Below are 112,445 nucleotides of genomic sequence, written 5' to 3'. Positions count from 1 at the left end.
ACGCAGGTTCATATCACTGCCGATTATACTCAAGGCCAAAACATCATAGCAGAACGAATTGATTTTGCAGCCCCGCTCGCCCGTAATGGCCGCGGATTTGCACGTCGCATCAAAGGGTTCAGTCGCCCATTGAGGCAGCACTGCGCACAGATTGGAGGCAATCTTGGTTCGTGTTCTTCGCGCCGCCGCAGCACAAATGGGGCCGACGCAAAAAGCCGATACGCGCGAGCATACGCTGAAGCGGATGCTCGACATGCTGGAGGAGGCCGCTGGCCGCGGCGCCAACCTCGTGGTGTTTCCCGAACTCGCCTTCACCACCTTCTTTCCGCGCTGGTTGCTCGAAGGCGCCGAGCTCGACCATTATTTCGAGCGCGGCATGCCGAACCCGGCGGTGGCAAAACTGTTCGACCGTGCGCGCGCGCTACGCGTCGGCTTCTATGTCGGCTATGCCGAACTGACGCCGGACGGCCGCCGCTACAATTGCGCCATCCTGGTCGATCGCGACGGCGAGATCCTCGGCCGCTATCGCAAGGTGCATCTGCCGGGCTCGGTGGAGCCACGGCCGGGCGCACGTTACCAGCAGCTCGAGAAGCGCTATTTCGAATATGGCGACCTCGGCTTTCCCGCCTTCCGCGCCGGCTCGGCCTGGGCCCATGCCATCATGGGCATGATGATCTGCAACGATCGGCGCTGGCCGGAATCCTGGCGCGTGCTCGGCCTGCAGGGCGTCGAGCTCGTTTGTATCGGCTACAATTCTGCCGCCTACGATCCCAATGGCGGCACCACCGAAGACGGCGCACTTCGCACCTTCCACTCGACGCTGGTGACGCAGGCCAACGCCTACATGAACGCGACCTGGGCGATCTCGGTGGCCAAGGCGGGCGAAGAGGACGGCTCCGGGCTGATCGGCGGCTCCTGCATCGTCGATCCCAATGGCCGCATCGTCGCGCAGGCGCAGACGCTCGCCGATGAGGTGATCGTGGCCGATATCGATCTCGACCTGTGCCGCCAGGGCAAGGACAAGATGTTCAACTTCGCCGCCCACCGGCGGCCGGAGCAATACCGGGTGATCACCGAACGTGCCGGCGTCATCGAGCCGGCCGTTCTCGATGCGGATTGATCTCAAACGGCCGGTCGCGGCGTTGGCAAAGGAGCTGACATGACACGCCTCTCGCAATTCCTCGGTTTCGCAGCCTTGGCTGCCGCGACGTCGGCGCAGGCGGCCGAGCTTCCGGCGGAGATCAAGCAGGCGGGCACGCTGAAGCTCACGGTCAACTCCACCTACGCGCCGATGGAATACCGCGATCCCGCGACCAACGAGCTGGTCGGGCTCGACATCGATCTGGCCAACGAACTCGCCAAGCGGCTCGGCGGCCTCAAGATCGTCTGGAGCGAGACGCCGTTTGCCGAGCTGATCCCCTCGCTCCAGACCAGGCGCGCCGATTTCATCATCTCCGGCATCTCCGACCGCGCCTCGCGGCGCGAGACCGCCGATTTCGTCGATTACCTCGCAACCGGCCCGCAGTTCTTCGTGATGGCGGAGAACGAGGCCAAGGTTGCGACCGATCTCTGCGGCAAGAAGGTCGGCACCACCCGCAGCACCAGCTTCCCAGTCGAGATCGAGAAGTGGAGCAAGCAGAATTGCGAGCCGGCCGGCAAGCCTGCGATCCAGTACGTCCCCGGCGAAAACTCGATCGACGTCCGCAACCAGCTCAAGCAGGGCCGCATCGACGCCGCCGTACAGGGCAGCGAGACGCTGCCTTACGCGCAAACGCAGGAGCCCGGCAAATACCGCGTCGTCGGCGAGCCTTTCGCCAAGGGCTATCAGGGCATCATGTTCCGCAAGGACGATGTTGCCTTGCGCGAGGTCGTGACCGAGAAGCTTGCCGCCATGATCGCCGATGGCGCCTACAAGGCGGTTCTCGACAAATGGGGCCTGGGTGCCAACGCGGTCGCCCAGCCCATGCTGAACGCGGCGCCGCAATGAAGCCGGCGCCGGCACTCGCGGAAGGTTTCCCCGATCTGTCCGGGATGCAGATCGCGCGCGAGCCGCACTGGTTTCGCTGGCTCAGCGCCGCGCTGATCATCCTCGTGCTCGCCGCGATCGCGCGCGCGTTCGCGAACGGCCAGATCGAATGGTCCTATGTCAGCCGCTTCCTGACCGCAAAGGTCATCCTCGAAGGCATCGTCAACACGATGGTGATGGCGGTGCTGGCGATGGCGCTCGGCATTTTTCTCGGCATCGTCGTGGCGGTCATGCGGCTGTCGCCCAACCCGGTGCTGCAGACGGTCGCCGCCGGCTACACTTGGCTGTTTCGCGGTACGCCGCTGATCCTGCAACTCTTGCTGTGGTTCAACCTCGCGCTGGTATTCCCGACCATCGGCATTCCCGGCCTGTGGTCCGCACGCGCCGTCGACGTCATGACGCCGTTCCTCGCCGCGCTGCTCGGGCTCGGCATCAACCAGGGCGCCTACACCTCCGAGGTGATGCGCGCCGGCATGCTGTCGGTCGACATCGGGCAGTATGAAGCGGCGCAGGCGATCGGCATGGGGCGCTTGCGCGCGCTGCGGCGGATCGTGCTGCCGCAGGCGATGCGCGTGGTGATCCCGCCGCTCGGCAACGAATTCATCGGCATGGTGAAGGCGACCTCGCTTGCGAGCGTCATCCAGTATCCGGAATTGTTGCACAATGCCGAAAACATCTATTACGCCAATTCCCGCGTGATCGAGCTCCTGATCGTCGCCGGGCTGTGGTACCTGCTCGTAGTCTCGATCCTGACGCCGCTCCAGATGCTGCTCGAACGCCGTTTTGCGCGCGGCACGTTGCGGCTCGCGCGATGACAAAGCCTCTCGTCGCGATCCGCTCCGTCGCCAAGAACTTTGGCGAGTTCCAGGCTCTCAGGAGCGTCTCGCTCGACGTCTGGCCCGGCGAGGTGATGTGCCTGATCGGCGCCTCCGGCTCCGGCAAGACCACGCTGCTCCGCTGCATCAACCAACTCGCTGCAATCGATGCCGGCGGCATCTGGCTCGACGGCGAGCTGTTGGGCGTGCGCGAGCAGGGTGGGCGGCTGCATCGGCTCAGCGAACGCGAGATCGGGCGGCAGCGCTTGAAGACCGGCATGGTGTTCCAGCGCTTCAATTTGTTTCCGCACAAGACCGCGCTGGAGAATATCACCGAAGGTCCGCTCCAGGTGCAGGGCCGCAAATCTGACGAGGTTCGCGCGGAGGCGCTCGACCTGCTGCGCCGCGTCGGATTGTCCGCGAAGGCGGACGCCTATCCCGCGCAGCTCTCCGGCGGCCAGCAGCAGCGCGTCGCGATCGCGCGGGCGCTGGCAATGAAGCCGATGCTGATGCTGTTTGATGAACCGACCAGCGCGCTCGATCCCGAGCTCGTCGGCGAGGTGCTCGCGGTCATGAAGGAGCTGGCGAAGAGCGGCATGACCATGATGGTGGTGACGCACGAGCTCGGCTTTGCCCGCGAGGTCGCCGACCGGGTCGTCTACATGGACCAGGGCGCGATCGTCGAGCAGGGGCGCGCCTCGGACGTATTGGGTGCGCCGCGCGAGGAGCGCACCAGGGTTTTTCTTTCGGCTGTGATCTAGAATGGGGGCGTGTTGATGAAGAGATTTTTGGTGGCGGCGGCGCTTCTCGGCGCCATGAGTGTTCAGGCTTTAGCGATCGAGCTGCCGGCGGAAGTCGTCAAGCGCGGCAGCATCAAGGTTGGCATCGTGCCGAACTATCCGCCGATGGAGTTCCGCGATCCCGCCACCAACGCGTTGTCCGGGTTCGATGTCGAGCTTGGCGAGGCGATCGGCCGCAAGCTCGGCGTCAAGATCGAGTGGCAGGAGACCAGCTTTGCCGAGTTCATGCCGTCGATCGCGACGGGCCGGGTCGATGCAATCCTGTCAGGCTTCACCGACTATGCGAGCCGGCATGAGACCGCGACCTTTGTCGATTATCTTCGCAGCGGTCCGCGCTTCTTCGTTCAGCAGTCTCGCGCGGCGGAGTTCAAGGATGCCGCCGCGCTCTGCGGCAAGAAGGTCGGCGCCAGCCGCCGCACCATGTTCCCCGCGCAGATTGCCGCCTGGAGCGAGAAGAACTGCGGCGGCAATGCGATCGTGTTCGTCGGCACCGACGGCTCGGCGGATGCCCGCACCCAGCTCAAGCAGGGACGCATCGATGCCGCCGTCCAGGGCGACGAGACGCTGCCCTACATCATGGATCAGGAGCCCGGCGCTTATGTGCCGATCGGCCAGACCCTCGCGCAGCAGTTCACCGGCATCGCCTTGCCGGTCAAGGAAAAGGCGCTGCAGCAGGCGATGCTGGAGGCGGTCGACGCGCTGATCGCGGACGGCACCTATCGTACGCTGCTGGCGAAATGGAAACTGAGCGATAACGCAATAGAGAAGGCGACCATCAATGCTGGACAGTAAGGCACTCCAGAGCATCCCGCTCGTCCCGGCCAACACCGCCGATTCCGCGCCGGACTATCCCTGGCCGAAGCCGTACACATCCGCGATGTTCCTGTCGTTCGACGTTGACGCCGAGAGCGCCTGGACCAGCAAAGACGCCGTGCACGCCCAGCGGCTCATCACCATGAGCTATGGCGGCTTTGAAGCGCGGGTCGGCACGCCGAAGCTGCTGGAGCTGCTCGACCAGCTCGATCTCAAGGCCACCTTCTTCGTCACGGGATGGTCGGTCGATGCGCATCCGGCGATGGCCGAATCGATCCTCAAGGCCGGCCACGAGATCGGCCACCACGGCTATCACCATCTGCTGCCCGATCCGGGCGATCCGTGGATCGAGGAGGAGCTGGAGCGCGGCTTCGAGGCGCTGAAGCGCCGGCTCGGTGTCAGGCCGACCGGCTATCGCGCGCCTTATGGCGAGTTCACCGAGGAATTGCGTGTCGCGCTGGTGCGCCACGGCATCGTCTACACGTCCTCGTTCCGCGACGATGTCAGGCCCTATCGCCATCGTCTTGCGGACGGCAAGCCCGGCACGATCGAGCTGCCGGTCACCGCGAGCTACGACGACTGGATGCATGGCCTGTCGGCGCGCTTCAGCCCGCGCTCGATCTTCCCGAGGGAGCACGTGCTCTCGATCTGGAAAGACGAGCTCGACGAAACAAGGGACTGGGGTGCGATGGTGACGACGGTGCTGCATCCGCAATGCAGCGGTCGTCCGATGCGGCTGCGGCTGTTGCGCGAGTTCCTGACCTACGCAAAGTCCTGCCCGGACGTCTGGATCACCACCGGCGAGAAGATCGCGGAGAACTTCCTGCGCCATGAGGCCGGTAACCGCTAGAGAGCGCCATGACCCGCATCCTCGTCATCAACCCGAATTCCTCGGCGTCGGTTACGGCGGCGATCGACGAGGCGGTCACGCCACTGCGGATCGCCGGCGGGCCTGACATCGAAGTGGTCGGCCTTGCCGAGGGGCCGCCCGGCATCTCGTCGCAACGCGATGCCGATAGCGTCGTGATGCCGCTGGTCAATCGCGTCTCGCGCGACGATGCGGATGCCTTCGTGCTGGCCTGCTTCAGCGATCCCGGCCTGCATGCGGTGCGCGAGGCGGCCTGTGGCCGCCCCGTGCTGGGCATCGCCGAATGCGGCATCTTTCGCGCGCTGGTGCTGGGCGAACGTTTCGGCATCATCGCGTTGTCGCCGTCGAGCATTCGGCGCCAGCAACGGATGGTGCGGGTCATGGGCGTCGACGGCCGCTATGCCGGAAGCTGGTCGGTCGGCGCGAGCGCGGCCGAGACGGCAGGTGCCGATATCCGGGGACGGTTGATCGAAGCCGGCCGCGCGCTGGTCACACAGTGCCGCGCCGACGTCGTGGTGATGGGCTGCGCCGGCATGGCCTCGCATCGTGCGGCAATCGCGGATGCGATCGGCGTGCCCGTGGTCGAGCCGGCGCAGCATGCGGTCGCCGCTGCGATCGGCGCGGTCTTGCTCAACACGTGACACGTCAGATGATGCCGTTCGATGTCTGGAAACATCTCAACCGCGCGCTCGCTGCACCTCTCCCGCTTGCGGGAGAGGTCGGCGCGCAGCGCCGGGTGAGGGCTCTCTCCTCTTGGGGGTTCTCGTCCGTCGAGACACCCTCTCCCCAACCCTCTCCCGCAGGCGGGAGAGGGAGCGCACCTCTGCTGTGGTCAAATCTGGAGCTCTGAACTAATGCCCATCTCTCGCCGCTCGCTCCTCAAGGCCGCTGCTGCCGTTCCGGGGCTGTCATTGCCGGGCATCGTCCGTGCTGAATCTCAATCCACGCTGCGCTTCATTCCCGTGATCGATCTCGCCTTCGTCGATCCGATTTACTCGACCGCGCAGGTGTCGCGAAACCACGGCTTCATGGTCTACGACACGCTCTATGGCATGAGCGCCTCGCTCCAGGTCTCGCCGCAGATGCTGTCGGGGCATGTGATCTCCGGCGACCAGCTCCAGTGGGACCTCAGCCTGCGCGACGGCCTGTTCTGGCACGATGGCGAGCGGGTGCTCGCGCGCGACTGCGTCGCCAGCATCCGCCGCTGGGCGGCGCGCGACGGCTTTGGCGGCGAGCTGATGGAGGCGACCGCCGAGCTCTCGGCAGCGGACGACCGCACCATCCGTTTTCGTCTCAAGCGCCCGTTCCCTTTGCTGCCGCAGGCACTCGGCAAGGCCGCGATCAATGCCTGCTTCATGATGCCGGAGCGGCTGGCGAGCCAGGATCCATTCAAGCCGCTGACCGAAGTCATCGGCAGCGGTCCGTTCCGCTACCTCGCCGACGAGCGCGTGCAGGGCGCGCGCAACGCCTATGCCAAATTCGAGCGCTACCAGCCGCGCACCGACGGCAAGCCGGATTGGACCGCGGGTCCGAAGATCGTGCATTACGACCGCGTGGTCTGGACCACCACGCCGGACGCCGGCACCGGCGTTGCCGCACTGCAGACCGGCGAGCAGGACTGGCAGGAGACCACGCCGCACGATCTGTTGCCGGTCATCAAGGCCGCCGGCGACATCGAGACGCACATCCTCGATCCCAGAGGTTACGCCTGCATGCTGCGCCTCAATCACCTGCAGCCGCCGTTCGACAATCCGGCGGTCCGCCGCGCGCTCTTGGGTGCGATCGACCAGTCCGCGTTCATGACGGCGGTCGCCGGCGTCGATCCCGCGTTTCAGGTCTCGCCGATCGGCTACTTCGCGCCCGGCACGCCGATGGCGAGCGAGGTCGGCCTCGATGTGTTCCGCGGGCCGCGCGACTACGCCAAGGTCAAGGCCGACCTGAAGGCTGCCGGCTACAATGGCGAGAAGATCGTGGTGCTCGTGCCCACCAATTCGCTGGCGCAGAAGCCGCTCGGCGAGATCGCTGTGGACTCGCTGCGCAAGGCCGGCATGAACGTCGAATATGCCGGGCTCGATTTTGCCGTCGTGCTGCAGCGCCAGCTCAAGAAGGATCCGGTCGGGCAGGGCGGCTGGAGCGCCGCGGTCGGCAATTGGCAGGGTATCGATTGGCTCAATCCCGCCGGCAACACCAACATCCGCGGCGAGGGCAAAGTCGCCGGCTGGTATGCGAGCACGAAGATGGGCGAGTTGCGCAGCCAGTGGCTGGCGGCTTCCGAGCTCGCGGAGCAGCAGCGCATCTGCCGCCAGATCCAGGCGGTGGCGTTCGAGGAGATTCCCTACATCCCGATCGGCCTGTACAAGCAGCCGACCGCCTATCGCAAGGCCATCACCGGCATTCTCGACGGCACCGCCGTCTTCTGGAACGTACGCCCCTCATGAGCACGATCGCAATCTTCGGCAGCTACGTGCTGTCACGGAAAGACGGCGCGCAGGATGTGCTGCGCGACCATTGGGTCCTCGTCGAAGGCAAGAGGATCGCCGCTGTCACGCGCGACAAGCCGCGCGCGGACGAGGTCTATGACCGTCCCGGCCGCTTCGTTCTGCCGGGGCTGCTCAACCTGCACAATCACTGCTTCAGCGAGGCGGTGGCGCGCAGCCATACCGAAGACGGCAACGGCCGCAAGAACAACCAGAGCATCGTCTACACGGTGCTGTTGCCGCTAACCAAGCGCGGCGCCGATATCCTGTCGGCGGAAGAACGCATGGCGGTGGCGCGGCTCGGCATCCTCCAGCTTCTCAAGGGCGGCGCCACCACGGTGATGGAGCCGTTCCGAAATTCGATCCCTGAAATGTTCGATGCCGCCGAGGAGATGGGCATCCGCTTCTACGGCGCGCCCTATCTGTTCTCGACGTCGGATGCCAAGGCCGGCCCTGACGGCGTGGTGCAATATTCCGGCGATGACGGCGCCGCCGACATGGCGACGTGGGATGCGCTCTACCAGCGCTGGAACAATCGCGGCGATGGCCGCATCGGCCTTGCCATGAGCCCGCATGCCACCGACACTTGCGGTCCCGACCTGCTGAAGGCCTGCGCGACGCGGGCGCGCGAGCTTGGCGTGCCCATCACCACGCACATGGCGCAGAGCCGCGCCGAGGTCGAGACCATCGGCAAGCGCTATGGCGGCCGCACGCCGGCGCAATATCTGGACTGGCTCGGCCTGCTGGCGCCCGACCTGATGGCAGCGCACTGCATGTTCAGCACGGACGACGATCTCAAGCTGATGGCCGCGCGCGGCATGACCGTGCTGAATTGCCCGCGCGTGTTCGCGCGCGCCGGTGTCACCGCGGCGTTCAGCCGATTCGCCGAGCACGGCGTCCGCACCGTGGTCGGCACCGACGGCTACAACATGGATCTGCTCGGTGAGCTCAATGCGGCCTCGCTGATCTCCAAGACCACCTCGCAGCGCGCCGATGTGGCCAATTCGCCCGAGCTGATCGAAGCGAACACGGCGGTGGCCGCCGATGTCATCAAGCGGCCCGATCTCGGCCGGATCGAGCCCGGCGCGACGGCTGATCTCACCGTGGTCGATTTCACCCATCCGCATCTCCAGCCGCTGTTCGATCCCCGCCGCGCGCTAATCGCGCTCGCCAACCGCGCCAACATCGATCAGGTCATGGTCGATGGCCGCGTGCTGATCGACGCCGGGCGCTATCTCGGCGCCGGCGAAGCGGCGATCACGGCAGCAGGCAGCGCCGCGATCGGCAGGATCTGGGATTTGCCGGAGGCGCAGGCCGCATTCAACGGCTGAGCATCGTTTTCGAAGCCACGAAGCAGGTGCGCTCCCTCTCCCGCTTGCGGGGGAGGGCTGGGGTGGGGGTGCTTCCGCGTCGGGATTGTTTGAGATCTGCTGAGAATGTCCTTGGGTGGAGAGAGCCCCCACCCGGCGCTTCGCGCCGACCTCCCCCGCAAGCGGGAGAGGCTGCAGCGAGCCCGCGGCGAGATCGTCTTAATCTAAAGGACTTCCCGGCAGGTTGTCGAACTCGACGAGTGACTTGCGCATGGTCTCCACCAGATCGAGCGCGACCGGCGAGGGGCTGCGTTGTGCGGGAAACACCGCGGAGAACTCGAAATCGATGCGTGGCAGGAAGCGGCGCACGACGACGCCGCGGGTCGAGAATTCCTGCGCAGTGAAGGGATCGCAGATCGCGACGCCCAGCCCCGACGACACCATGCCGCACATGATCTCGGACAGCGCAGTCTCCACCCGCAGCACGCGACGGACGTCGTGACGGTGGAAGATCTGGTCGACGAGGTGCCGGCTCGACGATCCCGCCGACAGCGAGATGAAGGTCTCGCCCTCGAAATCATGCGGCTCCAGAACTTCCTTTTCCGTGAGGCGATGACCTGTCGGCAGCACCGCGACGCGTGCAGGGGCGGGCAGCCGCAGGCTCGGCAGGCCGGAATGCGCGATCGGCACCTCGGCAAAGCCGACGTCGCACTGATTGTTCAGCACCCAATCGACCACGATCGGCGAGATCACGCCGAAGAAGGCCAGGTTGAGATTCGGCCGCTCCTTCAGGAAGTGACCGGTGAGTCGCGGCAGATAGCCGTTCGACAGTGCCGGCAGTGCTGCGATCCGCAGCGAGCCGGTGCGGCGGCCGCGAATTTCTTCGGCCGCGGCCGTGATCCGTTCGAGGCCGACGAAGGAGCGCTCCACTTCGGTGTAGAGCGCCATTGCCGCGGCGGTCGGCACGAGGCCGGTGCCGCGCCGCTCGAACAGCTCCATCTTCAACAGCGCCTGGAGGTCGCGCAGCAACCGGCTCACCGCCGGCTGCGTCACCGTCATCAGCGCCGCCGCCTCGGTGACGCTGCCGGTCAGCATGGTCGCGCGGAAGGCTTCCACCTGCCGCGAATTGATCCGCGCCATTCTCAATCCGTCCATAACATTTAGGCATACAGAGGTTGCCATTATTCATTGGACGATGGAAGTATAGGTTGCGATCTTTTTCATCAGGACTGGAGACAGCCCGCTTTTTCGGCAGATTGGAGGAGTTCAAACCTCCAGATCGCGCCAAAACCCGCCGAACAGGGGCCGGAGCCCTGTCCGGGCGGATTGGCGCGGAAGGAAATGCGGCAGGCGCCTCAGTCGGAGATTTTGGGCACGTCACCTCATCCCGGTATTGGAGATCGGACCATATGAAGACTCTCAGCCTTCTGACCGCGGCCAGCATCGCAGCGCTCATTGCCGTCCCATCGGCCGCATCGGCCCAGCAAAAGACGCTCTACGTCGCCGGCTATGGCGGCTCGTTCGAGAAGACGATCCGCGACGAGGTGATCCCCACTTTCGAGAAGGAGAACGGCGTCAAGGTCGAATACGTCGCCGGCAACTCCACCGACACGCTGGCAAAGCTCCAGGCGCAGAAGGGCAATCAGCAGATCGACGTCGCCATTGTCGATGACGGCCCGATGTACCAGGCGATTCAGCTCGGCTTCTGCGGCAAGCTCGAGGGCCTGCCGGCGGATCTCTACGACACCGCGCGCTTCAAGGATGATCGCGCCGTCGCCATCGGCATCGTCGCCACGGGCCTGATGTACAACACCAAGGTGTTCAAGGAGAAGGGCTGGGCGGCGCCGACCTCGTGGAACGATCTCAAGGACACGAAATACGCCAAGCAGCTGGTGATCCCGCCCATCAACAACACTTACGGTCTTGAAGCGCTGGTGATGCTGTCGAAGATGAACGGCGGCGGCGAGACCAACGTCGATTCCGGCTTCAAGATCTTCAAGGAACAGATCAATCCGAACGTGCTCGCCTACGAGCCGTCGCCGGGCAAGATGACCGAGCTGTTCCAGTCCGGCCAGGCCGTGATCGCGGTGTGGGGCACCGGCCGCGTGCAGAGCTTTGCCAATACCGGCTTCCCCGTCGACTTCGTCTACCCGAAGGAAGGTGCTGCGACGCTGCTGACGACGGCGTGTCCGATCACCAAGCCGAACGCCTCGCCGCTGGCGTCCAGCTTTGTGAAGATGCTGCTCGATCCAAAAATCCAGCTGGTGATGCTGAAGGAATACGGCTACGGCCCGGTGCTGAAATCGCTGGTGGTGCCGCCGGAGTTCGGCAAGATGGCGCCGATCGGCGAGCGCGCCGCCAAGCTCTATAATCCGGACTGGACCGTCATCAACGAGAAGCGCGAGGAGTGGACCAAGCGCTGGAATCGCGAGGTCGAGCGTTGATCTGATCGTCGCAGCGGAGACAGCGTATGGCCTATCTCGAGCTCGATCGGGTCGCCAAGCAGTTCGGGGCGCAGACTGTGGTCGACGACTTCAGTCTCGCCGTGGGCAAGGGGGAGTTCATCTCCTTCCTCGGCCCCTCCGGCTGCGGCAAGACGACGACCCTGCAGATGATCGCGGGCTTCCTCGATCCCACCCGCGGCGCGATTCGCCTGGAGGACAAGGACCTGACCGCGATCCATCCGGCCAAGCGCGGCCTCGGCATCGTGTTCCAGAGCTACGCGCTGTTTCCGCACATGACCGCGGCGGAGAACGTCGCCTTCGGTCTCGAGATGCGCAACGTGCCGCGCACTGAAAGAGCCGAGCGCGTCCGTGCCGCGCTGGCGATGGTCGGGCTCGCCGGCTTCGAGGACCGCCATCCCCGCCGCATGTCCGGCGGCCAGCAGCAGCGCGTGGCACTGGCGCGTGCGCTGGTGATCAAGCCGAGCGTGCTGCTGCTCGACGAGCCCTTGTCCAACCTCGACGCCAAGCTGCGCGAGGAGATGCAGATCGAGCTGCGCCAGATCCAGCGCACCATCGGCACCACCACGATCCTCGTCACCCACGATCAGAACGAGGCGATGTCGCTGTCCGACCGCATCGTGGTGATGAGCCAGGGCAAGATCGAGCAGATCGGCACGCCGCAGGAGACGTACGAGAAGCCAGCCTCGGCCTTCGTCTCGCAATTCCTCGGCAAGACCAACGATTTTGCCGGCACGATCGACCGGACTGTCGTGCCCACGCAGCTAGTGGCGGGTTCCTGGCGCGCGCCGGCGCCGGCTGTTCTCACTGGCCCCGTCATCGTCAGCATTCGCCCTGAAAGAATCGGCTTTGGCGATGCAGGGCTCAGCGCAAAAATCATCACGCGCATCTTCCAGGGCAATCACTGGCTGTTCCAGTGCGACAGCGAATGCGGCCCGGCGATCGTGATCCGCCAGAACGACGGTCAGGCGCAGCCGGCCGAGGGCGATGCGGTTCGCCTCGTCTGGCGGCCGGAGGACATGAGCGTGCGCGCGAGGGCGGTCGCATGAGCGCGGTCGCCGAGGAACGCAGCGCTCGTGCGCCATGGGCGCTCACCGCGCCCGCCCTGATGCTGTTCGTCGGCGTGCTGCTGATTCCGCTGGCGATGACGGTGATGCTGTCGTTCCACGATTGGGGCCAGTACAAGGGCATCGAGCCGGTCTTCATCCTGAAGAACTGGCACGAGATCGCGACCGATCCCTATTACGCGGAGATGTTCTTGCGGACGTTTCGGATCGCGATCCTGACCACGCTGCTCACGGCCCTGCTCGGCGCGCCCGAGGCCTACATCCTCAACCGCATGGACGGCCGCTGGAAGAGCTTCTTCCTGCTGGTCATTCTCGGGCCGCTCCTGATCTCCGTGGTGGCGCGCACGCTCGGCTGGGCGCTGCTGTTCGGCGGCAACAACGGCCTCGTCAACAAGCTCCTGATGTCGCTCGGGGTGATGCGCTCGCCAATCCCCTTCATGTTCACCGAAACCGGGATGGTCGTCGCGCTCGCGCATGTCATGATGCCGTTCATGGTGCTGTCGGTGTGGGCGGCGCTGCAGCGGCTCGATCCGCAGATCGAGAACGCCGCGATGTCGCTCGGCGCCGGCCCCGTCACCATCATCCGCCGCATCATCATGCCGCAGATCATGCCGGGCGTGCTGTCGGGTGCGATCATCGTATTCTCGCTCTCGGCCAGCGCGTTCGCGACGCCGGCAATCATCGGCGGCCGTCGGCTCAAGGTCGCGGCGACGCTGGCCTATGACGAGTTCCTCAACACATTGAACTGGCCGCTCGGTGCCGCGGTCGCAACCCTCCTGCTGGTCGCGCTGGTCCTGATCGTCGTCGGCAGCAACACGCTGATCGAGCGGCGCTATGCGGAGGTGTTCCGATGAGACGGAACGGTCCGCTCGCGCTGGTCTTCCATGCCTTCTTCGTCATCGTGATGGTGGCGCCGATCCTCGTTGTCTGCCTCGTCGCCTTCACGCCCGAGGGCTTCCTCTCGCTGCCGACCAACGGCTTCTCGTTGCGCTGGTTCAGGGCGATCGCGAACTACCCCGAATTCATCCAGGCTTTCTGGGTCAGCCTCGGCCTCGGCGCGCTCTCGTCCTTCGTGGCGCTGCTGTTTGCCGTGCCGGCGGCGCTGGCGATCGCGCGCTATCGCTTCCGTGGCCGCGATGCGCTCGCCGCGCTGTTCCTGTCTCCGCTGATGATCCCGCATGTCGTGCTCGGCATCGCCTTCCTGCGCTTCTTCACCTCGGCCGGCCTCGGCGGCAGCTTCGCCGCTCTGATCATCGCGCATGTGATCATCGTGTTTCCGTTCGCGTTGCGGCTGACGCTGGCGGCGGCGACCGGCATGGACCGCACCGTCGAGATCGCGGCGGTCTCGCTCGGCGCCGGGGGCTGGACGCTGTTTCGCCGCGTGACCTTGCCGTTGATCCTGCCCGGCGTCATCAGCGGCTGGGCGCTCGCCTTCATCCAGTCCTTCGACGATCTGACCATGACCGTCTTCCTCGCCGCACCCGGCACCGAGACGTTGCCGGTGCGCATGTTCCTTTATATCCAGGACAACATCGATCCGCTGGTGACGTCGGTCTCGGCCTGCGTGATCGCTGTGACCATGACCGCCCTCATTCTGCTCGACCGCTTCTACGGGCTCGACCGTGTGCTCGCCGGCAAGAGTGGCGACACCGGACGATAGGAGAACTTATGTCAGGGGATTACGACGTCGCCGTCGTCGGTGGCGGGTTGCTCGGCTCCGCCATTGCCTGGGGCCTCGGCCGGCTCGGCAAGAAGGTCGCCGTGCTCGACGAAGGCGACATCACCAAACGCGCCTCGCGCGCGAATTTCGCGCTGGTCTGGGTACAGAGCAAGGGCCTCGGGATGCCCGCCTATACGGTCTGGACCGTGCAGGCGTCGCAAGCGTGGAGCAGGCTTGCTTCCGAACTGAAGCAACAGACCGGCCTGGATGTCGCGCTTCAGCAGAACGGCGGCTTTCATCTCACGCTCGGCGAGGACGAATTCGCCCAGCGCGCCGAGCTGGTCAATCGCATGCACAACCAGGCCGGTGCTGCCGACTACAAGATGGAGATGCTCTCCGCATCCGAGGTGAAGAAGTCGCTGCCGCTGATCGGGCCGGAAGTGTCCGGCGGCAGCTATTGTCCGCTCGACGGCCACGTCAATTCGCTGCGGACATTTCGCGCGTTTCATACCGGCTTCAGCGACTTCGGCATCGACTATTTTCCGGAGCGGCCGGTCTCTGCGATCAGCAAGAGCGGCGGCGAGTTCAGCCTGACGACCCCGAAGGGCGAGCTGCGCGCCGCGAAGATCGTGCTTGCCGCCGGCAATGCCAATCAGTCGCTCGCGCCGATGGTCGGCCTCTACGCGCCGATGGGCCCCACGCGCGGCCAGGTCGTCGTCACCGAGCGCACCATGCCGTTCCTCCCGCATCCCCTGACCACGATCCGCCAGACCGACGAGGGCACGGTGATGATCGGCGACAGCAAGGAAGACGAGCTCGACGATCGCGCGCTGAAACATTCGATCAGCGCGGTGATGACCGATCGCGCGCAGCGCATGTTCCCGCATCTCGCGCGGCTCAACGTGGTGAGGAGCTGGGCTGGCATCCGCGTCATGCCGCAGGACGGCTTTCCGATCTATGACCAGTCGGAGACCCATCCCGGCGCCTTCGTCGCCTGCTGCCATTCCGGCGTGACGCTCGCCTCCAACCATGCCTTCGAGATCGCGCGCATGGTGGTGCAGGGCGCGCTCGAGCCGGAGCTGGTCGGCGCGTTCTCCGCGAGCCGTTTTGGCGGCGCGGGCGCCGCCAACAGTAGCGGCTATTAGAGATTCAAGGAGCCCAGAGGCATCCCATGTTCAAGCGATCCGAACAGGACAAACGTCCGCAAGTGCAGATCTTCGTCGATGGCGTCGCCGTCGCGGCGCGGCAGGGCGACACCGTCTCCGCCGCGCTGCTGGCCTCCGGCGTCGATGCGCGTCGGTCGACCGCGGTCAGCGGCGCGCCGCGGCTTCCTTACTGCATGATGGGCGTGTGCTTCGACTGCCTCGTCACCATCGACGGCGTCGGCAACCGCCAGGGCTGCCTCGTGCCTGTGGCCGAGGGCATGCAGATCGAAATCCAGAAGGGCAAGCGGGAGATCGGAAGATGAGTGTGGCTCCCAAGCGCGAAGACTATGACGTCGTGGTGATCGGCGCCGGGCCTGCCGGCCTCGCCGCCGCGGTGACTTCTGCCGAAGCCGGCCTCTCGACGCTGCTGCTGGACGAGAATGTTGGCCCGGGCGGTCAAGTGTTTCGCGCGATCTCCTCGACGCCGGTGACCGATCGCAATCAACTCGGCGCCGATTATTGGGTCGGTGCCGACCTCGTGCAGGCGCTGCGCGCGAGCAACGCGGAGGTCATCCATCGCGCCACGGTCTGGAGCCTCGATCGCAATCTCGAAATCGCGGTCTCGATCGGTGGCGCATCCGCCTTCGTCAAGGCGAAGCGCGTGATTCTCGCGACCGGCGCGCTGGAGCGGCCGTTCCCGATTCCCGGCTGGACGCTGCCGGGCGTGATGACCGCCGGTGCCGCGCAGACCATGTTGAAATCATCGGCGTTGGTGCCGGATGGGCGCACGGTCATCGCGGGGCAGGGGCCGCTGCTGTGGTTGCTTGCCGCGCAGATCCTGCGCCTCGGCGGCCGCATCGACCGAATTCTCGACACCACCGAACGCGGCAATTATTTCGCCGCCCTGCCTCACGCCTTCGCCTTCCTGACCTCGCCCTATTTCGCCAAGGGCCTGTCGATGATGCGCGAGGTGAAGGCGAAGGTGCAGGTCGTCTCCGGCGTCACCGAGCTTGTCGCGGCCGGTGATGGTCAACTCGCGAGTGTGAGTTATGTCGCCGGCGGCAAGCGTGAGACCATTTCGGCGGAATTGCTGCTGCTGCATCAGGGCGTCGTGCCCAACGTCAATCTGGCGATGTCCGCTGACGTCGAACATCGCTGGGACGATCTGCAACTGTGCTGGTCGCCGGTGCTCGATGCGAGCGGCAACTCGTCGGTCGCCGGCATTGCGATTGCCGGTGATGGCGCCGGCATTGGCGGTGCAAATGCCGCCATAGTTCGTGGCCGCATCGCGGCGCACGCCGCTGTCGAGGCGCTGGCGCCCGCTGCGGCTGCGAAGCTGCCTGCGATGGCAACGCTCCGCGCCGATCTTGCCAGGGCCGAACGCGGCCGCGTCTTCCTCGACACGTTGTTCCGCCCCGCGCCGCAGTTCCGTATTCCCTCCGGTGACACCATTGTGTGCCGTTGCGAGGAGGTCACGGCGAAGGACGTGCTCGATTCCGTCGCGATCGGCGCAACCGGGCCGAACCAGCTCAAGGCCTATCGCCGCACCGGCATGGGCCCCTGCCAGGGCCGGCTCTGCGGCCTCACCGTCACGGAGCTGATGGCACAAGCGCGCGGCAAGAGCCCGCAGGAGATCGGCTATTACCGGCTGCGTGCGCCCGTGAAGCCGATCACGCTCGCCGAGCTTGCTGCCGTTCCGAAGAGCGAGGCCGACGTCAAGGCGGTGGTGCGCGGATGAGCCGAAACGTGGATGCGATCGTCGTCGGCGGCGGCATCCACGGATGCTCGACGGCGCTGCATCTGTGCCTCGCCGGCCTGAAGCCGGTGCTGATCGAAAAGGACTATGCCGGCCGCCATGCGTCCGGCGTCAACGCCGGCGGCGTTCGCCAGCTCTCCCGGCATATCCCTGAGATCCCGCTCTCGATCCGCTCGATGGGAATCTGGGAGAAGATCAAGGATCTTCTGGACGACGATTGCAGCTTCGAGAGCCACGGCCAGGTGCTGGTGGCCGAAAACGAGGAGGAGCTCGCGGTCTGCCGCGCGCGCGTGGCCGAACTCAATGCGCTCGGTTTCACCCATGAAGAGCTGATCGACGCGACCGAATTGCGACGGCTGGTGCCGGCGGTTGCCGAGACCTGTCCCGGCGGCGTGGTTTCGCGTCGCGACGGCGCCGCCAATCCGGCGCAGACGACGACGGCGTTCCGGCGCAAGGCCCAGCTGCTCGGCGCGACCGTGCGCGAGGGCGTCGCCGCCAGCAACATCCGGTACAGCGACGGGCTCTGGCACGTCGATGTCGGCGTTGAAACCTTTGCCGCGCCGGTGCTGGTCAACGCCGCCGGCGCCTGGGCCGGCAAGATCGCGGCGGCACTCGGCGAGCCGGTGCCGGTTGAGACCGTCGCGCCGATGCTGATGATCACTTCGCGCGTGCCGCACTTCATCGACCCCGTCGTGATCCTGCGCGGACGCAAGCTCTCCTTCAAGCAATTCTCCAACGGCACCGTGCTGATCGGCGGCGGCCATCTGGCAACGCCGTACCAGGATCGCAACGAGACGGTGCTGGACTGGAAGAGCCTTGCGACCAGCGCGCGCACCGTGTTCGAGCTGTTTCCGGTGATGCGCAGCGCGACGATCGTCCGTGCATGGGCCGGGATCGAGGCGAAGATGAAGGACGATATTCCGGTGTTCGGTCCGAGCAGCCGCCACAAGGGCCTCTATCACCAGTTCGGCTTCTCGCTGCACGGTTTTCAGCTCGGCCCCGGCGCCGGTGCTGTCATGGCCGAGCTGATCGTCAACGGCGGCACCCAGACCCGCATCAGCGATCTCGGCATCGACCGTTTCCATCCCACGACGCTCTAGCAACAAGAGGATATCATGAGCATTACCCGCAGCATCCGCACGCCCATCATGCACCGGGCCGTCGAGGCCAATGGCTTCGTCTTCCTCGGCGGCACCATCGCCGACGACACCTCGGTCTCGATGGGCGAGCAGACCCGCAACATCCTCGGCAAGATCGCCGGCTATCTGAAGGAAGCGGGAACCGACAAGAGCCGTGTCGTCAGCGCCTCGATCTTCGTCACCGACCTCTCCATGAAGAAGGAGATGGACGCGGCCTGGACCGAGTTCTTCGGCGATAATCTGCCGACCCGCGCCACCGTCGGCGTGGCCGATCTCGGCGGCAGCGCGCTGATCGAGGTGGTGGTGACCGCGCTCAAGGGCTGAGGGTGCGGGCCGACCGGGACGTCAGCGCTTCATGCGCTGTCGTCCTCCCGGACCCAGCTTGATCTCGCTCTTCGATAGGGTTAGTTAGAGGATCTCAATCAGGAACTTCGCAGCCATGGATCTTACCCCGACCGCAAAGCCCATCCGCCTTGCTCACGGGGAATTCCATGCCTGCTTCAATCATCCTGTCGAATCTCTCGCTGTCCACGCCTGACGGCCGCGCTCTCTTTTCCAATATCGATCTGACGTTCGGCGCCGAGCGGACCGGTCTCGTCGGCCGTAACGGCGTCGGCAAGACGACGCTGCTTGCGTCGATTTCCGGGGAGCATGTTCCCCAGTCCGGGCGTGTTCTGATCAACGGCACCATCGGCCTGCTGCGCCAGGACGTTCAGGTCCTCAAGGGCGCGACCGTGGCCGACCTGTTCGACGTGCAGCCGGCGCTGGAGCTGCTGCGCCGCGCGGAGCGGGGCGACGCCTCGGCCGACGACATCGCCGCAATCGACTGGACGCTCGAAGCGCGGCTGGAGACCGCTCTGGCGCGCGTCGGGTTCGAACTCGCTTCCGATACGGCGCTGTCCTGCCTGTCCGGCGGCCAGATCACGCGCGTCCGCCTCGCCGCGCTGGCCTTTGCCGAGCCCGACTTCCTGCTGCTGGATGAGCCCACCAACAATCTCGACCGCGACGGCCGCAACGCCGTGATCGATCTCCTTGCGGCCTGGCGCGGCGGGGCGATCGTCGTCAGCCACGACCGGAACTTGCTCGAATCGATGGATGCGATCGTCGAACTGACGTCGCTGGGTGCGACACGATACGGCGGTAATTGGACTAGTTATCGCGAGCAGAAGGCAGTCGAGCTCGCGGCCGTCAGGCACGATCTCGCGGATGCGGAGAAGCGTCTATCCGAGCTCGACGGGAAGGCGCAGGAGGCCGCGGAGAAGAAAGCGCGCAAGGACAGCGGCGGCAGGAAGAAGCGCGCCAAGGGCGACATGCCGCGCATCCTGGCCGGCGCGCGCAAGGACCGCAGCGAGGATACTGGCGGCAAGCATGCGCAAATCGCCGAGCGGCGGCGCGCGGAAGCGCTGGAAACTGTCGACACGGCACGTCGCCGCATCGAGGTTCTTCAACCGCTGTCGGTCAAATTGCCCGCGACTGGTCTGCCGGCGGGCAGGGAGTTGGTTTGGCTCGACGGCATCAGCGCCGGCTATCGGCCGGAGCAGCTGGTTTTCCGTGACCTGTCGTTCTCGATCGTCGGTCCGGAGCGCGTTGCGCTGGTCGGGCCCAACGGCTCGGGCAAGACAACGCTGCTGAGACTCATTGCGGGCGAGTTGCGTCCCGCCGCGGGTACGGTGCGGGTCAGGCCCGACTTCGCGCTGTTCGACCAGAACGTCAGCCTCCTCGACCCCGCGCTCTCCATCCTGGAAAACTTCGGCCGTCTCAATCCAGCGGCGGGCGCAAATGTGTGCCATGCCACGCTGGCCCGGTTCATGTTTCGCGCCGATGCCGCCTTGCAGGTCGTCGGCAGCCTGAGTGGCGGGCAACTGTTTCGCGCGGGCCTTGCCTGCGTGCTCGGCGGGACGAGGCCGCCGTGGCTGCTGATCCTGGATGAGCCGACCAACCATCTCGACATCGAGTCCATCGAAGCCGTTGAAGCTGGTTTGAGAGCCTATGACGGCGCGCTGCTCGTCGTCAGCCACGACGAAGCGTTCTTGCAGGCGATCGGGACTACGCGGCGGATCAATCTCGCCGCCAAGGTGCTGCATATCCATGGCCGGATCATCTGATCCCGCTTGGCGGTTTCGGATACGGCAGTGATTTTCAAAAACCCGACGCCCTGCCCCCAGCGCGTCGGGTAGAAAAAATGAGTATCAATCCGTGATCCCAATCCGAGTGTTGTGACGCGTACCGCATCAATTTACTACTCCGGGAGACTACCGCGTTGGAACCCGGCCTTGCGTTCCCCGTGCGTAGGTCTATGAGGCCGCGCTGCCACCCGGCTCCAGCGCTTCGCCGCTCTCCAGCGGATGGGCCATGGTCTCGTGCAGCGCATTGCGATCGAGCTCGCCTTCGGAGATGCTGATGACGACGCAGGCAACGCCATTGCCGATCAGGTTGGTCAGCGCGCGGCATTCGCTCATGAACTTGTCGATGCCGACCAGGATCGCGATCGACTGGATCGGGATGTCAGGCACGATCGACAGCGTCGCGGCGAGCGTGATGAAGCCGGCGCCGGTCACGCCGGAGGCGCCCTTCGAGGTGATCATGGCGATGCCCAAAATGCCGAGCTCCTGCCAGATCGTCAGATGGGTGTTGGTCGCCTGCGCCAGGAACAGCGTCGCCAGCGTCATATAGATGTTGGTGCCGTCGAGGTTGAAGCTGTAGCCGGTCGGGATGACGAGGCCGACCACCGAGCGCGAGGCGCCGAGATGCTCCATCTTCTGGATCATCTGCGGCAGCACCGTCTCCGAGGACGACGTGCCGAGCACGATCAGGAGCTCGTCCTTGATGTAGGCGATGAAGCGCAGGATCGAGAAGCCGGCGAGCCGCGCGATAGCACCCAGCACCACGACCACGAACAGGATGCTGGTCAGATAGAACGTGCCGATCAGGGCGGCGAGATTGAGCAGCGAGCCGAGGCCGTAGGCGCCGACGGTGAACGCCATCGCGCCGAAGGCGCCGATCGGCGCGACGCGCACGATGATGCGGATGATGCCGAAGAACATCTTCGCCGCCTTGTCGATCGCATCCGCAATGGGCTCGCCGGCCTTGCCGAGAAAGGCGATGGCGAAGCCGGACAGGATCGAGACCAGTAGCACCTGCAACAGGTCGCCGCGCGCGATCGCGCCGACATAGCTGTCGGGAATGATTCCCAGCAGATGGGCGACGATGCCGTCTTCGTGGGCCTTGGTAACGTATGACGCCACCGATTTCGGATCGATCGTGGCGGGATCGATGTTGAAGCCGTGCCCGGGCTGCAGCACCTCGCCGACCAGCAGGCCGATGGCGAGCGCGACGGTCGAGACAGTCTCGAAATAGATCAGCGACTTCAGCCCGACCCGGCCGACGCGCTTGAGGTCGCCCATCGAGGAGATGCCGTGCACCACGGTGCAGAAGATCACAGGCGCGATCATCATCTTGATCAGCGCGATGAAGCCGTCGCCGAGCGGCTTCAGGGCCTTGCCGAGATCGGGATAGACATAGCCGATCAGCACGCCGAGCGCGATCGCGATCAGCACCTGGACGTAGAGCACCTTGTACCAGGGCTGGTGCCGGGGATGGATGGCTGGCTGGATCGCGACTTGTGTCATAGAATGGCCCCGGAACGCATTGATTTTGCGTGATTTCGAATTTGCATGCCTTGCATCATGTGATGGTCGCCGCACAAGCGACAATCACATTTTTGTCTGTTCGCACGAAGTTCGGTCGCTGCACCGCAATTGGGGGGACCATGTCGACTGCAACGCGCTCGGGCGAGCCGGCACAGGGTTATTTTCCCCGCTGGAAACTCAAGACCTCGGGCGTGATCATGCCGGAGGAACGGCTGCCATGGGGCCAGACCATCGTCTCCGGTCTACAGCATTGCGTCGCGATGTCGGGCTCGACGATCATCGCCCCGCTGCTGATGGGATTCGACCCGAACGTCGCGGTCCTGTTCTCCGGCATCGGCACGCTGATCTTCTTCGTGATCGTCGCCGGGCGCGTGCCGAGCTATCTCGGATCGAGCTTCGCGTTCATCGCCGTCGTGATCGCCGCCACCGGCTATGCCGGGCAGGGGCCGAACCCGAATTTGTCGGTTGCGCTCGGCGGCATCATCGGCGCCGGGGTGCTCTACGGGGCGATCGCGCTCATCGTGATGTGGTCGGGGGTCGGCTGGGTCGAGCGGCTGCTGCCGCCGGCCGTCACCGGCGCGGTGGTCGCGGCGATCGGCCTCAACCTCGCGCCCGTGGCGGTCAAGGCGGTGAGCGCCGGCGCGTTCGACACCTGGATTGGCCTCGCGACCGTTCTGATCATCGGCGTGGTCGCGGTGGCTGCTCCGGGCCTGTGGCGCCGCCTGCCGATCATCCTCGGCGCGATCGGCGGATATCTTCTGTACCTGCTGTTCGCGAACGGCCTCGGCTTCGGCAAGCCGATCGACTTCACTCAGCTTTCGGCCGCGCCGTGGCTGGGCATGCCGAGCTTCACCGCGCCGACATTCCAGGCCGATGCGATCTTTCTGATCGCGCCGGTCGCGATCATTCTCGTCGCCGAAAATCTCGGTCACATCAAAGCCGTCGGTGCCATGACAGGCCGGAGTCTCGATGCCTATCTCGGCCGCGCCTTGTTCGCCGACAGTCTCGCGACCATCGTGGCGGCCTGCGGTGGCGGCACCGGCGTCACCACCTATGCCGAAAACATCGGCGTGATGGCGGCGACGAAGGTCTATTCGACATTGCTGTTTGCCTTTGCCGCCATTGTGTCGATCCTGCTCGGCTTCTCGCCGAAATTCGGCGCACTGATCCTGTCGATCCCGGGGCCCGTCATCGGCGGCCTCTCGATCGTGCTGTTCGGACTGATCGCAGCGATGGCCGGTCGGATCTGGGTCGAGAACAAGTCGACTTCGCCAATCCGGCAAACCTGATCACCGTCGCAGTCGCGCTCACCGCGGGTGCAGGCGATCTCACGCTCAAATTCGGCGCGTTCACGATCGGCGGGATCGGCACCGCAACCTTCGGCGCCATCATCCTCTACCAGATCCTGACCTCGCCGCTGGCGCGGCGCGCGGAATGAGTCCCAGCGATGCACGAAAGGGATGGAACAAAACGCGCCGTCGGTCGATGATGAGACATCCCGGAGAGAACCCATGCCGCAAACCGATCGCTCGACCTCCTTTCACTCGCGCCTCGTCGGCCAATACGCCCTGGTGACCGGCGCCTCGCAAGGCATCGGCCGCGCCGTCGCCACCCGGCTTGCCCAGGAAGGTGCGACGGTCGCCATCAATTATTTCCAGAACGAGGACCGGGCGGAGGAGACGCTCGCGCTGGCGCGGACGGCTTCGAGCGATCGCGGCCACGGCGAGCCCGATCACTTCATCGTCAAGGCCGATGTCGGCAATGAACATGAGATTGCCGCGATGTTCGAGGCGATCCTTTCGCGCTGGAAACGTCTCGATTGTCTGGTCAACAACGCCGGCTTCCAGAAGGAATCGCCGAGCGAGGCGCTCGACGTCGAAACCTATCGCAAAATCATCGACGTCAATCTCACCGGCGCCGTGCTCTGCGCGCAGAAGGCGCTCGCGCATTTCGTGGCGCGCGGGGGAGGGGGCTCCATCATCAACTGCTCCAGCGTCCACCAGATCATCCCGAAGCCGGGCTATCTCGCTTATTCGATCAGCAAGGGCGGCATGGCCAATCTGACGCGCACGCTGGCGCTCGAATTCGCCGGCCGCGGCATCCGCGTCAATGCGGTTGGTCCTGGCGCGATCGACACGCCGATCAACGAGGCCTGGCGGGACGATCCCAAAAAGCGCGGCGAAGTCACCAGCCATATTCCGCTGGGCCGTGTCGGCACACCCGAAGAGATCGCCGCCGTGTTCGCCTTCCTCGCTTCCGATGATGCGAGCTACATCACGGGGCAGACCCTCTATGCCTGCGGAGGCCTGACGCTGTTTCCCGAATTTCGCGAGAACTGGGCGAGCTAGACACGTGAACTCGCGGTCGAAATCACGGACTCATCGACCGCTTCAGAAATCTCCTGCGAGCAGGTCGTAGGAGCCCCTGCTGCCACGGACATACTTCCTGGCCGCAGTGGCACATATCAAGTCGCGATTGCAATCGAACGCGTTCAGGAATTCCGATTCGGTCGCGGGCGCGCCCGGTTGAATCCGCTTCAACGCGCCTTCGTCGATGAAGAACGAGGCTTCGATGGCGCTGTCGTGACCCCAGAACCGCACCGCACGTCGCGTCCGGTCATATGAGCGGTTGTGATTTGGAAAATCGATCATGGTTCGAGCCGATCAGGTTGCAGGTGCCATGCGCCGGTCTTCGCGCCGTTAGAGTCGGGGCACGCTGGGTGGCCGACTTGCGTACGTCAGGAACACGGACGTTTCATTGAGACCTGACGAGAGCGAGCCGGTTGCGCCTCTTTCAGATGATGGTTTGGCGCCGAGGTTACAACCAGGTTTGATGGCGATTGCGACGAATAGTTCTCGGCAAGCCTCGCTATTCGCCGAAAGGTGACTATATCTCGCTCATCATCGCGCGTCCCTCGGCTGTTATCGGTGACTGAGAGCATTGCGCTCCCGCCGCGACCAAGAGGCGGTCAATATGTCGGGTTCCCCCGATCCATCCTTAGCGAATGGCTCGTACCTCCGCTTCTGGTGCCGATCTTCTGGTGCTGTTGATCGCCGCTTCGATGTTGATCCAATGGTAGTCGGATTCGGCGCGCCTTCGTCGTCGGATCAGGCAGGCACCTCATCGGATTCAATTCAACCGTCGCTCTGCTGCGAGCTGAACTCGATGGCGATCGACGCCCTCCGTCGAGCTCGCGAGATACCGCCGGGAGACAAGCGCATGACGGCAATGCGCAGGGCAGCGATTCTTGGGAATGCCGCTGAAATCCACGCGTCCTTCTCGCCAGCGAAGGAACTCAAGCAAGATGGGAGGCGGCATGTTCAAATTTCTGCAGTATCGCGCAAGAGCGGCCGAGTATGGCGAACTGGCCAAGAGTTCGTCAGGCAAGGATGAAACCCGCAAATTCGAGAAATTGCAGGACAGCCTTGCATGGCGCGCGGACAACGAGCAGGTCCTCGCGGACCAATACGTGGATGCGGTCAACGCCGGCGAGACGGAGCGACTGCGCGGCGCAGCCCTCGCGGCGGAGGAAGAGCGAGTCTTGCGATGTCTCGGCGCGGCCGTCATCATGCAATGGAATTCTCTGCCGATGACGCTTCAGCGGGAGATCTTCGACACCGCAGGATCGGTCGGAACTTTGTTGGACACGGTGGCGCTCCGTGGGCAGATAGCCCGGTTTCTTCACAAGCACAGGCATGACACCGATCCCAACAAGATCTGACGGGTGATCTGCTCGGGGCGGGTCAAACTGGTGCGCGAGCATGTTGCCGCCGGCATTTCTCCGGCGCGGATCAATCCGTCGCCGGCTTCGGGCCGCCGGCGCAGCAGTGATCTGGCAAAATGTCGCGGCGCGAACTACATCATCCGGCATGACCAATGCTCCGCTGCCAAACCATCCGCTCCGGGATTTCGTCGACCGTCACGAAAAACTGTTCGTGTTGACCGGCGCCGGCTGCAGCACCAATTCGGGCATCCCCGACTATCGCGACAGCAACGGCAACTGGAAACGTACCCAGCCGGTCAACTTCCAGGCCTTCATGTCCGAGGAGCATACGCGCCAGCGCTATTGGGCGCGCAGCCTGATCGGCTGGCGGCGGTTCGGCCAGGCCCGCCCGAACGATGCGCATCATGCGCTGGCTAAGCTCGAGGCGAGCGGCCGGTGCGGGATGCTGCTGACCCAGAACGTCGACCGGCTGCATCAATCCGCCGGCCACCGTCAGGTGATCGACCTGCACGGCCGGCTCGATCTGGTTCGCTGCATGGGCTGCGGCGGCAAGACACCGCGCGATGAATTTCAGCATGCGCTTGGTCGCGCGAATGCGGAATGGCTGACGCTCGATGCGGCCGATGCACCTGATGGCGACGCTGATCTGGAGCACGAGGATTTTTCGTCCTTCCAGGTGCCTGCTTGCGAAGCCTGCGGCGGCATCCTCAAGCCCGACGTCGTGTTCTTCGGCGAGAACGTCCCCCGCGACATCGTCGCCACCGCGCAGGATCATCTGGCGCAAGCCGATGCCATGCTCGTCGTCGGCTCGTCGCTGATGGTCTATTCGGGATTCCGTTTCGTGCAGGCTGCCGCGCAGCGCGAGATTCCGATTGCGGCGGTCAATCTCGGCCGCACCCGCGCCGACGATCTCCTGACGCTCAAGGTCGAGGAGCGCTGCGAAGCGGCGCTTGCATTCCTGCTCTGATCGCGCAGGCGGCGAACACGCCTTGCCTATTGCATAGGTGCCAAGCAGAATGGCTTGGCGCAGCGTTCTCCGTCATCCATGGCATGGAAATTGCTGCGCTTTCGACGACAGTTTCGACGATCAGCCGGAGAATTTGGAATGCTTGAGGGAGCCGAGGTGCGGCTTGCCGTCGATATCGGTGGCACGTTCACCGACATCGTGCTGGACGTGGGTTTGGATCGCAAGACGCGCAAGCTGCTGACGACGCCGCAGCGTCCCGAGCAGGCGGTGCTGGATGGAATGCGTCTCATTCTCGCCGACGCGCGTGCCCATATCAGCGACATCGACGTCTTCATTCACGGCACCACGCTCGCGACCAACGCCATCATCGAGCGCCGTGGCGCCAAGACGGCGCTGATTGCGACCGAAGGCTTTCGCGACGTGCTCGATATCGGCACCGAGAGCCGCTACGACCAGTATGATCTCACCATCGACAAGCCGAGGCCGCTGGCGCCGCGCAGTCTGCGTTTCACCGTGCCCGAGCGCGTCGACGCCCACGGTGCCGTCCGTCTCCCGCTCGACGAAGCGTCGGTGCGTGCACTCGCGCCGAAATTGCGTGAGCTGGGCGTCGAGAGCGTCGCGATCGCCTTCCTGCACTCCTATGCCAATCCCGAGCACGAGCGACGCGCAGCCGCGATCCTGGCCGAGGAGATGCCTGATATCTCCGTGACCGTGTCCTCGGCCGTTTGCCCGGAGATTCGCGAGTATGAGCGCACATCGACTGCGGTCGCGAACGCCTATGTGCAACCCTTGATCGACGGCTATCTCGCCCGCATGGCCGACGCCTTGCAGGTCGAGCAGTTCCGCGGTGCGATCTACCTCGTCACGTCAGGTGGCGGCGTCACGTCGATCGAGACGGCGCGGCGCTTTCCGGTGCGTCTCGTCGAGTCCGGGCCTGCCGGCGGCGCGATCTTCGCGGCGCAGATCGCGGCACGACTCGGCGAGAGCAAGGTGCTGTCCTTCGACATGGGCGGCACCACGGCCAAGATTTGCCTGATCGAAAAATACCAGCCGGAGACCTCGCGCGTGTTCGAGGTCGATCGCGCCGCGCGCTTCCTCAAGGGCTCCGGCCTGCCGGTGCGCATTCCCGTGATCGAGATGGTCGAGATCGGCGCCGGCGGCGGCTCGATCGCCCATGTCGACGCGATGAAGCGCGTCACCGTCGGCCCCGAGAGCGCCTCGTCGGAACCGGGGCCGGCGTGCTACGGCCGTGGCGGCCTGCGTCCGGCTGTGACGGATGCGGACGTCGCGCTCGGCATGATCGACCCCGACGCATTTGCGGGTGGCACGATCAAGCTCGATCCGGAGCTTTCGAAGAAGGCTCTCCTGAGCAGCGTCGGCGAGCCGCTCGGTCTGTCGGCGGAAACTGCGGCCTATGCCGTGCACGAGGTCGTCTGCGAGAACATGGCGAGTGCGGCGCGCGTCCATGCGGTCGAGCGCGGCGAGATCGTCGGCCAGCACACCTTGATCGCCTTCGGCGGTGCCGCGCCGTTGCATGCGGCGCGGGTCGCCGAGAAGATCGGCGTCTCCCGGGTGATCGTGCCGTCGAATGCCGGTGTCGGCTCGGCCGTTGGATTTTTGGCAGCTCCCATCGCCTATGAGCTGGTGCGCAGCCGCCACGTCCGGCTCGATGATTTCGACACTGAGGCGGTGTCGGATCTCCTGCAGGAGATGGTGACCGAGGCGCGCGCGCTGGTCGAGCCGGGCGCTGCCGGTGCGCCGGTGCGCGAGCGTCGCTCCGCCTTCATGCGCTATGTCGGCCAGGGCCACGAGATCTCGGTCGAGCTGCCGAACCGGCGGCTGAATTCGGCCGATCTGGCCGGCCTGCGTCAGAAGTTCGAGGCGGATTATTCCGCGATGTTCGAGCGGTCGATCCCGGGCGCCGCGATCGAGGTGCTGAGCTGGTCGGTGCTCGCGACCACAGATGCCCGCAATCCGTCCGCTGTCGCCGCCGTTGCGCGCAAGCCGGCCGGCAAGGCGAGCGGCAGCCGCAAATTCTTCGACGGCCGGGCAGGCGAGGTGATCGAGATCCCGCTCTACCGCCGCGAGGACATGGCGCCGGGCGCGACCATTGCGGGCCCGGCCGTGATCGCGGAGGACGAGACCTCGACCTTCGTCTCCAACAGTTTCGACGCCCATATCGACGGTGCCGGCAGCATCGTCATGGAACGGAAGGCAGCCTGATCATGAGCAAGGCAAACGGCGCGAGCCTGATTGATCTCCAGATCATGTGGCACCGGCTGATCGCCGTGGTCGAGGAGCAGGCGCAGGTGCTGCTCCGCACTGCCTTCAGCCCGATCGTGCGCGAATGCGGCGATCTCTCGGCCGGCGTGTTCGACCTCGAGGGGCGGATGCTGGCACAGGCAGTGACCGGCACGCCCGGTCACGTCAATTCGATGGCGGAATCGGTCAAGCACTTCATCAACCACTTCCCGATCGAGACGATGAAGGAGGGCGATGCCTACATCACCAACGATCCCTGGATGGGCACCGGCCACCTCAACGACTTCGTCGTCACCACGCCCTGCTTCAAGGACGGCAAGCCGGTCGCGCTGTTCTCCTGCACCAGCCATCTCATGGACATCGGCGGCATCGGCTTCGGGCCCGACGCTACCGACGTGTTCATGGAGGGGCTCTACATCCCCATGCTGAAGCTGATCGACCAGGGCGTCGTCAACGAGACGCTGATGGCGATGATCCGCACCAACACGCGGCTGCCGATCGACACCGAGGGCGACACCTATTCGCTGGCCGGCTGCAACGACGTCGGCTGCGAGCGCCTGGTCGAGATGATGACCGAGTTCGGCATCGATACGCTCGACGAACTCGGCGACTACATCTGCGACCGCTCGCGCGAGGCGGTCCTCGCCGAGATCGCAAAGCTGCCGAAGGGCAGCTGGCGCAACACGATGGTCGTCGACGGCTACGACGCGCCGGTGACTCTCGCCGCGACGCTGACGATCTCGGAGACGGGCATTCATGTCGATTTCGACGGCACTTCAGCTGCCTCGAAGTTCGGCATCAACGTGCCGCTGTCCTACACCATCGCCTACACCGTGTTCGGGCTGGGCTGCGTCGTCGCCTCGCAGATCCCGAACAATGCCGGCTCGCTCTCGCCGCTGACGGTGTCGGCGCCTGCGGGCGCAATCCTCAATGCGCCGAAACCGGCGCCGGTCGCCTCGCGCCACATCATCGGCCAGATGCTGCCCGACGTCGTGTTCGGCTGCCTGCGCCAGATCATCCCCGAGCGTGTGCCCGCGGAAGGCACCTCCTGCCTGTGGAATCTCAACGTGCGCGGCCAGACGCGAAGCGGCGTCGGCGGCAATTACGGGTTCTCGATGGCGGTCACCTCCAATGGCGGCACCGGTGCGCGCTTCGCCAAGGACGGCCTGTCGGCGACAGCTTACCCGAGCGGCGTGCGCGGTACGCCGGTCGAGATCGCGGAGACGCAGACGCCGCTCATCTTCTGGCGCAAGGAGCTGCGTCCGGATTCCGGCGGGGCAGGGCGCACCCGCGGCGGCCTCGGCCAGATCATCGAGGTCGGCAGCGGTGTCGACGCGCCGTTCGACATCCTGGCGGCGTTCGACCGCATCGATCATCCGCCGCGCGGGCGCGACGGCGGCAAAAACGGCGAGGCGGGCTACGTGGGCCTGAAGTCCGGCAAGAAGCTGCGCGGCAAGGGTTTCCAGCAGGTGCCGCCGGACGACCGGCTGGTGGTGCTGACGCCCGGCGGCGCCGGCATCGGTGCGCCCGGGATGCGCGATCGCGCGGCGGTCGAGGCCGATGTCGAAAGCGGGCTCGTCTCCGCGGACAATGCGGTTGCAGTTTATGGGTACGCGCGCTGACGCGTCGGCGCGTTTGGTAAATGGAGGGGCTCTATGATCACGCGACGTAACTTCACTGCGGGCGCAGCGACGCTGCTCGCCGCCGGCCATATCTCGACCCGCGCGCGCGCCGCCACGGTGAGCTGGGATATGTCGACGGTCTGGCCCGACGGCAATTTCCACACCCAGAACGCGATGGCCTTCGCGGAGGAGGTGAAGAAGCAGACGGGCGGCGCGGTGGCCATCACCGTGAAGGCCGGGGGCCAGCTCGGCTTCAAGGGGCCGGAGCATCTGCGCGCCGTGCGCGACGGCCTGGTGCCGCTCGCCGACGTCCTCAACATCCAGCAGGTTGGCGACGAGCCCTTCATGGGCGTCGAGAGCATTCCGTTTCTCTGCGGCTCCGTGGAGGAGCTGAAGGTATTGCACAAATATGTGCGGCCCGAATACGAGAAGATCGCCGCGCGCAACAATCAGAAGATCCTCTACATCGTGCCGTGGCCGACGCAATATCTACACCTCAAGGCCAAGGTCGCCGACGTCGAGGGCCTGAAGAACATCAAGATCCGCGTGCCCGACAAGAATGCGGTCGAGATGCTGAACGCCATCGGCATGGCGGCGGTGATGATCCCCTGGGGCGAAACGATCCCCGCGCTCGCCTCTGGTGCGGTCGCCGGCGTCTCCACCTCGTCGGTGTCCGGCGTCGACGGCAAGTTCTGGGAATTCCTGAAATATGTCTACCCGACCAATCACGTGTGGTCGTCGCAGATGCTCACCGTCAATCTCGATTCCTGGAAGGCGCTTTCCGCAGACCAGCAGAAGCTCGTCGCGGACATCGCGGCGAAGATGGAGCCCGGCTTCTGGGCGAACTCGCTCAAGGCCGACGTCGACAGCCTCAACCGTCTCAAGGAAGGCGGCATGGAGGTGGTGCCGGTCTCGGACGCGATGATGACGGAGATCCGGGCCAAGACCGCGCCGCAGCTCGACGCCTTCCTCAAGCGCGTGCCGGCGGCGGACAAGCCGGTGCGGTCCTATCTCGCCGAAATGAAGCGCGGCTGAGGTCAGCACGTGGTGAGCGTTTCGTCCGAAGCACCGCAGAGCCTCAATGCAGCGGCGCCCGTGCCGCTGCGCATCCTGCTCGACGGCATCGATCGGCTCGGCCGGCTCGACGGCTGGATCGGTGGCGGCTGCCTGCTGATGCTGACGCTGCTGATGCTGTGCGAGGTCGCGACGCGCTTCCTCTCGAACTTCCTGCCGTTCTTTCCTCCGACGATCTCGATCGCCTGGGAATATTCTTCTTATCTGATGGCGGCGTCGTTCACTTTCGGCGCCGCCATGACCTTGCGCGTCGGCGGCCACATCCGTGTCGTGCTGCTGCTCAAGAACGCGCCGGTACCGGTGCAGCGTGCGCTCGATATCCTGTCGGCTGCGGCCGGCTTCGCCTTCATGGCGTTCTTGACCTCGGCGATGGCGAAGTTCGCCTTCGGCGCCTATGTGCGCGGCCAGGTCTCGACCTCGAGCGACACGCCGCTGTGGTTTCCGGAAGCCGTCGTCACCTTCGGCATGCTGCTGCTGACGCTGCAGTTCCTGGCGCGCGCGATCCAGGCCGTGCTCGGCCTGCCGCTGGAGGATCATCGCATGAAGGCCTCGCCCGTCGAATGACAGCTTTGCTCGCCTCCGGATTCAAGCTCGCATGACCATCGAAGTCGTCGCCCTGTTTGCGATCCTGTTCGCGCTACTGGCCTGCGGCGTGTGGATCGGCCTGACGCTTGCGCTCACCGCGACGCTGCTGCTGGCGATGTTCCGCTCGATTCCGCTCGACAAGCTCTTGCCGCAATACGCCTGGAATATCCTGACCACGCAGGAGCTGCTGGCGCTGCCGCTGTTCATCCTGATGGGCGAATTGTTGTTTCGCACCCGCCTGTCGCGCTCGCTGTTCCAGGGCCTCGCGCCGTGGGCCGGGTTGCTGCCGGGCCGCCTGCTGCATGTCAACGTGATCGGCTGCACCATCTTCGCGGCGATCTCGGGCTCGTCGGCCGCGACCACGCAGGTGATCGGTCGCATGTCGCTCAACGAGCTCACGCGCCGCGGCTATTCGCGCGACATCGCAATCGGCTCGCTCGCCGGCGCCGGCACGCTCGGCTTCCTGATCCCGCCGTCCAACATCATGATCATCTACGGTGTGCTCGGTGACGTCTCGATCCTGAAGCTGTTCACCGCCGGCGTGCTGCCGGGGTTCCTGCTTGCCGCCACTTTCATGGCCTGGGTGATGCTGCATACGACGCTGAACCGCAGCCTGGTGCCGGAGACGGAAGCCAAGCTCTCGCAGGTGCCGTGGAGCGAGCGCTTCGCCGCGCTGAAGGATCTTGCGCCGGCGCTGTTCCTGATCGCCTGCGTGCTCGGCTCGATGTATGGCGGCCTCGCCACGCCGTCGGAGGCCGCCGCCGTCGGCGTGCTCGGCGCCGCGCTGGTTGCATGGGCGCAGGGCTCGATGTCGCAGCAGGTGATCCGCGACGTGCTGATCGGCTCGGTCGTGACCTGCTCGATGATCGCGCTGATCGTGCTCGGCGCCTCGATCCTGGGCAATGCCGCGGCCTTCCTCGGCATCCCTCAGGCGGTCGCCGCCTTCGTGAAGGGGCTCGGCCTGTCGCCCTTCATGTTGATCGTGGCGCTGATCATCTTCTATCTCGTGCTCGGATGCTTCCTCGACGGCTTCTCGATGATCGTGATGACGCTCCCGATCGTGCTGCCGATCGTGAAGGGGGCCGGCTTCGACGAAGTCTGGTTCGGCGTCTTCCTGGTGCTTGCCGTCGAGATGGCGCAGATCACCCCGCCGGTCGGCTTCAACCTGTTCGTGATCCAGGGCCTCACGGACGACGGCCTCGGCTATATCGCGCGCGTCACGCTGCCCTACCTCCTCATCATGATCGGCTTCGTGCTGCTGCTGACGCTGTGGCCCGGGATCGTCACGGTACTGCCGCGGGTGCTGTACGGGTAAACCGGTCGCCCTCTACCATCCGTTGTGGTGCCCGACGGGCAAAACACACCAGGACTGGGTCGATAGCCGCGCGTCAAAATATTCGTATTTACAGAAGTTCGGCTTTACCGTACAACCTGCGCCATCCCGCCCGCCACAAGGGGCGTTTCGCGATCGTCACGAGACGCGGGCCGGGATGCGGTGGCCGCGACGGCGTCGGCGCGCGATGGAGCTGCAGGGCGGGAAACCGTGAGCAGCGGCAGGCGCGATACGACACGGCGCTGACAGCGTCTCGAATGGCCTTCGACGGTGAGCGCACGCCAGCCGTGGAGAACCCAGCGAAGATGTGCGCGGACGGAGAAGTCGTGTGGTCCTGACGCCCGGGGTCTGTGCGTCAAGTCATGTGGTGATGTGCGGCCAACCGGCGCGCGCATCTGAAATCCGCAAGGCGACGGGGGCAATAGTGCAGCGCTCCCCGAGGAGAGCACGAAGGACACCGTGAAAACCATCGCGCAGGGAAGGCCGGGCGACCGGCAACACCTGTCGTCCACCCCGTGCGCGCTTCTTTCGCACGCGGGACTTCGGGTGCCAGCCGGCGCCCGGCCTTCCCTGCGCCCTTGCTTTCAGAGGGTGCGAGACCAAAGCAAAGCTCGGGCAAAACAAGCCGCGAGAACGCGAAGCTGTGTGCGAGCTATCATTGAACAACGATCTCGTGCCCCGGAGGCGGCGCAGCGCGTCGCGGGTGCGAGCTCCCCGGGGCCTCGTCAAGGATGGCCTCGGCTATATCGCGCGCGTCACGCTGCCTTATCTCATGATCATGGTCGGCTGCGTGCTGTTGCTGACGATGTGGCCGGCATCGTCACGATTTTACCGCGGGCGCTGTACGGGTAGCTGCGAACGAGAAGCGGCTGCAACGTTCGTGCGATCTAAGCTTGCGACGCGCGACCGCGAACGCGTCCGACATCGAGACGGACCTTGACCATCCAGCGGTTGCTGCAGCTCTGCGGTTTCTCGCGTGGGATGCGTTTTTGCCGAAAACCGTGCGCCAAATGTGTTTTCATTGCTCGGTTCGTTGCTCTGTATTTAGGCAAACTAAATCCTTTGGCGCTTACCTGAAGTTCACAGGTTCGATTTTCGCGAATGCCATTTTGGAGGCTCCCATGCGGACCAATCTTCCGGTCACGGCTGTCGAATATCCGATTACCGATGAGACCCTCATCGTCTCTCGCACTGATACGAAAGGAAAGCTGACCTACTTCAACGATCAGTTCGTCGAAGCGGCGGGGTTTTCCGAGGCGGAGTTGATGGGGCAGCCTCACAACATCATCCGCCATCCGGACATGCCGTCAGCAGCCTTCGAAAATCTGTGGGCGACGCTCCAGCAGGGCAAGCCGTGGTCCGGTGCCGTGAAGAATCGACGCAAGAACGGCGACTTCTACTGGGTGTTGGCAACCGCCTCTCCCATTCGAGAGAACGGCCAGATCGTCGGATACAGCTCCATCCGCACCAAGCTGCCTGCCGATCAACGCGCCGAGGCGGAGCAGGTGTACGCGATGATCCGCGAGAACCGGGCACACGCCTACCGGCTGGATGCCGGCGTCATTCGGCGACGTTCGCTGCTTGACCGGCTTGCCATTTTCAACGGTACGCTGAATGCGCGCCTCGTCACGCTTGTCGCAGCCCTGCTGTTTTTCCTCCTGGCGATTGGAGGGGCGGGCCTGCTGGGCACGCGCGAGAGCAATGTCAGGATGAAATCGATCTACGAGGATCGGGCGCTGCCGCTCGCACAGCTCTTCGAGATCAATGACCGAATGAGGGACAACACGGCGCTGCTGTTCGAAGCCGCCTCCAACGGCGCGGCCGGAAAGCCCGTCGGTGAGGTTGCGACCAGGGTCGGCGCCAATCTGGACAAGGTCGGCAAGGTCTGGTCCGAGTACATGGCAACTTATCTCACACCAGAAGAAAAGGGCGTCGCCGACGCCTTCACGCCGAAGCGGATGAACTATGTCGAGAAGGGATTGAAGCCGGCACTCTCGCTTCTTTCGCAGCAGAAGTACGTGGAGCTTGCTGCCGCCCTCGCGGGACCAGCCCGCGAATTGTACGACGCGGCCAAGGCCGAACTCGACAAGCTGGTGGCAATTCAGGTCAGGGAAGCCAAGGCGGAGTACGACGCGGCGACATACGAGTATGGCTGGCTGATCGGCATTGCCCTGGCGCTCCTGGTCTTGAGCGTCACCATCTCCGGGCTCCTCAGCCGTCAGACCATTCGCGCCATCGTGCGCCCGCTCCAGCGGCTCAATGATACGATGCTGAGCGTCAACGCCGGCAAGCTCGACAACCGCATCGTCGTCGAACGGGACGACGAGCTCGGTGTCGCTCTCAGAAACCTGCAGACGTTGCAGGCCATCGTCCGGTTCGACCGCGATGAGCTCGGCGCGACGCAAAGGCGGTCGGCTGCCGAGCGCAAGGTCGAGATGATCAAACTGGCCGGCAGCTTCGAAAGCGCGGTGGGCGAGATCATCGAAACCGTGTCGTCGGCTTCGACCGAGCTTGAGGCCTCGGCAAACACGCTGACCTCGACCGCGGAGCGCGGCGAGAAGCTTGCGACGATGGTCGCAGCGGCTTCCGAAGAAGCGTCCACCAACGTGCAATCCGTCGCGAGTGCGACGGAAGAGCTGTCGTCCTCCGTCAACGAAATCGGCCGCCAGGTTCAGGAGTCTGCGCGGATGGCCAACGAGGCAGTGGAGCAGGCCCGCCTCACCGATCAGAAGGTCGGCGAACTCTCCATGGCGGCAGCCCGGATCGGTGACGTCGTGGAGCTCATCAACACGATCGCGGGCCAGACCAATCTACTCGCATTGAACGCAACGATCGAGGCCGCGCGGGCTGGCGAAGCCGGCCGTGGTTTTGCCGTGGTGGCCTCCGAAGTGAAGGCCCTGGCCGAGCAGACCGCCAAGGCGACCGGCGAGATCTCCCAGCAGATCGCCGGCATTCAGGGCGCCACTCAAGATTCGGTCAACGCCATCAAGATGATCAGCAGTACGATCAAGTCCTTGTCGGAGATCTCCTCGACCATCGCGGCGGCGGTCGAGGAGCAGGGCGCGGCGACCCAGGAAATTGCGCGCAATGTCCAGCAGGCTGCTCAAGGCACGCATCAGGTCTCGTCGAACATCAGCGACGTCCAGCGTGGCGCCACCGAAACAGGCTCTGCCTCCGCGCAGGTGCTCGACGCGGCGCAAGCGCTTTCAAGCGACAGTAACCGGCTGCGAACGGAAGTCGGTCGCTTTCTCGACAGTGTCAGGGCCGCTTGAGCGTACGCCGATCTGTTGCAAGTCGTTGTCCCGCTTTCGTGGGGACAACGACTTGATCGACGGCGCGCGGCGGCGTTCAGTTCGCCTATGCCGCCGCCTTCTTGCGCGCGAGCTCTGCCTTGTACAGCTCGAACTCTTCCGCAACCGCCTTCGCGACCGACGGCCGCTGGCGCAGGCGCTCGTAATAGGCCTTCACGTTCGGCCATTTCGCGAGCTCGATCGGCGGCGTCGCCATGGTCCAGTTGATGACCGTGACGAGGTAGGCGTCAGCGACGCTGAAATGGTCGAGCAGGAAGTCGCGCCCCTTCAGGTAATTGTCGAGATAGTCGAGCCGCGACAGGTTTCTCTCCAGCACATAGGCCTTCGCTTCCTGCGGCGCCTTGCGGTCGAGCACAGGCACGAACAGCCCCTTGTGCAACTCGGTGCCGATGAAGCACAGCCATTGATGCAGCCGCGTGCGATCGATGCCCTCGGCCGCACCGAGCCCCGATTGCGGGAAGCGGTCGGCGACGTATTGCAGGATCGCGGCGTTCTCGGTCAGGATCACGCCCTCGTCGGTGCGCAGCGTCGGCACCAGGCCGATCGGATTGATGGCGCGGAAGTCGGAGCCGTCGCTCAGCACCGTCTTGGTCGGCGGGTCGACCTCGAGATAGTTCGCCTCGGCGCTGGCTTCGTACAGCGCGACGCGTGTTGCCATCGAACAGGCGAGGGGCGAGAAATAGAGATCCATCTGTAGCCTCCTTGGGCAATTCTTGAGGTTTCGCTCAACCTGGCCAGATTGATTTTTGTACCATCTTGCATAATATGGGGCCGGTCAAGGATTAATTTGCGAAATGGTACAAAAAGAGAAGCCGCCAGCTGCTGCCAATCAACCCAAACGACGCGGCCGCCCGCGCGCCTATCAACCCGACATCGCGCTCGGCAAGGCGCTCGATCTGTTTCGCACGCAAGGATTTGCCTCGACCTCGCTGGACGATCTCAGCGAAGCCACCGGCATGAACCGGCCGAGCCTCTATGGCGCCTTCGGTGACAAGCGCGAGCTCTACATCAAGAGCTACCAGCGCTACCGCGAGGAAGCACGCGCCGCGATGGTGGAGATCTTTCGCCAGGAGATGCCGGTGCGCCAGCGGCTCGAGCGCATCTTCGCCTCGGCGCTGAACATCTATCTCTCCGGCGAGACCGGCCCGCGCGGTTGCTTCACCGTGGTGACGGCGGCGTCCGAAGCGGTGAGCGATCCCGAGATTCGCGCGATGGTGATCGAGGGGCTCGCTGAGCTCGACAAGGCTTTTACGAACTGCTTCCGCCGCGCGAAGGAGAAAGGCGAGTTGCCCGAGAGCGCCGAGCCCGCCGTGCTGGCGCAGATCGCATCCGCCACCATCCACACCATCGCCATCCGCTCCCGCGCGCGTGTCCCGCGCAAGGAGCTTGAGGCGATCGTGAAGGGCGCGATTGATGTGATGTTGGGAGTCAAAGCATAGCTGTCGTCCTGGGGCGCGCGTAGCGCGAGCCCGGGATCCATAACCCCAGGGAGGCGTTTGGCGACTCGGAGTTGCCAACTCGCCCGACACGTCTCCCTGGGGTTATGGATCCCCGCGTGCGCGGGGATGACACCGGGGTGTGGGGCGCGTGCGTGCCTCTCTCAGCGTGCCGAGCCCTAATACCCCCTGGTCCGGTCCACCACGTTCTCCAACGCACCGCCGGCCTCGAAGCGCGCGATCTGCTCGGCGACATAGGCCGAGATCGCGTCGGCGTCGGTGTCGGCTGCGTTGTGCGGCGTCAGCACCACCTTGGGATGGGTCCAGAACCGGCTGTCCGCCGGCTGCGGCTCCTGCACGAAGACGTCGAGCGAGGCGGCGCCCAGCGTGCCGTCGTCGAGGCAGGCGAGGATGTCGGCCTCGTTCTGCAAGCCGCCTCGGCCGGCATTGATCAGCACCGGCGCGCCCAGCGGACTGTTGCGGTTGAGCCTGGTGAAGACCTCGCGGTTGAGGATGCCGTGTGTCTCCGGCGTCAGCGGCAGCAGCGACACCAGGATGTCGGTCTTGCGCAGAAAGGCATCCATGCCTGCGGTGCCATGGAAGCATTCGACGCCATCGATCGCGCGCGGGCTGCGGCTCCAGCCGGCGACACGGAAGCCGAGCCGGCGCAGCACGTCGGCCGCATCCGCCCCCAACGTGCCAAGCCCCATGACGCCGACCGTGACCGCGCTCGCCGGCCATTGATATTTCGGCTCCCAGCGTTTCGCGCGCTGCGAGTCCCGCAAATAGAGCTCCTGGCGGTGGTGCATCAGCACGTGCAGCACGACATATTCGGTCATGCGTCCGGTGAGGTCGGGCACCGCGACGCGGACCAGCGGCACGTCAGGGAGGCCCTTGTCCGCCATCAGCGCATCGACGCCGGCGCCGAGATTGAAGATCGCCCGCAGATTGGGAAAAGTGCCGAGATCGCCCGGCACCGGCTTCCACACCGTGGCATAGTGCACCTCGGCCGGATCGAGAGTGGAATCCGGCAGCAGCACCACGCGACGTCCGCCGCAGACCGCCTCGAACCGGGCCTTCCAGCGCTCCGGCAGCCAGTTCTGCTGCGTGCTGTTGATCAGGACGGCCAGGGTGCCTTTGGTCATTCGAAGTGCCTCGTCGGGTTCCGCTTACAAAGGCCCTCCTTGGCACGATCTGCCGGACATTTCCTGCAAATTATTTCCGCAGCGCTGTCGGGGCGGGGCATATTGGCGCGTCTTCAAATCAAGCCTTCGAGGAAAGCGCCGCCTATGCTTTACGCCATCCTTTGCTATCACGATGAGGACTTCGTCGGCTCCTGGAGCAAGGAGCAGGACGAGGCCGTGATGAAGAAGCTCGCCGTGGTGCAGGAGAAGCTCACCCAGCAGGGCCGGCTGGGGCCGGTGGCGCGACTGCTGCCGACCACGGCAGCGGCGACCTTGCGCAAGGAAGATCCGCCGCTGGTGCTGGACGGCCCCTATGCCGAGACCAAGGAGCAGTTGCTCGGCTTCTACATCGTCGACTGCAAGAATCTCGACGAGGCGCTCGACGTCGCGGGCGATCTTGGTGCTGCCAATCCCGGTGGCGCCTATGAGGTGCGTCCCGTCGGAGTGTTCCGGCCCGGAGGACTTTCCACGTGAGCGAGGCCGACACCGCCTGGATCGAGACCGCGCTGACCTCGGCGCGACCCCAGGCGGTCGGCGCGCTGCTGCGTTATTTCCGCGATCTCGACACCGCCGAGGAGGCGTTCCAGAACGCCTCCCTGCGCGCACTCAAGAGTTGGCCGCAGAACGGGCCGCCGCGCGATCCTGCGGCCTGGCTGATCATGGTCGGCCGCAATGCCGCCATCGACGAGGTGCGCCGGACCCGCAAGCAGCAGCCGCTGCCGGAGGACGACCAGGCGATTTCCGATCTCGACGACGCCGAAGGCGCGCTGGCCGAACGGCTGGACGGCTCGCACTACCGCGACGATATCCTGAGGTTGATGTTCATCTGCTGCCATCCGCAATTGCCGGCGACGCAGCAGATCGCGCTGGCGCTGCGCATCGTCTCGGGCCTCACGGTGAAGCAGATCGCGCGCGCCTTCCTGGTCTCGGACGCGGCGATGGAGCAGCGTATCACCCGCGCCAAGGCGAAGGTCGCGGAGGCCGGCACGCCGTTCGAAGCGCCCGGCGCAATCGAGCGCTCCGAGCGGCTCGCCGGTGTCGCGGCGATCATCTATCTGATCTTCAACGAGGGCTATTCGGCGAGCGGCGACACCGCGGAGATCCGCAAGCCGCTCTGCGAGGAGGCGATCCGGCTGGCCCGCCTGCTGCTACGACTGTTTCAGAGCGAGCCGGAGATCATGGGCCTCACGGCGCTCATCTTGCTGCAGCATGCGCGCAGTGCCGCGCGCTTTGCGGCCGATGGCTCGCTGATCCTGCTGGACGACCAGGACCGTTCGCTGTGGAACGGCACCATGATCGCGGAAGGGCTGGCGCTGATCGACAAGGCGATGCGCCATCGCCGCAGCGGGCCTTATCAGATCCAGGCCGCGATCGCCGCGCTGCATGCCCGGGCGGCGACGCCGGAGGAGACCGACTGGGCGCAGATCGACCTGCTCTACGGCGCGCTCGAGGTCGCGCAGCCGTCTCCTGTGGTGACGCTCAACCGCGCGGTCGCGGTCGCCAAGGTGCGCGGACCGCAGGCCGCGCTCGATCTGATCGAGCCGCTGGCCTCGAAGCTCGCCAACTATTTCCATTTCTACGGCGTGCGCGGCGCCTTCCTGATGCAGCTCGGCCGCAACGACGAGGCGTGCGTCGCCTTCGACCGCGCCATCGCGCTTGCCAACACCTCCGCAGAAGCCGCCCACATTCGCATGCACATCGATCGCCTGATCCGGGACAGCCAGCCGAAGCAGGGCGTCGCGCGGCAGGGTGCAAAGGCGACTTAGGCCCGTCCGCCTCCACGTCGTCATGCCCGGGCTCGTCCCGGGCATCCACGTCTTTCCGTCCGCGCGAAGAACGTGGATGGCCAAGACAGGCCCGGCCATGACGTGAGGTGAGGGCAGTGTCCAAAAAAATCCGTTTCCGGATTGTCGGCCCCCGCCGTTCCCGTTCGTCCTTGTCCCGTATCCACGGAGCGATCCATGCTGAAAGCCATTGCCGTCATCGCCGTCGTACTCGCCGTTGGAATTGCGGGCGTCCTCGCCTTTGCTCTGACCAAACCCGACACCTTTCGCGTCGAACGCAGCCTCGCCGTGAAGGCGCCGGCGGATGCGATCTACCCGCAGGTCGCCGATTTCCACCGCTGGACCGCTTGGTCCCCCTATGAGGGCCGCGATCCCGCCATGAAGCGCACCTTCGGTGGAGCTGCGGCAGGGAAAGGCGCGACCTACGCCTGGGACGGCAACAACAATGTCGGCGCCGGCCACATGGAGATCCTCGAGGCGAATCCCGCGTCAAAGCTCCGCATCAAGCTCGACTTCGAACGTCCGTTCGAAGGCCACAACACTGCCGAGTTCACCTTTATGCCTCAAGGCGATGCGACACTGGTGACATGGGCGATGTCCGGTCCGGCCCCGTTCCTGTCCAAGGTCATGCAGGTCTTCATCAACATGGACAGCATGATCGGCAAGGATTTCGAGGCCGGCCTCGACGGCCTGAAGAAGCTCACCGAGAAGCAATGAGCCTACTGCAAACGAAGAGGAGAGAAACGATGCTCAACCCCTATCTGTTCTATCGGGACAATTGCGAAGCGGCGTTCAACTTCTACGCCAAGGCGCTCGGCGGCAAGATCGATGCGATGATGCGGTCATCGGAGGCGCCTCCGGACGTGCCCGCCGCGCCCGGTCGCGAGAAGACGATCATGCATGCGCGGATGTCGCTACCCGACGGCAGCGTATTGATGGCCTCCGATGCGCCGCCAGAGCATTTCAACAAGGCTCAAGGCTTTTCGATCTCGCTCACGGTCAAGGATACCGAGGAAGGCGAGCGCAAGTTCAACGCGCTCGCAGACGGCGGGTCCGTCACCATGCCCTTCAGCAAGACGTTCTGGGCCAAGGGCTTTGGCATGTGCGTCGACAAGTTCGGGATTCCCTGGATGGTGAACTGCCCGGCCGAAGGAATGTGACGGGCGCGGCCGCCTGCATGATCTGTCGAGTCGCGATCCCCTCTTTCCAGCGTTGCGGGAGAGGGGACGCTTGAATTTATCGCGTCATACCCGGATCTGCCGCGAGCGCGCTCAACGGATTGATCCGGTCACGTCCTCGCCTCGCTGCGGCGCCTGAACGCAGCGAGGACAGATCACGAGCTTGGTGCCGAGCTGCCTGTCGTTCTCCGCTTCGATCTCGTCGTGGACCGCCCACCACGCCTCCGAGTATGGCTGCAAGGTGCCCAGCACGCGTTCCCGTTCCTGATTGGGATCAGTTGCCGCGGGCGCGGAGTTCGTCGTGCGCCGCTTCGCGGCATGAGGGCGGTTCGAGCCTTTGTTGGGGTCTTGGCCGAGGCCATCCCATGCGATCGGGCGGCGCTCCTGCGCTGGTGCGACTGCACAGCCAAGCAGCGCCGTGCAGAAAGCGAGCAAGATGAAGCCGCGTCGTATCATGCCGGATCCAGAATTCAGTGCACGATCCGCAAGGCTCCGTGTGGAGAACCTGCGTCGATCAAATGGAACTCAAGGCAAACCGAATGGGCCAGCATGGCTGAGGGAATGAACTCGCGAATCGCATCACTTTGCGGGCGTAGTGAGGCCAATTCGTGAAACCCCGCGGACTGCATCGCACAACAATTGACGCAAAATTGGGCTGTGCTCTGCACGTCAGAATCGCTATTCGTGATTCATAAAAGCTTCAAACCGGGATGGACGTCACTTGGAAGGGAAGCGACCGATGGTGGCGGCGCTACAGATCAATTTTGCTCTTTGGGGGATGCTCATCTGCGCCAGCATGAAGCTGGTGCCGGTGATTCAGACTCTCTATTGAAGCTGGCCAAAGTGTGGTGACTGGGTTCTTCACCGGCAGCGCGGATAGATCGCGGCGAGATCGCGGCCTTTCAACAGCAGCAACCGCGAGCTCAGGCCGCCGCGGCGGCTGATCCAGTCGCGCACGGGGCCGGGATAGGCGGCAAGCACCGCGACCGATGCTTCCGGCTCGGCATAGAAGCGCCCGCGCCGGTCGACCGAACGCGCCGCATGGAAGCCGAGCACGGCGCGCTTGGTGACGCAGATGCGCTCGCCCGGCACGATGCTCAGCACCAGCGTGCAGGCAGACAGGCAGGGACCGTCGATCACCACGCGTTCGCCGCTCTCACGCACCTTCTCGAACAGATCGAGGAACGGCCCGACCTGTCCACCCGGAGACTGGATGATGCGGATTTCGGCTGACGCAGGCGCGGTGGCGAGCAGCGCGGATGCAAGCATCAGGGCGTTGAGAAAAGCAGCGCGTTGCATGGAGTACTCCACAAGCTCGAATCCGTAGGGGGCAAACAAAGCGTAGCGTGGCCACCATTGGCGCCGCAAATCCGGAGAAGTCGTGGGCACGGCGCTTGCGCGCCTTTGCCCACCCTACAATTTCCGTGCCTAGCCGTTGCGGCGCTGTCCGCGCAGCGTCGGCAGGCCGATGCCTGCCGCATCGAAGCCGCCATCCACGGCCAAAACTTGTCCGGTGATGTAGCTCGCGCTGCCTGAGCACAGGAAGTAGATCGCTTCCGCCAGTTCCTCCTCCAGGCCGTAGCGGTTGAGCGGAATGGCGTCGTGATAGTCGGCGCGGATCTCCCTGGTGTGCACCTGCTTCGCCATCGCCGTGTCGACCGGTCCCGGCGCGACCGCGTTGACGCGGATGTTGAGGGAGGCGAGCTCGACCGCGAGCTGCTTGGTGAGGTGTGCGAGCCCGGCCTTGCTGGTGCCGTAGGCCGAGCGCAGCGTCGAGGCGCGCACGGCCGAGATCGAGGTGATGTTGACGATGGCGCCGCCATGGCCCTCGCGCATCAGGGGCACCGCGGCCTTGGTGCAGAGGAACGGACCGGTGAGATTGACCTCGATCACGCGGCGCCAATCGGTCTCGGACGTTTCCATCAGCGGCGCGAACACCGCGATGCCGGCATTGTTGACCAGCGCATCCAGCCGGCCGAACCGGCGCTCGACCGCCTCCATTGCATCGCTCACCGCGGCCGAATCCGAGACGTCGCAGGTCAGCGCCAGCGTCGTCTCGCTTTGGTCGATGTCGGCGACCGCCCGGCCGAGCAACTCGCCCTCGATATCGAGCAGCGCCACGCGCCAGCCCTCGCCCAGGAACTTTTTCGCGGTCGCAAGCCCGATGCCGCGCGCGGCTCCGGTGACGAGGGCGACTTTTTGCGGAGAAGCAGGCATGGGCTGATCTTGTCCTTCTGTCGGAAACGGAAACCGCACGGGCGGCCAGCGCCTTTTACTGCGCTTTCGTTCCGGCAAGAAGGACGAAGATCGATAAAGGCCGTTTTCCTACGAAAGCTCCGCCGAGGCGCGCTGCATGTTGGCCGACATGTCCGACGTGACGATGCTCTGTTCCTCGACTGCGGCGGCGGTGGAGGCGATGAACTCGTTGACGCCGTCGATCGCGGCCTTGATCGCAGTCAGGGAGCTGGCGACGTCCCCCGAGATGACGTTCAGCGCGTCGATTTCGGAGGTGATGGTGTCGGTCGCCTGCTTGGCCTGGTTCGCGAGGTTCTTCACCTCGGAGGCGACCACGGCGAAGCCGCGGCCGGCTTCGCCGGCGCGCGCGGATTCGATCGTGGCGTTGAGCGCGAGCAGGTTGATCTGGCTGGTGATGCCGGAGATCATCTCGACGATGCCGCTCATGGCATGTGCGGCCGCGGTCAGCTTCTGGGCCTGGCCGTCGGCGGCTTCGACCCGGTTGGTCGCGACCTTGGAGTTCTCGCGCGACTTCGCCATGGTCTCGGAGATCTCGCGGATCGAGGCGCTCATCTGCTCGCTGCCGGCCGCGACCGCCTCGATCAGCCCGCGCGCATTGTCGGCCTTCTTGCGGCCGATCGCCTGCGCGGTGATGTCGGTTGCGTATTTCACCACCTTGTAGGGCCTGCCGTTGAGGTCGAGGATCGGATTGTAGGACGCCTGGATCCAGATCTCCCGCCCGCCCTTGGCGATGCGCTTGTATTCCGCGGCCTGGTACTCGCCGCGGTTGAGAGTCTCCCAGAACTGGCGATAAGCCGGCGAATTCCGCTCGTTCGGCTCGACGAACATGGAATGGTGCTGACCCCTGATCTCCGCCAGCGAATAGCCCATCGCCTTCAGGAAATTCTCGTTGGCGGTGCGGATCGTGCCGTCCATGTTGAACTCGATCACCGCCTGCGATTTCTGGATCGCGGCGAGCTGGCCGTCATTGTCGGCCGCCTTCATCTTCTGCGCAGTGACGTCGGTTGCGAACTTGACCACCTTGAATGGCTTGCCATTCTCGTCGAGGATCGGATTGTAGGTGGCGATGATCCAGATTTCCTTGCCGCCCTTGCCGAGCCGCTTGTATTCGGCCGCCTCGAACTCGCCACGGTTCAGCTTGGCCCAGAACGCGGCATAGCCGGCACTCGCGCGATCTTCGGGCGTCACGAACATGCTGTGATGCTTGCCCTTGATCTCGTCGAGCGAGTAGCCCATTGCGGTCAAAAAGTTCTCGTTCGCGGTGACGATGGTGCCGTCCATATTGAACTCGATCACGGCCTGTGCGCGGTTGATCGCGACGATCTTGCCGGAATCCTCCATGGTCTTGATCTTGTACGCCGTGATGTCGGTGGCGAACTTGATGAAGCTGACCACCTTGCCGTTCTCGTCGCGCAACGGCGCGTAGGAGGCGTGGATCCAGACTTCCTTGCCGCCTTTGCCGAAACGCTTGTATTGCGTGGTCTGGAACTCGCCGCGGTTCAGGCTGGCCCAGAAGTCGCGGTAGCGCGCGCTCTCGCGCTCGGCGGGGCTGACGAAGATGCTGTGGTGCTTGCCCTTGATCTCGGCGAGCGTGTAGCCGCTCATCTTGAGCAGGTTTTCATTGGCATCGAGGATGGTGCCGTCCAGACCGAATTCGATCACAGCCTGCGAGCGGTCGAGCGCCTCGACCTCCGCGACGGCGTGCCTGACCTTCTTGCTCTGGAAATTGAACACGTAAGTCCCCCGCAATGATCCAAGTGAATCGACAGGGACGCCATAACCGTCCCCTGAGACGAAAAGTTGCATGGGCTTGTTGATCAATTGTAAACCCTTGCGGCCTCTCCGTAATTCCACGTGCATGGCCTATCTATTTCTACCTTTTGGCATTCTCGCTCCATATGCACGGCGGAGTTCATAAGGCGGGCCGTAATTGTACGGAAATGAGCGGCATTATTTTTCACACGCAATTGCGTCGTGGCGGGCGATGTCGGCTCGGCAGGGTGCAAATCCGTCTTCCCGGGAACGTCACTGAGGAGACCCGCATGTCCGACGACTGCGAGCGCCTGATCCGAGACCTCTTCGCCGCCTATCTCGCCAACGACCGGCAGCGGGTCGCCGAAGCATTGTCCGACGATTTCCGCTTCACCAGCCCGTTCGACGACGACCTCGACAAGGCGACCTATTTCGAACGCTGCTGGGGCGACACGGGCTGGATCGCACGGCATGACATCGAGCGCATCTTCGTCCGGGGCGAGGAGGCCTTCGTCACTTATCTCTGCCTTGCGACGGATGGCAGGAGTTTTCGCAACACGTCGTTTCCTGCCGCAGCCGCGCTAGGGCCGGTAGGGCCGGGTGCCTCCTGATTATTTCCTGCGGGGCGTGTCGGTTCCGCGAGAGTTCATTCGTCTTGAAGGCGAGCGGGCCTGCACCTCACGGCGCATCCCGGAACCACCGCAGAAGCCAGCACACGACCCAGGACACGACCCATGCGATTCATGATGTTGATGATCCCGCTCGGCTACGAAGCCGCGCCGCCGGACGTGCAGCTCGATCCCGAGCGCGTCGCGGCGATGATGCGCTACAACGAGGCGCTGAAGGACGCGGGCGTGCTGATCACGCTCGACGGACTGCATCCACCGTCAATGGGCGCGCGGGTGTCGTTCGCGACCGGCCAGCCGATCGTCACCGACGGCCCCTTCACGGAAGCCAAGGAAGTGCTGGGCGGCTATTGGATGATCGAAGTTGCCTCGCGGGCCGAGGCGATTGCCTGGGCAAAGCGGTGCCCGGCCTCGCCCAACGAAATCATCGAGATCAGGCAGGTGCAGGAGATCAGCGATTTTCCACCCGACGTGCAGGCCGCCGCCGCCGGGTTTGGCGACCTGAAGCAATAGCCGCAATGGTCGCGATGAGAGCGCGACCGCATCAAGACTCAACAACGGAGAGACCGATGAGCACCCAACACAACTTCCTCGCCGTCTATCTCGGCAGCATGAGCGGCGAAAAAATGAAGGCTTGGCATGCGATGCCCGAGGCGGAACGGAAGGTGAAAGAGCGCGAGGGCATGGCCGCCTGGCACGGCTGGGTCGAGAAGCACAAGGACGTCATCGTCGAGATGGGCGGCCCGCTCGGCAAGACCCGCAGGATCGACGGACGCGGCATCACCGAGATCAGCAATGCGCTGACCGGCTTCACGGTGGTGCGGGCCGCCTCGCAGGAGGAAGCGGCAAAACTGTTCGAGAACCATCCGCATTTTGCGATCTTCCCGGGCGAGGCCATCGAAGTCATGCCGGTCCTGCCGATTCCGCAGATGTAGCTTCGGTGGCGGACCCGTTCCGGGCGCGATGCCGACGCATCGGCCCGGGCATGACGGTGGAAGTACGGGGTTAATCCTGCCTCGTCGCCGCTAGTGACCTTCACACCCGTCTCATGTAAAGCTCGTTCACATGAGCTGGCGCAAGGAGCAGGGCCGCGCCGAGCGCGGCTATCATCACGGCAATCTGAAGGAAGCACTTCTGCAGGCCGCCCTCGGGCTGATCGCCGAGAAGGGCGCGGCCGGCTTTACCTTCGCCGATGCCGCACGCATGGCCGGCGTCAGCGCGGCGGCACCGTATCGGCATTTCCGCGACCGCGACGAGTTGTTGTCTTCGATCGCCCAGCGCGGCTTCGAGCAGTTCGAGGCGCGCCTGACTGCGGCCTGGGACGACGGGCGGCCCGACACGGTCACCGCGTTCGAGCGCGTCGGCAGGGCCTATCTCGCCTTCTCCCGCGAGGAGCCCGCCTTCTACGCAGCGATGTTCGAGTCCGGCCTGCCGGTCGATGCCAATCCGGCGCTGCAGGCCGCGAGCGAGCGCGCATTCAACATCATTCGTGCCGCCGCCGAGCGGCTTGCGGCGCTGGCGCCGCCCGGCATTCCGCGCCCGCCGGCGATGATGATGGCGCTGCACATCTGGTCGATGGCGCACGGCGTGGCCTCGCTGTTCTCCCGCGGCGACGCCGCGCGTCGAAAGCTGCCGATGTCGCCGGACGAGCTGTTGGAGGCCGAGGTGCTGATCTATCTGCGCGGTCTCGGCTTCCCGACCGATCGCCGTCCTCCGGCCAAGGGGGCCGAGCCGCCGCCGGTGCCGCCGGAGGCGTCCTCCGGTTCAGGCGTTCCGCCCGGCGGGCCTTGGGGCAAGCCGAAATAAAATTACGCGAATAATCACGCGGGCGTGTCAGGCGGCCGGCTTGACAAAATCGCGGGATGGTCTAGCTATGTAAATGTTATTTACATTCACAACGGCCGATGCCGTCATGGAGAAGGAAATGGCCTACACCGCTGATGTCAATCGCTGGCGCGGCCCTTCGGACCAACACCAACAGTACGAGCGTCCCCGCATGCTCGATACGCCCTGGCATCCGGGCTGGATCGCCGTGACCATCCTCGGCTTCATCATCTGGTGGCCGATCGGACTCGCCCTTCTCTTTTTCACACTCGGGAGCAGAAGAATGTCGTGCTGGAGCAATCAGGACCGCTGGCAGAACAAGATGGAGCGGATGCAGTACAAGATGGACCGCATGCGCGGTCGCATGGAGCGCCGCGGCTTCGGCTTTGGCTTCGGTCCGCCGTCTTCCGGCAACCGCGCCTTCGACGAATACCGCTCTGAAACGCTGCAGCGGCTCGAGGAGGAGCAGGTCGAGTTCAAGAACTTCCTCGATCGTCTGCGCCACGCCAAGGACAAGGAAGAGTTCGACCAGTTCATGGCGCAGCACAAGACGCGTCCGACCCCGCCGCCGACAGATCAGCAGCAGGGCTGACCTTCAAGCCTGATGCCTCTCAAAGCCTTCAGGCGCATGCCCCCAAAGTCCTGATGGCCCCGAGCCGCCCGTCTGCGCAACCCGCAGGCGGGCGGTTTGGTTTTGGGGGCACCGCCAACTCGCCAAGCGCCGTAGAACCCAATCCGCGCGAGCCCCGATTAAGCCCCAGCAGCGCGCTTTCCGCGCGCGGACGGGTATGACCATGGCCACCGCTGGATGCAACGAGACCACGCAACGCATCGCGCTGCTCGACCGCGTCTCGGACCTGTTCGACCGGTTCGGAGGCCTGGTGCCGCTGGCGATCGCGTTCCTCAACGGATGACCGAATCGCCGACGAAGGCCAAGCGAATCCCATCGCATGGCCGCGAGCTTCAGCGCACAGTCACGAGCTGTGCACGAACGGAAGCCAGGAAGTGTTCGTAGGCGTGATCCACGATCTCGTTGAGTGATCGCGTCCGCGCGAACATCGCCTTGGCCTCGGCGAGGAACTCCTCGCGGGTCGGGATCCTCGGCAGATGCAGGTGGGTCAGCGCGTCGACGCCGTCATGCGCGCGATTGAGGATGTCGTGCAGCGTTGGCAGCTGCAGCTGGGTCGGATCGGCCCGGTGCAGCGCCGAAGAGATCGCATGTGCAAGCTTCGGGGCGTCGAACCGCCCGGCAAGCTCGCGGGCTGCCCGATTGATGACACGGGCGCCGAGCGGCTGCTCGTTGCGCAGCACCTGTTCGGGCGGCGCCTTCATGTTCCAGACGATGCCGAACCAGGACAACACCTTCAGCACGTAATAGGTGACGTCGATCTCCCACCAGTAAAAGCCCTGTCGCACGCTGCTCTGATAGGCGTGGTGATTGTTGTGCCAGCCCTCGCCCATGGTGACCAGCGCCAGCAGCCAGTTGTTGCGGGAGTCGTCGCCCGTCACGTAACGCTTGCGTCCGTGCACATGGGCCAGCGAATTGATGCAGAAGGTCGCGTGATAGACCAGCACCGTGCTCCACAGGAAGCCGACGATCAGACCCGACCACCCCGCAACCAGGAAGCAGAGCGCTGCAAGCACGAAGGCCGGCAGCAGCTCCAGCCGATGCAGCCACATCAGCTCGGGATACACTGTGAAATCGCCGACTTTCACCAGGTCGGTCGCGTCGTGTTCCCGGTAGAAGATCCAGCCGAGATGGCTGTACAGGAAGCCGCGCTGACGCGGCGAATGCACGTCCAGTTCGGTGTCGGAATGCAGATGATGATGCCGATGCTTGGCCGCCCACCACAACACGCTCTTCTGCGCGGTGCTTTGCGCGAGGCAGGCCAGGATGAACTGAAACACGCGGCCGGTGGCGAAAGCCCGATGCGAGAAGTAGCGGTGGTAGCCCGCCCCGATCGCAAACATGCGCACGACATAAAGAGAACCGCAGATCGCGACGGCCTGCCACGTGATGCCCGACCAGATCGCCGCAATGCAGCCGAGATGGACCAGCACGAACGGGATGGCGGAGGGATACATGACGTCGTCGTGGTGGTCGTCGGCGGCAGCGTTAGGTGACATGTCTTGGCGTGACCTCAGGTGACGGGATCCGGGATTCGCGTCGGCAGCGCGGAACATCGCCGGGTGCGAAAAACCCGCGGATGGCGGACCACCGCGCGGGCTTGAGCGAGCTGCTTTGTATCGACATCCCGGCCAAAGCAGCGTCGGCCGAACACTCACCAAATATATGGTCGCAGGCACTGGGCGCGCAAGCTCGTAGCCTCACGGGGACCTGCGGCATGGTGTTCGGGGTATCGCGATGCCGCAGCGCCGCGTGGCGCGCGGGTGGCCAACGGCCTATATTCGATACGTGAAGGAAGCACCCAAGCTCCGGAGCCGGCCTGATGGCAGCTGCGACCGCAACGGACGATCGCCTCTGGCGGAACATACGCGAGGAGGCGGAGCGCGCGTGCGCATTCGATCCCGTCTTCGGCAAGTCGCTTGTCGATGCGGTGCTGGCGCATGATAGTTTCGCCGCGGCCCTGGCCGATCTGATCGGGCGCAGGCTTGGCGGAAGCGCCGCAGGCCGGGCGCGTTTCACGTCCTTCTCTCTCGACGCCTTTCGTGGCGCGCCGGAATTGATCGAAGCTGCTGCCCGCGACTTGCAGGCGATCGTGCGCAGCGATCCCGCCATCGCCGGTCTGTTGGCGCCGCTGCTGCATTTCAAGGGCTATGTTGCGCTGCAAGCCTGGCGCGTCTCGAACTGGCTCTGGTGTCATGACCATCGCGATGCGGCGCTGCTGTTTCAGAACGAGGCGTCGAACCTGTTGCAGGTCAGCATTCACCCGGCGGCCAGCATCGGCGCGTCCGTGTATCTCGACCACGCCACCGGGATCGTGATCGGCGCCGATGTGCTAATCGGCGACGAGGTCACCATCCTCCAGAATGTCAGCATCGGCCGCGGCAGCGAGTTGCCGACGCGCTCGCCGCGTATCGGCCGGGGCGTCTATATCGGCGCCGGCGCGACCATCTTGGGCGACATCAGAATCGGCGATTTCGCCAAGGTCGGAGCCGGCACGGTCGTGACCCATGACGTGCCAAGTGGCTGCACGGCAGTCGGTGATCCTGCGCGGCTGACCAATTGCCCCGAGCCCGCCTCCGCGGCGTGACGCGCCATCGCGGCATGGGGATGCGGCGCACCCGGCTCGATTGCGGTGGAGGCATCGTCGGCGGGACATGTCCGGCCACATATTCCCAAGGGAGGGGGTTCCCGCCCCAACCTCCTGCGCTGCCTACCTTTCCGGCAGCCAAATTCGCCTGTGGTAACCCCGCATTAACCAACGCCGGGCTCAGGTAAGGGCGGACAGTCGCGCCCAAAGCCCGAAGTCGGGGCCACGGTCAAGGTCTCGGGGTCGAGGCCCATAGTTTTGACATCTTGGCAGGGAATGCAGACGGCCGGCTTTGGACGAGCCCCTGCACCCAGAAAGACAAGGCTTTGAGCGGGCTTGCCGGCCGCGCCGGTTCTAGCGCGGCCATTGGGGAACCGGCAGCCATTTGCTGGCCGGTACATCGGATAACGATCGCCTTGAGAGGATACTGCTTATGAATCCGGCCGACGTGGCTCAGTCAGCCCTTCCGGTTGCCGCTTCCGCGGACGTGTCGTTGATCGCGCTGTTCTGGCAGGCTCACTGGATCGTGAAAGCGGTGATGCTGGGACTCCTGTCCTGCTCGGTCTGGGTCTGGGCGATCGCCATCGACAAGATCTTCCTGTTTGCCCGCACCCGCCGCTCGATGGACCGTTTCGAGCAGGCGTTCTGGTCCGGCGAATCGATCGAGGAGCTCTATCGCACCCTCTCGGCCAAGCCGACGCATTCGATGGCGGCCTGTTTCGTGGCGGCGATGCGCGAGTGGAAGCGCTCGTTCGAGAACCAGGCCCGCTCGGTCGCCGGCCTGCAGATGCGCATCGACAAGGTCATGAACGTCTCGATCGCCCGCGAGGTCGAGCGGCTGGAACGCCGCCTGCTCGTGCTCGCGACCGTGGGCTCCGCCGGCCCCTTCGTCGGCCTGTTCGGCACGGTCTGGGGCATCATGTCGAGCTTCCAGTCGATCGCGGCGTCGAAAAATACCTCTTTGGCGGTGGTCGCTCCGGGCATCGCGGAAGCGCTGTTTGCGACCGCGGTCGGCCTTATCGCCGCCATTCCTGCCACTATCTTCTACAATAAGTTCACGTCCGAGGTGAACCGGCAGGCCCAGCGGCTGGAAGGCTTCGCCGATGAATTTTCCGCCATCCTGTCGCGTCAGATCGACGAGCGGGGCTGACGGCGGGGTGTATAGTGTGAAGGGCAATTTGGGCACGCGATCATGGCGATGAACGTTGCGAGTTCGTCTGGAGGCGGCGGGCGCCGCGGCCGGCGCAAGCCGGTCGTGGCCGAGATCAACGTCACGCCGATGGTCGACGTGATGCTGGTGCTGCTCATCATCTTCATGGTGTCGGCGCCGATGCTGACGGTCGGCGTGCCGCTCGACCTGCCGCAGACCCAGGCCAAGAGCCTCGAAAACAACGACCAGAAGCCGATCCAGATGTCGGTCAACATCAATGGCAAGGTGTTCATCAACGACACCGAGATCGCAATCAACGAGCTGATCCCGAAGCTGAAGGCGATCACCGACGCCCGCGGCGGGCTCGAGGAGCGCATCTATCTGCGCGCCGACAAGAAGGCGGATTACGGTACGGTGGCCAAGGTGATGGGCCAATTGTCCGGTGCCGGGTTCAAGAAGCTGGCCCTCGTCACGGAAGCGGATCAGGGATCCTAAGCCGGTGAAGGTGAACGTCGACAAGACACTCGTTGCGTCGATTGCCCTCCACGTGCTCGTGCTGGGATGGGGGCTCGTCACCTTCAGCAGCAAGGCCTACATCGCGCCGGAAGAGTCGCTCCCGATCGACATCATCTCCACAGATCAGCTCGCCAAGATGATGGCCGGGCAGAAGACCGGCAAGAAGGAAGAGCCCAAGCCCAAGGTGGAGAAGATCGCGGAGCCCAAGCCGGAGGAAGACGCTGTCGGCAAGGTCACCGAGAAGAAAGAGCTGATCAAGACCAATTCGCAGCCGGAGCCGCCGCCGAAGCCGGCCGAGAAGCCGGTGGAGAAGAAGCCCGAGCCGCCGAAGCCCGTCGCCGAGGCGAAGCCGAAGGAAGAACCGAAGCCGCAGGAGAAGAAACCTGATCCGGCCAAGGAAGATCCGATCGCCGAGCTGCAGAAGAAGCTGGAGACCAAGAAGCCGCCGCCCAAGCACGTGGAGCAAAAGGTTGCGGCGGTGCAGCCGCAGCAGCAGCCGAAGCCCAAGGAGCGCAGCTTCGATCCCGCGCAGATCCAGCGCGACCTCGACAAGCGCGCCGCGACCCGGCACGAGCAGACCGGCTCGGCGCTGAATGCGTCGGCTTCGCTGGGGGCAGCGACGGGCACGGCCTCCAATAACGTTGCGACCTGGCGCGGTGCGTTCGTTGAGAAAATCAAGCATTGCTTCACGCCCACCTATAACGGGCAGGATGCTGATCAATACGAGGCTGACATCGACATCTCCATGAAGATCGATGGCTCGCTCGCCTCCGAACCCATCGTGGTCGCGGTGAGGGGACCTTCACGGTCGATCGCCCAGGCGGTGGCGGAGAGCGCCAAACGCGCCATCGTGCAGTGTCAGGCCTACTCGTTCATGCCGAAGCAGCAGTACGAGAGCTGGAAGCTCATTCCGATGACTTTCGGCTTGAAAGATATGTTGTGACATCCGAACAAAAGAATTTTGCAATGAATGACGTCCGATCGCTGAACCGCCGCCGCTTCATGACCCTGACCGGATCGACGCTCGCGATGCTCGGGGGCGGAAAGGCCTTCGCGCAGGCCCAGCCGCGAATTCGTATCGACCCGACCGAGTTTCAACCGATCCCGATCGCGATCACCAATTTCGTGCCCGGCTCGCCCGCCGATGGCGACGTCGGCAATGGTGTGACCCAGGTCATCACCAACAACCTGAAGCGCTCGGGGCTGTTCGCGCCGATCGACCAGGCTGCCTTCATCGAGCGCATCAGCAACATCGACGTCGCGCCGCAATTCCAGAACTGGAAGACCATCAACGCGCAGGCCCTCGTCACCGGCCGGATGACGCGGCAGTCAGATGGACGGCTGAAGGCCGAATTCCGTTTGTGGGACGTGGTCTCCGGCCAGCAGCTTGCGGGACAGCAATATTTCACCTCGCCGGAATATTGGCGTCGCATCGCCCACATCATCTCCGACCAGATCTATGAGCGGATGACCGGCGAGAAGGGCTATTTCGACAGCCGCGTGGTGTTCGTGGACGAGAGCGGTCCAAAGGAGCGCCGCGTCAAGCGGCTCGCGATGATGGACCAGGACGGCGCCAATGTGCGCTATCTGACCCGCGGCGCCGACCTCGTGCTGACGCCGCGCTTCTCGCCGAACTCGCAAGAGATCACCTACATGGAGTTCGGCCAGGGCGATCCGAAAGTCTATCTCTTCAACATCGAGACCGGCCAGCGCGAGATCGTCGGCAACTTCCCGGGCATGACCTTTGCGCCGCGCTTCTCGCCGGACGGCCAGCGCGTCATCATGAGCCTGCAGCAGGGCGGCAATTCCAATTTGTTCGTGATGGATCTGCGCTCGCGCTCGACCACGCGCCTCACCGACACGCCGGCGATCGACACGTCTCCATCCTATTCGCCGGACGGCAGTCGCATCTGCTTCGAGTCCGATCGTGGCGGCCGGTCGCAGATCTATGTGATGGCGGCGGGCGGCGGACAGGCGCAGCGGATCTCGTTCTCCAAGGACGATACCAACGCCAGCTACTCGACCCCGGTGTGGTCGCCGAAGGGCGATTACATCGCCTTCACGAGACAGGGCGGCGGGCAGTTCTCGATCGGCGTGATGAAGCCGGACGGCTCCGGCGAGCGGCTGCTCACTTCCGGCTTCCACAACGAAGGCCCGACCTTCTCGCCGAACGGCCGCGTGCTGATGTTCTTCCGCGATCCCGGCGGCAATGGCGGGCCGTCGCTGTACAGCGTCGACATCTCCGGCCGCAACGAGCTCAAGGTCCCGACGCCGGGCTTCGCTTCCGACCCGGCATGGTCGCCGCTGCTATCCTCCACGGCGGGCTGACGAGAGAGCGCTAAAACATCGCACGTTCGGATGCGCGATGTTGTCGAAAAACGCGCCGATTTTTTCGACTTCTCCGTGCAAAGCAAGCTTTCCTTTACCTTGGGCTCGGCAAGGCTTGCCTAGTTGCTTGATATTTAAGCGGAAATCGGTTCGCTGATACCGAAAAACAACTCGACTTTAACGATGTTCCCTCAGAAAGACTTCATCTGGGCTGGGTAAAAGTACGCTCCAAACAGGATGCGTAACAAGCCAATGCAACTGGCCGACCAGAAGCAGAGTGATCGAGACGAGCTGGAGCCGATTCTCTACGCCGCTCTCATCAACTCCATGGTGCAGAATTTCTGGGCGATCTTCCTCGGCTCGGCCTCCGCTGCCGTGGCCGCGGTGATGACTGCGATGAAGACGGGCGACGTCTGGCTGTGGCCGCTTGCGTTCCTGCTGATTGCCATCGGCACCGCACGTGCGTTCCAGATGCGCGGATACGAGAACCGCACCCAAACGCTGTCATTCGAAGAGGCCAAGCACCTCGCGCCGCGTTACTGGATCGGCGCGCTAACCTATGCGGCGGTGCTCGGTGTGTGGGCCTTCGTCGTCATCTACAACAACAACGATCCGATCGCCGATATGCTCTGTGTCGCCATCGGCATCGGCTACACCGCGGGCGGCGCCGCCCGCAATTACGGGCAGCCCCGGGTGATCCAGTGGCACGTCGCGCTGGCCTGCGGTCCGATGTCGCTCGCCTTGCTGCTGCACGGCGGATTTTACCACATCGGTCTCGCCATCCTGCTGGTGTTCTTCTTCATCGGGCTCAAGAACATCAACCTCAGCCTGCACGCGATCTTCGTCAAGGCGCTGACTTCGAGCTTCCGCGAATCCGCGCTGGCGAGCCAGTTCGACACCGCGCTCAACAACATGCCGCACGGCCTGTGCATGTTCCGCGCCGACGGCCGCCTTGCGGTGATGAACCACCGCTTCGGCGAGCTGATGGCCTTGCCCGAGGATCTCGTCAAGCGCGGCGCCACTGCCGCCGATATCGTCTCGGCCTGCGTTTCCGCCGGGTCGATCTCGGCGGAGAGCGGCGACCAGATCCTGGCCGAAATCGAGCATGCGCGGGTCTGCGAGATCGTCACCGCCGATCCCGACTCCTCGCGCGCCCGCACGCTGGCCTGGACGTTCCAGCCGATGACCGGCGGCGGCACGGTGCTGCTGCTGGAAGACATCACCGAACGCACCGTTGCGGAAGCCCGCATCAGCCATCTGGCTCGTTATGACGAGCTCACGGCACTGCCCAACCGGGTCAGCTTCCACGACGAGATCCAGCGGCTGCTGGCGAACTCGCATCATGCCGAGCGCCTCTCCGCGCTGCTCTTCGTCGACCTCGACCAGTTCAAGCAGGTCAACGACACGCTCGGTCATCCCTGCGGCGACCAGCTGCTGTGTGCGGTCGCCAATCGTCTGCGCGAGATGCTGCGCCCCGAAGATTTCGTCGCCCGCTTCGGCGGCGACGAGTTCGTCGTGTTCCAGCAGAACATTTCTTCGGCGGAGGACGCCGCCGCGCTTGCCCGCCGCATCGTCGAGCGGTTGAGCGAGCGCTACCGCATCGACAATCATCTGGTCGAGATCGGCGCCAGCGTCGGCATCGCGCTGACCTCGCCGGACGAACCCGTCAGCGCCGACACCCTGCTCAAGAACGCCGACATGGCGCTGTACCGCGCCAAGGCCGACGGCCGCGGCACCTTCTGCTTCTTCCGCGACGAGATGGCGGCGACCGTCGAGGCGCGCCGCATCCTCGAGCTCGATCTGCGCAAGGCGCTCGCCAACGAGGAGTTCGAGCTGTTCTATCAGCCGCTGGTCAATCTGAAGTCCGGCAAGATCACCACCTGCGAGGCGCTGCTGCGCTGGAATCATCCGGTGCGCGGCACGGTCTCGCCGGTCGACATCATTCCGGTCGCCGAGGACATGGGCCTGATCGTCGATCTCGGCCGCTGGATCCTGCGCCGCGCCTGCATGGAATGCATGAAGTGGCCGGAGGGCGTCAGCGTCGCCGTGAACTTCTCGCCGCAGCAATTCCACCAGCGCGACGTGCTGAGCGAAATCCGCTACGCGCTCGAAGTGTCGGGCCTGCCGGCGCATCGGCTGGAGATCGAGATCACCGAGTCCTCGCTGCTGCGCAACACCCAGCTCACCCACGACATCCTGTCGCAATTGCACGCGCTCGGCGTGCGCATCTCGCTCGACGATTTCGGCACCGGCTATTCCAGCCTCAGCTATCTGCACAATTTCCCGATGCAGAAGGTGAAGATCGACCGCTCCTTCCTCGAAGGCATCGACACCGACCGGCCGCTGACGCTGCTCCGCGGCGTGGCGCGGCTGTCGGCCGATCTCGGTATGGCCGTGGTGGTCGAGGGCATCGAGACCAACGAGCAGCTCGATCTGATCAGCGCCGACGGCACCGTCTCCGAGGCGCAGGGCTATCTGTTCAGCCGTCCGGTGCCCGCCGTGCGGATGCGCCAGCTGCTCAACGCCTCGCATGGACGGCGCGGCGAAGGCCAGCTCCACGTCGCCAGCTCGCGCTCCTTCGCTTAAGCCCGTTTCTCGAAAGGTCCCATCATTTCAGGCTGTTGCAGCTCACCGTAGTGCTACGGGGTTAACCTTAACGCTTCGATTGCTTTGCATACCTGTTAAGAGAGTGTTAATAATTGCCGCGCCCGTGCAAGTTGTCTTGCGGCGATTGGCTTTGGATGCCGTGGCGTGTGTGTAGGTAGGGAGTTGGAATGCAGTCCTCAGCCAGATCTGTCATTTCGGCTGTTGGACGGGGAGCGGAGCTCCTGACCGACGTCGACTATCATCTTGCGGAAACCGCCGCGGAGAAAGAGGAGATCTACAATCTCCGCTACCGCGCCTATCTGCGGGAAGGCGCCGTCAAGCCTTCGGCGGACGCACGCGTCACAGACCGCTACGACGAACTGCCGAACGCGTGGACCTTCGGCGTCTATCTCCATGGCGAGCTCTGCAGCTCGGTGCGCATCAGCGTGCTGACGTCGGAATGGCGCGAGTCCACCTCGGCCGATGTCTTCCCGGACATCCTGATGCCGCGGCTCGATCGCGGCGAGGTCATGATCGACCCGACCCGCTTCGTCGCCGATCCCGACCAGGTCAAGCGGGTTCCGGAATTGCCATATCTGACGACCCGTCTCGCTTACATGGCCTGCGAGCATTTCAATGCCGATCTCGGCCTCGCCATCGTGCGTTCAGAGCATCAAGCCTTCTACCGCCGGGTGTTCCTGCACGAGACCATCGCCGAGCCCCGGCTGGTTCCCGGCCTCACCAAGCCGTTCGGATTGATGGCAGCGGACTTCCCGACCTTCCGCAAGAAGGTGTTCGAGCGATATCCGATCATGCGGTCGACCGCCTTCGAGCGGCGTATGCTGTTCGGGCGCGGCGGCCAGCGCCAGGTGCCGCAGCGGCCGGTGCTCGTGGCGGACGCCGCCCACGCCCGAGTCGGCGTTGGCGCGGATGCGGCCCTGGCTTGAGCCTTGGCTTTTTTGCCCGTTACGTGTCGTCCCACATCACGCCCTGCACCCAAAATTCCGGCGAATGCCGGCGTTTTTGGCCGCCGGCGACTTGCCTTCACCCTCGCGCCACATTTACAACCCATTAACCATGACGGTTGCTTTTCGCTGGTTGGGGGCATTTGATCGGCTGAGGCAAGGTTCCGTCAAGGTTGACGGAACGTTCGCTTAACCAACCCCCTGTAGACCGGACAGCAGTTGACTAACGTGAGCGTGGAGGCTCCGGAATGAAACATCCTATGCGTATCCTCCAGGGATTGAAGCTGGTTGCGGTACTCGCCGTCGCGCTGTCGATGGGCGCCTGCGCCAACAAGAATGCCGCGACGGATGCGATGGCCAATGCGGCGACGCCGGGCAGCCAGCAGGACTTCGTCGTCAACGTGGGCGACCGCGTGTTCTTCGAAAGCGACCAGACCGATCTGACCCCGCAGGCGATCGTGACCCTGGAGAAGCAGGCGCAGTGGCTCCAGAGCTATCCGCGCTACAGCTTCACCATCGAAGGTCATGCCGACGAGCGCGGCACCCGCGAATACAACATCGCGCTCGGCGCCCGCCGCGCCCAGTCGGTGCGTTCGTTCCTCGCCTCGCGCGGCATCGATCCGAACCGCATGCGCACGATCTCCTACGGCAAGGAGCGGCCGGTCGCCGTCTGTAACGACATCTCCTGCTGGTCGCAGAACCGTCGCGCCGTTACCGTGCTGAACGCGAGCTCCTGACGCCGGGATACTGACGCTCGGTCAGGCGCCGTTCATCTTGCAGAACCGATTATGCCGGCGCCCTCTCGGGCGCCGGTTTCGTTTCAGCAATCCGTGACAGAATCCACGTGGTGCCAGACACATTTTTGGCGTACTCCCCCTCAATGTGTGGCGCGTCGCATGTTCCGTCGCAGGCCATTTCGCTTTCGTCGTCAGGGCAAGATGTCATCCAGATTTAAGGTCTTTACCGGCACCGTGGCACTCGCCGCCCTGCTTCCCTTTTGCACGCCCGTCTTCGCCCAGACCGATGACGATCCCGAGATGCGGATCGAGCGGCTGGAGAACCAGCTGCGCCAGCTCACCGGCCAGAACGAAGAGCTGCAATACCGCAACCGCCAGCTCGAAGAGCGGCTGCGGGCGCTCGAGAGCGGCACGCAAGGCGCGCCCGGACAGGCGCCCAACGTCGCGGCGATGCCGCCCGCCCAGATCGGACCAGGTCAGGTCGCGCCCGGCTATCGCCAGCAGCCGCAGCAGCAGGCCGTGCAGCCGAATTACGAGCAGCCGCAAATCGCGTCTCCCGCGCCGATCGTTCAGGAGCAGCCGGCGCCCGGCGTGCCCGGGCGAAGCCGTCGCGGCGATGCGTTCGACCCGAACCAGAATCCGAATGCGCCTGGCGCGCCGCGTGCGCTCGGCGGCGGGCAGCAGCCGATGCCCGCGGGAGCCCCGGGTGGGCGCAACGCGGGCGAGCCGCTCGATCTCTCCAACAATGGCGGTCGCTATCCGCAGGCCGCGGCGCCGGCGCAGCCGGCCTATCCGCCGGTCCAGCAGGGCAATCCGGCGCCCGCCGGCGCTCCGGCCCTGACGACGCTTCCGCCCTCGGCCACGCCGCGTGACGAGTTCGACCTCGGCATCGGCTACATGCAGCGCAAGGACTATGCGCTCGCCGAGCAGACCATGAAGAACTTCACGCAGAAATATCCAAGCGACCCGCTGCTCGGGGATGCGCAATACTGGCTCGGCGAAAGCTACTTCCAGCGCCAGCAATACCGCGACTCCGCGGAAGCCTTCCTTGCCGTCACCACCAAATACGAAAAATCGGCCAAGGCCCCGGATGCGCTGCTGCGGCTCGGCCAGTCGCTCGCCGCGCTGAAGGAGAAGGAGGCCGCCTGCGCCGCCTTCGGCGAGGTCGGCCGCAAATATCCGCGCGCCTCCGCCGGCGTCAAAGCCGCGGTCGACCGGGAGCAGAAGCGGGTGAAGTGCTGACCCGCGGCGTCGAGCGCTGACAAGGCCGATGGCGTTGCGCTAAAACGGTGCCAGCATTGCTGGGCAGCGTCATGTCAGACGACGACAATTCTCCGATCTCGACACCCGAGGCGAGGCGGCTCTTCGCCGGCCTGAAGAGCGCGCCGGCGCTGGTGCTCGCCGTGTCGGGCGGCCCCGACTCGGTCGCGCTGATGTGGCTTGCGGCGCGCTGGCGGCGCAGCCTCGCGCGCGGCCCGGTTCTCACCGTCGTTACGATCGATCACGGCCTGCGGCGAGAGGCGGCGCGCGAGGCGCGTGAGGTCAAGCGGCTCGCCGCCGAGCTCGGATTGCCGCACCGGACCCTGCGCTGGCGCGGTGCAAAGCCGACGACGGGTCTGCCGGCGGCGGCGCGCGAGGCGCGTTACCGCCTGCTTGCGCAGGCCGCGCGTGCCGTCGGCGCGAGCCACGTGTTGACCGCTCATACCCGCGACGACCAGGCCGAGACCCTGTTGATGCGCCTGTTGCGCGGCAGCGGACTTGCCGGGCTGTCGGCAATGGCGTCCCTCAGCGAGCGCGACGGGATCGTGCTGGCGCGTCCGCTGCTCGAGGTGCCGAAGGCGCAGCTGATCGCGACCTTGAAGCGGGCTGGAATCGGCTTTGCCGACGATCCCACCAACCGCGACACCGCCTTCACCCGGCCGCGGCTACGCGCGCTGCTGCCGCTGCTTGCGGCCGAGGGCGGCGATGCCCGCACGCTGGTGCGGCTCGCGGCCCGGCTGGCGCGGGCCAATGCGGCGGTCGAGCTGCTGGCCGACGGCGCCGAGCGCTTCCTCCGTTTGCGGGATCGCGGCGATGCGTCGCAGGTCGGCGTGCGAAGCTTCGAGGCCTCGGCCTTCGCGGTCCTGCCGGAGGAGGTCCGGCTGCGGCTCCTGCTGCGCGCCATCAACGCGCTCGGGCACGAAGGGCCGGCGGAACTCGGCAAGGTTGAATCCCTCCTCGCGGTGCTCGACCAGGCCATCGCCGCAAGCCCTCGCGCAGGCGCAAAGGGCCGGCCGGCCTTGCGGCAGACCCTTGCGGGAGCCTTGATCAGCCTTGCAGGCGGGCGTATCCACATCGCGCCGGCGCCGGCCCGGCGTCGCCAGGGCGGATAGGCACGGACGAGGGCGGATCATGACACCGGCCGTTTCCGGGCGGCTAACGTCAGGTCACCTTAACCAGGCAGGAAAAACCCCGGCCGGGTCGCCATTATTTCAGCGGGAATCGCTCTAAGATGGGATAAATAGTCCCATCTCGTTCCCTTGGCAGCGACCGGGGCGGCACCTAAATTGTATTCGTCTAACGATGAGGATTCCTTGGGGATTTCCTCGTAAAGCCCAAGGATGAGGCCGCGATCCGCGCGACCACGAAGGAAGATCGATGAACGCCAATCTGCGCAATTTCGCCCTCTGGGTCATCATTGTCTTGCTGCTGTTGGCGTTGTTCACGCTCTTCCAGAATCCTGGTCAGCGCGCCTCCTCGCAGGACATCGCCTTCTCCCAGCTGCTGAGCGAAGTTGACCGCGGCAACGTGCGCGACGTCGTGATCCAGGGGCCGGATATCCACGGCACCTTCACCAACGGCTCCAGCTTCCAGACCTATGCGCCGAGCGACCCGACGCTGGTGAAGCGCCTCTATGACAGCAAGGTTCAGATCACCGCGAAGCCGCCCGGCGACAACGTGCCGTGGTTCGTCTCGCTGCTGGTGTCCTGGCTGCCCTTCATCGCGCTGATCGGCGTCTGGATCTTCCTGTCGCGGCAGATGCAGGGCGGCGCCGGCAAGGCGATGGGCTTCGGCAAGTCGCGTGCGAAGATGCTGACCGAAGCGCATGGCCGCGTCACCTTCGAGGACGTCGCAGGCGTCGACGAAGCCAAGCAGGACCTCCAGGAGATCGTCGAATTCCTGCGCGACCCCGGCAAATTCCAGCGTCTCGGCGGCCGCATTCCGCGCGGCGTGCTGCTGGTTGGCCCTCCCGGCACCGGTAAGACCCTGATCGCGCGTGCGGTCGCGGGCGAAGCCAATGTGCCGTTCTTCACCATTTCAGGTTCGGACTTCGTCGAAATGTTCGTCGGCGTCGGCGCCAGCCGCGTCCGCGACATGTTCGAGCAGGCCAAGAAGAACGCGCCCTGCATCATCTTCATCGACGAAATCGACGCGGTCGGTCGTCACCGTGGCGCAGGCCTCGGCGGCGGCAATGACGAGCGCGAACAGACGCTGAACCAGTTGCTGGTCGAGATGGACGGCTTCGAGGCGAACGAGGGCGTGATCCTGATCGCCGCGACCAACCGTCCCGACGTGCTCGATCCCGCGCTGCTGCGTCCGGGCCGCTTCGACCGCCAGGTGGTAGTGCCCAATCCGGACGTCGTCGGCCGCGAGCAGATCCTCAAGGTTCACGTCCGCAAGGTGCCGCTGGCCCCCGATATCAACCTCAAGACCATCGCGCGCGGCACGCCCGGTTTCTCCGGCGCCGACCTGATGAACCTCGTCAACGAAGCCGCGCTCACGGCCGCACGCCGCAACAAGCGCATGGTGACCCAGGCCGAGTTCGAGGAAGCAAAAGACAAGGTGATGATGGGCGCCGAGCGCAAGTCGCTCGTCATGACCGAGGAAGAGAAGTTGCTGACGGCCTACCACGAGGGCGGTCACGCCATCGTCGGCCTCAACGTCGTCGCGACCGACCCGATCCACAAGGCGACCATCATTCCGCGCGGCCGTGCTCTCGGCATGGTCATGCAGCTGCCTGAGCGCGACAAGCTGTCGATGTCGCTGGAGCAGATGACCTCGCGGCTCGCCATCATGATGGGCGGCCGTGTCGCCGAAGAGCTGATCTTCGGTCGCGAGAAGGTGACCTCGGGTGCGTCCTCCGACATCGAGCAGGCGACACGTCTGGCTCGCATGATGGTGACGCGCTGGGGTCTGTCCGAAAAGCTCGGCACCGTCTCCTACGGCGAGAACCAGGACGAGGTGTTCCTGGGCATGTCGGTCTCGCGCACGCAGAACGCTTCTGAGGCGACCGTGCAGAAGATCGACTCCGAGATCCGGCGTTTCGTGGAAGAGGGCTACAACGAAGCGACGCGCATTCTCACCGAGAAGCGCGCCGATCTCGAAGCTCTCGCCAAGGGCCTGCTCGAGTTCGAGACGCTCTCCGGCGACGAGATCATCGATCTGCTCAAGGGCAAGAAGCCGAACCGTGAATCGGTGCTCGAGCCGACCACGCCGCGCGCCTCCGCGGTGCCCCCGGCCGGCAAGTCGCCGCGCCCGCGGCCCGATGCGGATCCCGGCCTGGAGCCGCAGCCGCAGGCGTAATCGCGAACGGCAGATGAGATTGCAAAACGCGGCGGAAACGCCGCGTTTTTCGTTGGCTGGTGGTTCGCGGATGCAGGGCGTCCCCGGCGCGAGCGGAGCGCGCGGCTCCCGGGGCAAACGCGGGAATCACTAAAGAAGAACTTAACGCTTGCGTCCTATTTTGGCCTGCCATGACTGACCAGGTCGTCCACAGCGCGGTTCAACCGTTTTCGGCACGTGCAGCGCTCCCCTGGGCCGTGGGCCTCGGCGTCTATGCCCTGCTGCTGGTCGTCGGGCCGTGGCTGCTCGGTGATCCCGACAGCTATTCTCATATCGAGGTCGGGCGCTGGATCATCGCGCATGGCGCCCTGCCGGAGAGCGATCCCTTTTCGTTTTCCAGGCACGGCGCGCCCTGGATCACGTTCGAATGGCTCTCGGAAGTCGTCTACGCCGGAGCCTACGCATTGTCCGGCTGGCCTGGCGTCGTCGTCGTCGCGGCAGCGGCGATTGCGCTGGCCTTTGGCCTGTTCACCTTCTTCCTGCTGCGTGAGCTCTCGCCGGCCCTGACGCTGCTCATGGTGATCGCGGCCGTCATCCTGCTGGCGCCGCATATGCTGGCGCGGCCACATGTCCTCGTGCTGCCGGTGATGGTGACCTGGGCGGCTGCCTTGGTGCGTTGCATGGATCGCGGCGGGCCTCCGCCATACTGGGCGCTGCCGCTGCTGGTGCTGTGGACCAACCTGCATGGCAGCGTGGTGTTGGCGCTCGGGCTGATCGGCCCGGCGGTGCTCGAGGCGCTGTTGCGTGAGGGGCGAAGCGAATGGCCGCGCGTGCTGCTGCGGTGGCTGCCCTTCTCGACCCTTGCCCTCGCTGCGTCCTGCCTGACGCCGCACGGGCCGGAACCGCTGCTGATGCCGCTGACGACGCTCGGCCTCGGCTCTGCGCTCGCCTGGATCGGGGAATGGCGGCCGCAGGATTTCAGCCATGTCGGTGGCTTCGAGCTGCTGCTGCTGGCCGGCATCTTCGCGCTCGCGCGCGGTGTGACACTGCCGGTCGTGCGGGCGCTGGTGGTGATCGGCCTGCTCCATTTCGCCCTGGCGCAGGTACGCAACGCGGACCTGCTGGCCATGCTGGCGCCGCTCTATCTGGCGGCCCCCTTGGGTCGAAAGTTCGGCGGGCGGATCACGGACGACGAGGCGGGCGCGTCGCGCGGCATGAATCTGGCCGCGTTCGGTGTTTTGATCGCGATGAGCGGGGCGGCGCTGGCGCGCGACATCCGGCCGGCTCCCGTCATCACCCCCGAGGCCGCCATCGCTCGAACCGACCTCGCCAAGGCGGGGCGCGTGCTCAACGATTATTCCTTCGGCGGCTATTTGGTCTTTGCCGGCATTCCCACCTTCATCGATGGTCGCGGCGAACTGTTCGGCGGACCGTTCATCGACCGCTACAATCGTGCCTTGGCGCTGGTCGACCTCGCAGATTTTCTCAAGCTGCTCGACGAGTACGACATCGGCGCGACGCTGCTCGCGCCGCGGACACCCGCAGTCGCGTTGCTCGACCGGCTGCCGCAGTGGCAACGCGTCTATAGCGACGACGTGGCGGTCGTGCACAAGCGGCGGGATCCGCCGCAGAGATAGAGTCAGGCGGACCCGAAGGCTGCGTATTGACCGCCCAGCGACACGCCGCTCAAGGCATCTTCGAGGCGACGCGCCGGTTTGGTGTCCCAGGGCAGCAGCAGGAAATGGCGCGCGCCGATCCCGCGCAAGCCGCCCGCCGCCATCAGCTTTCGGGTCTTGCCGGCACTGAGCAGGACGGCGTCCCGGTCGAACTCACAGCGCGCAACGGCAAGACGTGTCAGCGGGTTGTACGGATTGTGCTCGATCACGCAGACGAGCCCCCCGGGGCGTACCACCCGCCGCATCTCGGTGATGAAATGCGACCATTCGGCCGGCACGATGTGGTGCATCACGCAGATGGCGGTGACGAGATCGAAGCTGGCGTCCTCGAAGGGAAAAGTGCGGCCGTCAAACTCGCGGTAGTCGACCCCGCTGTTGGCCGCGCTGGCCTGCGCCAGGCTGGCCGATGAAACGTCGATGCCGCTCAAGTTGCCGACCATGCCGTGCAGCAGCGGATGAAGGCTGCCGACGCCGCAGCCGACGTCCAGCATGTCGGGCTTGTCCGTGTCCAGCCGCTGCGCGATCAGATCGCGCAGCAGATCGGCCTTCGCGCGCATGAAGAAATCATGCGGCAAGCCCGAGAAGTCGATCGAGGATTGCACGACGTCGCGGTAGTTGGCGTGATAGCCGTCGAAGAGCTCGCTCATGCGCCTTGTCACTCGTTGACGGCGTGGATCGCAGGCACGGTCGCTGCCTCGTTGCGATCGAATCCGGCGCGCGTCTGAACCACATAGAGCGGGCGGCGTTTCACCTCGGCATGGATGCGGCCGACATAAAGCCCCACGATGCCCGTCATCAGCATGTTGATGCCGCACAGCAGGGACACGACGACCATGGTCGAGGACCAGCCGGTGACCAGATGGCTGTCGTTGCTGAGCCACAACAAGATCACCCAGCCGCCGTACAGCAAAGCCAGTCCCGAAACCGCCAATCCGCACCAGATTGCGAGCCGCAGGGGCAGATCGGAAAAGCCGAGCGCGGCGTTCATCGCGAGCCGCACCATCTTGAACAGCGGGTATTTGGTTTCGCCCGCTGCGCGCTCGAGGCGGTGGAAGGCGACCTCGGCCTGCCGGAAGCCGAGCCAGGCGATCATGCCGCGCACGAAGCGATCCTGCTCCGGCATCTGCCTGAGTGCGTCGAGCACCTTGCGATCGATCAGGCGGAAATCGCCGACGTCGGCGGGGATGCCGACAGAGGACATCCTGCCGAGGAGCCGGTAGAACAGGTGTGCAGTCGCGCGCTTGAACGGGCTTTCGCCCTCGCGCGACAGGCGGCGGGCGTGGACGACGTCGTTGCCTTCCTTCCACTTCGCGATCAATTGCTCGATCACTTCCGGTGGATCCTGCAGATCGGCGTCCATGACGATGATCGCTTCACCTTCCGCGGCGTCCATGCCGGCGGTGATGGCGACCTGATGGCCGAAGTTTCGCGACAAGCCGATATAGCGGAAGCGGGGATCGCGCTGGGCGAGCGCCTGGAGCACGATGGAGCTGGAATCGCTGCTGCCGTCGTCGACGAAGATCGCTTCTGCAGGCCCGTCGAGCCGGGACAGGACCAGGTCGAGCCGGCGCAGCAGGACCGGCAGCACGGCTTCCTCATTGAACACGGGAATGACGAGGCTGTAGCGGATCGATCTGGACTTGGCCGCCATGCGAGAGCTTCCGGCTGGGTTGCAGGGGCGGAAGTCTAGTTCGGCGGTGGTTAAGGTCACCTTGCCGCAACTGTTAAGGATTGGGCGACAGGGGCGACTGAGGGGAGGCGGAATGGATGCGATGCCCGATGATTAGCCTTGCGGTGGAGCCGCAGCTTCGGTCCAGAATGTGTACTCATAAACGTCGGCTTACCGGGGCAAAGCGGAAGCTGCCCACCTTTGGCGCAATCGGCGGCTTGTGACCCAAAGCGGACGTGACATCGGGGACAAATCTGCGTCGGCTCAGCGAACCGGCGTGCGCAATCGATACACTTCGAACTTGATCGCTAATTTCGCCAAAGCTGATTTTCGTCCCAAGCTTGCTACTTGAGGGGCCTGTCTCAACTTCAGAGAGTTAGCATTTTCAGAAAGGCTGGCTGCACAACATGACGTGCGTTAACATGCGCAGGGAGGGTATGCGATGTCCAACCTCATCGATCGAATTTACGAGTGCGCCTTTGTACCTGACCTTTGGCCCGGGATTCTCGCTGAATTAGTCCAGATCGACGGCGCGCTGGCCGGCTGGTTATGTATCTCGAACGGAAGCGTCATCCGATGGTCTGCTTCGAGCCAGCAGGCAAGAGAGGATTTGCGGCCATTGATGGAGAGCGGATGGATTCCGCGATCGGAGCGTTTCAACCGCCTGCTTCGCGCGAAACAGACCGGCTTCATACCGGACAGCATTCTGTATACGCCCGAAGAGATGCGCAACGATCCGGCCTACAGGGACATGCTGTACCCCCGCGGTATGGGATGGGCCTCAGCGACCGCGATCGCGCTGCCAACGGGCGATGACATGGTGATCGCGCTGGAGCGAGCATACGACCGAGGATCGGCGTCTCTCGCTGTACTGGGACGACTCAACGAGGTGCACGCTCATTTGGCCAGGGCTTCGTTGGTTGCCGCCCGCATGCAACTGGAACGCGCCCGGGCCGCGGCCCAGGCACTCGCTCTGCTCGGCATTCCTGCGCTCGTGTTCTCGCGCGAAGGGAAAATCTTGGCTGCGAATTCGCTAATCGAAGGCTTGAGTGGCTTTATCTCTTGGCGAGCGCAAGACCGCATTGCGCTAAAGGACGCGCGCGCCGACGCACTGTTGCGGGACGCCATCGCAACGGTGGATCAGGACGATGCCCCCGGTGTGCGCTCATTTCCCACCCGCGATATCAGTTCCACGATGATTGCGCACGTCGTGCCCATTCGCGGTTCAGCGCGCGACACCTTTTCCCGATGCGCGGCCATGTTGATGCTGACACCCGTCACTAGGCCGGAGGCTCCCTCGGTCGACCTCATACGCTCTCTTTTTGATTTGACCCCCACCGAAGCTCGCGTCGCGAGGGGCCTGGCCGTAGGCCAGACGGTCAAGGCGATGGCAACAGAGAGCGGCACATCCCCCAATACTGTTCGTTGGCATGTCAAGGTTGTACTGAGTAAAATGGGCTATAATAGGCAGTCTGACGTCGTGGCGTTGTTGAATGGACTTCGCCCGCCCGGCTGCGTGAACGATCCCTAAATCATATAGCCCCTCGGAACGCGGCGACCGGGCGGCTCACGAGTGCTGTGGACGGCCATTAGCGCCGATGTCCTCCGTACGCTCTTGAGTTAGCCGACCGGAAATATTTGGCGCCTCCCCCCCCAAACGGATGGGGCGCCGCACGCCGAAGCGCGTCCAGATAGGCCGGAGACATTGGCCGAGACCGGGAGGCGCCACAATGAGCTCAATCCACCAAACCACCGAGCCAAGACAGGAATCCGTAAAGCGACAGGTCTACAGTCCTATCGAAGCATTTTGGGATGCATTTCAAGGGTGGCGCAAACGCGAGACGCTGCGAACTCAATTGTGCCGCCTGACCGAAAGGGAGCTTGCCGATATCGGCATCACGCGCGGTGAGATCGACTACGTTGCCTCCAAACGAGGAATTGCAGCATCGCATCACCCCAGGGGATGGCACGGCGGCGCTCTCGTCACTCTAATACTCTGCAACGCGTGCATTCTCCTATTCGCGACCGAAGCCAAAGCTCAATGCACGGCGAGAGATGTTTTGCAGGCTCGCCTTGCGCTCAAGGAGGCTTCCAGAGTTCGCCGGCCGCAGACTGGCGTTGGATTCGCTGTCGATGTTCCGGTGTGGAGGAAGACGACGGTAGGGACGTTTCCAGATTCGGTCGCTCTTCGTAACGCGTTGAGTGCGCGAGGGTGTGGTGTTGGAGATTTGGCCAGTGAAATCATGGCTCGACCAGCCTTTACTCTAAGCACCACGAAAGCAGACTTGGAGCTCGTCACGGTTTCGGCGGCGGAGCTCGGCTTTCTGACCGAGACGGTGTCGCTCGGGCAAATTTATGGCCGTGCCCAACAACTGGGCTTTGGGCTTGCGCCAGCAGAGATTGCTCCGCAACTGAGGCTTCAATATCTGGATCAGCCGATCGGTGAATTTCTCTCCATCGGAATGAACCCGATCAAGACATCGAAGGGCGAGCCCGTCATTCTGAATGTAGCCAATGGCGGAGCGGGACTCATTCTCATCGGGCAGGATGGTCGCGCGGACGCGGAAATGTTTGTTGGGTCCGTTTTTGTGTTCCTGCGGCCGAAAGAAGCGGTACCTGCGGAGACAACGCTCGTCCATCGCTGATTTCCAAGGCCGCATGGCCTCGCCGGAAGGGAAAGGCATTCGGAAGCCGCATAGGTCAGTTGTATTCTGTACGTCCCGTGAGCCCGCAGTTTGCTGTTTGTCAAAGCAACAAGCGGAGCGGATGCTGCAGGGATGTCGCCATGCACAATTACCGCGTATGGCCTCAACGGTCCGTTCCCGGCCTTTGACCGATTGTTCAGTATTCGCAATCAGCGCAAAGCCCTCGGGTTCACCCGACCCGAGGGGCTCGTTCTAGATTGCGACATCAAGCTCGCGATGCGCATGCTTCCGCTTGGCCCTTCGGCGAAGTGGCGGCGTCGCTCCACGAGGTCCGCTTATCGAGGCATGGCGGACAAGATCTACTCAGGTTGAGTTCTTCGCATTTTGACCCGCAACGGACTTCCCGCCGATGCGTGCCCAGGGCCGCTGACCCAACGCGGCCTACCCAGCATTTAGCCAGGGGGTGGGTGCAGCTCATGCCACTTTGCGCGAGCAGTTTCTTCTGATCCGCCGCGCCGTACTTCATCTTGTCTAAAATCTTTCCAATACCGGTAGGTGCAATATAGCCCGCACAGCCAAAGGAAAACCAGAAGCAGAGCAAGCGGAAGAATGAAGCTCTTCCCGAACTCGGTTGGATCGAAAATCTTCAGCAAGAAAATGAGGGCGAGACATACAACTCCAGCAACCGCAAAGCCTCGCACTCGAAACCGCCAAACTCGGGGCTCCCCTGAAACAGTCACCCCTGTTCCTCCAGGGTGCGTACGCTCTCGAGCCTAACTGGCTCTGCGACTTTCGTCTTCGAATGGCGGACGACTGAGATGTCGCTTGAGACGCCCCTCGTTGCCCCATCCGTAGCGCTTAGCGAATGGAACGTACGCAAGGCAGGCTACGCCCAACGTTATCAGTACCACGACGAGGCTGAGGCCGAGGAACATGTAGGCGCTTGACGTGCCCCCGACGACGAGGACGAGCATAAGGGTGGAGCGAATGCTGAAAGGTGCCATGCTCGCTAAAGTAGCACGAAGACCCTCTTATCTGGCAGCTCTCTGGCGATTAGGGTTTGCAGACCATTAAGTCAGCTTCTGGCCCATCTGCGACCTCGGAGGTCTTCCGCTTTTCGACCGATGCCGGCAGTAAACCGGACATCAGGGGGCCAGCCGCGTAATGAGTTCACGCCCTAAGGCCTGCGGTGGATCTTGTAGAGAACAAATCGCTCCGAGGTATCCAGCACCTCCAGCAGACCCGGCAGCGGGTTCGCAGCCGGCGGCCCAAGCACGTAGAGATAATCGAAATCCCGATACCAGGTGCGGACAAACGGCGGAACGCCCGCCGGCGGTTGGCTCGTCGCGATCGCGGCAAGCAGCTCCGACGGCACCGGTCCCCCATAGGGAATCGCAAGACCGCGCACGCCCTCGCGTGGCCGCACCGGCTGCTTGCCCGCTTCCGTGAATAGATTGGGCACGAACGCGTTGGCATAATGCACGGCCAGCGTCGGTGCATAATACATCGGATAGGAGGTGAGGTCGGCGAAGGGCGGGTCACCATTGTCGCCCGTGCTGCCAACGAGGACGCGCGAGCCGCGCTCGATCTTCTGGAACGAGGCGATGATCGCTGCATAGTCGGCGCGGTAGGGCAGCCACACCACGAGGACGACGGCGAGATTGACCAGTATGATGCCGCTGATCGCAGCGAGCGCGGCTGTTCTCCAGGCACGGCTCGGCAGCGTCAGCGAGCTGAAGGCGGGCAGGATCAGAGCTGCAGCGGGAATGACGCGAAGGTCGACAAACGCGGTTCCAAACAGCTTCGAGGGGATGACGAGGTAAAGCAGCGCAAAGCCGATCGCGAGCCACGTCCCGGCCGGCTCGAGCCTGAGGACGCCGCGCCGTGCGGCGAACAGCAACGAGATCAGCAGCGCCAGGCCGGTCGCTGCCGCAGCCGTCAGATTGTAGCCGTTCATGATGCGCAACGGCCAGACGGGCTTGAATCCGAAGAACCAGCTCGTCCCTTCGCTTCCGATCGAGCCCGCGGTCATTTGCATGATCCCAAACAACACGAGCGCCGGCAGGGCCAGCGCGCCGAGCCGCGCGGCGACGACCCGGTACGATGTTTGCTGTCCGCGAATGCGCGAGAGCTCGTAGAGGCCAAGCGTCGCACCGTAGATGCCGAGCGAGAAGAAATGCGCCGCATACAGCGCAGCGACGAACACCAAATTGGCGACGAAACGCAGCGGCCATGGGCCTTCGGCCAGCATCAGGTAGATGGCGATGCCCCAGAGCGCGAGGCCGAGGCCGAACTCGAAATTCACGAAGCCCCAGCTGAACGGAAGACAATAGAGGAAAGCGAGCGCAGCGAAGCCGGCAAGCTGGACCCGTCCCTTCCGGGCCCACTCCAGCAGCAGCGCGCCCCCGACGATCAGCAATTGGCTCAGCAGCAGAAACAGCCGTGTGGCGTTCTCGACGCTCATCAGCCGCGCCAGCTGCGGTACCAGCAGATCCATTCCAAGGTTGGGATAGAAGGCCCAGGCCACCTCGTAATACGGATTGGCGTCGGGAGTGCCGTTCTGGCTCAGAATGTACATGCGGGCGAGGTGATTGGGATAATCCACCATCGCGGGAATGGGGGTCAGCAGCACCGGCAGAAACGAGACGGCCGCCAGCACCGCCAGCACGGCGATCGCCAAGGATCGCTCCGAGCCGAACCGAGACGGGATTGTCAAAGTCGGCCTGTCAAAAGAGGACATGTCGCGGGATCGCCGGGGTTTGAGCGCAGTGGTCGTGTCCGCGGCGCATTTGCTCACGGTTACGGGTGCGTGCCCTCAAGTGGGTGCTCACTTCGAAGGCGTCGCGGCTGCGCTGTCCGCATGGTCTCGCACATGGATCACGGCGATGTCGTCGGTATAGATCCGCTTCCAGCCCTTGAGCTGGTCGAGGATCTGCGGGCCCGGCGCATCGGCAACCAGAAGGGTCGCGTCGATCTTGTACTCGTCGAGCAGGCGGGGCAGCAGCTCGGGCTTCTTGCCTTCCGTCGCCTTGAAGAAGTCCACGACGAATTTCTCGCCATAGAGCTCGGCACGGCCGTCGACGAAGACCGGAATGTTGCGCGAGATCAGATAGCCGCCGAACTGGTAGGCATTGAAGATGCGCTGCGCCTTGCGTTGCTCGAGCAGATCGACGGCCGCAACCGGCGTATGCGTCGTCGTGAAGGTGAAGCGGTGGTGCCCCATGTAGAGCGACGTCGAGGTCCAGCTCGCCGCCACGATCATCAGCGCGCCAAGCGCGGTGACATAGCGGGCCGGCCAGCGCCCGGCATCGGCGGCGTCAGGCGCCGGGCGCGGGAACATCTCGCCGAGCGGCTTTGCCAGCACCAGCGGCACCAGGAACGCAAATGCCTCGATGCTCCTGACATGGGTCAGCGCGCCCCAGGTCAGGAACAGAATCAGGAAGATCCGGGGCGCCGACAGCACCAGGCCGCGATAATAGCCGAATGCGATCAAGCCGAGCAGGGCGCCTTCGAATGGCGTGAAAGTGGAGAAGTTCGCAGGCATCCATTCGAAGATCAGCGACAGCAGCTCGCCGAGGCCGAGGATGTTGGTCGCGCCCAGCAGCGTCCGCCAGCCGTACGGCGTGAGGCAGCTCGCAACCAGCGCGCCGATTCCGAACAACACCCAGCGCGTGAACAGGGCCAGCCGTCGTCCCTTCTCGGCATGCTCGACGGCCTCGAGCGAGATCGGGCCGATCAGCGCGAGGCCCAGCACGAAGCCGCCATGCAAATTCGCCCAGAGCGCCATCAGCGGCAGCCAATACCAGGACGGCGCGCTCTTGCGGTCGGCAGCCGCCATCAGCACGCCGACCCACAGAACCATGACCGGCAGCGCCAGGATATGCGGACGCGCCAGCACGTGATGGGTCGACAGCAGCAGCGCCAGCATCGCAAACAGCACTGCGCGTGGTGCCTCGATCTGCCTGTCGAGCAGATAGACGAAGATCGCGACCGTGATCGCGACCGCGACCGCGGTGAGGATGACGGGACCTGCCCAGTCCAATTGCGCATGGGAATAGGCGAACAGCACCTGCGACAGCCATGACGTCGAAATCCATGGCGCGCCCGTGCGCGTGAACGAATAGAAGTCGGTGGTGGGCATGGCGCGGTGATCGAGGATCCATTGCCCGATCTTGACCTGCCAGAACGAGTCGGAGTCCTGGAGCCGCGTGTCGCCGAGGTAGAGGAAGAACAGATAGACGCCGGCGCCGACGCACAGCGGCACCAGCGCTCGCGCGCGGCTCTGCGCCGCGATGCTGTTGGCAAAGGAAAGGGACATGCCGCCTCGTCGTCCTGTTGTTCTTGTCGGTCGGGCACGATCCGGAGCCGGAGTTGGCGCAATGTGTGGCGCGGTTTTCCGGGAGGATCATGCTCGAACAATCACCTGAAGCGCGATGAATGGTCGATCTCGTCGCGCGTCAGTCCGGGCGAGCGGCATTGGACCACGGGCGGTCATAACTTCGGGTAAACTGGTCGGTCACGCCGGCTTCATGTCCCGACAATTTAACGGATTGTTTTGGATTTCAATTTACCATCAGCGAATACACGCAAACCGCTTGGTGTTTACGCAGTCGAATTAACTGCGGCGCAATTCTTTGCCTCTACGTTCGGTTCCATGGTCGGGCGGCGCTGGGAAGCCGAAAAGACCAGATCAGTTGTAGCCTCGTGTACTCATTTGGAGCACTCTATGAAGAACCTCGTTGCGCGTTTCCTGAAGGATGAATCCGGCGCCACCGCCATTGAATACGGCCTGATCGCTGCCGGCATCGCGCTGGCGATCATCACCGTCGTCAACAACCTCGGCACCACGCTGAACACCAAGTTCACCGCGATCTCGACCAGCCTCAAGTAAGGCCGGGCGAACCAGAGATTTCCGAGAGCCCCGTCCCTGACGGGGCTCTTTTCTTTTGGGCGAAGCTTGGGCAGTTCGGCCGTCAGTTCAATCAGTCAGTGTTCTTGGGCGAGGGTTGCCAGCCCGGTTGACGGCGCCGTTGCGGCGGCCGCGCGCGGCGCGCTCCTGCAGCCAAAGTAGAATTTCGCGGCCCAGATCGAGGCTGCCGCGAGCGCGACGCCGGCCGCGACATCGATGATGTAGTGCGCACCGATCACCGGCGTTGCCGCGATCATCGACAAACTGAGCGCGGCCGCGATGCCGCCGAGCCAGCGCACCGGCCACAGCGCCCACATGTACAGCACGGCCGATGCCGCGTGAAAGCTCGGAAAAGAGACGATGCCGGAGAGCGAGAACAGCCGAAGCTGTTGCAGGCTGCCGTCCCGAAGCGCGAGGATGTCGCGCAGCTGTCCGGCATAGACCGCGGTGTCGATCTCGGGCAAATGCGCGGCCGGCAGATTCAGTCCGTAATAGGTGCCGATCGCGGGCACCACGGCGGAGATCGTGATGGTGACCGCGAGCGCGAGGCTCATCGCGAGCATGAATAATTGCAGCCGCACATAGCGCGCCGTCAGAGCCAGCACGACGGGAATGCCGAGCAGCGGAAACTTGATCAGGCCGTAGGCGTGCGCCAGGCAGATCGCGAGCCAGGGATGATCGTTGACGTAGCGCGCGATCGGTTCCGGATCGAGGCCCAACGCCCGGTCGATCGCCAGAAGTGCCTGGTCCTCGAGCGGCCAGTTCAGCTTGCCCGCGACGTAACTCAGCGGTCCGGCGATCGCGCAGGTGAGAATGACCTGTCCGATGGTGCCGAGTGAAAACACCAGCTTCGGATTCGCAAGCTTGCCTTTGACCATCCGGTGGCCATAGGCGACCGCGAGCAGCGCCGTGGCGATCGCCACGGTCGCGCCGAAGGCGACCGGCTCGAGACTCAGTCCGGTCGAGGCAAGGCCAAGCGCCAGCAGGGCCCCCATCCCGAGAATCGCAAACCAGTTGAGGTGGAAAAGCTGCCAGGCGGTCCGGGAGTCCGTGTCGAGCATGGTGTACCGAGATGGAATTGCATTGCCTCCGTACTGTTACGGACCCGCGTTAAGATCCCGGTAAGAAGTGTGGTTATCGATTTTACAACCTCTGCTCGGTGCTTTTATTTGTTTGCGGCATGAGGCACGGTCGGCCGGTCGCTCGTTTCCTTCTATTGATTGAATCGGATTGTTCCCGCCATCGAGAGGCTCTTACCGCTGTGGGGCTCTATAAAGTTCTATCATCGTTCGAGGCGGTACTTCCTCGCACCGCATGACGGTGCGAGGTCGCGCTGCATCGCCCTCGATGCCTTCGATCGCGATGGTCTGGCGGCTTCTGCTCCATACGACCCGGCGCGGGACATCGAAATTCATCGACAGCGTGACCTCATCCTGGCCGGCATCCGTGACCTCGCCGCGAAACCCTCTTCCTTCCCTGCCACGCTCATAGAGTGCTGTTTTCGAAGCGGCATCCATCGTAAAGTACACCGCGCCTGTGTGTTCACAGCGCACAGAGATCGGATGCAGAATGGGATCGCGAACCCGGAAGCTCAGTATGCTTCGCGGAGGGGTGTCGGTGCACTTGTGGACCAGCGTCGGCCGAAAGGTGGGGTCCTCTAGTCCCTGCCAAGTCATGGTCTTTTGATTGCGATCAAAGATCAGATCGACCCGCCCTGGACCGATGCGCACTACAAATTCGAACTTTCCATTGCTTGTGGAATTGATCTCTCCTGAGTATGCATTGATACCGAAATTTGTTTCGACGTTGATCGGCGGCGTTTCAAAGACGACCGTTTTGGTATCGACATCGAACGTCGCAAAGTATGGGCGGACGGGAACGCCACCCTCACACCGCACGGAAAATGGCTCAGCGGCTGCTGCGGGATCCGGCGTCAGCATGAGAAGCAGAATGAGTGCGAGAGGGAGGCCTGCGAGCCGCTTCATGCTGGCCGCTCCGTTCGCGCATGACAGCGGAGCCCGCAGCGAAGCTGTAGTTGGAACTCTCGACATTGCCTGTGATAAATTGGCTGCGTGGCCTTGGTGAGCGCGCAATGAAGTGCGCCGCGCAAATAGTCTCTGAATGTATTCCAAACGCCGGTCACAACCACGGCCCTCGAACATCGATGCCGCCTGCGCACTGCGCGCGGGCCGACGTCAACGTCGTGTTGCGGACACTACATAAGAACTTCGAGATGTAAAGAAGCGGCACACAACCTCGTGCTTTTCCGAGGACGTGGCGCGCTGACACGCGAAGCCGCGAAGATTCAAATCAAATTGGAACCCGCGAGTCCAAGCATTTGAAGTTCGATCGCTGTTCAATCGCCATCGATTTCGTTTGCCAATGACCGCAATGAGACAGCGAATGAGATCGCGCTCGTTTTGCTTGTTCATCCTGATAGGCTGCTTGGGATTCGTTTTCATCGCACGAGAGATACGGGCTTGGCTTGAGCGGCACAAATCCGGCAGATAGGGATGGATCGTTGCCTTCGTGGGTGATCCTCCGCGGTACCGGTGGCTTCACAGTGTGCCGATGTTGGCCAAGGTTCTTGGGACATCAGGAATGAAACTCTCGCTTCCAGACTACACTTTGTCGCGCGCCCCTTGGGCAGAGCGGACCGGTCGGATGATGGCGATTGTATCGGTACCGATGGTTTGCGCGGTCATCATTTGCGCGTCGGAGGCTCGCTGCTCCGAACTACAGCAGTTTGCCTGGCCGGTCGCTTGCGAATTGGGAACGACCTGTTTCATCCAGAACTACGTCGACCATGATCCCTTGGACAAGACGTTGGACTTTCGATGTGGTCACCGAACCTATGATGGCCATGACGGCACCGACATCCGGCTCCCCGATCTGGACGTTCAGCGACAAGGGGTCGAGGTCGTTGCTGCCGCCTCGGGGCGCGTTGCCCACACGCGCGACGGTATGGATGACGTCTCGGTCAAGGTCGTCGGCAAAGCCGCAATCACCGGCAGGGAATGTGGCAACGGCGCAGTCGTCGAACACGAAAATGGCTGGAGCACGCAATACTGCCACATGGCCAAGGGCAGTCTCAGAGTGAAGCCCGGTGACAGCGTCGGCTCCGGGCAAGCGCTTGGGCTGGTGGGTCTGTCCGGAAATACCGAGTTCCCACATTTGCATTTCACGGTGAGGCATGACGGGAAAATTGTGGATCCATTCGCCTCCGGTGCCGCGAAGGGCGAATGCAATTCCGGCCGTTCGCTGTGGCAGCCGACGCAAAACTCCGTTTCGAACTATCCGTCCGCAGAGATCATCAATGCCGGCTTTGCCGATCGAGCGGTGACCATGGAGGAGATCGAGACAGGTGAGGTCAAGCGATCCTTGCCTGGCTCTCAATCGGCCGCCATCGTGGCTTATGTTCGTGCAATCGGACTTCAGGCGGACGACGAGCAAGCGCTCGAGCTGAGGTCACCCGAGGGGCAGGTCGTCGCGGAGTATCGCGCGCCGAAGCTGCCACGGGACCAGGCCCAGTATTTCATCTCGGCGGGGCGAAAGCGCGCAGGCTCCGCTTGGCCGGCCGGCACCTATCGGGCAACTTTCGTTTTGCGCCGACAAGGTGCCGAGATCGCGCGGCGGTCCTTCCAAATGGACGTCGCGCGATAGCCCTCTCGTCTCCGCTCGTTCCCTTGGGCAGTTTCCGGGACGAGGCCTTTCACAAGCAGGGTTGGCGCCCCAGTCCGGTCGCCGTGACGCTTCACGCATTTCGCATCTTGTCATCCCTCCTGAATAGTTGTTCAGTCTTTGCGGGGCGATTTGCATCTTTTGACGTGACGAAGCGTTTGGCCGCAGGGCGTGCGGCGGCGTGTGGGACAGGAAGCGCGCCATGGTTTATCGGCGGACGCATCAAGTGGTTAAGCGCCTGGCGGCGCGGCGCAGTGCGATCTTGACGGCGGCACGGGAGACGGCGGCGGAAGGCGGCATGGCGGCGGTGCAGATCGCACCGGTCGCGGTCCGGGCCAATGTCGCGGCGGGCACGGTCTACCGCTACTTCCCCTCCAAGGCCGAACTGATCTCCGAACTCATCGCCGAGGTCTCCCGCGACGAACTCGCCGCGATCCGCCGGGCGGCCGATGCCGCGCCGGGGCCGTCCTCGGCGTTGGCCGCGGCCGTGACGACGGTAGCGGTCCACACCCTGTCGCAGCGCCGATTGGCCTGGGGCATTCTGGCTGAGCCCGTCGATGTCGATGTCAGTGCCTCGCGCCTGGCCAGCCGGCGCGAGATCGCGGGCGAGATGGCTGCCCGGATCGACGCTGCGGTGCGGGCCGGTCACCTGCCGGCGCAGGACACAGCGCTCGCCGCCACCGCCTTGCTCGGCGCGCTGCATGAAGCCCTGGTCGGGCCGCTCGCGCCTGACAATCTCGACGATCCCGTCAAGATGCGCGACGCGGTGCAGACCGTGACGCTGTTGGCGCTGCGTGCGGTCGGCGTCATGGACGCCCGCGCCAGGGGTCTCGTGGTGCAGCAGACGCTGTTGCCGACCGCAAAGGCGCTGGTTGGGGCGTAGAACCGCCATGCACACGAGTGGCCGGCCTTACGGCGCTCAGGTCGTTGACCGAGCGGGCCTTTTCGCAAAACCGCAGCAGGCTCGCCGAACCCTCCGGCTACTTTGCATGGGGTTGTTTTTCGACTTTTAGTTCGGCGGGCCCTAGATGTCAGCGTCGCCCTCGGGGCCGACCGAGGCGATGCGCACCATATTGGTGGTGCCGGGAATGCCGAGCGGCACGCCGGCGACGATGAGCACGCGCTGACCGGCGCGGACGAAGCCATCGCGGAACGCGATCTGGCCGGCGCGGTTCACCATGTCGTCCTGGTCGCGCGCATCTTCTGCGACTACGCAATGCACGCCCCAGACCACCGCGAGCCGGCGGCCGGCGGTGATGTTCGGCGTGATCGCCACGATCGGCGGCTTCGGCCGCTCGCGCGCCACGCGCACTGCGGTCGAGCCCGATGAGGTCCAGCAGATCAAAGCGGGCAGGTCGAGCGTCTCGGCGATCTGCCGCGCGGCGTCGGCGATGGCATCGCCCGCGGTGGCTTCCGGCGGGGGGCGCTGCGCGGTGAGCACGGAACGATAAATCGGGTCGCGCTCCACCTCCTCGCCGATGCGGTTCATGGTCGAGACCGCCTCGACCGGGAATTTGCCGGCCGCCGATTCCGCCGACAGCATGATGGCGTCGGCGCCCTCGTAGACCGCCGTGGCGACGTCGGAGACTTCAGCGCGGGTCGGCACCGGCGACTGGATCATCGATTCCAGCATCTGGGTCGCGATCACCACCGGCTTGCCGGCACGGCGCGCCATCCGCGTCATCTGCTTCTGCAGGCTCGGCACGCGCTCCAGCGGCAGTTCGACGCCGAGATCGCCCCGCGCCACCATCAGCGCGTCGGAGGCTTCAAGGATGTCGGCAAGACGGTCGATTGCCTGCGGCTTCTCGATCTTGGCCATGACCGCAGCGCGGCCGCGGATCATCTTCTTGGCTTCGATGACGTCGTCGGCGCGCTGCACGAAGGACAGCGCAATCCAGTCGACGCCGGTGGCCAGTGCGGCCTCGAGGTCGGCGCGATCCTTCGGCGTCATCGCCGAGACCGCGAGGTCCGTATCGGGCAGGCTGACGCCCTTGCGATCGGACATCCGGCCGCCTACCACCACGCGCGTCACCGCGTGTTCTTTCGAGGTCTCTTCCGCGATCAGCCGCACCTTGCCGTCGTCGAGCAGCAGCGCGTGGCCGGGCCGCAGCGCAGCCAGGATCTCCGGATGCGGAAGATGGACACGCGTGGAATCGCCGGGGGTCTTGTCGGAATCCAGCGTGAAGGTCTGGCCGTTCTGCAACTGCACCGAGCCTTCGGCGAAGGCGCCGAGCCTCAGCTTTGGGCCCTGGAGGTCGACCAGGATGCCGATCGGCCGGCCGTAGCTGCTCTCGACGTTGCGGATCGTCGCCACCAGCTCCCGCATCTTGTCATGCGGGGTGTGGCTCATGTTGATGCGAAACAGGTCGGCGCCGGCTTCGAACAGGCGGCGGATCATCGCGAGGTCTGAGGAGGCCGGTCCGAGCGTCGCGAGAATCTTGATACGGCGAAGACGCCTCATGGCTTACTTCCAGACGGTGGCGAGGGAGCTGGCGGGAGGCCAGGCGCGGCGGGGGGCGTACCACCGGGCGGCCCATTGGGCAAACCCGGAACCCCGCCACCCGGGCCAACTGGGCCCGGCAGGCCGGGCACACGCTGCTGCTGCGACGGCTGCTCGTTGGCGTCGGTGAGCTGCACCGTCCAGGCCCGCTGCTCGCCGGTGTCGACCTCGAAATAGCCGGTCCGGTCGTAGCCCCGCGCGAGGCAATCCTCGGTGCCGCGGATGGTGAACTCCTTGTCGCGCGAGCACATGAAAGCCTGCCCCGACCACTCGCCGCCGCGGTCATAGTCGATGGCGTAGATGTAATAATAACGGGCGACCAACGTTCCCCGCAGCAGGGTCTCGCAGGCGCGGGACGAGATGTTCCACCAGCCTTCGGTGGTCCACCCCTCGGCGTCCTTGTAGCCGAGCGCAATGCCGACCCGACTCGAGGTGTTGTTGCAGAGACGGAAATCGGCCGAGGCCGGGGTGGCGTAGAGGCACAGCCAAGCGACCACCAGCACCGGGACCAACCGGGCGAGCAGGCGAAGCGGGGAGCGGGGAGATTCGGCGATCATTGTCGCGGAAGCTATATCAGATCATTGACGATTTGGCGCAGGGGACGAGGAACTGCCCCGAGGCCGGGTTCGGGTTCGTTTGCGCCGGGATATGGCAAAATCTGTGACAGGACCCACCTGATCCCGTAAGGGTGACCAGCACCGGGGGCAGGCCCAAGGGATATAGCCATGGCAATCGACGACAAAACCAGAACGGAGCTCGAGGCGGCCGCTTTCCGGCATCTGGTCGAACATCTGAAGACGCGGACCGACGTCCAGAACATCGACCTCATGAATCTGGCGGGTTTCTGCCGCAACTGCCTGTCCAATTGGCTCAAGGAGGCCGCCGACGCGCAAGGCGTCGCCTTGAGCAAGGACGAGAGCCGGGAGGCCGTCTACGGCATGCCCTATGAGACCTGGAAGTCGAAATACCAGGGCACAGCCACGTCCGAGCAGCTCGATACGATGAAGAAGGTCCACCCACACGGCCACGGGCACTGAGCGGTCCTGCGAAGCCACGCCTGAGTCGCATCACACAACAGCTTTCTCGGCCTCGCCGCAGGAAGGTGTGGGCGCGCTGTGGACGAGCGCGATGCTGCCTTGAACGCAGTCGGTACGGACCCTAAGGGTTCTAGCCAGCACGCGCGGTGAGGATGCCGGCGTCACCTCGTTTTGCCAGTTCCATGTGGAGTACCAAGATGGCCACCACCGCCGCCGTCCGCGACGACGAGCCCGCGACGAAATTCGCCAAGGACCAGCTCAAGTCCATCATCGAGCGCATCGAGCGGCTGGAGGAAGAGAAGAAGGCGATCTCCGACGACATCCGCGACGTCTATGCCGAGAGCAAGGGCAACGGCTACGACGTCAAGGCGCTGCGCACCATCGTGCGCATGCGCAAGCAGGATCCCAACGAGCGCGCCGAGGCCGAGACCATTCTCGAGACCTACATGCAGGCGCTGGGGATGCTCTGAGGCATCCTGCCTCGAACACCGCTGCCGTAGCCCGGATGGAGCGCAAGCGAAATCCGGGTTTCTTGCTGTGCGGGCGGCGTCCCGGTTACGCCGTCGCTCGATCCAAGCTACAAGCGTGGGATGTCGCACTTGGCTTGTGATCGGAGCTTGCCGTGACCGCGCCACCGCTGCCGCGCGAGGTGGGCCGTGCCTTCGGCGCTCTTCCCCTGCCGATTGGCAAGCGGCTGCTTCAGGTGCGCGCGCTGATCTTCGCGACCGCCGCGGCGCATGAAGAGGTCGGCCGGCTCACCGAGACTCTGAAATGGGGCGAGCCGGCTTATCTGACCGACGAGTCCGGCAGCGGCTCGACGATCCGGCTCGGCCGCGTCAAGGACTCCGCACACGCTGCCATCCTGTTCAATTGCAAGACGACGCTGATCGATAGCTTCCGCGAACGCTTTCCCGATCGGTTCGAGTACCGGCAGACGCGGGCGCTGTTGTTGCCGATGGCGGGCAGGCTGCCGAAGCGGGAACTATCGGTCTGCCTGTCGCTGGCGCTGACGTATCATCTGGACCGGCGGGGAAGGAAGGCGAAATCGGCGCACCCGTAGCCCGGATGATGAGCGAAGCGATATCCGGGATGTCTCAGCGCGCACAACTTTCCCGGATGTCTACCCGCTCATCCGGGCGACGAGACTGAATTCGCGGAGGGAGCTCGGTGCCTCAGCGCAACGCGGCCGTGCGCATGACGAACGATGTCGTCTGGAGCTTCGCAGTCGCGCTGCCCGAAAAACTGTCGCAGGACAGGCCGTGCATCGGGTCGTCGGCAAAGCCCATCGCGATCACGGCATGCGGCTTGACGAAATAGCCGCGCAGCGCGGCCGTATCGAGCTCGCCCATCAGCGTGACCGACATCGCGCGGCTGGCGCTCGGCGACAGCATCGCGATCTTGAGCCAGATACTCTCGCTCTTGGCAGCGGAGAGGCGGGTCGCGGTCGCGACTGCGCCGTCGACGTTCTTGCCGACCACCGTGTTGATTTCGGTGGCCTGAGCGACACTGCGCGATGCGGGACGGGCGGAGCGGGGGATCGGCGCAGAGGCGGCAACGACATTGGCGCGATCGACCGGGGAGGCGGCCGGCGCGTAAGCCAGCGCCTGAAGGGCTGCGTTGGGCAGGCTCGCGGTTGCCTGCGGATCGGTGGCAGAGGCGAGCGCCTGGCGCGCCTTCAGAGCCGCGATTTGCGCCGGCGTCGCCTGCTGCGCCGCGGCCGGGACATCATCCCAGAAGCCGCGGGCATTTATGATGTCTGCCGGCGTCTCCGGCTTGCCGTCCGCAGATTTGTTGGCCGGCTTGTCAGCCACGGCCGCGGGCTTCGGCTTGGGCGGCGCAACGAGCTGCGCGTCGGCCGAGGCGAGCTGGATCGTGGCGGCAATCTGCGGCTTGGCGCGCGGCGTCGGCACCGGGTCGGCGGGCTTGGCTGCAACCACGGTCGGCGCGGCTGCCGGCTTGGCGGCCGGGGCGGGCGCGCCCTCGTCATCCTCGTCGCTGCTGGCGGCCGGGGCCGGCTTGCCCTTGAACAAGGCGGCGAAGAAATTCGGCTTGCTGCCGGAATCGCCGGCATTGCCGCGCCGCTCGATCTCGGCCTTGGCGAGCTCATAGCCCTTCAGCGGAACGCCGTCGGTCGGCAGATGCACCGTCTTGCCATCCGGGAACACGCGGGCGAGCTGGTCATGCGTCATGCGCGGCCAGTGCCGGACACTGCCGGTATCCAGATGCACGAAGGGCGATCCGGAGGTCGGATAGAAGCCGACGCCGCCGCGCTGCAGGCGCAGGCCGGCGAAACGGATCTGCTCCAGCGGCACGCCCGGAATGTAGAAGTCCATCGCATGTCCCAGCATGTGCTGGCTGGCGCGCGCCACACCGGAGGAGCGGCGGCGGAGCATGGCGTTGGTGGCGGGGGAGCGGTAGGAGGAGATGATCTGGATGGGCTGCTTGGCGTCGACGTCGCGGTAGACGTCCCAGAGGATGTCGAAGAGGTGACGGTCCATGACCGTCTCGTCCTGGGTGCGCCAGTCGCGCAGGAAGTGATTGAGCTGCTTCAGCGCCGCTTCGTCGTAGCGGCCCTCGCGCTTGAAGGTGACGGTCAGGTCTTCGCCGGAATGGGTGTGGTGGAAGGAGAGCGTCTTGGTTTCGCTCAACGCGGCGGCGTTATGGACTGAACCCGCGGCAGCAAGCAGCAATACGGCAGCGAGGCCGATCCGGGATCCGGCCTTCACTCCCGCATGGGACAACGACAGCACAGTAAATCTGCGTGCGAGACCAGTCAGCACGTTAGAGCCCACCCAGTCGACCAGCGTTCAAAATGGACTCTCCCGCCAACCCCGTTAGCGCGCGAAAGAGGGTGAACGCTTTCTTAAAGCGAGAAGGTTAATTCGAGGTTGACCTTCTCGCCCCCAAACCAAGTCAGAATACAAACCTAACCGGGTGAGTGTGGCAAAAAAACGCCCGCTGCCCCGAGCGAGGTGGACAATGGTTAACGTTAAACGGCCCCATCCATGGGATGGGGCCGTTGATTTCGTTGTGGAATTCAGAAAAGGAGGGCCGTGCAGGCTTACCGGGTGAACACCCGCTGCTGCTGAGGCCGGCGCCCGACCGGAGCCGGCGGGGGTGTCGGCGCCCCGAACAGCCGCTCGAAGAAGTTCGGGCCGGACGAGCCGAAGCCGCCGCCATTATTGGCCACCGCAACGCCGGAGGGCAGGGTCGTCGCCGGGCGCGAATAGCTCGGCTGCGAGTGCGCGACGACGGCTTCGAGATCCTTGCCGCGGTTGTTCTTCAGGATGTTGATCATGGTCGCGTCGCGGCCATAGACGTCCTTGCGGAACTGCAGCTTGCCGGCGTCGTCCACGAAGGCGGTCTGATAGGTGATGTTGACCGGGATCGGGGTCGGAAATTTCAGGTCGATCTCGCTCTTGCCGTACATGCTGCGGATACGCTCCGGTGTGTACTTCTCGTTCGGCAGCGCGATGCCGAGCAGAACGGAGGCGTACTGATCCGGGTTCTGCACGCGCATGCAGCCGTGGCTGAAGGCGCGCTCGTCCCTTGAGAACAGGTTCTTGTCCGGCGTGTCGTGCTGATAGACCAGGAACTTGTTCGGGAAGTTGAAGCGGATGCGGCCGAGTGCGTTGGCTTCGCCGGGCGGCTGGGAAATGTGCACGGAGCCGTCGCGGTTCTGCTCGAGCTTGAGACCCATGCGCTGGAGCACGGTCGGGTCCTGCTGAAGCGCCGGCAAATATTCGTTGTAGACGATCGACGGCGGCACGTTCCAGGTCGGGTTGACCGTGATGTACTTCATCGTCTCGGTGAGCAGCGGGGTCGCATGCGTTCCCGGCTTGCCGGTCACGACACGTGTGGTCCAGACCTGCTGGCCGCGCTGCATGACCTTCAGAGTGTAGTCTGGAATGTTGAGGATGACATAGGCATCGCCCAGCGAGGGCACGCCAAGGTCGCGCGGCAGCCAGCGCCAGCGCTCCATGTTCACCAGCACGGTGTCGATCTGCTTGTCGCGCTTCGGGGTGTTGATCGCCTTGACCGTCTTGTCGTCGAGGATACCGGTCGCCTTGATCTCGGCGCTGGTCTGGAATTTGCGCACGGCTTCGGCGACCGTCGCGTCATACCGGGTGTCGCTCGCGTTTTCGGTGATGCCGAGCTTGGCGCGCAGCTGCGGCACGCGCGGATCGTCGACGACGATTTCAGCCTGCTTCTTACCGCGGGCAGGCGTGTATTTCAGCGCCGGACCATCGGCGATCTCGATCACCGGGCCGTTGCCCTGACCGCGAAGCTCCGCGAGCTTGGCCTTCAGCTCCTTGTAGAGCTTGTGCGGCGGATTGTAGCTGTCGAGCGCAGCGGAGGCATCCGTCGCGGTCGTGACCTTGGCGAGCACCTCGTTCGGATCGACCGGATGCTCGGGATAGAGGATGTCGCCGCTGACCTGCGACCAATGCATGCGGCCGCTCTGGGCTTGGCGCGCATAGTCGAACATGCTGGCGGTGAGCTTGAGCTCTGCATCGGCCAGCGCATCGGGCGTGATGGCGCTGGCGAAGTCGGGCACCGCATAGTCGGCGGGATTGAGGCCGTCGGACGCCGCGTCCTTCAGCCGTGCGATGACGCCCTTGGCTGCGGGCGTCAGGCTGCCGCCTTGGGTCCAGACCGGCGCGAAGTCGCGTGCGCCATAGAACTTTTCGATCGCGGCGCGCTCGTTCTTGCGGTCGAAATGGCGCGAGGTCTTGGCGCCGATGATGTCCTTGAGCTTGTCGGCGACCGGCTGGTCGGCGGCGGGAACGTTGCTCGCGGCCTTCACGGGCTCAGCGGCAGGAGCCGCAGCGGTGGCGGGTGCCGGCGCGGCCGGGGTAGTGGCTGCAGGCTCGGACTTCGCGGTTTCGCTGTTCGGCGCTGCGGGCGCAGGCGTGGTGGCGACGTCAGACGGGTTGGTTTCGACCTTCTCGGGGGCCGGGGCCGGAGCGACGTCAGCCCTTACGGGCTCCTTCGCTGGTTCCTTGGCGGCGTCCTGAACCGTGGCGGTGGTGTCGAGCTTGATGTCCGACGCGGTCGGGGGCGGGACGTTGGCCGGCTCGGGACGCGGGATCGCGGCTTCGATTGCGAGCTCGGCGGCGCTGCTGCGCGCCTGATCCTGGGCCAGGGCCGAGCCGGCGGACACCGTGAGGAAGGTTGCCGCGACCGTCATCAAGACACGATCGAAGCCTGCACGGTGGTTCAAACAGTCACGCATTGTGTCGCACCCCTCGGGTGAACTGTCCCTCGTGGAACAGCTTTGTTATCGCCTATTGAGCTTCGGCTAAACGGCGCCGGCCTCTCGAAAGTTGCACGCCTGCACGCAACGATTCCTACGCAGACGATATACAGGGCCCGGTTTTGCAGCCAGCGCTAACCGGGACAACTCACGGCAAACTGACTTCAAGGGAGCCTCTTGGCAACGGATTGTGCGCTTTCCCGACGCGCTTTTCCCTGTGTCTGTCACTTCCAAGTCACGGTTCAAGCCACAGTCGAATTCTGTCGTCATGCGAACGGCTTACAGCTGGTCTCGCAGCGTCCCGCGAACCTCCGTTTTCTTGAGGCTCAGTGCGTCTCCTCGCCGCTTTTCCCGCCATGTCCGGGAACGCCGGCCTCGTCGAGTTTGCGGTACAGGGTGGACCGGCCGATTTTGAGGCGGCGGGCCACCTCGGACATCTGGCCGCGGTAGTGCGAGATCGCGAAGCGGATGATCTCGTTCTCCATGTCCTCCAGCGAGCGGACGTCGCCGGTCGCGGTGAGCAGGGCGAGAGTTCCCCCCGCCGGAAGCGGCGCGATCGGTATTTCATTGCCTGATACCATCGACGGGGCCGCGGCCGGCTCGAGCATAAGCGGGGCGGTTGGAATCTCGGTTGCGGGATGCGGCTGCGAGGCGAGCAGAGGGAAATCGCCAAGGCCGAGCTGGTCGCCCTCGCTCATCACCACCGCACGGTAGACCGCGTTCTCCAGCTGGCGGATGTTGCCGGGCCAGTCGAGCTGGGCCAGATGCGCCATGGCCTCGCCACTGATGCCGGTGATCTGGCGATTCTCCTCGGCGGCAAAGCGCGCCAGGAAATGCCGGAGCAGATGCGGGATGTCCTCGCGCCGGCTCCTGAGCGAGGGGATCGTCAGCGGCAGCACGTGCAGGCGGTAGAACAGGTCTTCGCGGAAGTGTCCCTGTTTCACCCGCTCCAGCAGCCGGCGATTGGTTGCCGAGACGATGCGCACGTCGACCTTGACGGGCTTGCGGCCGCCGACTGCCTCGACGGCGCCTTCCTGGAGCGCGCGCAGCAGCTTGACCTGCGCAGCCAGCGGCAGTTCGCTGACCTCGTCCAGAAACAGCGTGCCGCCGTGGGCTTCGACGAACTTGCCCATGTGCCGCTCGGTGGCGCCGGTGAAGGCACCCTTTTCATGGCCGAACAGGATGGACTCGACGAGGTTGTCGGGGATCGCGCCGCAATTGACCGCGACGAACGGCTTTGCCTTGCGCTCGCCGCTGCCATGGATGGCGCGCGCGAACATCTCCTTGCCGACTCCGGAATCGCCTTCGATCAGAACGGGAATCGCGGAGTTCGCCGCCTTCTGCGCGGCGCGCATCACGCCGGCCATTGCCTCGGCGCGGGTAATGATGTCGGAGAAGGTCAGCCGGCCCTCGCGGCTGTGCCGGATGCGCTGCAATTCGCCCTTGAGCGCGGAGGCGTTGAGCGCGTTGCGAAGTGAGACCTGGAGCCGCTCCACACCGACCGGCTTGACCACGAAATCGGCCGCGCCGGCGCGCATCGCCGAGATCACGTTGTCGATGCCGCCATGGGCGGTCTGCACGATGACGGGGACGCTGAGACCCGCTTCGCGGATTTTCGCCAGCACGCCCATGCCGTCGAGACCGGGCATCACGAGATCGAGGATGACGGCGTCGATGGCCGGCGCATCGGGGGCGGTGAGGGCGGCGATCGCGGCGTCACCGGAGTCCACGACGACCGTCTCATAGCCGCATTTCTGTACCATGTTCTCGACCAGCCGGCGGGCCACGGCATCGTCGTCGGCGATCAAAATACTGGCAGCCATGGTGTTCCCCGCACGCTACTACTATCTGTCTCGAATCGGGGCACTCTGGCCGAAGCCGATTAACGCACTCTTAAACCTTGATGCCCTCGCCCGCCGCTGCGATTGTTGAACACAGGTTTCCCACACAATGAATTCGCGCTCCAAGCCTGCTCTCAAAACCTCCGCTCTCAAGAAGTCCGCTTCCAGCAAGCCCGCGCTTCGCAATCCGAAATCTGCCGCCAAGGCCAAATCCTCCAAATCTTCACCCACGAAGCCTGTGGGCAAGACCGGCAAGCTTCCGGAGTGGAACCTCGCCGATCTCTATTCCGGGATCTATGCGCCGGAAGTGGCGCGCGATCTCGAAAAGATGGATGCCGACTGCGTCGCGTTCGAGACCGACTACAAGGGCAAGCTGGCGACAGGGACAGCAAACGAAGATGGCGGAAAATGGCTCGCGGGAGCCGTGCGACGCTATGAGGCAATCGACGATCTTGCCGGCCGGCTAGGTTCCTATGCCGGGCTCGTCCACGCCGGCGACAGCGTGGACCCTGCGATTTCAAAGTTTTATGGCGATGTGTCGGAGCGGCTGACCGGGGCGTCCACACATCTTCTGTTCTTTGCGCTCGAGCTCAATCGTATCGATGACGATATTTTGAACCGCGCGATGCAAGCCCCCGAGCTGGCGCACTACCGTCCCTGGATCGAGGATCTGCGCAAGGAGAAGCCGTATCAGCTCGACGACAAGCTCGAGCAGCTTTTCCTCGAGAAGGCGCAGACCGGCTACTCCGCCTTCAACCGGTTGTTCGACCAGACCATCTCCGGGCTGCGCTTCAAGGTCGGGTCCAAGGAGCTCGCGATCGAGCCCACGCTCAATCTGCTGCAGGACCGCGACGGCGCCAAGCGCAAGGCTGCGGCTGAGGCGCTGGCACAGACCTTCAAGGCCAATGAGCGCACCTTTGCCCTGATCACCAACACGCTCGCCAAGGACAAGGACATCTCCGACCGCTGGCGCGGGTTCAAGGATGTCGCGGATTCCCGCCATCTCAACAACCGCGTCGAGCGCGAGGTCGTGGATGCGCTGGTCGCCTCGGTCCGCGCGGCCTATCCAAAGCTGTCGCATCGCTATTACGCGCTGAAGGCGAAGTGGTTCGGCAAGAAGCGGCTCGCTTATTGGGATCGCAACGCCCCGCTGCCCTTTGCCGCGACCGATACCATCGGCTGGCCCGACGCCCGCAACATGGTGCTGACGGCCTATCGTGGGTTCTCGCCCAAAATGGCTGATATCGCGGAGCGCTTCTTCACCGATCGCTGGATCGACGCGCCGGTGCGACCGGGCAAGGCGCCGGGCGCGTTCTCGCATCCGACCACTCCGTCGGCGCACCCCTATGTGCTGATGAACTACCAGGGCAAGCCGCGCGACGTGATGACGCTCGCCCACGAGCTCGGCCATGGCGTGCACCAGGTGCTGGCGGCGAAGAACGGCGCGCTCATGGCGCCGACGCCGCTGACGCTGGCCGAGACCGCCAGCGTGTTCGGCGAGATGCTCACTTTCAGGCGGCTCCTTGCCCAGACCAGGAATGCGAAACAGCGCCAGGCGCTGCTCGCCGGCAAGGTCGAGGACATGATCAACACGGTGGTGCGGCAGATCGCGTTCTACTCGTTCGAGCGCGCGGTCCACACAGAGCGCAAGAACGGCGAGCTCACCGCGACGCGGCTCGGCGAGATCTGGCTGTCGGTTCAAGGCGAGAGCCTCGGTCCGGCGATCGAGATCAAGGCGGGCTATGAGAGCTACTGGATGTACATCCCGCATTTCATCCATTCGCCGTTCTACGTTTACGCCTATGCGTTCGGCGATTGCCTCGTGAACTCGCTCTATGCGGTCTACGAGAACGCGGCCGAGGGTTTTGCCGAGCGTTATCTCGACATGCTCGCCGCCGGCGGTACCAAGCATTATTCCGAGCTGCTGCGGCCGTTCGGGCTCGATGCCAAGGACCCGAAATTCTGGGACGGCGGGCTCTCGGTCATCGCCGGCATGATCGACGAGTTGGAGGCAATGGGCTGAGGGGAGGTAGCGGTGCTCCAAGCGCCCAACAGGGCGTAAAACACCTGTTGAACAGCGCTGGTCAACAGTGTTATACATATGTATAACGCCCCTAAGGCAAGCCCATGAAGATCGAGATCAAGAAAATCGGCAATTCCGATGGTCTGCTGCTGCCGCGCGAATTGATGCAGCGTCTCGATCTCAAGCGCGGACAGCAATTGCACATCGTGGAATTACCCGGCGGTGGTTTTCAGTTGTTGCCCTACGACCCCGATTTCGAGCGGACGATGGAAATCGCCGACGAGGTGATGGACAAGTATCGCGACACGCTTGCTGCGCTTGCAAAATAGCCTGCCAGGCGCATGAGCGATCTGCAGGAGCCGCTCTGGATCACTTACGAGCAGGTCGTCGCAATTCACGGTCGACAACTCCGGCGCTTCGGCGGTGCGCCGGGATTGCGCGACGAGGGCATGTTGCGCTCGGCGCTGGACCGTCCGATCAACAAATGGCGGTACGAGCAGGCGCCGATCGATGAATTCGCCGCGGCCTATGCATTTGGTCTCGCGAAAAACCCAGCATTCGTCGATGGAAACAAGCGCATCGCCTTCATGGCGTTGATGGTCTTCCTCCACAAGAACGGCGTGGCCTTCAGTCCCGATCCTGCGGAAGCGACAATCATCATCCTCTCGCTCGCCGCCGGCGAAGTCAGCGAGGAGAGCCTGACGCGCTGGATCCGCGACAATTGGGATTCCAAATGACCTGATTTGCGGGAAAACCGCGCTTGCCTGCCGTTGCCCTGCTCGAAGGTTTCAGGTATCCCAGCCCAAGAATTCGACTTTCGACTGGGGACATTCCATGGCTGACCATAGCGAAGTGGCCTACACCACCGCAGACGGCAACGACTACATTGCCCACGAGCAGACCTATGAGGGCTTCATCAAGCTGGTGAAGTACGGCACGGTCTCGGTCGCGCTCATCGTGATCCTGATGGCGGTCTTCCTGACCTGATCCATCGACGGTTGCATCCGCCAGCGCCGGCGGCTGCTCATAAAATTTGCATACAAGCCGGTTCCAAAACCGGTATCGAAACGTTGCGGGAGTAACGCTAAGTTCGCGTGCGCGTTTTTGTCCGCGTCGCCGGAGGACCTATGAAGATCGCCGTTGCCAAGGAAATCGATCCGTCGGAGCCGCGCGTTGCCGCTTCGCCTGATACGGTGAAGAAGTTCAAGGCGTTGGGTGCCGAGATCGCCGTCGAGCCGGGCGCCGGCATCAAATCGGGTCTTCCGGATTCCGAATTCACGGCCGCCGGCGCCACCGTCAGCGCAGATGCGCTGAAGGATGCCGACATCATCATCAAGGTGAAGCGCCCTGAGGCGTCCGAGCTCGCGCAATACAAGCGCGGTGCACTCGTCATCGCGATCATGGATCCCTACGGCAACGAGGCCGCGCTGAAGACGATCGCCGATGCCGGCGTCTCCGCCTTCGCGATGGAGTTGATGCCGCGCATCACCCGCGCGCAGGTGATGGACGTGCTGTCCTCGCAGGCGAACCTCGCCGGCTACCGCGCCGTGATCGAAGGCGCCGAGGCGTTCGGCCGCGCCTTCCCGATGATGATGACCGCGGCCGGCACCGTGCCTGCCGCAAAAGTGTTCGTGATGGGCGTCGGCGTCGCCGGCCTCCAGGCGATCGCGACCGCGCGCCGTCTCGGCGCCATCGTCACCGCGACCGACGTGCGTCCCGCCACGAAGGAGCAGGTCGAATCGCTCGGCGCGAAATTCCTCGCCGTCGAGGACGAGGAGTTCAAGAACGCGCAGACCGCCGGCGGCTACGCCAAGGAAATGTCCAAGGAATACCAGGCCAAGCAGGCCGCGCTCACCGCCGAGCACATCAAGAAGCAGGACATCGTGATCACCACTGCGCTCATTCCGGGCCGGCCGGCGCCGAGGCTCGTCTCGGCCGAGATGGTCAAGTCGATGAAGCCGGGGTCGGTGCTGGTCGATCTCGCCGTCGAGCGCGGTGGCAATGTCGAGGGTGCGCGGCCGGGCGAGGTCGCTGAGGTCGATGGAATCAAGATCGTCGGCTACACCAACGTCGCCGGCCGTGTCGCGGCGTCTGCTTCCAGCCTCTACGCGCGCAACCTGTTCAATTTCATCGAGACCATGATCGACAAGGGTACCAAGGCCCTCGCCGTGAACTGGGACGACGAGCTCGTCAAGGCGACCGCGCTCACGAAAGACGGCGCCGTGATCCACCCGAACTTCCAGCCGAAGGCGTAAGGAGAGATCGCCATGGAGCATGTTGCACAGGTCGTCGACCCCTTCGTCTTCCGGCTGTCGATTTTCGTCCTCGCCGTCTTCGTCGGCTATTTCGTGGTGTGGTCGGTGACCCCGGCACTGCATACCCCGCTGATGAGCGTGACCAACGCGATCTCCTCGGTGATCGTGGTCGGCGCGCTGCTCGCCGTCGGCGTCGGTATGATCTCGAGCGGTTCAGGATGGGCGCGTGCCTTCGGCTTCATCGCGCTGATCTTCGCCTGCGTGAACATCTTCGGCGGCTTCCTTGTCACCCAGCGCATGCTGGCGATGTACAAGAAGAAGGTAAAGTGACCGGCGTGCACCTCGGGGTGACGAAGACAAAGGGGACCTGAGATGAACGCCAATCTGGCAGCAGTTCTTTATCTTGTGGCGGGTGTGCTGTTCATCCTGTCGCTGCGCGGGTTGTCCAGCCCGGCGACGTCGCGCCAGGGTAATTTCTTCGGCATGATCGGCATGGCGATCGCGGTCGCCACCACGCTGGCAAGCCATCCGCCGGCCGATGGTCTCGCCTGGGTGCTGGTCATTCTCGGCATCGCTATCGGTGGCTCGGTCGGCGCGGTCATCGCCCGCCGCGTGCCGATGACCTCGATGCCTGAACTGGTCGCCGCCTTCCACTCGCTGGTCGGCATGGCCGCGGTGCTGGTGGCCGCCGGCGCGTTCTACGCGCCCGAAGCCTTCGACATCGGCACTCCCGGCAACATCCATTCGCAGAGCCTGGTCGAGATGTCGCTCGGCGTCGCCATCGGCGCGCTGACCTTCACCGGCTCGGTGATCGCGTTTCTGAAGCTGTCCGCGCGCATGAGCGGCGCGCCGATCATCCTGCCGTTCCGCCACATCATCAACATCGCGCTCGCTCTGGCGCTGGTGTTCTTCATCGTCGGGTTGGTGATGTCGGGCAGCGCGCTCGACTTCTGGCTGATCGTCATCATCGCGCTGGCGCTCGGCGTACTCATGATCATCCCGATCGGCGGCGCCGACATGCCGGTCGTGATCTCGATGCTGAACTCCTATTCCGGCTGGGCTGCGGCCGGCATCGGCTTCACGCTCGGCAATTCCGCGCTGATCATCACGGGCGCGCTGGTCGGATCGTCCGGTGCGATCCTGTCCTACATCATGTGCCACGCGATGAACCGGTCCTTCATCTCGGTCATCCTCGGCGGCTTCGGCGGCGAGACCGCGGCGGCCGGCGGTGGCGGCGGCGAGCAGAAGCCCGCCAAGCTCGGCTCGGCCGACGACGCGGCCTTCATCATGAAGAATGCCCAGAAGGTCATTATCGTGCCCGGCTACGGCATGGCGGTGGCGCAGGCGCAGCACGCGCTGCGCGAGATGGGCGACATCCTGAAGAAGGAAGGCGTCGAGGTGAAGTACGCCATTCACCCGGTCGCCGGCCGCATGCCCGGCCATATGAACGTGCTGCTGGCCGAAGCCAACGTTCCCTATGATGAGGTGTTCGAACTCGAGGACATCAACTCGGAGTTCGCTCAGGCCGACATCGCCTTCGTGATCGGCGCCAACGACGTCACCAATCCGGCGGCCGAAGAGGACAAGACTTCGCCGATCTACGGCATGCCCGTGCTGCAGGTCTGGAAGGCCGGCACCGTGATGTTCATCAAGCGCTCGCTTGCCTCCGGCTATGCCGGCATCGACAATCCGCTGTTCTATCGCGACAACACCATGATGCTGCTCGGGGACGCTAAGAAGGTCACCGAGAACATCGTCAAGGCGATGTAGCACGCGAAGGAAACCGACCGTGGCCATCAACAAGGAATGGCACCGGTCTCATCGCATGCCGCTCAAGGCAACGCGCGAGCAACGCGTCGCATGGCATGCCGCCCACAAGGCGGCGTGCGGTTGCCGCGACGTACCGGCGAGCCTCCGGCCCGACGTCATGAAATTGCTGCGGAGCCGTCGCAAATCCTGAGCCTGAACCAGGGCCGGCCGCGCCATGATCACCATCGCCAAGTGGACCGTCATCCTGCTCGCTGGCGTCTATCTCGCCGGGCTCGTCGTGCTCTACACCCGGCAGCGCGAGATGCTGTTTCCGATACCGACCGCCAAGCGGACCCCGCCTGAGGCGGCGGATTGTCCCGAGGCGGAGGAGCATGTCCTGACCACCTCGGATGGCGAGAAGATCATCGTCTGGCACGTGCCGGCGAGGCCCGCTCGTCCCGTGATCCTGTATTTTCCGGGCAATGGCGATTTTCTCGCCGGCCGTGTCGGTCGCTTCAAGGCGATGACGGCTGACGGCACGGGGCTCGTTGCGCTGTCCTACCGCGGCTATGCCGGCTCGAGCGGCGCGCCGAGCGAGGAGGGGCTGCTGCGCGATGCCGCCGCGGCCTATGCCTTCACCACGGCCCGCTACACGGCGGACCGAATCGTCGCCTGGGGCTTTTCGCTCGGGACCGGCGTGGCGGTCGCGCTCGCCTCGGAACGGCGTGTTGGGAAACTCGTCCTGGAGGCGCCCTATACGTCGACGGCCGACATTGCATCTTCGTCGTTCTGGTTCGTGCCGGTGCGCCTCTTGATGCGCGATCCGTTCCCTTCCGACGAGCGGATCGCGCGCGTCACTGTGCCGCTATTGGTCATGCATGGCACCAATGACCTTGCCATTTTGATCGTGTTCGGAGAGCGTCTGTTCGCGCTCGCGCATGAACCGAAGCAGTTCGTTCGCTTTGCGGGTGGCGGACACGACAATCTCGATGCGTTCGGTGCGATCGAAACAGCAAGGCAATTCATTGGATCCTAAACAGCTCGTCACCCGGCTCTGGAGCATATCCCTTGCCGCCATCCTCGTATTGTTGCCGCAGCAGGCATGGGCCGCAACCGGCCTCGATGGTGCGGCGATGCGTTGGCCCTACGCGCTTCCCTTTGCAGGCCTGTTGCTCTCGATCGCGCTCGGACCGCTGCTGTTTGCGAAAGTCTGGCACCGTCATTACGGCAAGATCACCGCTGCCTGGTCGCTGCTGGCGCTGGCCTCGCTCGTCATTTTTGCCGGAAGCATGGCGACGCTGGCGGCGTTAGTCCATGCCATGCTAACTGAATATCTCGGCTTCATCGTGCTGCTGTTCGCGCTCTACGTCGTGGCTGGTGGCATCCTGATCACGGGCGACATCAAGGCCACGCCGGCGACGAATGCAGGCATTCTCGCGCTCGGCACCTTGATGGCGAGCATCGTCGGCACCACGGGTGCCGCGATGATCCTGGTCCGCCCGCTGATCCGCGCCAACCGGCCCCGGCGCTACAATGCCCATGTCATCATCTTCTTCATCATTCTTGTCGCCAATGTCGGCGGCGCGCTGAGCCCGCTCGGCGATCCCCCGTTGTTCGTCGGTTTCCTGCACGGCGTCGACTTCTTCTGGACCACGCGGACCATCTGGTTGCAGACCGCGATCGTTGCCGGATTGCTGCTCGCGATCTTCATCGTTGTCGATCTTTGGCGCTTCCGCCGCGAGCCTGCACTCAGCGACCCCAGTCCTGCAGCCCCCGTCCGCATCCGCGGTCTCGTCAACCTCGTGCTGATCGCAGCGATCGTCGCGAGCCTGCTGGCGTCGGCGATGTGGAAGCCCGCTATTGCTTTCGACATTCTCGGAACGAAGCTGGAGCTCGAAGACATCGCCCGCAATCTGGCGCTGCTTTCCATCGCGGCGTTGTCAGTGTGGCTGACACCGGATGAGCACAGGGAGGCCAACGGCTTCACCTGGGAGCCGATCCGCGAGGTCGCGAAACTGTTCGCGGGCATTTTTGTCGCCATCATCCCGGTCATTGCCATGCTCAATGCCGGCCATCACGGTGCCTTCGCCTGGCTGTTGTCGGCCGTGACGGGGCCGGACGGCGCGCCGCGCGAGGTCGCCTATTTCTGGTTCACCGGCCTGATGTCGGCGTTTCTCGACAATGCGCCGACCTATCTTTTGTTCTTCCAGCTTGCCGGCGGCGATCCGCAGACGTTGATGCATCAGCTGTCGGGCACGCTCGCGTCGATCTCGATGGGCGCCGTCTACATGGGAGCGCTCACCTATATCGGCAATGCGCCGAACTTCATGGTCAGCAGCATCGCCAGCGAGAACGGCATCGAGATGCCGAGCTTCTTCGGCTATTTCTTGCGCGCCGGCGCGGTGCTGATCCCGCTGTTCATGCTGCTGACGCTGCTGCCGGTGGCGCCGATCCTGCGCTGGCATTGAATCTGCCTGCCGATTTGCTACTGCTCGTCTTCAGCGATTGGAGCCGGTAGATGAGCGCGCATAATCCGATGCCCAGGTCGGCCTGGATCTTTCCGGCGCTGGCCGTGCTGTTGTTCGCAGCCGTCAGCGCGACCGGCTACGTCTTCACGCTGTCGCTCGGCGGGCTCGTCTTCGCCATCGTCCTCCTGGTCATCCTGTTTGGCACGGTGTTCGCCGCGGTTCATCATGCCGAAGTGATCGCCGAGCGGGTCGGTGAGCCCTATGGCACGCTGGTGCTGACGCTCTCGGTGACCGTCATCGAGGTGGCGCTGATCACCACGATCATGCTGGGCGACAAGCCCGCCCCGGAACTGGCGCGCGACACCGTGTTCGCCGTGGTCATGATCGTCTGCAACGGTCTCGTCGGGCTCTGCATCTTCATCGGCGGCCTGCGCTATCGCGAGCAGGGCTTTCAGCTCTCGGGGGCGAACGTTTATCTCAGCGTCTTGTTCGCGCTCGCGACCATCACGCTGATCATGCCGAACTACACGACCACAACGCCGGGGCCGGCCTATTCGGCGGTTCAGCTCGGCTTCGTCGGTGTGGTCACGCTGGCGCTGTACGGGGTGTTTCTCTACACTCAGACCGTCCTGCACAAGGATTACTTCGTCCATGAATGGGCGGACGGGGGGAGCGGCGAGGCGTATCTGTCGGGCCGGATCTTGGCGCTCAGCGTGGTGCTGCTGCTGATTGCGCTGCTGGCCGTGGTGCTGCTCGCCAAGAAATTCTCGCTGGTGATGGACGCCGTCGCGGCCAAGATCGGGGCGCCGCCGGCCTTTGCCGGCGTTCTGGTCGCGCTTCTGATCCTGATGCCGGAAGGCGTCGCGGCCGTCGCGGCGGCCCGCAAGAACGACCTCCAGAAGAGCATCAACCTCGCCTTGGGGTCGTCGTTGGCGACCATCGGGCTGACCATCCCGGCCGTCGGGGTCGCCACCTACGCGCTCGACAAGGAGCTCACGCTCGGCCTCAGTTCCCAGGGCAGCGTGCTTTTGCTGCTGACCTTCTTCCTGAGCATGCTGACCTTCGGAACGGGCAGGACCAATGTCCTGTTCGGGCTGGTCCATATGGTGGTATTTGCCGTTTACGTGTTCATGGTTTTCGTACCCTGACGTGCTAAGTCCCAGGAGAGGTTCCAGATGCTTGCCGCCAAGTCCGAGGTTCAGGTCGACAACGAGGAGGTCCGGGTGACCGAATGGCGCCTTCCGCCCGGCGGCGCCAGCGGCCATCACACCCACGGCATGGACTACGTGATTGTTCCCGTGGTCGCGGGGGAAATGACCATCGTCGCGCCCGGCGGAGAGCGGTCCAAGGCGCAGCTGGCAGCCGGGAAATCCTATTTCCGCAAGGCCGGCGTCCAACACGACGTACTTAACGAAACCTCAACCGAGATCGTGTTCCTTGAGATCGAGCTGAAGCCGTAAGTCCGCCTTACAACTTGCCATCGATCCGTCGCAGTTGATCCCTTACAATGCCCCAAAGTTCCCGCATCTGATCGCGGGGAGTGGCCGGAATGCTGAAATACCTCGCTAAAATTTCGATGGATATTTTCCCCTCGGTGCTCGCGACGATCATCGGGGCGTACATCGTTAACCACTACATCAACGCCAGGCCGGCGGCTGATGCCCCTGCGGCCGTCGTGGCCCCTGCCGAAGCCGGCAAGAACGGCAAGCCCGCCGATGTGGCCAATCTCCCTGCGCCCGGCGTCAAGGCCAAAGGCATCCTCGAGAAGAGCGTGACGGACAAGCCGACGGCTGTAAAGGCTGGCGATCAGCCGTCCGCCGAGCACAAGTCTGCCGACGGGGCCCCGGCCGAGGCCGGTCCGCGTGGCAAGCCGTCGGCGCGCGAGAAGGCGGCGGCCAAGTCGACTCCGGCCGCCGGCACCCCCGCTCCGGTGGTAGAGGCCAATTCGGCGCCGGCTGCTGCGGCCCCGGCCCCCGACGCCAACGACCTCGTGCGTGCCGCGATCGAGCGGCTGCGCAAGTCTCCTGAGGGCAAGTCGTCCGAGGGCAAGTCGTCCGAGAGCAAGTCCGCCGAGGTCAGGCCGTTCGAGGCCAGGCCTGCCGAAGCCAAGTCAGCCGAGAGGCCGATCGAGCCTGCCGTGCGGGAAGCCGCCCGCACGCCGGAGGCCCCGCGGATCATCAGCATGGAGCCGGCTACGGTCCGTCCGCTGCCGCCGCCGATCACGGTATCGACGCCCTTGCCGGACGCCTATGACAAGGATGGCTCCTCGCCGGCCAATCCGCCCTACACGGCCTCGGTCGGTAACGATGACCCAAATCGGATGACGCCGCCGGCTGACATTCCCGTGCCGATGATCGCGCCCCCGCTCGATCTGCGCGCCGACGCCGGCGCCTCCATGCCCCGGCCGAAGAAGACCAATGTCGCCGACGAGATGCTGTCGGGCATGAAGTCGATGTTCCACTCGGTCCTGCCGAAGGGCGCCACCCCCGATTAAGACGGCGCCCGCGCCGCCAAAACCGTCAGCCGCCGACGCGGGCGAGGCCGCTGCGCGCGGCGTCGTCACGTGGGCGAAGCGAGACAGCCCTGGTGTAGGACGCCGCCGCCTTGGCCCTGTCGCCCAGCCGCTCATAGGCCTGTCCGCGCGCGGTCCAGACCTGCGCGTTGTGTGGATCGGCCTCGGAAGCCTCATCCAGATCGGCCGTGGCCTCCTTGACCTTGCCGAGCGCGAGATAGCTGGTGGCGCGGCCGAGCAGCGGCTCGACCTTCTGGGGATTGAGCCCGCTCGCAGCGCTGAAATCTGCGATCGCGAAATCGTGCTGATTTTTGCCCTGGTAGATCAGGGCACGGCCATACAGCGCCTGCGCATTGTAGGGATCGAGCCCGACCGCGCGATTGAATTCGTCGAGGGCTGCCGCGACCTCGCCTGACTTCGCCAGGGATTGGGCTTTTGCGGTGAGGGCCTGGGCCTCGGCGACGTTGCCCGCGCTCACTGCGCTCTCGGCCGGCGCGGCCGCCTTGGGGGCCTCCTGCGGCTTGTCCTTCTCCGGCATCAGCGATCCCAGATCGAAAGAACAGCCGCAGAGCGTAATCCCCATCAACGCCAGCGCGAGCGGCTGCCAGATCTGGCGTAGCCGCGCCAAGCCGCGCTGGGGGAAGGGGGAGGCCATCTACGGTTCGCTCGCGCTAGAGCATGATCCGGACCCGAAGGCCGCGTTGGCGAAAAGCATGCAGCGGTTTTTCCTCGCGACAAACGCGGAACGCGTTTGCGTAGAGATCATGCTCGAACAACAAACCAAAGCGCGACGACGTTCAATCCAAATCTCATCGCGCCTGTGTGCCGCGCCCCTGGTGCCCGGCCCGGAAAGGCTCCGCGCACAAACAATAACGCGGGCCAGAGGCCCGCGTCATCGAAAACTCAAAGTCTTTCAAGATTCGGTAAATCAGCGCGGTCCGCGCGGACCTGCACCTGCACCCGGGCCGCTACGACCGCCGCGATCACCGCCGGGACCGGCGCCGAACACCGGCTTGGGCTTCATCGGCAGCAGGCCTTCGCGCTGCAGCTTCTTGCGGGCCAGCTTGCGCGCGCGGCGCACGGCTTCGGCCTTTTCGCGGGCCTTCTTCTCGGAGGGCTTCTCGTAATGACCGCGGAGCTTCATCTCGCGGAAAATTCCCTCGCGCTGCATCTTCTTCTTCAGCGCCTTGAGGGCTTGGTCGACATTGTTATCGCGAACGAGAACCTGCACGCGGCATCCTCTTCAGTGGATCGGATTTGAATTCTGGTAAGTCAAAGGGGATGGCGAAAACGCGCAAGCCCTTAACCTTGAGGGCGCGGATGTATCAGACAAAACCCGGGATGTCCACCGGCCAAGCGGGGATTCGGGCCAAGTTCAGCCATTAAATGAGGCAAAATACCTCTGCGCGGCCCTGATTTGGGAGATTTGACGCCAAGGGTGGGGCCGCTTCCGGAGCTTCGTTCCGGAATCTTTGAAAGCAGGGGACGACACATGGATATCAAGAAATACGCCGCTGAGGCCATCGGCACCTTTTGGCTCACATTCGCAGGTTGCGGTAGCGCGGTGATCGCCGCCGGTTTTCCGCAGGTCGGAATCGGCCTGGTCGGCGTCTCCCTGGCGTTCGGCTTGAGCGTCGTCACCATGGCCTATGCGATCGGCCATATCTCGGGTTGCCATCTCAACCCGGCGGTCACCGTCGGGCTTGCTGCCGGCGGCCGTTTTCCCGCCGGGCAGATCCTGCCCTACGTGATCGCCCAGGTGGCCGGCGCGATCGTGGCCGCCTGGCTCCTCTACGTCATCGCGAGCGGAGCTCCGGGTTTCGATGTCAGCAAGGGCTTCGCCTCCAACGGCTATGATGCGCATTCGCCCGGCCAGTACAGCATGATCGTGTGCTTCCTCACCGAGGTGGTGATGACCATGATGTTCCTGTTCATCATCATGGGCGCGACCCATGGCCGCGCGCCCGCAGGCTTCGCGCCGCTCGCGATCGGGCTCGCGCTGGTGATGATCCATCTCGTCAGCATCCCCGTCACCAATACCTCGGTGAACCCGGCGCGCAGCACGGGCCCTGCGCTGTTCGTCGGCGGCTGGGCAACCGCGCAGCTCTGGCTGTTCTGGGTCGCACCGCTGATCGGCGGCGCCCTGGGCGGGGTGATCTATCGCTGGCTCAGCGAGGAGCCCGCTGGCGTCGTCGCAGGCGCGAAGACGGCGTAGTCGCAAAGCGGGATCGCAGCGATTGCTGCGGTCCCGTTACCTGCCCGTGGTGGAAAGCACTTCGGTGACGTGGCCCATCTTCCGGCCGGGGCGCGGCGCACCCTTGCCGTAGATGTGCACGGTCGCGCCCGGCACGCTCAGCCACTTCTCGTAATCGTTGATCTCGTCGCCGATCAGATTGGTCATGGTGACGATTTCGCCGTGGCGCACGGGCTTGCCGAGCGGCCAGCCGGCGATGGCGCGGATGTGCTGCTCGAACTGCGAGACCGACGCGCCGTCGAGCGTCCAGTGCCCGGAATTATGCACGCGGGGGGCGATCTCGTTGACCAGCACCTTCGGGCCGGTGCCGTTGGCGAGCACGAACATCTCGACGGCGAGCACGCCGATATAGTCGAGCGCGCTCGCGATCTTGCCGGCGATGCTGCGGGCTTCCTCGGCGAGCGCGTCGGGAATTCGGGCGGGCGCTCGGGATATCTTCAGAATGTGGTCGCGATGCTCGTTCTCGGTGACGTCGAAACACTCGACCTGGCCCGTGGCCGAGCGCGCGGCGATCACGGAGATCTCGCGCTCGTAGGGCACGAAGGCTTCCAGAATCGCGGATTTGGTGGCGAGGCTGGTCCACACCTTGGCGATGTCGTCGCCCTCGCGGATGATGGCCTGGCCCTTGCCGTCATAACCGAAGCGGCGGGTCTTGAGCACGGCCGGAAGGCCGATCCTGGCGATCGCCTCGCGTAGCGAGGACACGGAGGTGACGTCGGCATAGGCCGCGGTGCCGATGCCGAGCCGCGTCACGAAATCTTTCTCGGCGAGCCGGTCCTGGGTGGTCTCGAGGATCTTGCGGTTGGGCAGCACGGGTCGACGCGCGTCCAGCACCATCGCGGCGGCCGATGGCACGTTCTCGAATTCGTAGGTGATGACGTCGACGTCGTTGGCGAACAGTTCGAGCGCTTCGACATCGGCATATTCGGCGCAGGTCGCGTTCAATACGACGTCGAAGGCCGGCGAGTCCGGATCGGGCGAGAACACCTGGCAGCGCAGGCCGAGCCGCGCCGCAGCCATGGCCAGCATTCGGCCCAATTGTCCGCCGCCGAGGATTCCGATGGTGTCACCGGGCTTCAGCTTCACCTGCCTGGTGTCGCTCACGCCTTGTCCTCCGGGCGCTCGGCGACCGCCTCGGTTTGCGCCTTGCGCCAGGCGGCGAGGCGATCGGACAGCGCCGGGTCGGACAACGCCAGGACGGACGCCGCCAGCAGCGCGGCGTTGATCGCGCCGGCCTTGCCGATGGCGAGGGTGCCGACCGGGATGCCGGCGGGCATTTGGACGATCGAATAGAGCGAATCGAGGCCCTTGAGCGTCTTGGATTCGATGGGAACGCCGAACACCGGAAGCTCGGTCAACGCCGCCGCCATGCCGGGCAGGTGTGCAGCGCCACCGGCGCCGGCGATGACGACCTTGAACCCGGCAGCCTTGGCCCCCTTGGCGAAAGCAAACAGGCGGTCGGGGGTGCGGTGGGCCGAAACGATGCGAGTATCGGTGGCAATGCCGAGCGCTGCCAGCGTGTCGGCGGCATGTCGCATCGTGTCCCAGTCCGACTGGCTTCCCATGATGATGGCGATCGGCGCGGTCATGACGTCAATTGTGCCCGAAAAACAGAAAGATGGGCCAGATTAACGGTTCCGGCCGGCGGCTCGCAAGGCGGTGGCAAGGAGAAGGGAATCCACTATCCTGTCTTGGTGAATCCCCGCAAGCCTTCATTGAGCAGGATGCCTATGAAGAAACTAAAAAGGGCGGACGCTGCGAAGGCCAAAAAGGGCCGGAAGACCAGCGCCGGCCGATCCAAAGCCGCCCCCAGGCTGACCAAGCGTCCGGCGAAGCCGCCGCGGCGCGGCGCGTCGGGCGATGATGGAGCCAAGGATACCGTCAGGGCGACGATCCGGGGCTTGCGGACCAAGCTCAAGGAGGCGCAGCGACGGGTTGCGGAACTCGAAGCTGCGGCCGACACCGATTTCCTGCTCGAGATTCCGAACCGGCGCGGCTTCGAGCGCGAGCTGGCGCGCGCCGTCGCCTACATGAAGCGCTACCGCGCCAGTGGGGCGCTGATCGTGCTCGACGTCGATCGGTTGAAGCCGATCAACGATTCGTTCGGTCATGGCGCCGGCGACGAGGTACTCAAGGCGATTGCCGCCACGTTGACGCGGCAGGTCCGTGCCTCCGACGTGGTCGGCCGGCTCGGGGGCGACGAGTTCGCGCTGCTGCTCTGGAATCTCAGCGGGATCGACGCCAAGGCGAAGGCGGTCGCCTTCGAGCAGGCGGTCGACGAATTGTCCTTTGTCTTTCGCGGCCAGCATGTGACCGCGGGCGCCTCCGCCGGTGTCGCGCTGCTGGGGGCGCAGTCCGACCCGGGCCGCGCCCTCGAGGAGGCGGATGCCGCCATGTATGTGCGCAAGGCGCAGCGGCGGCACGAGCCGCGGATCAGGCTGGTCGGCAGCTAAAGCGCGCTGAGATCCGGCGGTACGGTACCGAATTTCCGCAGCAATTTTGCGTCGCCAAACTCGCCGGTCAGGGGATCGCCACTGCGGCTGAAGGCGACGGCGCCGATATGGCCGGTGCCGTGCGCCAGCATTTCCGCACGACGCAGGGCGGCAGCCGATGTCTGACATTCCTCGGCCGCGCCTGCCACCGGCGAGCCGTCCTCGTCGGTCAGGAAGGGCAATGCAACGTAGTAGGTGACGTCGGGCATGGTCGGCTCCGATCGGCTGACGGTTCAGGCGGCGCTGCTCTTGCTCCGCATCTTGCTGCGCGAAGTGTCCGGAATGCAGCCCGCGGAAATCGCCGCCTGCAATTCCTCCAGCTCGGCCTCCAGATATTCGTTGGCCATGATCAGCGCCTTGATGGTGCTGCGCAGATTGCCGTCACACATCGCGATCGCCTGATCGCAGGCCTGTTCATAATGGCTGTTGTCGAGAAGGGCGGCTGGCGACATCTGCGTTTCCTCGTGCGTTCCAGGGGGCGGCGTTGGCTATCGAATGTTCTTATTTTGTTCTTTTCGAGTCAAGCGGATTCGATCCCCCGTGGCTTGGCCGCGCACAGGTCTGCGGATCAGGCGATGATGTCGGGGGTGATCTGGTCTTCGATGAACGCGATGCGGTCTCGTAACAACAGCTTGCGCTTCTTCAACCGCTGCAGCCGCAATAGGTCGGGGGCGGGCGATTGATGCAGTGCATCGATCGCCGCATCGAGATCTCGGTGTTCCTGCTGCAACCGGGTGAGCTCGGCTTCGAGCTCACGCTCGTCTTCATTGGTCATGTCTGCGGTGGCCGAAAACCGATAGGCGTGGGATGAAGGCTGTGGATGCCCTGTGGAAACTATCGTCCTTGCGCGGCGTGATCGCAAGCGATCTGCGACCACCGTTCGCCGATCTCCAGCGAGATATTTCCGCTGATCGCTGCGGCGCTGCGCAAGCGCATTGATATCATGGATTTTTCCCGCGCGGTTCCTTTACTCACGCTTCGTTACATATGAATTTTCAAAAATGAAGCTGCGACGACGGATACCCATCGACAGAACGAATCGGTGATGTAAACTTCGTTGTCCGGATCGAATCCTGAGGTTCAACCCTACCGAGGAGGTTTCGAATGACAATTCAGGCACATCTCGTTGAATTGGAGCGGAAGCACAAAATTCTCGAAAACGAATTGCACGATGCTCTCGTGCACCTTTCAACAGACGACCTGCAAATTGTTGAGTTGAAGCGCCGGAAGTTGATGGTCAAGGACCAGATCGAGCGTTTGAGGCACGGCGACACGCTCCACTAGCACCCCCCGTAACAGCGTAGAGTTGATCGCACCCTTATCCGCAGGGGTGAGAGCTTTTGCGCTCATCCCTGCAGCAAGGTGCGCACCGTGCAGAGAAGCTCGCGCTGTGTTTGGCTTTTGTCGGAGCGCGTATTCTTGCCGCGAACAGGTATCCGCCTCGCTCGAAAACGCTTCAGATCTCTGCGAGCTCGGCGACGTGATCTGCGATCGCGAGCGACGACGTCAATCCCGGCGATTCGATGCCGAACAGGTTGATCAGGCCAGCGACGCCGTGATCGCGCGGGCCCTGCATCAGGAAGTCCTGCGTCGCCACCGCGGGCGGTACGATCTTCGGCCGGATACCCGAATAGCTCGGCATCAACGCGCCGTCAGGCAGCGTCGGCCAGTATTTGCGGATCGCCGGGTAGAACCGCTCGGCGCGTGACGGGTCGACCTCGTAATCGATCGTCTCGATCCACTCGACGTCAGGGCCGAAGCGCGCCTGGCCTGCCATGTCCAGCGTCAGATGCACCCCGAGCCCGCCCGGTTCGGGCACCGGATAGATCAGGCGCGAGAACGGCGCCTTGGCATTGCAGCTGAAGTAATTTCCCTTGGCGAGATAGGCGCGCGGAATGCGGTCCAGCGGCATGCCGTCGATATTGCGCGCCACATGGGTCGCCGAGAGTCCCGCGGCGTTGACGAGGAGGCTGCATTGCAGCGTCATTGGCGCCTCGCCGCCGGCGTCGATCTCGATCAGGCCGTTCGCAGCCTTGGCGCGGACCAGCGGCGTGTGAAACGCGAAGGCCGCGCCGGCTTCCTCGGCCTCGCCGCGCAGCGAGAGCATGTAGGCGTGGCTGTCGATGATGCCCGTCGATGGCGACAGCAGCGCGGCGTCGCAGGCCAGCGCCGGCTCCAGCGCGCGTGCCGCCTCGCCCGTGAGCAGCTGCATGTCGAGCACGCCATTGGCCTCGGCATGCGCCTTGATCGATTGCAGCTTCTCGGTCTCCTTCGGGCTGGTCGCGACGATCAGCTTGCCGCAATTCCTGTGCGGGATGCCGCGCTCGGCGCAGTAGCGGTAGAGCGCGTGCTTGCCGTCGACGCACATGCGCGCCATCCAGCTCCCGGCGCGGTAGTAGATGCCGGCATGGATCACCTCGCTGTTGCGCGAGGAGGTGATGGTGCCGATCGCCTCGGCCTCCTCGAGCACGATGACCTCGCGCCCGGCCTGCGCAAGCTTTCGAGCCACCGCGAGCCCGACCACGCCGGCTCCGATGACGACGCAATCGACCCTATCCATGGCTGTGCAGGATGTCCGCTGGAAGCACCGGTGGCATCCGGCCTGGAGAGAATGGCGCGGGGCCATTTTCCGTTAAGGAAGAATTTATCATGTCAGGGCAATTGCCGTATTTCACGTCACATTTTTTCCGTTGCGGGTACAGGCGTTTACCCGATCCAAACCCGTGAAGCCAGACAATCCAACGTTGAAATCGCGGGTGGCTGATGGCTGAGAAGAACTGGCACGAGGGCAGCACGCTTCCGATTGCTGTGCAGGCCGTTGTGTGCCTCGCCGGCACGGTTGCGCCCGCGCGCGCCTTTGCGCTGTCCGACAGCTTCGCCGCGCCGAGCTATCTCGGCGAGCTCGATCCCAACGTGGTCTGGGAAGTCCTGATCGCGGGCATCGTCGTCTGCGCCTTCCTCGCCGCGATCGCGCTGTGGATCCATTCCTCGCTGCGCCGGACCCGGCGCTTGCAGCTCCGGCGCAACGCCTTCGTCTCCTCCGCCATGAACAATCTCAACCAGGGCGTGGTGATGACGGATGCGCAGCGCCGCATCATCTTCTGCAACGACCGCTATCTCGAGATCTATGGCCTCAAGCGGTCGGACCTCTGGGCCGACATGAACGGCTACGAGCTCCTCGCGCTGCGACGCAAGCGCGGGGTGCTTGGCGCCTCCGATGACGAGTTCTACGAGAAGGCAGCAAGCCCCAACGGTCTGATCACCGAGCTGCCGGACGGGCGGGCCATCCTGGTGAAATATTTCGTGCTGCCGAACGGTGGCTCGGTGGCGACGCATCTGGATGTCAGCGAGCAGCGTAAGCTGTCGCGACAGCTCGCCTCGACCAAGCAGTTCCTCGAGACGGTGCTGGACAACGTGCCGGCCTGCGTGGCCGCGAAGAACATCGAGGACGGCCGCTACATCTTCGCCAACAGCGCCTATGAGCGGTTCTGGGGGTTCTCGCGAGACCAGGTCGTCGGCAAGAATGCGCGCGAGCTGTTCGCGTCCGCCTCGGCGGCCACTATCGATGCCACCGACCGGGCGGCGTTCGATTCGCCGGACGGTCAGTTCCGCAACGAATTCGAGGTCGATCGTGGCGGCGAGCGGCGCATGGTCGCCTCGATCCGGATCGTGGTCCGCAACGAGAACAACAAGCCCGAATTCCTGATGCTCGTGTTCGAGGACGTCACCGACCGCCGCTCGCTGTCGAAGGAGCTGGAGAGCACCAAGAAGTTCCTTGAGCTGGTGGTCGACAACATCCCGGTGGCGTTGATCGTCGAACAGGTCAAGGACGGCCGCTATCTGCTCGCCAATCGCAGCGCCGAGACGATCCTCAACCGCCGGCGCGAGGAAGCAACCGGCCTGACCGCGTCGGACATCTTCAATCCCAAGGAAGCCAAGCTGATCATCGCGCGCGACGAAGCCGCGATCAAGAAACGCGGGATGATCTCCGAGGAGCACCCGATCTCGACCAAGGCGGGCTTGCGCCTGTTCCTCACCCGCCGCGCCACCGTGGTCAACGATGCCGGCGAGCCGCAATATCTGATCAAGACTCACGAGGACGTCACCGACCGCCGCCAGACCGAGTCGCGCATGGCGCACATGGCCTATCACGACGGCCTCACCGACCTGCCGAACCGCGCCGCCTTCCTGCAGGCGTTGAACCAGATGATCGAGGCCTGCGAAGGCACCGGCGAAGAGTTCGCGGTCCTCTCGATCGACCTCGACGGCCTCAAGGAGGTCAACGACGTCTTTGGCCATGCGCTCGGCGACAAGCTCCTGATCGAGGTCGCGCAGCGGCTCCAGGACGTCGCGCGCGGCGGCCTGGTCGCGCGCCTGTCGGGCGACGAGTTCGGGCTCATCATCGACGGCAAGCAACCCGAGGCGGGACTCGCACTGGCGGAGCATGTCGGCGAAGCCGTCTCGCGGGATTTCCATATCGACGGCCGCCCGGTGCGGGCGGGCGTGACCACCGGCATGTCGATCTTCCCGCATAACGGCACCGACGGCGCCTCGTTGCTCGCCAACGCCGGTGCGGCGCTGTTCCGCGCGAAGCAGAAGTCGCGCGGCACCATCAGCCTCTACCAGCCGGAGATGGACCAGCAGATCCGCGATCGCCGCGTGCTGCACCAGGACCTCTCGGTGGCGATCAAGAACGGCGAGCTTTCGCTGGCGTTTCAGCCGCAGGGCGCCGCGGGCCACAGCGTCGCCGAAAGCGAGATCATCGGCTTCGAGGCGCTGGCGCGCTGGCAGCATCCGGTGCGCGGCCAGGTCTCGCCGGCCGAATTCATACCGATCGCCGAGGAGAGCGGCCTGATCGTCGAGATGGGCGAGTGGATCCTGCGCGAGGCCTGCCGCGAGGCGGCCTCCTGGCCGAAGCCACTCCAGGTTGCGGTCAATCTGTCGCCGGCGCAGTTCATGCACGGCGACGTGGTCGGGCTGGTCCATTCGATCCTGATCGAGACCGGCCTTGCGCCCGGTCGGCTCGAGCTGGAGATCACCGAGGGCGTGCTGATCGAGGATTTCGACCGGGGCCTCGCGCTGCTGCGCCGCCTGAAGGCGCTCGGGGTGCGCATCTCCATGGACGATTTCGGCAGCGGATATTCCTCGCTGAGCTACCTCCAGGCGTTCCCGTTCGACAAGATCAAGATCGACCGGGCGTTCATCACCAATCTCGGCCGCAACCCGCAATCGGCTGCGATCGTTCGCGCAGTGATCGATCTCGGCCACGGTCTCGAAATGTCGATCGTCGCCGAGGGCGTCGAGACCATCGAGCAACTTGTCTTCCTCGCCAAGGAGGGCTGCGACGGCGTGCAGGGCTATCTGCTCGGCAAGCCCCTGCCGATCGGAAAATATGCCGGGCTCGTCGGCCGCGCTGAGATCATGGAGCTTGCGCTCAAGACCGGCTAGAGCGTTTCCGAGCGAAGCGGACACCGGCTCGTGTCGAGAAAACGCGTCAGAATGAGAATCCAGAGCCCCGTTCCGATTTCATCGGAACGGAAATGGCTCTAGTGATGATGGGGCGCTTTGCTCCTTCTCGACGGCTTCATGGCGGATTACGACCTCGCGATCATCGGCGGCGGCCTGAACGGTGTCAGCCTCGCGCGCGATGCGGCAGGCCGCGGCCTGCGGGTGATCCTGTTCGAGCAGGGCGATCTCGGCGGCGCGGCATCGTCGGCGACACCGCGGCTGATCCACGGCGATCTGTCGGTGCTGGAGCGGCGCAGGTTCCGGCGGGTGCGCCGCGCCCTGGCCGAGCGCCGGACCTGGCTCCGGATCGCGCCGCATCTGGTCCGGCCGCTGCGCTTCGTGATCCCCGCGCATTCCGACGAGCGTCCGCCGTGGCTGCTGCGCGCCGGCCTGTATGTCTATGACGGTCTCACGAACCGGGGCGGCCTGCCACCATCGGCGACCCTCGACATCACGCACCATCCGGTCGGCAACGCGCTGAAGCGCCCGTTCGGCACGGCGTTCGAATATTCGGACTGCGTCGTCGACGACTCTCGCCTGGTGGTGCTGACGGCGTTGGATGCGGCCGAACGTGGCGCCGCGATCCGGACTGGTGCGCGTTGTGTGCGTGCCGACAGAACTGATACCTGGCGGCTCGCGGTGGTCGATCGCGGCCATCGCCGCACGGTCACGGCGCGGGCGCTGGCCAACGCCACCGGCGCCTGGACGCCGATGGTCGCCGATACCGTGCTGCGGCAGCCGCAGCCCGCCATGGCGGCCACGCAGATGAGCCAGATCATCGTGCCGAGGCTGTTCGATTCCCAGAACGTCTACGTCTTTCAGAACAATGATGGACGGCTGATCTTTGCCCGGCCCTTCGAGCGCGACTTCACGCTGATCGGCACCGTCACGCACGCCTTCACCGGCGATCCCGCCATTGTCGCGATGCCGGGGGCCGACGTCGGCTATCTCTGCGACGCCGCCAGCCGCTATTTTCGGGAGCGCGTTGCCCCGACCGACGTGGTCCGGACGGTCTCCGGCGTCA

General features: G+C 64.4%; 106 protein-coding genes and 2 pseudogenes (2 of these 108 running past the window's edge). 78 read left to right on the top strand and 30 right to left on the bottom strand.

The features are described 5' to 3' along the window. Positions 1–12 carry the beginning of a LysR family transcriptional regulator gene (locus CIT39_RS29195; RefSeq protein WP_094976810.1) on the bottom strand. The gene continues 915 nt to the left of window position 1, outside the view, so only the first 12 of its 927 coding nucleotides appear in the window; the start codon lies at positions 10–12; the stop codon falls past the left edge of the window. A 184-nt stretch (positions 13–196) separates the two neighbouring features. On the opposite strand from CIT39_RS29195, the gene CIT39_RS29190 reads away from it, so the two are divergent. The 9 genes from CIT39_RS29190 (at position 197) to CIT39_RS29150 (ending at position 9,130) form a co-directional block, all read left to right on the top strand. Continuing rightward, complete coding sequence (locus CIT39_RS29190; protein WP_244607639.1) at positions 197–1,120, top strand: N-carbamoyl-D-amino-acid hydrolase; 924 nt, start codon at positions 197–199, stop codon at positions 1,118–1,120. Positions 1,121–1,159: 39 nt separating this feature from the next. Next, on the top strand, positions 1,160–1,987 hold the full coding sequence (locus CIT39_RS29185; RefSeq protein WP_094976811.1) for an ABC transporter substrate-binding protein: 828 nt from the start codon (positions 1,160–1,162) through the stop codon (positions 1,985–1,987). Continuing rightward, positions 1,984–2,841, top strand: a complete 858-nt coding sequence (locus CIT39_RS29180; protein ID WP_162308741.1) for an amino acid ABC transporter permease — start codon at positions 1,984–1,986, stop codon at positions 2,839–2,841. The genes CIT39_RS29185 and CIT39_RS29180 overlap by 4 nt, the downstream gene beginning before the upstream one ends. After that, on the top strand, positions 2,838–3,602 hold the full coding sequence (locus CIT39_RS29175; RefSeq protein ID WP_094976813.1) for an amino acid ABC transporter ATP-binding protein: 765 nt from the start codon (positions 2,838–2,840) through the stop codon (positions 3,600–3,602). Before CIT39_RS29180 ends, CIT39_RS29175 begins: the two co-directional genes overlap by 4 nt. 15 nt (positions 3,603–3,617) lie before the next feature. After that, positions 3,618–4,433 carry an ABC transporter substrate-binding protein gene (locus CIT39_RS29170; RefSeq protein WP_162308740.1) on the top strand — a complete coding sequence of 272 codons (816 nt, stop codon included), beginning with the start codon at positions 3,618–3,620 and terminating at the stop codon, positions 4,431–4,433. After that, entirely contained in the window at positions 4,420–5,304 is an 885-nt protein-coding gene (locus CIT39_RS29165) for a polysaccharide deacetylase family protein (protein ID WP_094976815.1), read from the top strand. The genes CIT39_RS29170 and CIT39_RS29165 overlap by 14 nt, the downstream gene beginning before the upstream one ends. An 8-nt stretch (positions 5,305–5,312) precedes the next feature. After that, the gene (locus CIT39_RS29160; protein ID WP_094976816.1) at positions 5,313–5,963 is read left to right on the top strand and encodes an aspartate/glutamate racemase family protein; all 651 of its coding nucleotides are present in this window, start codon (positions 5,313–5,315) and stop codon (positions 5,961–5,963) included. Positions 5,964–6,176: 213 nt separating this feature from the next. Continuing rightward, positions 6,177–7,760: an ABC transporter substrate-binding protein gene (locus tag CIT39_RS29155; RefSeq protein WP_094976817.1), complete on the top strand. Its 1,584-nt coding sequence runs from the start codon at positions 6,177–6,179 to the stop codon at positions 7,758–7,760. Then, positions 7,757–9,130: an amidohydrolase family protein gene (locus tag CIT39_RS29150; RefSeq protein WP_094976818.1), complete on the top strand. Its 1,374-nt coding sequence runs from the start codon at positions 7,757–7,759 to the stop codon at positions 9,128–9,130. The genes CIT39_RS29155 and CIT39_RS29150 overlap by 4 nt, the downstream gene beginning before the upstream one ends. A 198-nt stretch (positions 9,131–9,328) precedes the next feature. Here CIT39_RS29150 and CIT39_RS29145 read toward each other — a convergent pair whose 3' ends face one another. Next, positions 9,329–10,249, bottom strand: a complete 921-nt coding sequence (locus CIT39_RS29145) for a LysR substrate-binding domain-containing protein (protein WP_094976819.1) — start codon at positions 10,247–10,249, stop codon at positions 9,329–9,331. A gap of 269 nt (positions 10,250–10,518) precedes the next feature. Here CIT39_RS29145 and CIT39_RS29140 point away from each other — a divergent pair, with 269 nt between their 5' ends. The 10 genes from CIT39_RS29140 (at position 10,519) to CIT39_RS29095 (ending at position 20,443) form a co-directional block, all read left to right on the top strand. Beyond that, entirely contained in the window at positions 10,519–11,553 is a 1,035-nt protein-coding gene (locus tag CIT39_RS29140; RefSeq protein WP_094976820.1) for an ABC transporter substrate-binding protein, read from the top strand. Positions 11,554–11,579: 26 nt separating this feature from the next. Next, the gene (locus CIT39_RS29135) at positions 11,580–12,620 is read left to right on the top strand and encodes an ABC transporter ATP-binding protein (RefSeq protein WP_094976821.1); all 1,041 of its coding nucleotides are present in this window, start codon (positions 11,580–11,582) and stop codon (positions 12,618–12,620) included. Continuing rightward, complete coding sequence (locus tag CIT39_RS29130) at positions 12,617–13,492, top strand: ABC transporter permease (RefSeq protein WP_094976822.1); 876 nt, start codon at positions 12,617–12,619, stop codon at positions 13,490–13,492. The genes CIT39_RS29135 and CIT39_RS29130 overlap by 4 nt, the downstream gene beginning before the upstream one ends. Further along, positions 13,489–14,298 (top strand): ABC transporter permease, encoded by an 810-nt coding sequence (locus CIT39_RS29125; protein ID WP_094976823.1) that lies wholly within the window; start codon positions 13,489–13,491, stop codon positions 14,296–14,298. Before CIT39_RS29130 ends, CIT39_RS29125 begins: the two co-directional genes overlap by 4 nt. 8 nt (positions 14,299–14,306) lie before the next feature. Beyond that, positions 14,307–15,443, top strand: coding sequence for an NAD(P)/FAD-dependent oxidoreductase (locus CIT39_RS29120; protein ID WP_094976824.1), 1,137 nt, complete (start codon positions 14,307–14,309; stop codon positions 15,441–15,443). Between the two features lie 26 nt (positions 15,444–15,469). After that, a complete protein-coding gene (locus CIT39_RS29115) occupies positions 15,470–15,766 on the top strand; it encodes a (2Fe-2S)-binding protein (protein ID WP_094976825.1) in 297 nt (98 codons plus the stop codon). Then, positions 15,763–17,181, top strand: coding sequence for an FAD/NAD(P)-dependent oxidoreductase (locus CIT39_RS29110; protein WP_094976826.1), 1,419 nt, complete (start codon positions 15,763–15,765; stop codon positions 17,179–17,181). The genes CIT39_RS29115 and CIT39_RS29110 overlap by 4 nt, the downstream gene beginning before the upstream one ends. Further along, positions 17,178–18,299, top strand: coding sequence for an NAD(P)/FAD-dependent oxidoreductase (locus tag CIT39_RS29105; protein ID WP_094976827.1), 1,122 nt, complete (start codon positions 17,178–17,180; stop codon positions 18,297–18,299). Before CIT39_RS29110 ends, CIT39_RS29105 begins: the two co-directional genes overlap by 4 nt. A gap of 15 nt (positions 18,300–18,314) precedes the next feature. After that, positions 18,315–18,662 (top strand): RidA family protein, encoded by a 348-nt coding sequence (locus CIT39_RS29100; RefSeq protein ID WP_094976828.1) that lies wholly within the window; start codon positions 18,315–18,317, stop codon positions 18,660–18,662. 167 nt (positions 18,663–18,829) lie between these two features. Then, a complete protein-coding gene (locus CIT39_RS29095; protein ID WP_094976829.1) occupies positions 18,830–20,443 on the top strand; it encodes an ABC-F family ATP-binding cassette domain-containing protein in 1,614 nt (537 codons plus the stop codon). 189 nt (positions 20,444–20,632) lie between these two features. On the opposite strand, the gene CIT39_RS29090 is transcribed toward CIT39_RS29095, so the two are convergent. Beyond that, positions 20,633–21,967 carry a dicarboxylate/amino acid:cation symporter gene (locus CIT39_RS29090; RefSeq protein ID WP_094976830.1) on the bottom strand — a complete coding sequence of 445 codons (1,335 nt, stop codon included), beginning with the start codon at positions 21,965–21,967 and terminating at the stop codon, positions 20,633–20,635. 140 nt (positions 21,968–22,107) lie between these two features. On the opposite strand from CIT39_RS29090, the pseudogene CIT39_RS29085 reads away from it, so the two are divergent. Both CIT39_RS29085 and CIT39_RS29080 read left to right on the top strand, forming a co-directional pair. Continuing rightward, positions 22,108–23,426 (top strand): annotated as a pseudogene (locus tag CIT39_RS29085) (solute carrier family 23 protein). A gap of 73 nt (positions 23,427–23,499) precedes the next feature. Then, entirely contained in the window at positions 23,500–24,336 is an 837-nt protein-coding gene (locus tag CIT39_RS29080) for an SDR family oxidoreductase (RefSeq protein ID WP_094976831.1), read from the top strand. Positions 24,337–24,378: 42 nt separating this feature from the next. Here CIT39_RS29080 and CIT39_RS29075 read toward each other — a convergent pair whose 3' ends face one another. Then, a complete protein-coding gene (locus CIT39_RS29075) occupies positions 24,379–24,639 on the bottom strand; it encodes a DUF1488 family protein (protein WP_094976832.1) in 261 nt (86 codons plus the stop codon). Positions 24,640–25,304: 665 nt separating this feature from the next. On the opposite strand from CIT39_RS29075, the gene CIT39_RS29070 reads away from it, so the two are divergent. The 9 genes and pseudogenes from CIT39_RS29070 to CIT39_RS29030 all read left to right on the top strand — a co-directional run bounded on the left by CIT39_RS29070 (position 25,305) and on the right by CIT39_RS29030 (position 36,827). Next, positions 25,305–25,709 carry a hypothetical protein gene (locus tag CIT39_RS29070; RefSeq protein ID WP_094976833.1) on the top strand — a complete coding sequence of 135 codons (405 nt, stop codon included), beginning with the start codon at positions 25,305–25,307 and terminating at the stop codon, positions 25,707–25,709. A 148-nt stretch (positions 25,710–25,857) separates the two neighbouring features. After that, positions 25,858–26,679: an NAD-dependent protein deacetylase gene (locus tag CIT39_RS29065; RefSeq protein ID WP_094976834.1), complete on the top strand. Its 822-nt coding sequence runs from the start codon at positions 25,858–25,860 to the stop codon at positions 26,677–26,679. 138 nt (positions 26,680–26,817) lie between these two features. Next, positions 26,818–28,902 (top strand): hydantoinase/oxoprolinase family protein, encoded by a 2,085-nt coding sequence (locus CIT39_RS29060; RefSeq protein ID WP_094976835.1) that lies wholly within the window; start codon positions 26,818–26,820, stop codon positions 28,900–28,902. Between the two features lie 2 nt (positions 28,903–28,904). Continuing rightward, positions 28,905–30,563 carry a hydantoinase B/oxoprolinase family protein gene (locus CIT39_RS29055; RefSeq protein ID WP_094976836.1) on the top strand — a complete coding sequence of 553 codons (1,659 nt, stop codon included), beginning with the start codon at positions 28,905–28,907 and terminating at the stop codon, positions 30,561–30,563. 33 nt (positions 30,564–30,596) lie between these two features. Next, the gene (locus tag CIT39_RS29050) at positions 30,597–31,598 is read left to right on the top strand and encodes a TRAP transporter substrate-binding protein (RefSeq protein ID WP_094976837.1); all 1,002 of its coding nucleotides are present in this window, start codon (positions 30,597–30,599) and stop codon (positions 31,596–31,598) included. A gap of 9 nt (positions 31,599–31,607) precedes the next feature. After that, complete coding sequence (locus tag CIT39_RS29045; RefSeq protein WP_094976838.1) at positions 31,608–32,201, top strand: TRAP transporter small permease subunit; 594 nt, start codon at positions 31,608–31,610, stop codon at positions 32,199–32,201. A gap of 31 nt (positions 32,202–32,232) precedes the next feature. Further along, a complete protein-coding gene (locus CIT39_RS29040) occupies positions 32,233–33,537 on the top strand; it encodes a TRAP transporter large permease (protein WP_094976839.1) in 1,305 nt (434 codons plus the stop codon). Between the two features lie 733 nt (positions 33,538–34,270). Then, positions 34,271–34,407: pseudogene (locus CIT39_RS29035) on the top strand (C4-dicarboxylate ABC transporter permease); the annotation flags it as partial. 269 nt (positions 34,408–34,676) lie between these two features. Then, positions 34,677–36,827 carry a methyl-accepting chemotaxis protein gene (locus CIT39_RS29030; RefSeq protein ID WP_094976840.1) on the top strand — a complete coding sequence of 717 codons (2,151 nt, stop codon included), beginning with the start codon at positions 34,677–34,679 and terminating at the stop codon, positions 36,825–36,827. Between the two features lie 85 nt (positions 36,828–36,912). On the opposite strand, the gene CIT39_RS29025 is transcribed toward CIT39_RS29030, so the two are convergent. Beyond that, on the bottom strand, positions 36,913–37,557 hold the full coding sequence (locus tag CIT39_RS29025) for a glutathione binding-like protein (RefSeq protein ID WP_094976841.1): 645 nt from the start codon (positions 37,555–37,557) through the stop codon (positions 36,913–36,915). Between the two features lie 103 nt (positions 37,558–37,660). Between CIT39_RS29025 and CIT39_RS29020 the strand changes: the two genes are divergently transcribed. Beyond that, positions 37,661–38,305 (top strand): TetR/AcrR family transcriptional regulator, encoded by a 645-nt coding sequence (locus tag CIT39_RS29020; protein WP_094976842.1) that lies wholly within the window; start codon positions 37,661–37,663, stop codon positions 38,303–38,305. A 176-nt stretch (positions 38,306–38,481) separates the two neighbouring features. On the opposite strand, the gene CIT39_RS29015 is transcribed toward CIT39_RS29020, so the two are convergent. Next, a complete protein-coding gene (locus CIT39_RS29015; protein ID WP_094976843.1) occupies positions 38,482–39,447 on the bottom strand; it encodes a 2-hydroxyacid dehydrogenase in 966 nt (321 codons plus the stop codon). 144 nt (positions 39,448–39,591) lie between these two features. Between CIT39_RS29015 and CIT39_RS29010 the strand changes: the two genes are divergently transcribed. The 4 genes from CIT39_RS29010 to CIT39_RS28995 all read left to right on the top strand — a co-directional run bounded on the left by CIT39_RS29010 (position 39,592) and on the right by CIT39_RS28995 (position 42,430). Continuing rightward, positions 39,592–39,960, top strand: a complete 369-nt coding sequence (locus tag CIT39_RS29010) for a YciI family protein (RefSeq protein ID WP_094976844.1) — start codon at positions 39,592–39,594, stop codon at positions 39,958–39,960. After that, positions 39,957–41,252, top strand: a complete 1,296-nt coding sequence (locus CIT39_RS29005) for an RNA polymerase sigma factor (RefSeq protein ID WP_094976845.1) — start codon at positions 39,957–39,959, stop codon at positions 41,250–41,252. The genes CIT39_RS29010 and CIT39_RS29005 overlap by 4 nt, the downstream gene beginning before the upstream one ends. Before the next feature lie 195 nt (positions 41,253–41,447). After that, positions 41,448–41,987: an SRPBCC family protein gene (locus CIT39_RS29000; protein ID WP_094976846.1), complete on the top strand. Its 540-nt coding sequence runs from the start codon at positions 41,448–41,450 to the stop codon at positions 41,985–41,987. A 29-nt stretch (positions 41,988–42,016) separates the two neighbouring features. Beyond that, entirely contained in the window at positions 42,017–42,430 is a 414-nt protein-coding gene (locus CIT39_RS28995) for a VOC family protein (protein WP_094976847.1), read from the top strand. A gap of 111 nt (positions 42,431–42,541) precedes the next feature. On the opposite strand, the gene CIT39_RS28990 is transcribed toward CIT39_RS28995, so the two are convergent. The 4 genes from CIT39_RS28990 to CIT39_RS28975 form a co-directional block, all read right to left on the bottom strand. Continuing rightward, entirely contained in the window at positions 42,542–42,904 is a 363-nt protein-coding gene (locus tag CIT39_RS28990) for a hypothetical protein (protein ID WP_094976848.1), read from the bottom strand. A 405-nt stretch (positions 42,905–43,309) separates the two neighbouring features. Continuing rightward, the gene (locus CIT39_RS28985; protein WP_094976849.1) at positions 43,310–43,747 is read right to left on the bottom strand and encodes a hypothetical protein; all 438 of its coding nucleotides are present in this window, start codon (positions 43,745–43,747) and stop codon (positions 43,310–43,312) included. 129 nt (positions 43,748–43,876) lie between these two features. Beyond that, complete coding sequence (locus CIT39_RS28980) at positions 43,877–44,665, bottom strand: SDR family NAD(P)-dependent oxidoreductase (protein WP_094976850.1); 789 nt, start codon at positions 44,663–44,665, stop codon at positions 43,877–43,879. Positions 44,666–44,773: 108 nt separating this feature from the next. After that, on the bottom strand, positions 44,774–46,438 hold the full coding sequence (locus CIT39_RS28975; RefSeq protein ID WP_094976851.1) for a methyl-accepting chemotaxis protein: 1,665 nt from the start codon (positions 46,436–46,438) through the stop codon (positions 44,774–44,776). Positions 46,439–46,746: 308 nt separating this feature from the next. On the opposite strand from CIT39_RS28975, the gene CIT39_RS28970 reads away from it, so the two are divergent. From CIT39_RS28970 to CIT39_RS28950, 5 genes are all read left to right on the top strand, one after another. Beyond that, positions 46,747–47,067, top strand: a complete 321-nt coding sequence (locus tag CIT39_RS28970) for a nuclear transport factor 2 family protein (RefSeq protein WP_094976852.1) — start codon at positions 46,747–46,749, stop codon at positions 47,065–47,067. Between the two features lie 123 nt (positions 47,068–47,190). Continuing rightward, complete coding sequence (locus CIT39_RS28965; RefSeq protein ID WP_094976853.1) at positions 47,191–47,595, top strand: YciI family protein; 405 nt, start codon at positions 47,191–47,193, stop codon at positions 47,593–47,595. 56 nt (positions 47,596–47,651) lie between these two features. Next, entirely contained in the window at positions 47,652–48,017 is a 366-nt protein-coding gene (locus tag CIT39_RS28960; protein ID WP_094976854.1) for a YciI family protein, read from the top strand. Between the two features lie 130 nt (positions 48,018–48,147). Next, complete coding sequence (locus tag CIT39_RS28955; protein ID WP_094976855.1) at positions 48,148–48,888, top strand: TetR/AcrR family transcriptional regulator; 741 nt, start codon at positions 48,148–48,150, stop codon at positions 48,886–48,888. Positions 48,889–49,006: 118 nt separating this feature from the next. Next, complete coding sequence (locus tag CIT39_RS28950) at positions 49,007–49,498, top strand: DUF2852 domain-containing protein (protein WP_162308739.1); 492 nt, start codon at positions 49,007–49,009, stop codon at positions 49,496–49,498. A gap of 371 nt (positions 49,499–49,869) precedes the next feature. Here CIT39_RS28950 and CIT39_RS28945 read toward each other — a convergent pair whose 3' ends face one another. After that, positions 49,870–51,033: an acyl-CoA desaturase gene (locus tag CIT39_RS28945; protein ID WP_094976857.1), complete on the bottom strand. Its 1,164-nt coding sequence runs from the start codon at positions 51,031–51,033 to the stop codon at positions 49,870–49,872. A 323-nt stretch (positions 51,034–51,356) separates the two neighbouring features. On the opposite strand from CIT39_RS28945, the gene CIT39_RS28940 reads away from it, so the two are divergent. From CIT39_RS28940 to CIT39_RS28885, 12 genes are all read left to right on the top strand, one after another. Further along, the gene (locus tag CIT39_RS28940; protein WP_094976858.1) at positions 51,357–52,121 is read left to right on the top strand and encodes a serine acetyltransferase domain-containing protein; all 765 of its coding nucleotides are present in this window, start codon (positions 51,357–51,359) and stop codon (positions 52,119–52,121) included. Positions 52,122–52,554: 433 nt separating this feature from the next. Next, positions 52,555–53,271 (top strand): protein TolQ, encoded by a 717-nt coding sequence (gene tolQ / locus CIT39_RS28935; RefSeq protein ID WP_018317771.1) that lies wholly within the window; start codon positions 52,555–52,557, stop codon positions 53,269–53,271. 42 nt (positions 53,272–53,313) lie between these two features. Beyond that, the gene (gene tolR, locus CIT39_RS28930) at positions 53,314–53,766 is read left to right on the top strand and encodes a protein TolR (protein WP_094976859.1); all 453 of its coding nucleotides are present in this window, start codon (positions 53,314–53,316) and stop codon (positions 53,764–53,766) included. A 4-nt stretch (positions 53,767–53,770) separates the two neighbouring features. Then, on the top strand, positions 53,771–54,730 hold the full coding sequence (locus tag CIT39_RS28925; RefSeq protein WP_094976860.1) for a protein TolA: 960 nt from the start codon (positions 53,771–53,773) through the stop codon (positions 54,728–54,730). Positions 54,731–54,753: 23 nt separating this feature from the next. Further along, positions 54,754–56,115 (top strand): Tol-Pal system beta propeller repeat protein TolB, encoded by a 1,362-nt coding sequence (tolB, locus tag CIT39_RS28920; protein ID WP_181955121.1) that lies wholly within the window; start codon positions 54,754–54,756, stop codon positions 56,113–56,115. A 252-nt stretch (positions 56,116–56,367) separates the two neighbouring features. Further along, the gene (locus tag CIT39_RS28915; RefSeq protein WP_094976862.1) at positions 56,368–58,701 is read left to right on the top strand and encodes a putative bifunctional diguanylate cyclase/phosphodiesterase; all 2,334 of its coding nucleotides are present in this window, start codon (positions 56,368–56,370) and stop codon (positions 58,699–58,701) included. A 188-nt stretch (positions 58,702–58,889) separates the two neighbouring features. Continuing rightward, entirely contained in the window at positions 58,890–59,648 is a 759-nt protein-coding gene (locus CIT39_RS28910; protein ID WP_094976863.1) for an N-acyl amino acid synthase FeeM domain-containing protein, read from the top strand. Between the two features lie 266 nt (positions 59,649–59,914). Further along, positions 59,915–60,403 carry a peptidoglycan-associated lipoprotein Pal gene (gene pal / locus CIT39_RS28905; RefSeq protein ID WP_094976864.1) on the top strand — a complete coding sequence of 163 codons (489 nt, stop codon included), beginning with the start codon at positions 59,915–59,917 and terminating at the stop codon, positions 60,401–60,403. Positions 60,404–60,604: 201 nt separating this feature from the next. Beyond that, positions 60,605–61,645 (top strand): tol-pal system protein YbgF, encoded by a 1,041-nt coding sequence (ybgF, locus tag CIT39_RS28900; protein ID WP_162308738.1) that lies wholly within the window; start codon positions 60,605–60,607, stop codon positions 61,643–61,645. Positions 61,646–61,716: 71 nt separating this feature from the next. Next, positions 61,717–62,775, top strand: coding sequence for a tRNA lysidine(34) synthetase TilS (gene tilS / locus CIT39_RS28895; protein ID WP_094976866.1), 1,059 nt, complete (start codon positions 61,717–61,719; stop codon positions 62,773–62,775). Positions 62,776–63,040: 265 nt separating this feature from the next. Further along, positions 63,041–64,966, top strand: coding sequence for an ATP-dependent zinc metalloprotease FtsH (ftsH, locus tag CIT39_RS28890; RefSeq protein WP_094976867.1), 1,926 nt, complete (start codon positions 63,041–63,043; stop codon positions 64,964–64,966). A 170-nt stretch (positions 64,967–65,136) separates the two neighbouring features. Further along, positions 65,137–66,582, top strand: a complete 1,446-nt coding sequence (locus CIT39_RS28885; protein ID WP_094976868.1) for a hypothetical protein — start codon at positions 65,137–65,139, stop codon at positions 66,580–66,582. 2 nt (positions 66,583–66,584) lie between these two features. On the opposite strand, the gene CIT39_RS28880 is transcribed toward CIT39_RS28885, so the two are convergent. Then, positions 66,585–67,268 carry a class I SAM-dependent methyltransferase gene (locus CIT39_RS28880; RefSeq protein WP_162308737.1) on the bottom strand — a complete coding sequence of 228 codons (684 nt, stop codon included), beginning with the start codon at positions 67,266–67,268 and terminating at the stop codon, positions 66,585–66,587. An 8-nt stretch (positions 67,269–67,276) separates the two neighbouring features. Beyond that, positions 67,277–68,272 carry a glycosyltransferase family 2 protein gene (locus CIT39_RS28875; protein WP_094976870.1) on the bottom strand — a complete coding sequence of 332 codons (996 nt, stop codon included), beginning with the start codon at positions 68,270–68,272 and terminating at the stop codon, positions 67,277–67,279. Positions 68,273–68,732: 460 nt separating this feature from the next. On the opposite strand from CIT39_RS28875, the gene CIT39_RS28870 reads away from it, so the two are divergent. Then, a complete protein-coding gene (locus CIT39_RS28870) occupies positions 68,733–69,821 on the top strand; it encodes a helix-turn-helix transcriptional regulator (protein ID WP_094976871.1) in 1,089 nt (362 codons plus the stop codon). Positions 69,822–70,020: 199 nt separating this feature from the next. After that, positions 70,021–70,935, top strand: coding sequence for a DUF1127 domain-containing protein (locus tag CIT39_RS28865; protein WP_094976872.1), 915 nt, complete (start codon positions 70,021–70,023; stop codon positions 70,933–70,935). A gap of 1,177 nt (positions 70,936–72,112) precedes the next feature. Here the strand turns inward: CIT39_RS28865 and CIT39_RS28860 are convergent. Together CIT39_RS28860 and CIT39_RS28855 are read right to left on the bottom strand one after the other, a co-directional pair. Beyond that, positions 72,113–73,675, bottom strand: coding sequence for a hypothetical protein (locus tag CIT39_RS28860; RefSeq protein WP_094976874.1), 1,563 nt, complete (start codon positions 73,673–73,675; stop codon positions 72,113–72,115). A gap of 87 nt (positions 73,676–73,762) precedes the next feature. Continuing rightward, entirely contained in the window at positions 73,763–75,253 is a 1,491-nt protein-coding gene (locus tag CIT39_RS28855; RefSeq protein WP_094976875.1) for a hypothetical protein, read from the bottom strand. 408 nt (positions 75,254–75,661) lie between these two features. Here CIT39_RS28855 and CIT39_RS28850 point away from each other — a divergent pair, with 408 nt between their 5' ends. After that, a complete protein-coding gene (locus CIT39_RS28850) occupies positions 75,662–75,826 on the top strand; it encodes a Flp family type IVb pilin (protein ID WP_094976876.1) in 165 nt (54 codons plus the stop codon). A 95-nt stretch (positions 75,827–75,921) separates the two neighbouring features. Here the strand turns inward: CIT39_RS28850 and CIT39_RS28845 are convergent, their stop codons facing one another. Then, complete coding sequence (locus CIT39_RS28845; RefSeq protein WP_094976877.1) at positions 75,922–76,905, bottom strand: phosphatase PAP2 family protein; 984 nt, start codon at positions 76,903–76,905, stop codon at positions 75,922–75,924. A gap of 192 nt (positions 76,906–77,097) precedes the next feature. Beyond that, complete coding sequence (locus CIT39_RS28840) at positions 77,098–77,829, bottom strand: hypothetical protein (RefSeq protein ID WP_094976878.1); 732 nt, start codon at positions 77,827–77,829, stop codon at positions 77,098–77,100. Positions 77,830–78,445: 616 nt separating this feature from the next. On the opposite strand from CIT39_RS28840, the gene CIT39_RS28835 reads away from it, so the two are divergent. Continuing rightward, complete coding sequence (locus tag CIT39_RS28835; RefSeq protein WP_094977086.1) at positions 78,446–79,507, top strand: M23 family metallopeptidase; 1,062 nt, start codon at positions 78,446–78,448, stop codon at positions 79,505–79,507. 220 nt (positions 79,508–79,727) lie between these two features. Then, positions 79,728–80,408 carry a TetR/AcrR family transcriptional regulator gene (locus tag CIT39_RS28830; RefSeq protein ID WP_091956437.1) on the top strand — a complete coding sequence of 227 codons (681 nt, stop codon included), beginning with the start codon at positions 79,728–79,730 and terminating at the stop codon, positions 80,406–80,408. A gap of 141 nt (positions 80,409–80,549) precedes the next feature. On the opposite strand, the gene pyk is transcribed toward CIT39_RS28830, so the two are convergent. Continuing rightward, the gene (gene pyk / locus CIT39_RS28825; RefSeq protein WP_094976879.1) at positions 80,550–81,986 is read right to left on the bottom strand and encodes a pyruvate kinase; all 1,437 of its coding nucleotides are present in this window, start codon (positions 81,984–81,986) and stop codon (positions 80,550–80,552) included. Next, positions 81,983–82,582, bottom strand: a complete 600-nt coding sequence (locus CIT39_RS28820) for a DUF1036 domain-containing protein (protein ID WP_094976880.1) — start codon at positions 82,580–82,582, stop codon at positions 81,983–81,985. The genes pyk and CIT39_RS28820 overlap by 4 nt, the downstream gene beginning before the upstream one ends. Before the next feature lie 168 nt (positions 82,583–82,750). On the opposite strand from CIT39_RS28820, the gene CIT39_RS28815 reads away from it, so the two are divergent. The 3 genes from CIT39_RS28815 to CIT39_RS28805 all read left to right on the top strand — a co-directional run bounded on the left by CIT39_RS28815 (position 82,751) and on the right by CIT39_RS28805 (position 84,122). Next, positions 82,751–83,062, top strand: coding sequence for a DUF1244 domain-containing protein (locus CIT39_RS28815; protein ID WP_094976881.1), 312 nt, complete (start codon positions 82,751–82,753; stop codon positions 83,060–83,062). Between the two features lie 197 nt (positions 83,063–83,259). After that, on the top strand, positions 83,260–83,532 hold the full coding sequence (locus tag CIT39_RS28810) for a DUF2312 domain-containing protein (protein WP_094976882.1): 273 nt from the start codon (positions 83,260–83,262) through the stop codon (positions 83,530–83,532). A 152-nt stretch (positions 83,533–83,684) separates the two neighbouring features. Continuing rightward, the gene (locus tag CIT39_RS28805) at positions 83,685–84,122 is read left to right on the top strand and encodes a hypothetical protein (RefSeq protein WP_094976883.1); all 438 of its coding nucleotides are present in this window, start codon (positions 83,685–83,687) and stop codon (positions 84,120–84,122) included. Positions 84,123–84,234: 112 nt separating this feature from the next. Here CIT39_RS28805 and mepK read toward each other — a convergent pair whose 3' ends face one another. From mepK to CIT39_RS28790, 3 genes are all read right to left on the bottom strand, one after another. Further along, entirely contained in the window at positions 84,235–85,854 is a 1,620-nt protein-coding gene (gene mepK, locus CIT39_RS28800; protein WP_094976884.1) for a peptidoglycan L,D-endopeptidase MepK, read from the bottom strand. 269 nt (positions 85,855–86,123) lie between these two features. Then, positions 86,124–88,298 (bottom strand): L,D-transpeptidase family protein, encoded by a 2,175-nt coding sequence (locus CIT39_RS28795; RefSeq protein ID WP_094976885.1) that lies wholly within the window; start codon positions 88,296–88,298, stop codon positions 86,124–86,126. Positions 88,299–88,645: 347 nt separating this feature from the next. Next, a complete protein-coding gene (locus CIT39_RS28790; protein WP_094976886.1) occupies positions 88,646–90,142 on the bottom strand; it encodes a sigma-54-dependent transcriptional regulator in 1,497 nt (498 codons plus the stop codon). Positions 90,143–90,269: 127 nt separating this feature from the next. Between CIT39_RS28790 and CIT39_RS28785 the strand changes: the two genes are divergently transcribed. The 13 genes from CIT39_RS28785 to CIT39_RS28725 all read left to right on the top strand — a co-directional run bounded on the left by CIT39_RS28785 (position 90,270) and on the right by CIT39_RS28725 (position 101,149). Further along, positions 90,270–92,183: a M3 family oligoendopeptidase gene (locus tag CIT39_RS28785; protein ID WP_094976887.1), complete on the top strand. Its 1,914-nt coding sequence runs from the start codon at positions 90,270–90,272 to the stop codon at positions 92,181–92,183. Positions 92,184–92,287: 104 nt separating this feature from the next. Continuing rightward, positions 92,288–92,512, top strand: a complete 225-nt coding sequence (locus tag CIT39_RS28780; protein ID WP_018641564.1) for an AbrB/MazE/SpoVT family DNA-binding domain-containing protein — start codon at positions 92,288–92,290, stop codon at positions 92,510–92,512. Positions 92,513–92,524: 12 nt separating this feature from the next. Continuing rightward, positions 92,525–92,920: a type II toxin-antitoxin system death-on-curing family toxin gene (locus CIT39_RS28775; protein ID WP_094976888.1), complete on the top strand. Its 396-nt coding sequence runs from the start codon at positions 92,525–92,527 to the stop codon at positions 92,918–92,920. A gap of 97 nt (positions 92,921–93,017) precedes the next feature. After that, the gene (locus CIT39_RS28770) at positions 93,018–93,170 is read left to right on the top strand and encodes an aa3-type cytochrome c oxidase subunit IV (RefSeq protein ID WP_094976889.1); all 153 of its coding nucleotides are present in this window, start codon (positions 93,018–93,020) and stop codon (positions 93,168–93,170) included. A 140-nt stretch (positions 93,171–93,310) separates the two neighbouring features. After that, on the top strand, positions 93,311–94,438 hold the full coding sequence (locus tag CIT39_RS28765; protein ID WP_094976890.1) for a Re/Si-specific NAD(P)(+) transhydrogenase subunit alpha: 1,128 nt from the start codon (positions 93,311–93,313) through the stop codon (positions 94,436–94,438). 12 nt (positions 94,439–94,450) lie between these two features. After that, the gene (locus tag CIT39_RS28760) at positions 94,451–94,768 is read left to right on the top strand and encodes a proton-translocating transhydrogenase family protein (protein ID WP_094976891.1); all 318 of its coding nucleotides are present in this window, start codon (positions 94,451–94,453) and stop codon (positions 94,766–94,768) included. A gap of 42 nt (positions 94,769–94,810) precedes the next feature. Further along, positions 94,811–96,208, top strand: a complete 1,398-nt coding sequence (locus CIT39_RS28755) for an NAD(P)(+) transhydrogenase (Re/Si-specific) subunit beta (RefSeq protein WP_094976892.1) — start codon at positions 94,811–94,813, stop codon at positions 96,206–96,208. Positions 96,209–96,227: 19 nt separating this feature from the next. Further along, on the top strand, positions 96,228–96,398 hold the full coding sequence (locus CIT39_RS28750) for a hypothetical protein (protein WP_162848677.1): 171 nt from the start codon (positions 96,228–96,230) through the stop codon (positions 96,396–96,398). Positions 96,399–96,425: 27 nt separating this feature from the next. Further along, positions 96,426–97,223 carry an alpha/beta hydrolase gene (locus CIT39_RS28745; RefSeq protein WP_094977087.1) on the top strand — a complete coding sequence of 266 codons (798 nt, stop codon included), beginning with the start codon at positions 96,426–96,428 and terminating at the stop codon, positions 97,221–97,223. Continuing rightward, on the top strand, positions 97,177–98,655 hold the full coding sequence (locus tag CIT39_RS28740) for a sodium:proton antiporter (protein WP_094976893.1): 1,479 nt from the start codon (positions 97,177–97,179) through the stop codon (positions 98,653–98,655). The genes CIT39_RS28745 and CIT39_RS28740 overlap by 47 nt, the downstream gene beginning before the upstream one ends. Before the next feature lie 50 nt (positions 98,656–98,705). Next, positions 98,706–99,803: a calcium:cation antiporter gene (locus CIT39_RS28735; protein WP_094976894.1), complete on the top strand. Its 1,098-nt coding sequence runs from the start codon at positions 98,706–98,708 to the stop codon at positions 99,801–99,803. Between the two features lie 27 nt (positions 99,804–99,830). Continuing rightward, the gene (locus tag CIT39_RS28730) at positions 99,831–100,115 is read left to right on the top strand and encodes a cupin domain-containing protein (RefSeq protein WP_094976895.1); all 285 of its coding nucleotides are present in this window, start codon (positions 99,831–99,833) and stop codon (positions 100,113–100,115) included. Between the two features lie 89 nt (positions 100,116–100,204). Then, positions 100,205–101,149, top strand: a complete 945-nt coding sequence (locus CIT39_RS28725) for a hypothetical protein (RefSeq protein ID WP_094976896.1) — start codon at positions 100,205–100,207, stop codon at positions 101,147–101,149. Between the two features lie 25 nt (positions 101,150–101,174). On the opposite strand, the gene CIT39_RS28720 is transcribed toward CIT39_RS28725, so the two are convergent. Continuing rightward, positions 101,175–101,822, bottom strand: a complete 648-nt coding sequence (locus tag CIT39_RS28720) for a tetratricopeptide repeat protein (RefSeq protein ID WP_094976897.1) — start codon at positions 101,820–101,822, stop codon at positions 101,175–101,177. Between the two features lie 273 nt (positions 101,823–102,095). Then, on the bottom strand, positions 102,096–102,398 hold the full coding sequence (gene rpsU, locus CIT39_RS28715) for a 30S ribosomal protein S21 (RefSeq protein ID WP_071909764.1): 303 nt from the start codon (positions 102,396–102,398) through the stop codon (positions 102,096–102,098). Positions 102,399–102,659: 261 nt separating this feature from the next. Here rpsU and aqpZ point away from each other — a divergent pair, with 261 nt between their 5' ends. Beyond that, positions 102,660–103,382 (top strand): aquaporin Z, encoded by a 723-nt coding sequence (aqpZ, locus tag CIT39_RS28710; RefSeq protein ID WP_094976898.1) that lies wholly within the window; start codon positions 102,660–102,662, stop codon positions 103,380–103,382. Positions 103,383–103,418: 36 nt separating this feature from the next. On the opposite strand, the gene CIT39_RS28705 is transcribed toward aqpZ, so the two are convergent. Together CIT39_RS28705 and purE are read right to left on the bottom strand one after the other, a co-directional pair. After that, on the bottom strand, positions 103,419–104,525 hold the full coding sequence (locus CIT39_RS28705; protein WP_094976899.1) for a 5-(carboxyamino)imidazole ribonucleotide synthase: 1,107 nt from the start codon (positions 104,523–104,525) through the stop codon (positions 103,419–103,421). Continuing rightward, complete coding sequence (gene purE, locus CIT39_RS28700; protein ID WP_094976900.1) at positions 104,522–105,010, bottom strand: 5-(carboxyamino)imidazole ribonucleotide mutase; 489 nt, start codon at positions 105,008–105,010, stop codon at positions 104,522–104,524. Before purE ends, CIT39_RS28705 begins: the two co-directional genes overlap by 4 nt. Before the next feature lie 141 nt (positions 105,011–105,151). Between purE and CIT39_RS28695 the strand changes: the two genes are divergently transcribed. Beyond that, the gene (locus CIT39_RS28695) at positions 105,152–105,874 is read left to right on the top strand and encodes a GGDEF domain-containing protein (protein ID WP_162308736.1); all 723 of its coding nucleotides are present in this window, start codon (positions 105,152–105,154) and stop codon (positions 105,872–105,874) included. Here the strand turns inward: CIT39_RS28695 and CIT39_RS28690 are convergent. The 3 genes from CIT39_RS28690 to CIT39_RS28680 all read right to left on the bottom strand — a co-directional run bounded on the left by CIT39_RS28690 (position 105,871) and on the right by CIT39_RS28680 (position 106,688). Beyond that, the gene (locus CIT39_RS28690) at positions 105,871–106,122 is read right to left on the bottom strand and encodes a hypothetical protein (protein WP_094976901.1); all 252 of its coding nucleotides are present in this window, start codon (positions 106,120–106,122) and stop codon (positions 105,871–105,873) included. The genes CIT39_RS28695 and CIT39_RS28690 overlap by 4 nt on opposite strands. A gap of 24 nt (positions 106,123–106,146) precedes the next feature. Continuing rightward, positions 106,147–106,365: a hypothetical protein gene (locus CIT39_RS28685; RefSeq protein ID WP_094976902.1), complete on the bottom strand. Its 219-nt coding sequence runs from the start codon at positions 106,363–106,365 to the stop codon at positions 106,147–106,149. A 116-nt stretch (positions 106,366–106,481) separates the two neighbouring features. Next, positions 106,482–106,688 (bottom strand): YdcH family protein, encoded by a 207-nt coding sequence (locus CIT39_RS28680; protein WP_008546179.1) that lies wholly within the window; start codon positions 106,686–106,688, stop codon positions 106,482–106,484. A 329-nt stretch (positions 106,689–107,017) separates the two neighbouring features. Here CIT39_RS28680 and CIT39_RS28675 point away from each other — a divergent pair, with 329 nt between their 5' ends. Next, positions 107,018–107,197 (top strand): YdcH family protein, encoded by a 180-nt coding sequence (locus CIT39_RS28675; protein WP_094976903.1) that lies wholly within the window; start codon positions 107,018–107,020, stop codon positions 107,195–107,197. 172 nt (positions 107,198–107,369) lie between these two features. Here the strand turns inward: CIT39_RS28675 and CIT39_RS28670 are convergent, their stop codons facing one another. Then, positions 107,370–108,473 carry an NAD(P)/FAD-dependent oxidoreductase gene (locus tag CIT39_RS28670; RefSeq protein ID WP_094976904.1) on the bottom strand — a complete coding sequence of 368 codons (1,104 nt, stop codon included), beginning with the start codon at positions 108,471–108,473 and terminating at the stop codon, positions 107,370–107,372. A gap of 203 nt (positions 108,474–108,676) precedes the next feature. On the opposite strand from CIT39_RS28670, the gene CIT39_RS28665 reads away from it, so the two are divergent. Then, positions 108,677–111,361, top strand: a complete 2,685-nt coding sequence (locus tag CIT39_RS28665; RefSeq protein WP_094976905.1) for a sensor domain-containing protein — start codon at positions 108,677–108,679, stop codon at positions 111,359–111,361. A 138-nt stretch (positions 111,362–111,499) separates the two neighbouring features. Further along, a protein-coding gene (locus CIT39_RS28660; protein WP_094977089.1) for a glycerol-3-phosphate dehydrogenase crosses the window boundary here: on the top strand, positions 111,500–112,445 show its 5' portion. It continues 515 nt past the right edge of the window; only the first 946 of its 1,461 coding nucleotides appear in the window; the start codon lies at positions 111,500–111,502; its stop codon lies off the right edge, out of view.

It is taken from the genome of Bradyrhizobium symbiodeficiens, assembly GCF_002266465.3.
Taxonomy (GTDB): Bacteria; Pseudomonadota; Alphaproteobacteria; order Rhizobiales; family Xanthobacteraceae; genus Bradyrhizobium; species Bradyrhizobium symbiodeficiens.
This window is presented reverse-complemented; position numbering and strand designations above follow the sequence as displayed.

Bases quoted from the DNA above. Each gene is read 5' to 3' on its own strand.
- CIT39_RS29190 (WP_244607639.1), top strand. From the start codon at position 197: ATGGGGCCGACGCAAAAAGCCGATACGCGCGAGCATACGCTGAAGCGG.
- CIT39_RS29185 (WP_094976811.1), top strand. From the start codon at position 1,160: ATGACACGCCTCTCGCAATTCCTCGGTTTCGCAGCCTTGGCTGCCGCG.
- CIT39_RS29180 (WP_162308741.1), top strand. From the start codon at position 1,984: ATGAAGCCGGCGCCGGCACTCGCGGAAGGTTTCCCCGATCTGTCCGGG.
- CIT39_RS29175 (WP_094976813.1), top strand. From the start codon at position 2,838: ATGACAAAGCCTCTCGTCGCGATCCGCTCCGTCGCCAAGAACTTTGGC.
- CIT39_RS29170 (WP_162308740.1), top strand. From the start codon at position 3,618: ATGAAGAGATTTTTGGTGGCGGCGGCGCTTCTCGGCGCCATGAGTGTT.
- CIT39_RS29165 (WP_094976815.1), top strand. From the start codon at position 4,420: ATGCTGGACAGTAAGGCACTCCAGAGCATCCCGCTCGTCCCGGCCAAC.
- CIT39_RS29160 (WP_094976816.1), top strand. From the start codon at position 5,313: ATGACCCGCATCCTCGTCATCAACCCGAATTCCTCGGCGTCGGTTACG.
- CIT39_RS29155 (WP_094976817.1), top strand. From the start codon at position 6,177: ATGCCCATCTCTCGCCGCTCGCTCCTCAAGGCCGCTGCTGCCGTTCCG.
- CIT39_RS29150 (WP_094976818.1), top strand. From the start codon at position 7,757: ATGAGCACGATCGCAATCTTCGGCAGCTACGTGCTGTCACGGAAAGAC.
- CIT39_RS29145 (WP_094976819.1), bottom strand. From the start codon at position 10,249: ATGGCGCGGATCAATTCGCGGCAGGTGGAAGCCTTCCGCGCGACCATG.
- CIT39_RS29140 (WP_094976820.1), top strand. From the start codon at position 10,519: ATGAAGACTCTCAGCCTTCTGACCGCGGCCAGCATCGCAGCGCTCATT.
- CIT39_RS29135 (WP_094976821.1), top strand. From the start codon at position 11,580: ATGGCCTATCTCGAGCTCGATCGGGTCGCCAAGCAGTTCGGGGCGCAG.
- CIT39_RS29130 (WP_094976822.1), top strand. From the start codon at position 12,617: ATGAGCGCGGTCGCCGAGGAACGCAGCGCTCGTGCGCCATGGGCGCTC.
- CIT39_RS29125 (WP_094976823.1), top strand. From the start codon at position 13,489: ATGAGACGGAACGGTCCGCTCGCGCTGGTCTTCCATGCCTTCTTCGTC.
- CIT39_RS29120 (WP_094976824.1), top strand. From the start codon at position 14,307: ATGTCAGGGGATTACGACGTCGCCGTCGTCGGTGGCGGGTTGCTCGGC.
- CIT39_RS29115 (WP_094976825.1), top strand. From the start codon at position 15,470: ATGTTCAAGCGATCCGAACAGGACAAACGTCCGCAAGTGCAGATCTTC.
- CIT39_RS29110 (WP_094976826.1), top strand. From the start codon at position 15,763: ATGAGTGTGGCTCCCAAGCGCGAAGACTATGACGTCGTGGTGATCGGC.
- CIT39_RS29105 (WP_094976827.1), top strand. From the start codon at position 17,178: ATGAGCCGAAACGTGGATGCGATCGTCGTCGGCGGCGGCATCCACGGA.
- CIT39_RS29100 (WP_094976828.1), top strand. From the start codon at position 18,315: ATGAGCATTACCCGCAGCATCCGCACGCCCATCATGCACCGGGCCGTC.
- CIT39_RS29095 (WP_094976829.1), top strand. From the start codon at position 18,830: ATGCCTGCTTCAATCATCCTGTCGAATCTCTCGCTGTCCACGCCTGAC.
- CIT39_RS29090 (WP_094976830.1), bottom strand. From the start codon at position 21,967: ATGACACAAGTCGCGATCCAGCCAGCCATCCATCCCCGGCACCAGCCC.
- CIT39_RS29080 (WP_094976831.1), top strand. From the start codon at position 23,500: ATGCCGCAAACCGATCGCTCGACCTCCTTTCACTCGCGCCTCGTCGGC.
- CIT39_RS29075 (WP_094976832.1), bottom strand. From the start codon at position 24,639: ATGATCGATTTTCCAAATCACAACCGCTCATATGACCGGACGCGACGT.
- CIT39_RS29070 (WP_094976833.1), top strand. From the start codon at position 25,305: ATGTTCAAATTTCTGCAGTATCGCGCAAGAGCGGCCGAGTATGGCGAA.
- CIT39_RS29065 (WP_094976834.1), top strand. From the start codon at position 25,858: ATGACCAATGCTCCGCTGCCAAACCATCCGCTCCGGGATTTCGTCGAC.
- CIT39_RS29060 (WP_094976835.1), top strand. From the start codon at position 26,818: ATGCTTGAGGGAGCCGAGGTGCGGCTTGCCGTCGATATCGGTGGCACG.
- CIT39_RS29055 (WP_094976836.1), top strand. From the start codon at position 28,905: ATGAGCAAGGCAAACGGCGCGAGCCTGATTGATCTCCAGATCATGTGG.
- CIT39_RS29050 (WP_094976837.1), top strand. From the start codon at position 30,597: ATGATCACGCGACGTAACTTCACTGCGGGCGCAGCGACGCTGCTCGCC.
- CIT39_RS29040 (WP_094976839.1), top strand. From the start codon at position 32,233: ATGACCATCGAAGTCGTCGCCCTGTTTGCGATCCTGTTCGCGCTACTG.
- CIT39_RS29030 (WP_094976840.1), top strand. From the start codon at position 34,677: ATGCGGACCAATCTTCCGGTCACGGCTGTCGAATATCCGATTACCGAT.
- CIT39_RS29025 (WP_094976841.1), bottom strand. From the start codon at position 37,557: ATGGATCTCTATTTCTCGCCCCTCGCCTGTTCGATGGCAACACGCGTC.
- CIT39_RS29020 (WP_094976842.1), top strand. From the start codon at position 37,661: ATGGTACAAAAAGAGAAGCCGCCAGCTGCTGCCAATCAACCCAAACGA.
- CIT39_RS29015 (WP_094976843.1), bottom strand. From the start codon at position 39,447: ATGACCAAAGGCACCCTGGCCGTCCTGATCAACAGCACGCAGCAGAAC.
- CIT39_RS29010 (WP_094976844.1), top strand. From the start codon at position 39,592: ATGCTTTACGCCATCCTTTGCTATCACGATGAGGACTTCGTCGGCTCC.
- CIT39_RS29000 (WP_094976846.1), top strand. From the start codon at position 41,448: ATGCTGAAAGCCATTGCCGTCATCGCCGTCGTACTCGCCGTTGGAATT.
- CIT39_RS28995 (WP_094976847.1), top strand. From the start codon at position 42,017: ATGCTCAACCCCTATCTGTTCTATCGGGACAATTGCGAAGCGGCGTTC.
- CIT39_RS28990 (WP_094976848.1), bottom strand. From the start codon at position 42,904: ATGATACGACGCGGCTTCATCTTGCTCGCTTTCTGCACGGCGCTGCTT.
- CIT39_RS28985 (WP_094976849.1), bottom strand. From the start codon at position 43,747: ATGCAACGCGCTGCTTTTCTCAACGCCCTGATGCTTGCATCCGCGCTG.
- CIT39_RS28980 (WP_094976850.1), bottom strand. From the start codon at position 44,665: ATGCCTGCTTCTCCGCAAAAAGTCGCCCTCGTCACCGGAGCCGCGCGC.
- CIT39_RS28970 (WP_094976852.1), top strand. From the start codon at position 46,747: ATGTCCGACGACTGCGAGCGCCTGATCCGAGACCTCTTCGCCGCCTAT.
- CIT39_RS28965 (WP_094976853.1), top strand. From the start codon at position 47,191: ATGCGATTCATGATGTTGATGATCCCGCTCGGCTACGAAGCCGCGCCG.
- CIT39_RS28960 (WP_094976854.1), top strand. From the start codon at position 47,652: ATGAGCACCCAACACAACTTCCTCGCCGTCTATCTCGGCAGCATGAGC.
- CIT39_RS28955 (WP_094976855.1), top strand. From the start codon at position 48,148: ATGAGCTGGCGCAAGGAGCAGGGCCGCGCCGAGCGCGGCTATCATCAC.
- CIT39_RS28950 (WP_162308739.1), top strand. From the start codon at position 49,007: ATGGCCTACACCGCTGATGTCAATCGCTGGCGCGGCCCTTCGGACCAA.
- CIT39_RS28945 (WP_094976857.1), bottom strand. From the start codon at position 51,033: ATGTCACCTAACGCTGCCGCCGACGACCACCACGACGACGTCATGTAT.
- CIT39_RS28940 (WP_094976858.1), top strand. From the start codon at position 51,357: ATGGCAGCTGCGACCGCAACGGACGATCGCCTCTGGCGGAACATACGC.
- tolQ (WP_018317771.1), top strand. From the start codon at position 52,555: ATGAATCCGGCCGACGTGGCTCAGTCAGCCCTTCCGGTTGCCGCTTCC.
- tolR (WP_094976859.1), top strand. From the start codon at position 53,314: ATGGCGATGAACGTTGCGAGTTCGTCTGGAGGCGGCGGGCGCCGCGGC.
- tolB (WP_181955121.1), top strand. From the start codon at position 54,754: ATGAATGACGTCCGATCGCTGAACCGCCGCCGCTTCATGACCCTGACC.
- CIT39_RS28915 (WP_094976862.1), top strand. From the start codon at position 56,368: ATGCAACTGGCCGACCAGAAGCAGAGTGATCGAGACGAGCTGGAGCCG.
- CIT39_RS28910 (WP_094976863.1), top strand. From the start codon at position 58,890: ATGCAGTCCTCAGCCAGATCTGTCATTTCGGCTGTTGGACGGGGAGCG.
- pal (WP_094976864.1), top strand. From the start codon at position 59,915: ATGAAACATCCTATGCGTATCCTCCAGGGATTGAAGCTGGTTGCGGTA.
- ybgF (WP_162308738.1), top strand. From the start codon at position 60,605: ATGTCATCCAGATTTAAGGTCTTTACCGGCACCGTGGCACTCGCCGCC.
- tilS (WP_094976866.1), top strand. From the start codon at position 61,717: ATGTCAGACGACGACAATTCTCCGATCTCGACACCCGAGGCGAGGCGG.
- ftsH (WP_094976867.1), top strand. From the start codon at position 63,041: ATGAACGCCAATCTGCGCAATTTCGCCCTCTGGGTCATCATTGTCTTG.
- CIT39_RS28885 (WP_094976868.1), top strand. From the start codon at position 65,137: ATGACTGACCAGGTCGTCCACAGCGCGGTTCAACCGTTTTCGGCACGT.
- CIT39_RS28880 (WP_162308737.1), bottom strand. From the start codon at position 67,268: ATGAGCGAGCTCTTCGACGGCTATCACGCCAACTACCGCGACGTCGTG.
- CIT39_RS28875 (WP_094976870.1), bottom strand. From the start codon at position 68,272: ATGGCGGCCAAGTCCAGATCGATCCGCTACAGCCTCGTCATTCCCGTG.
- CIT39_RS28870 (WP_094976871.1), top strand. From the start codon at position 68,733: ATGTCCAACCTCATCGATCGAATTTACGAGTGCGCCTTTGTACCTGAC.
- CIT39_RS28865 (WP_094976872.1), top strand. From the start codon at position 70,021: ATGAGCTCAATCCACCAAACCACCGAGCCAAGACAGGAATCCGTAAAG.
- CIT39_RS28860 (WP_094976874.1), bottom strand. From the start codon at position 73,675: ATGTCCTCTTTTGACAGGCCGACTTTGACAATCCCGTCTCGGTTCGGC.
- CIT39_RS28855 (WP_094976875.1), bottom strand. From the start codon at position 75,253: ATGTCCCTTTCCTTTGCCAACAGCATCGCGGCGCAGAGCCGCGCGCGA.
- CIT39_RS28850 (WP_094976876.1), top strand. From the start codon at position 75,662: ATGAAGAACCTCGTTGCGCGTTTCCTGAAGGATGAATCCGGCGCCACC.
- CIT39_RS28845 (WP_094976877.1), bottom strand. From the start codon at position 76,905: ATGCTCGACACGGACTCCCGGACCGCCTGGCAGCTTTTCCACCTCAAC.
- CIT39_RS28840 (WP_094976878.1), bottom strand. From the start codon at position 77,829: ATGAAGCGGCTCGCAGGCCTCCCTCTCGCACTCATTCTGCTTCTCATG.
- CIT39_RS28835 (WP_094977086.1), top strand. From the start codon at position 78,446: ATGAAACTCTCGCTTCCAGACTACACTTTGTCGCGCGCCCCTTGGGCA.
- CIT39_RS28830 (WP_091956437.1), top strand. From the start codon at position 79,728: ATGGTTTATCGGCGGACGCATCAAGTGGTTAAGCGCCTGGCGGCGCGG.
- pyk (WP_094976879.1), bottom strand. From the start codon at position 81,986: ATGAGGCGTCTTCGCCGTATCAAGATTCTCGCGACGCTCGGACCGGCC.
- CIT39_RS28820 (WP_094976880.1), bottom strand. From the start codon at position 82,582: ATGATCGCCGAATCTCCCCGCTCCCCGCTTCGCCTGCTCGCCCGGTTG.
- CIT39_RS28815 (WP_094976881.1), top strand. From the start codon at position 82,751: ATGGCAATCGACGACAAAACCAGAACGGAGCTCGAGGCGGCCGCTTTC.
- CIT39_RS28810 (WP_094976882.1), top strand. From the start codon at position 83,260: ATGGCCACCACCGCCGCCGTCCGCGACGACGAGCCCGCGACGAAATTC.
- CIT39_RS28795 (WP_094976885.1), bottom strand. From the start codon at position 88,298: ATGCGTGACTGTTTGAACCACCGTGCAGGCTTCGATCGTGTCTTGATG.
- CIT39_RS28790 (WP_094976886.1), bottom strand. From the start codon at position 90,142: ATGGCTGCCAGTATTTTGATCGCCGACGACGATGCCGTGGCCCGCCGG.
- CIT39_RS28785 (WP_094976887.1), top strand. From the start codon at position 90,270: ATGAATTCGCGCTCCAAGCCTGCTCTCAAAACCTCCGCTCTCAAGAAG.
- CIT39_RS28780 (WP_018641564.1), top strand. From the start codon at position 92,288: ATGAAGATCGAGATCAAGAAAATCGGCAATTCCGATGGTCTGCTGCTG.
- CIT39_RS28775 (WP_094976888.1), top strand. From the start codon at position 92,525: ATGAGCGATCTGCAGGAGCCGCTCTGGATCACTTACGAGCAGGTCGTC.
- CIT39_RS28770 (WP_094976889.1), top strand. From the start codon at position 93,018: ATGGCTGACCATAGCGAAGTGGCCTACACCACCGCAGACGGCAACGAC.
- CIT39_RS28765 (WP_094976890.1), top strand. From the start codon at position 93,311: ATGAAGATCGCCGTTGCCAAGGAAATCGATCCGTCGGAGCCGCGCGTT.
- CIT39_RS28760 (WP_094976891.1), top strand. From the start codon at position 94,451: ATGGAGCATGTTGCACAGGTCGTCGACCCCTTCGTCTTCCGGCTGTCG.
- CIT39_RS28755 (WP_094976892.1), top strand. From the start codon at position 94,811: ATGAACGCCAATCTGGCAGCAGTTCTTTATCTTGTGGCGGGTGTGCTG.
- CIT39_RS28740 (WP_094976893.1), top strand. From the start codon at position 97,177: ATGCGTTCGGTGCGATCGAAACAGCAAGGCAATTCATTGGATCCTAAA.
- CIT39_RS28735 (WP_094976894.1), top strand. From the start codon at position 98,706: ATGAGCGCGCATAATCCGATGCCCAGGTCGGCCTGGATCTTTCCGGCG.
- CIT39_RS28730 (WP_094976895.1), top strand. From the start codon at position 99,831: ATGCTTGCCGCCAAGTCCGAGGTTCAGGTCGACAACGAGGAGGTCCGG.
- CIT39_RS28725 (WP_094976896.1), top strand. From the start codon at position 100,205: ATGCTGAAATACCTCGCTAAAATTTCGATGGATATTTTCCCCTCGGTG.
- CIT39_RS28720 (WP_094976897.1), bottom strand. From the start codon at position 101,822: ATGGCCTCCCCCTTCCCCCAGCGCGGCTTGGCGCGGCTACGCCAGATC.
- aqpZ (WP_094976898.1), top strand. From the start codon at position 102,660: ATGGATATCAAGAAATACGCCGCTGAGGCCATCGGCACCTTTTGGCTC.
- purE (WP_094976900.1), bottom strand. From the start codon at position 105,010: ATGACCGCGCCGATCGCCATCATCATGGGAAGCCAGTCGGACTGGGAC.
- CIT39_RS28695 (WP_162308736.1), top strand. From the start codon at position 105,152: ATGAAGAAACTAAAAAGGGCGGACGCTGCGAAGGCCAAAAAGGGCCGG.
- CIT39_RS28690 (WP_094976901.1), bottom strand. From the start codon at position 106,122: ATGCCCGACGTCACCTACTACGTTGCATTGCCCTTCCTGACCGACGAG.
- CIT39_RS28685 (WP_094976902.1), bottom strand. From the start codon at position 106,365: ATGTCGCCAGCCGCCCTTCTCGACAACAGCCATTATGAACAGGCCTGC.
- CIT39_RS28680 (WP_008546179.1), bottom strand. From the start codon at position 106,688: ATGACCAATGAAGACGAGCGTGAGCTCGAAGCCGAGCTCACCCGGTTG.
- CIT39_RS28675 (WP_094976903.1), top strand. From the start codon at position 107,018: ATGACAATTCAGGCACATCTCGTTGAATTGGAGCGGAAGCACAAAATT.
- CIT39_RS28670 (WP_094976904.1), bottom strand. From the start codon at position 108,473: ATGGATAGGGTCGATTGCGTCGTCATCGGAGCCGGCGTGGTCGGGCTC.
- CIT39_RS28665 (WP_094976905.1), top strand. From the start codon at position 108,677: ATGGCTGAGAAGAACTGGCACGAGGGCAGCACGCTTCCGATTGCTGTG.